112 protein-coding genes and 6 pseudogenes are annotated in these 111,918 nt (G+C 62.9%); 58 read left to right on the top strand and 60 right to left on the bottom strand.

The window, feature by feature from the left end; all coding sequences use genetic code 11:
* Window positions 1–79 precede the first annotated feature (79 nt).
* The 3 genes and pseudogenes from IVA74_RS27990 to IVA74_RS27980 all read left to right on the top strand — a co-directional run.
* Window positions 80–850 (top strand): helix-turn-helix domain-containing protein, encoded by a 771-nt coding sequence (locus IVA74_RS27990; protein ID WP_247349657.1) that lies wholly within the window; start codon window positions 80–82, stop codon window positions 848–850.
* A gap of 990 nt (window positions 851–1,840) precedes the next feature.
* Window positions 1,841–2,629 (top strand): GGDEF domain-containing protein, encoded by a 789-nt coding sequence (locus tag IVA74_RS27985; protein WP_247349656.1) that lies wholly within the window; start codon window positions 1,841–1,843, stop codon window positions 2,627–2,629.
* A 13-nt stretch (window positions 2,630–2,642) separates the two neighbouring features.
* Window positions 2,643–2,820 (top strand): annotated as a pseudogene (locus IVA74_RS27980) (Ku protein); the annotation flags it as partial.
* A gap of 60 nt (window positions 2,821–2,880) precedes the next feature.
* Here IVA74_RS27980 and IVA74_RS27975 read toward each other — a convergent pair.
* The 5 genes and pseudogenes from IVA74_RS27975 to IVA74_RS27955 all read right to left on the bottom strand — a co-directional run bounded on the left by IVA74_RS27975 (window position 2,881) and on the right by IVA74_RS27955 (window position 6,343).
* Window positions 2,881–3,147, bottom strand: a pseudogene (locus IVA74_RS27975) (hypothetical protein).
* 126 nt (window positions 3,148–3,273) lie between these two features.
* Window positions 3,274–4,003, bottom strand: a pseudogene (locus IVA74_RS27970) (SOS response-associated peptidase family protein).
* A 757-nt stretch (window positions 4,004–4,760) separates the two neighbouring features.
* Window positions 4,761–5,270, bottom strand: a complete 510-nt coding sequence (locus IVA74_RS27965; RefSeq protein ID WP_247349655.1) for a septal ring lytic transglycosylase RlpA family protein — start codon at window positions 5,268–5,270, stop codon at window positions 4,761–4,763.
* 599 nt (window positions 5,271–5,869) lie between these two features.
* The gene (locus IVA74_RS27960) at window positions 5,870–6,082 is read right to left on the bottom strand and encodes a hypothetical protein (protein WP_247349654.1); all 213 of its coding nucleotides are present in this window, start codon (window positions 6,080–6,082) and stop codon (window positions 5,870–5,872) included.
* Window positions 6,083–6,172: 90 nt separating this feature from the next.
* A complete protein-coding gene (locus IVA74_RS27955) occupies window positions 6,173–6,343 on the bottom strand; it encodes a hypothetical protein (protein WP_247349652.1) in 171 nt (56 codons plus the stop codon).
* Between the two features lie 212 nt (window positions 6,344–6,555).
* Here IVA74_RS27955 and IVA74_RS27950 point away from each other — a divergent pair, with 212 nt between their 5' ends.
* Entirely contained in the window at window positions 6,556–7,266 is a 711-nt protein-coding gene (locus tag IVA74_RS27950; protein WP_247349650.1) for a hypothetical protein, read from the top strand.
* Between the two features lie 345 nt (window positions 7,267–7,611).
* Here IVA74_RS27950 and IVA74_RS41275 read toward each other — a convergent pair whose 3' ends face one another.
* Entirely contained in the window at window positions 7,612–7,764 is a 153-nt protein-coding gene (locus IVA74_RS41275; protein ID WP_346730984.1) for a hypothetical protein, read from the bottom strand.
* A gap of 348 nt (window positions 7,765–8,112) precedes the next feature.
* On the opposite strand from IVA74_RS41275, the gene IVA74_RS27940 reads away from it, so the two are divergent.
* The 13 genes from IVA74_RS27940 (at window position 8,113) to IVA74_RS27880 (ending at window position 22,689) form a co-directional block, all read left to right on the top strand.
* Window positions 8,113–9,174 (top strand): sugar-binding transcriptional regulator, encoded by a 1,062-nt coding sequence (locus tag IVA74_RS27940; protein ID WP_247349649.1) that lies wholly within the window; start codon window positions 8,113–8,115, stop codon window positions 9,172–9,174.
* A gap of 3 nt (window positions 9,175–9,177) precedes the next feature.
* A complete protein-coding gene (locus IVA74_RS27935) occupies window positions 9,178–10,617 on the top strand; it encodes an extracellular solute-binding protein (protein ID WP_247349646.1) in 1,440 nt (479 codons plus the stop codon).
* Window positions 10,618–10,691: 74 nt separating this feature from the next.
* Window positions 10,692–11,615, top strand: a complete 924-nt coding sequence (locus tag IVA74_RS27930) for a sugar ABC transporter permease (RefSeq protein WP_247349645.1) — start codon at window positions 10,692–10,694, stop codon at window positions 11,613–11,615.
* A 12-nt stretch (window positions 11,616–11,627) separates the two neighbouring features.
* Window positions 11,628–12,485, top strand: coding sequence for a carbohydrate ABC transporter permease (locus tag IVA74_RS27925; RefSeq protein ID WP_247349643.1), 858 nt, complete (start codon window positions 11,628–11,630; stop codon window positions 12,483–12,485).
* 16 nt (window positions 12,486–12,501) lie between these two features.
* Window positions 12,502–13,638: an ABC transporter ATP-binding protein gene (locus IVA74_RS27920; protein ID WP_247349642.1), complete on the top strand. Its 1,137-nt coding sequence runs from the start codon at window positions 12,502–12,504 to the stop codon at window positions 13,636–13,638.
* Window positions 13,607–14,734, top strand: coding sequence for an ABC transporter ATP-binding protein (locus IVA74_RS27915; RefSeq protein ID WP_247349641.1), 1,128 nt, complete (start codon window positions 13,607–13,609; stop codon window positions 14,732–14,734). The genes IVA74_RS27920 and IVA74_RS27915 overlap by 32 nt, the downstream gene beginning before the upstream one ends.
* Entirely contained in the window at window positions 14,731–16,293 is a 1,563-nt protein-coding gene (locus tag IVA74_RS27910) for an FGGY-family carbohydrate kinase (protein WP_247349640.1), read from the top strand. Before IVA74_RS27915 ends, IVA74_RS27910 begins: the two co-directional genes overlap by 4 nt.
* Window positions 16,290–17,330 (top strand): 2-hydroxyacid dehydrogenase, encoded by a 1,041-nt coding sequence (locus IVA74_RS27905; protein ID WP_247349639.1) that lies wholly within the window; start codon window positions 16,290–16,292, stop codon window positions 17,328–17,330. Before IVA74_RS27910 ends, IVA74_RS27905 begins: the two co-directional genes overlap by 4 nt.
* 17 nt (window positions 17,331–17,347) lie before the next feature.
* Complete coding sequence (locus IVA74_RS27900) at window positions 17,348–18,037, top strand: class II aldolase/adducin family protein (RefSeq protein ID WP_247349638.1); 690 nt, start codon at window positions 17,348–17,350, stop codon at window positions 18,035–18,037.
* Window positions 18,037–19,542, top strand: coding sequence for a glycerol-3-phosphate dehydrogenase (locus IVA74_RS27895; RefSeq protein WP_247349670.1), 1,506 nt, complete (start codon window positions 18,037–18,039; stop codon window positions 19,540–19,542). Before IVA74_RS27900 ends, IVA74_RS27895 begins: the two co-directional genes overlap by 1 nt.
* A 20-nt stretch (window positions 19,543–19,562) precedes the next feature.
* Window positions 19,563–20,579, top strand: coding sequence for a class II aldolase/adducin family protein (locus IVA74_RS27890; RefSeq protein ID WP_247349669.1), 1,017 nt, complete (start codon window positions 19,563–19,565; stop codon window positions 20,577–20,579).
* Window positions 20,576–21,859, top strand: a complete 1,284-nt coding sequence (locus tag IVA74_RS27885) for an FGGY-family carbohydrate kinase (RefSeq protein ID WP_247349637.1) — start codon at window positions 20,576–20,578, stop codon at window positions 21,857–21,859. The genes IVA74_RS27890 and IVA74_RS27885 overlap by 4 nt, the downstream gene beginning before the upstream one ends.
* On the top strand, window positions 21,856–22,689 hold the full coding sequence (locus IVA74_RS27880; RefSeq protein ID WP_247349636.1) for a TIGR01459 family HAD-type hydrolase: 834 nt from the start codon (window positions 21,856–21,858) through the stop codon (window positions 22,687–22,689). Before IVA74_RS27885 ends, IVA74_RS27880 begins: the two co-directional genes overlap by 4 nt.
* Window positions 22,690–22,704: 15 nt before the next feature.
* On the opposite strand, the pseudogene IVA74_RS27875 reads toward IVA74_RS27880, so the two are convergent.
* Window positions 22,705–22,851, bottom strand: a pseudogene (locus IVA74_RS27875) (sugar isomerase); the annotation flags it as partial.
* A 40-nt stretch (window positions 22,852–22,891) separates the two neighbouring features.
* Window positions 22,892–23,071, bottom strand: coding sequence for a hypothetical protein (locus IVA74_RS41270; RefSeq protein ID WP_247349635.1), 180 nt, complete (start codon window positions 23,069–23,071; stop codon window positions 22,892–22,894).
* A gap of 79 nt (window positions 23,072–23,150) precedes the next feature.
* On the opposite strand from IVA74_RS41270, the gene IVA74_RS41265 reads away from it, so the two are divergent.
* On the top strand, window positions 23,151–23,786 hold the full coding sequence (locus IVA74_RS41265; RefSeq protein ID WP_346730983.1) for a hypothetical protein: 636 nt from the start codon (window positions 23,151–23,153) through the stop codon (window positions 23,784–23,786).
* Window positions 23,787–23,791: 5 nt separating this feature from the next.
* Window positions 23,792–24,406 carry an ABC transporter substrate binding protein gene (locus IVA74_RS27860; protein ID WP_247349634.1) on the top strand — a complete coding sequence of 205 codons (615 nt, stop codon included), beginning with the start codon at window positions 23,792–23,794 and terminating at the stop codon, window positions 24,404–24,406.
* 612 nt (window positions 24,407–25,018) lie between these two features.
* Here IVA74_RS27860 and IVA74_RS27855 read toward each other — a convergent pair.
* A complete protein-coding gene (locus IVA74_RS27855) occupies window positions 25,019–25,228 on the bottom strand; it encodes a hypothetical protein (protein WP_247349633.1) in 210 nt (69 codons plus the stop codon).
* 830 nt (window positions 25,229–26,058) lie between these two features.
* Here IVA74_RS27855 and IVA74_RS27850 point away from each other — a divergent pair.
* Entirely contained in the window at window positions 26,059–26,235 is a 177-nt protein-coding gene (locus IVA74_RS27850) for a hypothetical protein (RefSeq protein WP_247349631.1), read from the top strand.
* Window positions 26,236–26,274: 39 nt separating this feature from the next.
* Window positions 26,275–26,580 carry a GcrA family cell cycle regulator gene (locus IVA74_RS27845; protein ID WP_247349629.1) on the top strand — a complete coding sequence of 102 codons (306 nt, stop codon included), beginning with the start codon at window positions 26,275–26,277 and terminating at the stop codon, window positions 26,578–26,580.
* A gap of 285 nt (window positions 26,581–26,865) precedes the next feature.
* Here IVA74_RS27845 and IVA74_RS27840 read toward each other — a convergent pair whose 3' ends face one another.
* The gene (locus IVA74_RS27840; protein WP_247349627.1) at window positions 26,866–27,975 is read right to left on the bottom strand and encodes a histidine kinase dimerization/phosphoacceptor domain -containing protein; all 1,110 of its coding nucleotides are present in this window, start codon (window positions 27,973–27,975) and stop codon (window positions 26,866–26,868) included.
* Between the two features lie 164 nt (window positions 27,976–28,139).
* Here IVA74_RS27840 and IVA74_RS27835 point away from each other — a divergent pair, with 164 nt between their 5' ends.
* Window positions 28,140–28,451 carry a hypothetical protein gene (locus tag IVA74_RS27835; RefSeq protein ID WP_247349626.1) on the top strand — a complete coding sequence of 104 codons (312 nt, stop codon included), beginning with the start codon at window positions 28,140–28,142 and terminating at the stop codon, window positions 28,449–28,451.
* A gap of 795 nt (window positions 28,452–29,246) precedes the next feature.
* A complete protein-coding gene (locus tag IVA74_RS27830) occupies window positions 29,247–29,696 on the top strand; it encodes a hypothetical protein (protein WP_247349625.1) in 450 nt (149 codons plus the stop codon).
* A gap of 750 nt (window positions 29,697–30,446) precedes the next feature.
* On the opposite strand, the gene IVA74_RS27825 is transcribed toward IVA74_RS27830, so the two are convergent.
* From IVA74_RS27825 to IVA74_RS27790, 8 genes are all read right to left on the bottom strand, one after another.
* Window positions 30,447–30,614, bottom strand: coding sequence for a hypothetical protein (locus tag IVA74_RS27825; RefSeq protein WP_247349624.1), 168 nt, complete (start codon window positions 30,612–30,614; stop codon window positions 30,447–30,449).
* 359 nt (window positions 30,615–30,973) lie between these two features.
* Window positions 30,974–32,377 carry a site-specific integrase gene (locus IVA74_RS27820; RefSeq protein WP_247349623.1) on the bottom strand — a complete coding sequence of 468 codons (1,404 nt, stop codon included), beginning with the start codon at window positions 32,375–32,377 and terminating at the stop codon, window positions 30,974–30,976.
* A 731-nt stretch (window positions 32,378–33,108) separates the two neighbouring features.
* Window positions 33,109–34,341: a Zn-dependent hydrolase gene (locus IVA74_RS27815; RefSeq protein WP_247349622.1), complete on the bottom strand. Its 1,233-nt coding sequence runs from the start codon at window positions 34,339–34,341 to the stop codon at window positions 33,109–33,111.
* The gene (locus IVA74_RS27810) at window positions 34,334–35,119 is read right to left on the bottom strand and encodes an ABC transporter ATP-binding protein (protein ID WP_247349621.1); all 786 of its coding nucleotides are present in this window, start codon (window positions 35,117–35,119) and stop codon (window positions 34,334–34,336) included. The genes IVA74_RS27815 and IVA74_RS27810 overlap by 8 nt, the downstream gene beginning before the upstream one ends.
* Window positions 35,116–35,889 (bottom strand): ABC transporter permease, encoded by a 774-nt coding sequence (locus tag IVA74_RS27805; protein ID WP_247349666.1) that lies wholly within the window; start codon window positions 35,887–35,889, stop codon window positions 35,116–35,118. Before IVA74_RS27805 ends, IVA74_RS27810 begins: the two co-directional genes overlap by 4 nt.
* Before the next feature lie 72 nt (window positions 35,890–35,961).
* Window positions 35,962–36,906: an ABC transporter substrate-binding protein gene (locus IVA74_RS27800; protein ID WP_247349620.1), complete on the bottom strand. Its 945-nt coding sequence runs from the start codon at window positions 36,904–36,906 to the stop codon at window positions 35,962–35,964.
* A 106-nt stretch (window positions 36,907–37,012) separates the two neighbouring features.
* Window positions 37,013–37,741: a histidine utilization repressor gene (hutC, locus tag IVA74_RS27795; protein WP_247349619.1), complete on the bottom strand. Its 729-nt coding sequence runs from the start codon at window positions 37,739–37,741 to the stop codon at window positions 37,013–37,015.
* Window positions 37,738–39,096 carry a formimidoylglutamate deiminase gene (locus tag IVA74_RS27790; RefSeq protein ID WP_247349617.1) on the bottom strand — a complete coding sequence of 453 codons (1,359 nt, stop codon included), beginning with the start codon at window positions 39,094–39,096 and terminating at the stop codon, window positions 37,738–37,740. The genes hutC and IVA74_RS27790 overlap by 4 nt, the downstream gene beginning before the upstream one ends.
* 84 nt (window positions 39,097–39,180) lie before the next feature.
* Here IVA74_RS27790 and hutI point away from each other — a divergent pair, with 84 nt between their 5' ends.
* Genes hutI through hutU form a run of 3 tightly spaced genes read left to right on the top strand, consistent with a single transcriptional unit; the run spans window position 39,181 to window position 43,635 of the window.
* Window positions 39,181–40,395 carry an imidazolonepropionase gene (hutI, locus tag IVA74_RS27785; RefSeq protein ID WP_247349615.1) on the top strand — a complete coding sequence of 405 codons (1,215 nt, stop codon included), beginning with the start codon at window positions 39,181–39,183 and terminating at the stop codon, window positions 40,393–40,395.
* Complete coding sequence (gene hutH, locus IVA74_RS27780) at window positions 40,392–41,951, top strand: histidine ammonia-lyase (RefSeq protein WP_247349614.1); 1,560 nt, start codon at window positions 40,392–40,394, stop codon at window positions 41,949–41,951. Before hutI ends, hutH begins: the two co-directional genes overlap by 4 nt.
* Before the next feature lie 13 nt (window positions 41,952–41,964).
* Window positions 41,965–43,635, top strand: a complete 1,671-nt coding sequence (hutU, locus tag IVA74_RS27775) for a urocanate hydratase (RefSeq protein WP_247349612.1) — start codon at window positions 41,965–41,967, stop codon at window positions 43,633–43,635.
* Between the two features lie 7 nt (window positions 43,636–43,642).
* On the opposite strand, the pseudogene IVA74_RS27770 reads toward hutU, so the two are convergent.
* Both IVA74_RS27770 and blaBJP read right to left on the bottom strand, forming a co-directional pair.
* Window positions 43,643–43,807 (bottom strand): annotated as a pseudogene (locus IVA74_RS27770) (EAL domain-containing protein); the annotation flags it as partial.
* A gap of 106 nt (window positions 43,808–43,913) precedes the next feature.
* Complete coding sequence (blaBJP, locus tag IVA74_RS27765; protein WP_247349611.1) at window positions 43,914–44,798, bottom strand: BJP family subclass B3 metallo-beta-lactamase; 885 nt, start codon at window positions 44,796–44,798, stop codon at window positions 43,914–43,916.
* A 279-nt stretch (window positions 44,799–45,077) separates the two neighbouring features.
* Here blaBJP and IVA74_RS27760 point away from each other — a divergent pair, with 279 nt between their 5' ends.
* Window positions 45,078–46,394, top strand: coding sequence for an alpha/beta hydrolase-fold protein (locus IVA74_RS27760; RefSeq protein WP_247349608.1), 1,317 nt, complete (start codon window positions 45,078–45,080; stop codon window positions 46,392–46,394).
* A 12-nt stretch (window positions 46,395–46,406) separates the two neighbouring features.
* On the opposite strand, the gene IVA74_RS27755 is transcribed toward IVA74_RS27760, so the two are convergent.
* The 3 genes from IVA74_RS27755 to IVA74_RS27745 form a co-directional block, all read right to left on the bottom strand.
* Window positions 46,407–46,691 (bottom strand): TonB-dependent receptor plug domain-containing protein, encoded by a 285-nt coding sequence (locus IVA74_RS27755; RefSeq protein WP_247349607.1) that lies wholly within the window; start codon window positions 46,689–46,691, stop codon window positions 46,407–46,409.
* A gap of 64 nt (window positions 46,692–46,755) precedes the next feature.
* On the bottom strand, window positions 46,756–47,739 hold the full coding sequence (locus IVA74_RS27750; protein ID WP_247349606.1) for a hypothetical protein: 984 nt from the start codon (window positions 47,737–47,739) through the stop codon (window positions 46,756–46,758).
* Between the two features lie 286 nt (window positions 47,740–48,025).
* A complete protein-coding gene (locus IVA74_RS27745) occupies window positions 48,026–48,298 on the bottom strand; it encodes a hypothetical protein (RefSeq protein ID WP_247349605.1) in 273 nt (90 codons plus the stop codon).
* 172 nt (window positions 48,299–48,470) lie between these two features.
* Between IVA74_RS27745 and IVA74_RS27740 the strand changes: the two genes are divergently transcribed.
* Window positions 48,471–49,280 (top strand): extracellular solute-binding protein, encoded by an 810-nt coding sequence (locus IVA74_RS27740; RefSeq protein WP_247349604.1) that lies wholly within the window; start codon window positions 48,471–48,473, stop codon window positions 49,278–49,280.
* On the opposite strand, the gene IVA74_RS27735 is transcribed toward IVA74_RS27740, so the two are convergent.
* Window positions 49,254–49,952, bottom strand: a complete 699-nt coding sequence (locus tag IVA74_RS27735) for an ABC transporter permease (protein ID WP_247349664.1) — start codon at window positions 49,950–49,952, stop codon at window positions 49,254–49,256. The genes IVA74_RS27740 and IVA74_RS27735 overlap by 27 nt on opposite strands.
* A gap of 223 nt (window positions 49,953–50,175) precedes the next feature.
* Complete coding sequence (hisC, locus tag IVA74_RS27730) at window positions 50,176–51,228, bottom strand: histidinol-phosphate transaminase (RefSeq protein WP_247349603.1); 1,053 nt, start codon at window positions 51,226–51,228, stop codon at window positions 50,176–50,178.
* Window positions 51,229–51,451: 223 nt separating this feature from the next.
* Here hisC and IVA74_RS27725 point away from each other — a divergent pair, with 223 nt between their 5' ends.
* The 5 genes from IVA74_RS27725 to IVA74_RS27705 all read left to right on the top strand — a co-directional run bounded on the left by IVA74_RS27725 (window position 51,452) and on the right by IVA74_RS27705 (window position 57,413).
* Window positions 51,452–52,930 (top strand): FAD-binding oxidoreductase, encoded by a 1,479-nt coding sequence (locus IVA74_RS27725; protein ID WP_247349602.1) that lies wholly within the window; start codon window positions 51,452–51,454, stop codon window positions 52,928–52,930.
* 261 nt (window positions 52,931–53,191) lie between these two features.
* Window positions 53,192–54,043, top strand: coding sequence for a 3-hydroxybutyryl-CoA dehydrogenase (locus tag IVA74_RS27720; RefSeq protein ID WP_247349600.1), 852 nt, complete (start codon window positions 53,192–53,194; stop codon window positions 54,041–54,043).
* Between the two features lie 137 nt (window positions 54,044–54,180).
* Entirely contained in the window at window positions 54,181–54,645 is a 465-nt protein-coding gene (locus tag IVA74_RS27715) for a group III truncated hemoglobin (RefSeq protein ID WP_247349598.1), read from the top strand.
* Window positions 54,646–54,901: 256 nt separating this feature from the next.
* Window positions 54,902–55,555, top strand: coding sequence for a Rieske 2Fe-2S domain-containing protein (locus IVA74_RS27710; RefSeq protein ID WP_247349597.1), 654 nt, complete (start codon window positions 54,902–54,904; stop codon window positions 55,553–55,555).
* 130 nt (window positions 55,556–55,685) lie between these two features.
* Window positions 55,686–57,413: a methanol/ethanol family PQQ-dependent dehydrogenase gene (locus tag IVA74_RS27705; RefSeq protein ID WP_247349595.1), complete on the top strand. Its 1,728-nt coding sequence runs from the start codon at window positions 55,686–55,688 to the stop codon at window positions 57,411–57,413.
* Window positions 57,414–57,590: 177 nt separating this feature from the next.
* Here IVA74_RS27705 and IVA74_RS27700 read toward each other — a convergent pair whose 3' ends face one another.
* From IVA74_RS27700 to xoxF5, 7 genes are all read right to left on the bottom strand, one after another.
* Entirely contained in the window at window positions 57,591–57,848 is a 258-nt protein-coding gene (locus IVA74_RS27700) for a hypothetical protein (RefSeq protein ID WP_247349594.1), read from the bottom strand.
* A 138-nt stretch (window positions 57,849–57,986) separates the two neighbouring features.
* A complete protein-coding gene (locus IVA74_RS27695) occupies window positions 57,987–60,299 on the bottom strand; it encodes a molybdopterin cofactor-binding domain-containing protein (protein WP_247349593.1) in 2,313 nt (770 codons plus the stop codon).
* Between the two features lies 1 nt (window position 60,300).
* The gene (locus IVA74_RS27690) at window positions 60,301–60,753 is read right to left on the bottom strand and encodes a (2Fe-2S)-binding protein (RefSeq protein WP_247349592.1); all 453 of its coding nucleotides are present in this window, start codon (window positions 60,751–60,753) and stop codon (window positions 60,301–60,303) included.
* A 669-nt stretch (window positions 60,754–61,422) separates the two neighbouring features.
* Window positions 61,423–61,986 (bottom strand): S-(hydroxymethyl)glutathione synthase, encoded by a 564-nt coding sequence (gene gfa / locus IVA74_RS27685; protein WP_247349591.1) that lies wholly within the window; start codon window positions 61,984–61,986, stop codon window positions 61,423–61,425.
* A 34-nt stretch (window positions 61,987–62,020) separates the two neighbouring features.
* A complete protein-coding gene (locus IVA74_RS27680) occupies window positions 62,021–63,130 on the bottom strand; it encodes an S-(hydroxymethyl)glutathione dehydrogenase/class III alcohol dehydrogenase (protein WP_106946409.1) in 1,110 nt (369 codons plus the stop codon).
* A 61-nt stretch (window positions 63,131–63,191) separates the two neighbouring features.
* Window positions 63,192–63,683 carry a c-type cytochrome, methanol metabolism-related gene (locus IVA74_RS27675; protein WP_247349663.1) on the bottom strand — a complete coding sequence of 164 codons (492 nt, stop codon included), beginning with the start codon at window positions 63,681–63,683 and terminating at the stop codon, window positions 63,192–63,194.
* A 109-nt stretch (window positions 63,684–63,792) separates the two neighbouring features.
* Window positions 63,793–65,598, bottom strand: a complete 1,806-nt coding sequence (xoxF5, locus tag IVA74_RS27670) for a lanthanide-dependent methanol dehydrogenase XoxF5 (RefSeq protein WP_247349590.1) — start codon at window positions 65,596–65,598, stop codon at window positions 63,793–63,795.
* Between the two features lie 512 nt (window positions 65,599–66,110).
* On the opposite strand from xoxF5, the gene IVA74_RS27665 reads away from it, so the two are divergent.
* Window positions 66,111–67,079, top strand: a complete 969-nt coding sequence (locus tag IVA74_RS27665) for a helix-turn-helix domain-containing protein (RefSeq protein WP_247349589.1) — start codon at window positions 66,111–66,113, stop codon at window positions 67,077–67,079.
* Between the two features lie 60 nt (window positions 67,080–67,139).
* On the opposite strand, the gene IVA74_RS27660 is transcribed toward IVA74_RS27665, so the two are convergent.
* The 6 genes from IVA74_RS27660 to IVA74_RS27635 all read right to left on the bottom strand — a co-directional run bounded on the left by IVA74_RS27660 (window position 67,140) and on the right by IVA74_RS27635 (window position 72,869).
* On the bottom strand, window positions 67,140–67,580 hold the full coding sequence (locus tag IVA74_RS27660; protein ID WP_247349588.1) for a hypothetical protein: 441 nt from the start codon (window positions 67,578–67,580) through the stop codon (window positions 67,140–67,142).
* Window positions 67,581–67,709: 129 nt separating this feature from the next.
* Window positions 67,710–68,699: a tripartite tricarboxylate transporter substrate binding protein gene (locus IVA74_RS27655; RefSeq protein ID WP_247349586.1), complete on the bottom strand. Its 990-nt coding sequence runs from the start codon at window positions 68,697–68,699 to the stop codon at window positions 67,710–67,712.
* 110 nt (window positions 68,700–68,809) lie between these two features.
* Window positions 68,810–69,832: an FUSC family protein gene (locus IVA74_RS27650; RefSeq protein WP_247349584.1), complete on the bottom strand. Its 1,023-nt coding sequence runs from the start codon at window positions 69,830–69,832 to the stop codon at window positions 68,810–68,812.
* 79 nt (window positions 69,833–69,911) lie between these two features.
* Complete coding sequence (locus IVA74_RS27645; RefSeq protein ID WP_247349583.1) at window positions 69,912–70,841, bottom strand: transporter substrate-binding domain-containing protein; 930 nt, start codon at window positions 70,839–70,841, stop codon at window positions 69,912–69,914.
* On the bottom strand, window positions 70,838–71,194 hold the full coding sequence (locus tag IVA74_RS27640; RefSeq protein ID WP_247349582.1) for a cytochrome c: 357 nt from the start codon (window positions 71,192–71,194) through the stop codon (window positions 70,838–70,840). Before IVA74_RS27640 ends, IVA74_RS27645 begins: the two co-directional genes overlap by 4 nt.
* A gap of 10 nt (window positions 71,195–71,204) precedes the next feature.
* Window positions 71,205–72,869, bottom strand: coding sequence for a methanol/ethanol family PQQ-dependent dehydrogenase (locus IVA74_RS27635; protein WP_247349581.1), 1,665 nt, complete (start codon window positions 72,867–72,869; stop codon window positions 71,205–71,207).
* Between the two features lie 343 nt (window positions 72,870–73,212).
* Between IVA74_RS27635 and IVA74_RS27630 the strand changes: the two genes are divergently transcribed.
* The 4 genes from IVA74_RS27630 to IVA74_RS27615 all read left to right on the top strand — a co-directional run bounded on the left by IVA74_RS27630 (window position 73,213) and on the right by IVA74_RS27615 (window position 75,102).
* Entirely contained in the window at window positions 73,213–73,605 is a 393-nt protein-coding gene (locus IVA74_RS27630) for an EF-hand domain-containing protein (protein ID WP_247349580.1), read from the top strand.
* Between the two features lie 171 nt (window positions 73,606–73,776).
* The gene (pqqA, locus tag IVA74_RS27625) at window positions 73,777–73,857 is read left to right on the top strand and encodes a pyrroloquinoline quinone precursor peptide PqqA (RefSeq protein ID WP_018460299.1); all 81 of its coding nucleotides are present in this window, start codon (window positions 73,777–73,779) and stop codon (window positions 73,855–73,857) included.
* Window positions 73,858–73,881: 24 nt separating this feature from the next.
* A complete protein-coding gene (locus tag IVA74_RS27620) occupies window positions 73,882–74,787 on the top strand; it encodes a hypothetical protein (protein ID WP_247349579.1) in 906 nt (301 codons plus the stop codon).
* Between the two features lie 105 nt (window positions 74,788–74,892).
* Window positions 74,893–75,102 carry a hypothetical protein gene (locus IVA74_RS27615; RefSeq protein WP_247349578.1) on the top strand — a complete coding sequence of 70 codons (210 nt, stop codon included), beginning with the start codon at window positions 74,893–74,895 and terminating at the stop codon, window positions 75,100–75,102.
* A gap of 173 nt (window positions 75,103–75,275) precedes the next feature.
* Here the strand turns inward: IVA74_RS27615 and IVA74_RS27610 are convergent, their stop codons facing one another.
* Genes IVA74_RS27610 through IVA74_RS27595 form a run of 4 tightly spaced genes read right to left on the bottom strand, consistent with a single transcriptional unit; the run spans window position 75,276 to window position 78,114 of the window.
* Window positions 75,276–75,629, bottom strand: a complete 354-nt coding sequence (locus IVA74_RS27610) for a hypothetical protein (RefSeq protein WP_247349577.1) — start codon at window positions 75,627–75,629, stop codon at window positions 75,276–75,278.
* Window positions 75,630–75,676: 47 nt separating this feature from the next.
* Window positions 75,677–76,387 carry an ABC transporter ATP-binding protein gene (locus IVA74_RS27605; protein ID WP_247349576.1) on the bottom strand — a complete coding sequence of 237 codons (711 nt, stop codon included), beginning with the start codon at window positions 76,385–76,387 and terminating at the stop codon, window positions 75,677–75,679.
* On the bottom strand, window positions 76,377–77,114 hold the full coding sequence (locus IVA74_RS27600) for an ABC transporter permease subunit (protein ID WP_018460294.1): 738 nt from the start codon (window positions 77,112–77,114) through the stop codon (window positions 76,377–76,379). Before IVA74_RS27600 ends, IVA74_RS27605 begins: the two co-directional genes overlap by 11 nt.
* A gap of 1 nt (window position 77,115) precedes the next feature.
* Entirely contained in the window at window positions 77,116–78,114 is a 999-nt protein-coding gene (locus IVA74_RS27595) for an ABC transporter substrate-binding protein (RefSeq protein ID WP_247349662.1), read from the bottom strand.
* A gap of 87 nt (window positions 78,115–78,201) precedes the next feature.
* On the opposite strand from IVA74_RS27595, the gene IVA74_RS27590 reads away from it, so the two are divergent.
* Window positions 78,202–78,561: a hypothetical protein gene (locus IVA74_RS27590; protein WP_247349575.1), complete on the top strand. Its 360-nt coding sequence runs from the start codon at window positions 78,202–78,204 to the stop codon at window positions 78,559–78,561.
* 36 nt (window positions 78,562–78,597) lie between these two features.
* On the opposite strand, the gene IVA74_RS27585 is transcribed toward IVA74_RS27590, so the two are convergent.
* Entirely contained in the window at window positions 78,598–79,416 is an 819-nt protein-coding gene (locus IVA74_RS27585; RefSeq protein WP_247349574.1) for a quinoprotein dehydrogenase-associated SoxYZ-like carrier, read from the bottom strand.
* Between the two features lie 59 nt (window positions 79,417–79,475).
* Window positions 79,476–80,402, bottom strand: a complete 927-nt coding sequence (locus IVA74_RS27580; protein ID WP_247349573.1) for a quinoprotein relay system zinc metallohydrolase 2 — start codon at window positions 80,400–80,402, stop codon at window positions 79,476–79,478.
* Window positions 80,403–80,529: 127 nt separating this feature from the next.
* Here IVA74_RS27580 and IVA74_RS27575 point away from each other — a divergent pair, with 127 nt between their 5' ends.
* Both IVA74_RS27575 and IVA74_RS27570 read left to right on the top strand, forming a co-directional pair.
* Window positions 80,530–81,408, top strand: a complete 879-nt coding sequence (locus IVA74_RS27575; RefSeq protein WP_247349570.1) for a substrate-binding domain-containing protein — start codon at window positions 80,530–80,532, stop codon at window positions 81,406–81,408.
* On the top strand, window positions 81,405–81,962 hold the full coding sequence (locus IVA74_RS27570; protein ID WP_247349568.1) for a PQQ-dependent catabolism-associated CXXCW motif protein: 558 nt from the start codon (window positions 81,405–81,407) through the stop codon (window positions 81,960–81,962). Before IVA74_RS27575 ends, IVA74_RS27570 begins: the two co-directional genes overlap by 4 nt.
* A 164-nt stretch (window positions 81,963–82,126) precedes the next feature.
* Here IVA74_RS27570 and IVA74_RS27565 read toward each other — a convergent pair whose 3' ends face one another.
* From IVA74_RS27565 to IVA74_RS27540, 6 genes are all read right to left on the bottom strand, one after another.
* Window positions 82,127–82,426, bottom strand: coding sequence for a copper-binding protein (locus IVA74_RS27565; protein WP_247349566.1), 300 nt, complete (start codon window positions 82,424–82,426; stop codon window positions 82,127–82,129).
* Between the two features lie 133 nt (window positions 82,427–82,559).
* Window positions 82,560–83,174 (bottom strand): hypothetical protein, encoded by a 615-nt coding sequence (locus IVA74_RS27560; RefSeq protein WP_247349565.1) that lies wholly within the window; start codon window positions 83,172–83,174, stop codon window positions 82,560–82,562.
* A complete protein-coding gene (locus IVA74_RS27555) occupies window positions 83,171–84,019 on the bottom strand; it encodes an ABC transporter permease (RefSeq protein ID WP_247349564.1) in 849 nt (282 codons plus the stop codon). The genes IVA74_RS27560 and IVA74_RS27555 overlap by 4 nt, the downstream gene beginning before the upstream one ends.
* The gene (locus IVA74_RS27550) at window positions 84,016–84,822 is read right to left on the bottom strand and encodes an ABC transporter ATP-binding protein (protein WP_247349563.1); all 807 of its coding nucleotides are present in this window, start codon (window positions 84,820–84,822) and stop codon (window positions 84,016–84,018) included. The genes IVA74_RS27555 and IVA74_RS27550 overlap by 4 nt, the downstream gene beginning before the upstream one ends.
* On the bottom strand, window positions 84,819–85,787 hold the full coding sequence (locus IVA74_RS27545) for a YVTN family beta-propeller repeat protein (RefSeq protein WP_247349661.1): 969 nt from the start codon (window positions 85,785–85,787) through the stop codon (window positions 84,819–84,821). The genes IVA74_RS27550 and IVA74_RS27545 overlap by 4 nt, the downstream gene beginning before the upstream one ends.
* A 193-nt stretch (window positions 85,788–85,980) precedes the next feature.
* On the bottom strand, window positions 85,981–87,162 hold the full coding sequence (locus IVA74_RS27540) for an ABC transporter substrate-binding protein (RefSeq protein WP_247349562.1): 1,182 nt from the start codon (window positions 87,160–87,162) through the stop codon (window positions 85,981–85,983).
* A 127-nt stretch (window positions 87,163–87,289) separates the two neighbouring features.
* Here IVA74_RS27540 and IVA74_RS27535 point away from each other — a divergent pair, with 127 nt between their 5' ends.
* Entirely contained in the window at window positions 87,290–87,790 is a 501-nt protein-coding gene (locus tag IVA74_RS27535) for a DUF3280 domain-containing protein (RefSeq protein ID WP_247349561.1), read from the top strand.
* 105 nt (window positions 87,791–87,895) lie between these two features.
* On the opposite strand, the gene fghA is transcribed toward IVA74_RS27535, so the two are convergent.
* Window positions 87,896–88,741, bottom strand: coding sequence for an S-formylglutathione hydrolase (gene fghA / locus IVA74_RS27530; RefSeq protein WP_247349560.1), 846 nt, complete (start codon window positions 88,739–88,741; stop codon window positions 87,896–87,898).
* A 69-nt stretch (window positions 88,742–88,810) separates the two neighbouring features.
* Window positions 88,811–89,431 carry a response regulator transcription factor gene (locus IVA74_RS27525; protein WP_007612921.1) on the bottom strand — a complete coding sequence of 207 codons (621 nt, stop codon included), beginning with the start codon at window positions 89,429–89,431 and terminating at the stop codon, window positions 88,811–88,813.
* Window positions 89,432–89,575: 144 nt separating this feature from the next.
* On the opposite strand from IVA74_RS27525, the gene IVA74_RS27520 reads away from it, so the two are divergent.
* The 6 genes from IVA74_RS27520 to IVA74_RS27495 all read left to right on the top strand — a co-directional run bounded on the left by IVA74_RS27520 (window position 89,576) and on the right by IVA74_RS27495 (window position 95,026).
* Window positions 89,576–90,934 (top strand): histidine kinase, encoded by a 1,359-nt coding sequence (locus IVA74_RS27520; protein WP_247349559.1) that lies wholly within the window; start codon window positions 89,576–89,578, stop codon window positions 90,932–90,934.
* A gap of 163 nt (window positions 90,935–91,097) precedes the next feature.
* Entirely contained in the window at window positions 91,098–93,560 is a 2,463-nt protein-coding gene (locus IVA74_RS27515) for a TonB-dependent receptor (protein ID WP_247349557.1), read from the top strand.
* A gap of 155 nt (window positions 93,561–93,715) precedes the next feature.
* Window positions 93,716–94,015, top strand: a complete 300-nt coding sequence (locus tag IVA74_RS27510; RefSeq protein ID WP_247349556.1) for a hypothetical protein — start codon at window positions 93,716–93,718, stop codon at window positions 94,013–94,015.
* A complete protein-coding gene (locus IVA74_RS27505; RefSeq protein ID WP_247349555.1) occupies window positions 94,012–94,242 on the top strand; it encodes a hypothetical protein in 231 nt (76 codons plus the stop codon). The genes IVA74_RS27510 and IVA74_RS27505 overlap by 4 nt, the downstream gene beginning before the upstream one ends.
* A 147-nt stretch (window positions 94,243–94,389) precedes the next feature.
* Complete coding sequence (locus IVA74_RS27500; RefSeq protein ID WP_247349554.1) at window positions 94,390–94,557, top strand: hypothetical protein; 168 nt, start codon at window positions 94,390–94,392, stop codon at window positions 94,555–94,557.
* Window positions 94,558–94,618: 61 nt separating this feature from the next.
* A complete protein-coding gene (locus IVA74_RS27495; protein WP_247349553.1) occupies window positions 94,619–95,026 on the top strand; it encodes a hypothetical protein in 408 nt (135 codons plus the stop codon).
* A gap of 37 nt (window positions 95,027–95,063) precedes the next feature.
* Here the strand turns inward: IVA74_RS27495 and IVA74_RS27490 are convergent, their stop codons facing one another.
* Window positions 95,064–96,032: an AraC family transcriptional regulator gene (locus tag IVA74_RS27490; RefSeq protein ID WP_247349552.1), complete on the bottom strand. Its 969-nt coding sequence runs from the start codon at window positions 96,030–96,032 to the stop codon at window positions 95,064–95,066.
* Between IVA74_RS27490 and IVA74_RS27485 the strand changes: the two genes are divergently transcribed.
* The 6 genes and pseudogenes from IVA74_RS27485 (at window position 96,003) to IVA74_RS27460 (ending at window position 103,236) form a co-directional block, all read left to right on the top strand.
* Complete coding sequence (locus IVA74_RS27485) at window positions 96,003–96,287, top strand: hypothetical protein (protein WP_247349551.1); 285 nt, start codon at window positions 96,003–96,005, stop codon at window positions 96,285–96,287. The genes IVA74_RS27490 and IVA74_RS27485 overlap by 30 nt on opposite strands.
* A gap of 168 nt (window positions 96,288–96,455) precedes the next feature.
* Window positions 96,456–98,543: an adenylate/guanylate cyclase domain-containing protein gene (locus IVA74_RS27480; protein WP_247349550.1), complete on the top strand. Its 2,088-nt coding sequence runs from the start codon at window positions 96,456–96,458 to the stop codon at window positions 98,541–98,543.
* Window positions 98,544–99,342: 799 nt separating this feature from the next.
* The gene (locus tag IVA74_RS27475; RefSeq protein ID WP_247349549.1) at window positions 99,343–99,666 is read left to right on the top strand and encodes a transglutaminase N-terminal domain-containing protein; all 324 of its coding nucleotides are present in this window, start codon (window positions 99,343–99,345) and stop codon (window positions 99,664–99,666) included.
* A 144-nt stretch (window positions 99,667–99,810) separates the two neighbouring features.
* Window positions 99,811–101,274, top strand: a complete 1,464-nt coding sequence (locus tag IVA74_RS27470; protein ID WP_247349547.1) for a GH1 family beta-glucosidase — start codon at window positions 99,811–99,813, stop codon at window positions 101,272–101,274.
* A 147-nt stretch (window positions 101,275–101,421) separates the two neighbouring features.
* A pseudogene (locus tag IVA74_RS27465) lies at window positions 101,422–102,652 on the top strand (acetyl-CoA C-acetyltransferase).
* Between the two features lie 281 nt (window positions 102,653–102,933).
* Window positions 102,934–103,236: an HU family DNA-binding protein gene (locus IVA74_RS27460; protein ID WP_247349545.1), complete on the top strand. Its 303-nt coding sequence runs from the start codon at window positions 102,934–102,936 to the stop codon at window positions 103,234–103,236.
* Between the two features lie 70 nt (window positions 103,237–103,306).
* Here the strand turns inward: IVA74_RS27460 and IVA74_RS27455 are convergent, their stop codons facing one another.
* From IVA74_RS27455 to IVA74_RS27435, 5 genes are all read right to left on the bottom strand, one after another.
* Window positions 103,307–103,462: a hypothetical protein gene (locus IVA74_RS27455; RefSeq protein WP_247349544.1), complete on the bottom strand. Its 156-nt coding sequence runs from the start codon at window positions 103,460–103,462 to the stop codon at window positions 103,307–103,309.
* 5 nt (window positions 103,463–103,467) lie between these two features.
* Window positions 103,468–105,861 carry an endopeptidase La gene (gene lon / locus IVA74_RS27450; RefSeq protein WP_247349543.1) on the bottom strand — a complete coding sequence of 798 codons (2,394 nt, stop codon included), beginning with the start codon at window positions 105,859–105,861 and terminating at the stop codon, window positions 103,468–103,470.
* A gap of 8 nt (window positions 105,862–105,869) precedes the next feature.
* On the bottom strand, window positions 105,870–106,253 hold the full coding sequence (locus tag IVA74_RS27445) for an Hsp20/alpha crystallin family protein (RefSeq protein ID WP_247349542.1): 384 nt from the start codon (window positions 106,251–106,253) through the stop codon (window positions 105,870–105,872).
* 154 nt (window positions 106,254–106,407) lie between these two features.
* A complete protein-coding gene (locus tag IVA74_RS27440; protein WP_247349541.1) occupies window positions 106,408–106,974 on the bottom strand; it encodes a DUF892 family protein in 567 nt (188 codons plus the stop codon).
* Between the two features lie 114 nt (window positions 106,975–107,088).
* Complete coding sequence (locus IVA74_RS27435; protein WP_247349540.1) at window positions 107,089–107,295, bottom strand: hypothetical protein; 207 nt, start codon at window positions 107,293–107,295, stop codon at window positions 107,089–107,091.
* Between the two features lie 89 nt (window positions 107,296–107,384).
* On the opposite strand from IVA74_RS27435, the gene IVA74_RS27430 reads away from it, so the two are divergent.
* From IVA74_RS27430 to IVA74_RS27420, 3 genes are all read left to right on the top strand, one after another.
* Window positions 107,385–108,011, top strand: a complete 627-nt coding sequence (locus IVA74_RS27430) for a MarC family protein (protein WP_247349539.1) — start codon at window positions 107,385–107,387, stop codon at window positions 108,009–108,011.
* A 165-nt stretch (window positions 108,012–108,176) separates the two neighbouring features.
* Complete coding sequence (locus IVA74_RS27425; RefSeq protein WP_247349538.1) at window positions 108,177–108,824, top strand: L-fuculose-phosphate aldolase; 648 nt, start codon at window positions 108,177–108,179, stop codon at window positions 108,822–108,824.
* 12 nt (window positions 108,825–108,836) lie between these two features.
* On the top strand, window positions 108,837–110,624 hold the full coding sequence (locus IVA74_RS27420) for a chloride channel protein (protein ID WP_247349537.1): 1,788 nt from the start codon (window positions 108,837–108,839) through the stop codon (window positions 110,622–110,624).
* A 50-nt stretch (window positions 110,625–110,674) separates the two neighbouring features.
* Here IVA74_RS27420 and IVA74_RS27415 read toward each other — a convergent pair whose 3' ends face one another.
* A complete protein-coding gene (locus tag IVA74_RS27415) occupies window positions 110,675–110,932 on the bottom strand; it encodes a DUF2798 domain-containing protein (RefSeq protein ID WP_247349536.1) in 258 nt (85 codons plus the stop codon).
* A gap of 288 nt (window positions 110,933–111,220) precedes the next feature.
* On the opposite strand from IVA74_RS27415, the gene IVA74_RS27410 reads away from it, so the two are divergent.
* On the top strand, window positions 111,221–111,607 hold the full coding sequence (locus tag IVA74_RS27410; protein WP_247349534.1) for a hypothetical protein: 387 nt from the start codon (window positions 111,221–111,223) through the stop codon (window positions 111,605–111,607).
* A gap of 108 nt (window positions 111,608–111,715) precedes the next feature.
* Here the strand turns inward: IVA74_RS27410 and IVA74_RS27405 are convergent.
* The coding region (locus IVA74_RS27405) for a hypothetical protein (protein WP_247349533.1) at window positions 111,716–111,918 on the bottom strand (203 nt) is incomplete at its 5' end.

Below are 111,918 nucleotides of genomic sequence, written 5' to 3'. Positions count from 1 at the left end.
GCACACCGATCCAGCCGCTAGTCCAAAAACTGCACTACTGCGCGTGCACCTTCTGTGCTACTTTGCGACATGCACCTCTATGGCCATTGACATGCACCTGTATGGCCAATATTGCCCCGTAGCCCGCGCAGCTGAGATTCTTGCGGATCGCTGGACCGTGCTCATCATCCGTGAACTTCTCGCGGACGTGAAACATTTCAACGAACTCGAGCGCGGTCTTCCTCACATGTCTCGCACGCTGCTTGCCGAGCGGCTGCGGCGGCTGGAGCAAGCGGGCGTATTGGAACGGCGGGGCGCATCGCGCGGTAAGCCGACTGAATATCGTCTGACGCCGGCTGGACGCGAGCTCCAGCAGATCATTGATCTATTTGGCAAGTGGGGAGCGCGCTGGGCCTTCGGTCCTCCGCGACCTAGCGAGCTTGATCCGATCACTCTCCTGTGGTGGATGCGCCGGCGGGTCGCTGTGGATCGTTTTTCATGCCGTCGCGTCATCCAGTTCGAATTTCGCGGCGCGCCGCAGCGCGCCTACTGGCTAGTTATCGATCCCTGCGATATCTCGGTCTGCCTAAAGCATCCCAGGTTCGACGTGGATGTGATCGTAACCGCCACCATTATGACCTTTTACCAGATATGGCTCGGCCGCTTGTCCTTGTCAGACGCCGTAGGCAAAAACCTCGTCTATCTTGACGGTGCGCCGGCCGATGTCCGCGCATTCCCAAGTTGGTTCACCTGGAGTCCGATGGCCGAGACCGTGCACGCGGCACTAACGGACCGTCCCATAGCTCGTATCAGGAGATCTCGACCACCAAGGCTGGAGACGAAGGCCCTCGCGCCCAGGAAAGCCTCGTGAGCCGCCTCAGGCCTGTCGTCAAGCAAGCCACCCTCAGGCCTTCTTGCGGAGCGCCGTCACGGCCCGCAAGGGGTGACGGCGCTCCATGACCGCTATGGGTCATAGGACTATAAATCGCTCACGCGGTAGAACGCCGCGGCTGGCGACACGGCGAAGCATAGGCGACAGCTCATCGTGACGAGCGGGGCAATTAGCCCGTAGCTGGCGATGATCCGATGATCGAGGACGTGCTGATCTGGAAGTTCGTGGCGGCGCACCAACCATTGCACAAGAGCCAACTCGAACCCTCGATCGCGATTGTGTGCAACGTCGCGCTAGTTGGACCCAGTCCAGGAATCTCGACGTAAGCAGAGTTACAAATGCGGTGATGCTCTTGACGAGCAGCTCGAAACAGTTTCGGCTCTGATAGCTCCGGGGGCTTTCCAGCCGCCAGAGATCAGTTTGTCTTCGTGGCCTTCAATATCGAGGAGCTCACGTTTAGATTGTGTGGTGTGGTATTTTTGCTGTAGCCAAGCCATTGAAAGTACAGGTGCCGCCAAACATTAAATTCCCATAGGCGATCGTCCCGATCGTCGGAAGGTTGTTTGACGCGACTAGCTCGATCACGCAGCATCATCCTACGTCCCCCAGCGCGGTTTCCTCCTTTGGAGGCTTTCGGACGCCGGCCCCCGTGTGCGCGGCAACACCGTCATGGGAGCCGGCATCCGAAACCCTTCACAAAATGAAGGACTCAACCTGAGCAAATCTTGTCCGCCATGTCTCGATAAGTGGACTTTGTGGAGTGATGCCGCCACAGGCTCAAGCGAGGTGAACTCGGCTCTGAAGCACCACTGAGACGGAGACTTCCAGCGCGCTGCGCTTTCATGGCTGACTATCGCAATTTGAGCTTCGTCTTTAGATCGGCGTTAACGGCGTCTGCGGAGCGGAGCGCGCCTTAACCTCCGGTGAAGGTGAGGGGACGGATGCTGGCCGCTTTACGGCGGCAGAACCATGGCCAAGGACATCATTACGCACCAGGACGCGCTGCGCCACACCGCGGGCCGCTCCGCCGTGAGCGTCGGCCTGACGGTCGTCTTGACGTTGTCCCTGTGCCTCCTGCAGTTCGGACCCGACCCGGATGCCTTGGTGCGCGTCGGCTTCGTGACCAAATCGTCCATCCTGATCAGCATGGCGATTTCCGGGCTGCTGACGGCGGCCCTGAGCTACCGGTCCGCGCTGACCATGCGCGAGCTGGCGCTGACGCGCGCCGAACTGCAGCGCATCTCTGGCACCGATCAGCTGACCGGACTGCTCAACCGACGGGGCTTCGACCAGGCTGCCGAATCGGCCTTGACCAAGGCACGCAATGCGAACCTGCCAACCACCGTGCTGATGTGCGACATCGACCGTTTCAAGGCGATCAACGACCAGTTCGGGCATGAGTTCGGAGACAAAGTGCTCATCGCGGTCGCCCAGGTGTTGCGCTCCTTCGCCGAGCGAAGGCGGATGCTGGTGGCAAGGCATGGCGGCGAGGAATTTGCCGTTGTGATGACCGGGCTATCCAAGGAGCGCGCTGCCCAACACGCCGAAGATCTGCGGCAGGCCTGCGCCGCCGAAGCAGTCGTCGCCGAAGGTGCCTCGACGAACGTGACGATCAGCATCGGGCTTGCCCAATCCCAGGGTGAAATGGATCTGGGCAAGGTCATGCGCATGGCCGATCAGGCGCTCTATGCTGCCAAACACCGAGGCCGCAATCGCGTGGTCCGGGCGGACGTCCTGGCGGACTCGGTAGCGGCGTAGTGGTACCCCGTCGATGATGGATGCACTGCGGCGGAGCGTTGGTCAGCTGGCCTCGCCGGCGAAGGCGGGCAAGCCCGCCAAGAAACCGCGGAAGGCGGCGGCCTGGCCAAAACGAAATGCTGATGCCAATCGCCGGCAAGAAGGCGGCGGCGAAGAAGCCAGCAGCCAAGCCGCAACGGAAATCGGCCTAAGTCGCGCGCACGGATTGTCGAATGTCCCCGTCCCAAATTAGCGCGCCCAGCGAGGCGCCACTAGGCTTCGGGGCACTCCGGGCAGGTGTCGCCGATCGAGTCCAGCACGTCCCGGACACTTCCGCGACGACCGCGTCAGGAGAAACGCCACCGGGGGGATTCTGACGAGCGAAATCGACGGCGCGCTCGCGTGCGTGCGGATCGGCGCGGTCCTGCATCCAGGCGTGCTCCTCGCACTCCCGGATCGCGCCGGGCTTCCTGCAGAACCGAGATCGCCCAGCCGCGCAGCGTCCGGATCGCAGGCCGCCGTTCTTTGAACATCAGCATCGAGGTTGCTCCTGCCTGGGACGAATCCTTGCCGGCCGTCTCCGTTCCGGGCTGCTAACACAGACCAGGATTCGGACTCTCAGGGGCTGTGGTTTGTCCCCGTGTTCCGTCGGCCTGTGGAGAAATCTAGGCAGCCAAGGCAGGGTCTTCCTTCTCTCCGGTCGCCACGATCTTCAGCGCGCCGTCCGGCAGCGGCCGCTGCAGGGCCTTGGCCTCATCCCATGGCGCCCGCAGCGACGCCTCGTGTTCCTCCGCTGTCGTCAGGATCACCGGCATCGCCTTGCTTTGAACGCGCTTCACCTCGGCATTGGGCTCGCACGTCAGGAAGCCGAGGATGTCAGCGGTCACTTCGCCTTCCTTCGCCTTTCGTACGCTGGTCCAGTTCGTCCAGATGCCGGCGAAGGCGACAAGGGGAGGGCATTCGTCGAGGGCAAACCACACCGGCACCTTCTTGCCGTCGATCGTGTCGTACTCGGAAGACGATGTGAGCGGCACAAGGCAGCGATTGTCCGGTCCGAGCCACCGCTTCCAGTGGCCGCTGTTGGTGTTGCGGATATTTGGTGGTGCCGCCGTCCGGCTCGATCCGGAGCAATTCCTTGAAGTCGACGGTCTTGCCTTTCGCTTGCAGCTTCTCGGCGCGCTTCTTGGTGGCGTCCATCAGCGCCTTCGATGAGGACGGCATTCCCCAGCGCGCGGTTTCGAGCTCGCGGCCATCAGCACCGGTCCGGACGATCGGCGCCTTGTAGTCGGGAAACACGCCCGGCATCGGCGCAAGGTTGCCGACGTACCGGTTGACCACGCGGAAGAGCGCGCTGATGGCGGCTTCGTTAGTAGTGATCGAATACAGATTGCACATAGGTCCCAACTAACCTGATTCCTTGGCCGGGCTAACGCTCTTCGTTAGGGTGCACCCACTTGTAAGGCGTAATCGCCTGCCTCTCGGTGAGCTTGATCATCTGAACGGGCGGTGCAGAACGCCCGCTGCTGGCGCATGTCGTGTCGCCAGCCTCGGATACAAGCAGGGCGGCCCCTCGGGCTATGGCCGAACGAGAACTGATCGATGAAAGCGGGTCCGCGCTCTGCCTGACCTCGGAGGAGGTTGTCGCTAAGCTTCCCGCCGCGGGCTACTCGCAAATCCAGGAACTACCGGAAAGATCAAGACAAGGCCGTCAAGGAAGGCACCGCGCGCTCGGTGATCATCGACAGTACCGGCCACATCGCAGAGGTGGCGAGATAGCGTGCCGGTTGGCGTCGCAATCTCCATGTCGACGACGCGAAACGAGCCGTGATTTTCGTAAACGTAGCGAAGGTGCCAGACCGGGCCGAGTTCTGGCGAAATGGCAAAAGTCATGCAACGCGCTTGTGATGTTGTGAACGGCATCGCGTTGCCCGACCGGTGCGGAGAACATCGCGTCTATCAGCGCGGCCAGGCTCATGCCGCCGACCACCATGCCTCGTGCAGCTTCGTCGCCGTGAGTTAGCTGGAGGGCGGTCACGATGACCGCAATAGCGTCAGGGTTTCTTAGAGGCACGGCAGGTTCAGACCCAAAGGCGGACCGCTGATGTAAGGACGCGGGGCGGATTGCTTATTTTCGCAACTCGATGGACGACTGCTACAACACCTCAGCACGAACCTGAGCCACGCCACGATCCGTAATCCCCAAGGTGCGCGCGGCGGCGAGCGAGAGGTCGAGGACGCGGCCACGAACCCATGGTCCGCGGTCGGTGATCCGAACCACCACCGAATTATTCGTCTCAAGATCAAGGACTCGGACTCTCGTGCCGAACGGCAGACGGCGGTGCGCCGCGGTTAGTAGATTCCGATCAAACGATGAACCGCTCGCTGTCTTGCCTTTGGAGTACGAATAGTAGGAGGCTTTTCCGGAAAAGACTCGGTTGAAAGACTGAGTGCCGGAACGAGCATTCAAGGGCTCTTGTCCGTTCCGAGGTTGCGCTTGCGGCTCATCCTTCTTTGCCTGGTCGAGACCTTCAGGAGCGGGCTCCGCGTGAGCCTTTGGAGTGATGGACCATCTGTCATCGAATGTTTGCCCGACAGCAGGGGGCGCAATCCCGGTCCATGCGGAGACCGTTGCGATCACGATCATTCCAGAAAGCAGACGCATAATCGACCTCACTAAACATGACAAAACACAAGAACAATGCAAACTCATGAGGCGCGTTCCGGCATGTGCGGGAATCCTCTGCCGAGAGGTGATACCATACCGATAGTTGGGGTGTTGCACGGCGCAGCGTGGCGCAGTGCAGCAAGCAGACAGCCCGCTGCAATGCATCACGTTAATCGGCCAGCATTTCTGGGGCTCTCTGGCGAAGTGAGCGTCAACACCGCGTGTGCGTGCAGGCGATTCAACGCGTGAATGTCTTCGCCCGATTGTAGAGACTAGGAGAACATTGAACGGACCGCCCCAATTTAGTGGGGCGCGAGGCCGCGAGCTCGCGTAAGACGATCGTACGTTATCCGGCCTCGCTCACAGCGGATCGCAAACGGACGCAACAACGGCTCGTCACGTTGGCTGGTCGTCGCCGCTCGCGGGATGTTGAAATCCCGCGCGGCAAGCTCCAGCTCGAGTTCAGTGATCCGCTCAAAGATGCGTGCAGCAATCGCCTCCAACTCGTTGGATGGCCATTGGATCAATAGTCCAAAACCATGATCAAACCGCAACCGGCGAGCGCAAGTGGCCGGGCAGTTCTCGCGGTGCTCCGGCTAGGCGTCTCGGCATGGGATGCCGAAGCTGTCGCAGGTACTCGCGAACGTCTCTTTTGCCGCGGTATCTTCGAAGCAAAAGCGCGTGCCGACGTCTGCACGATCAATCCACCAGTCGACCTTGCTTCCTTTTGCAATGCGAGACGCTTCACCACGTAGGAGATCCAACTTTCTCCCGGTGGCTTGAACGATCAAGCAATATTCCTTCGCCATGAATGCTTTCCTCTCGAGAATAGAAGTTGTTGCCGACAAAAATGCAAACGTTCTGCAGTGTTACTGGAACGGGGTAGCCCAAGCTGGCCTTCACCAAAAGCGGCGTAGATCGCAGTGCGCTTCGGTTGAGCACGAGCTGACCAGAATCTCCAGCTTCAATTGCTCCTCGCTCAGGCGACGTTCGACAAACTGCCGTTCGAGACCCGTCAGATTGGTCTGCAATAAAAGGCGATACCGTTGAATATTGTTGCAGTCGATCATCATCGTCTTCCTGTGAGGGATACACCGATCCATTCATCGTTTGCTTGACGGGGCAGGCGACCACGAGGCAACATTGCAAGACATCGCAGGAGCGGAGTATCTTCGCCCGCGCGCTCGTCCATGCTAGTGAACTCGTCTTTCCCGATCTGTGAACTATTTCACACCGCTCAGCGGTCGTCGCCTGCAATAGTTTGCTCGTTGTTAGACCAGCCATGCAGATGACCCGCGCGAACTGTTTCCCGCAGGGCTACAAATACACGGTGGTCATTATCTCGAACACCAAGCGGGTGCTGCCTGAAGACCCTCCGCTCGAATTCAAGCTGAAGTTTCTCATCATCTCGACGCCTGCGAGCAACCCGAACGATGCATGGCTGACCGCAGAGGTGATTGCCGCGATTGATCCGATGTGCGACCACGGCCAGGAAATGGTTCGCGAGGCTGCAAAGCTTGACAAGGGAAAACTCGGTCGGCCCGGGATGCTCGACGCACTCGCCAAATTCTTCCAGCGCTTGCGGTCCTCAATCATTGCGTCTTCCCGTCGATCAGCCGATCCCCGCATAGGAGAAATCGAAATGACCACGTCATCGCGAGAGGCCAGCCATAGGGCCAACATCACCTCGGAGAGCACGAGGCAAAACGCGCTCGCGGCGGCTAAGGCAGCCTTCGACGGGACTCCGGCCGCATACCCGACCTACACAGCGGCAGTGAAAGCCGCGGACGTCGCCCACTGCCGGCGGCCATTGCCAGCGCCGCGGCGAACGGTCTCGATGGCTCACCGCGGACCCTACATGATCTCACGGGCTCATGGGTTTGAGAGCTCCGTGGTTGTGATGACGCCCTGCATCCGCGACGGCTGCTCACCTCGGCGTGGTGCATTGATCGTGCGTGGACCCGCAGCCCCTCAGCAGCCGGATCAAGGCTGATGCGGCTCGATCGACGGCGCGACAGGCGAGCACTTTTGTTGTCCACAGTGAGTTGCAACACACAGTATTGGCGCGACTCGTTGTAAGTTTAACCTGCGCCTTCATGGCGCCTTTCCTCCCTGACCTTGAGCCCGTCGCAAATGATGGGCTTCCTTCGAGGGGCATTGCAGGGACGCTAGATCTGCTGCGACGCAATCCGGCCGGGCCTGGACAGTTGCAATCAAGTCCGTGCGGCATAGATCCCGCACGGACTTGATTCATTGGGAACTGGGCTACCCAATCACCAACTCCGCGGCCATCACAGCTCTCGATCCATTGCTGGGTGCCTGCGGTTCTTCACCTTGATCAGTACTTTTGCGTGCCGCCGCGGTAGGGCCGATCGCGATGCTTCGAGACGAGACCTTCAAGGCCCATGCGGCAGGCCGCCCGGAAAAGCTCCGGTCCGATCTCGCCACCCTCGAATGGCGCGACCGTGATCCCGTCCGGCCGGCGTGCCAACAGCCGCGCCAGGTTGGACGTGCGCAGGTGTAGCGGGAGCTGCGTTCTGATCAGGTCGTTTCTGGTGCGAAACTGTTGCTGTAGATTATTTGCAGCGCACTCGCCTGAATCCAAGAATCTTATTGGCTCACACGCCTTTTAAAAGAAATTCGATGGTCCGGACTGAGTGGCGTCTAACCCGCAGCTTGCGCTCTCGCTGCAGCTATCCGGCGCTCTCGAGATCTTGGGTCCGTCGACCGATTCAGGTGAGGTTGTCCGTTGCCCTGCAACGAATCGTGCGCAATGTCGCATTGCGAAATTGCGGCTGCGCGATTGACAGGCGAATGAGCATGTGAAATTTTGTCTGTAATGAAAAAAATTACAGGTGGAGATGTGAACGCTAGCGGCCGGCCCATTTCGCCGTTTGACGACGATGGCAGCCTTGCATCGCGTGCCGCCTGGCTGCATTACGCCGGCGGGTTGACGCAGGGCGAGATAGCCGCGCGCTTGAATATTCCGGCCATCAAGGCTCATCGGTTAATCGCGCGCGCCGGGCGCGAGGGTCTGATCCGCATTTTCGTCGACGGAGCGGTTGCCGACTGCGTGAAGTTCGAGGAAGCGCTTAAGGAGCGCTTTCAGCTCGACATGGTTCAGGTCGCGCCTGATCTTGGCGAGCCCGGGCTTCCGCTCAAGGCGCTGGCGTTTTCCGGAGCGAGCTATCTCCATGCAGTCCTGCAGCGGACCGATGGCCAGATCGTTGGGATAGGTCATGGGCGCACGCTGGCCGCTGTTGTTAGGCACTTGCCGACCATGCCGGCCTCCGAAGTCAAATTCGTCTCGCTGCTCGGCGGCCTGACGCGGAAATTCTCGGCGAGCCCGTTCGATGTCATTCATCTCATTGCCGAGCGAACCGACAGCGAAGCCTATCTGATGCCGGTGCCGCTCTATGCCAACAGTGCGGCGGATCGCGCCGTGCTGCTCGCGCAGCTCGGCGTCTCCGCGGTGTTCGATCTCGCGCGTCAGGCAGACCTGATGCTGGTCGGCATCGGTGAGGCACGTCCGAGTGGATCCCTGGTGCAGACCGGGATGATCCGACCCGACGAAGTCGCCGAGCTTGAGCGCGCCGGCGTCGCCGGCGAAATGCTTGGGCATTTTTTCGACGCCGAGGGCAAGGTCGTTGAAACCGAGTTGTCCGGCCGATCGATCTCGGTGTCGCCGCGAGATCTGCGCGGCCGCTACATCGTGGCGATCGCGGGCGGGCCGAGCAAGGTTGCGGGCATCCGCGCAGCATTGGCCAGCGGACTTTTGAAAGGGCTGATCACTGATGAACTCACCGCGCGCCGTCTCGTCGACGAGCGGGGCGCGGTTGTTCCCGACAAAAAGAACGGCCAAGGCCGTCGCGTCAAACCACAGAAAAAGCAAGGGGAGTGAAGCATGACAGACAGAATCAAGGCTCTGTTCGACGCCTATGCGGCTGGCCGTGTCAGCCGTCGAGATCTGATGCGCGGCGCCGCCCATCTCGGCGTCACCGCGGCAACTGCCAATGTGCTGCTCGGGTCCTCGCTGGTCGAGGCGATGGCCGCCGACTATGACTGGCAGGCACAAAAGGGCACGGCCATCAAGCTGTTGCTCAACAAACATCCCTATGCCGATGCGATGATCGCCGATATCGAGAACTTCAAGAAGTTGACCGGCATCGATGTCAGCTACGATGTCTTCCCCGAAGACGTCTATTTCGACAAGGTGACCGCGGCGCTGTCGTCGAAGTCCGATCAGTATGATGCCTTCATGACCGGCGCGTACATGACGTGGACTTATGGACCGGCCGGATGGGTCGTCGATCTCAATGAGTACATCAAGGATCCGAAGAAGACGAACCCGAGTTTCGCCTGGGACGACGTGCTGCCCGGCTTGCGCGCGTCGACCGCCTGGAATGGCGTGCCCGGCGGCGAGCTCGGCTCAGCGGATGCCAAGCAATGGTGCATCCCCTGGGGCTATGAGCTGAACAATCTGGCCTATAACCGGACGATGTTCGACAAGGCCAAGGTCAGCGTTCCGAAAAACCTTGGCGAGCTGAAGGAGACGGCGGCAAAACTGACCAAGGATCTCGGCGGGCCCTATGGCATCGGCGTCCGCGGATCACGCTCCTGGGCGACGATCCATCCCGGCTTCCTTTCGGGATACGCCAATTTCGGCGAGAAGGATTTAACGGTCAACGGCGGCAAGCTCAAGGCTGCGATGAATTCCACCGGTTCGAAGGCGTTCCACCAGCAGTGGGTGGACATGATCCGGGAATCCGGTCCGAAGAACTGGTCCACCTACACCTGGTATCAGGTCGGTGCCGATCTCGGCGCCGGTGCCTCCGCGATGATCTTCGACGCCGATATTCTCGGCTATTTCGAGAACGGCGGTGACAACAAGGAGAAAGGCAATTTGGGTTACGCCCCGTTCGCGGCCAACCCTGCGGCAAAGGCGCCGACGCCAAACGTCTGGATCTGGTCGCTGGCGATGTCCAGCTTCTCAAAGAAGAAGGACGCTGCCTGGAAGTTCATGCAATGGGCGACGTCACTCGAGCACGATCTGTTCGGCGCACGCAAAATGGACTTCGTCAATCCGGTCCGGGCCTCGGTCTGGAAGGACAGCGAATTCCGCGACCGCATTGCCAAATCCTATCCCGGCTATCTCGAGCAGCATGACGTCTCGGCACCGGGCGCGAAAATCTACTTCACCGCGCAGCCACTGTTCTTCGACGTCACCACTCAATGGGCGGAGACGCTGCAGAAGATGGTCGCCAAGGAGGTGCAGGTCAGCGAGGGCCTCGATCAGCTGGCTGCGAGCATCGACAAGCAGTTGCGGGAAGCTGGCCTCGGCTGAGTCCTTGCTGCAGTCTTCCTGTTCAATGCTGCTCCGCCCGACCCCCTCGGGGGGCGGGCATCGGAGGCTTCTTCATGACGTCACAGCCCATTGACGAGCCCATTCGCGTCGTCGATCGCCGTCCGGTCGAGTGGCTTCCTTATCTGCTCAGCCTGCCGGCGCTGCTGGTCTGCATCGGTATCCTGATTCCGTTCGTCACTGCGCTCTATTATTCGGCGTTGCGATTTCGCCTGAATTTGCCGGCGCTGAAGGGCTTCATCTGGTTCGGCAACTACATCAACCTGCTGTACGACGCCGAGTTCTGGAATACGGTCAGCATCTCCTTGCGCTACACCGCCCTTACGGTGGGAGTGGAGCTGGTGTTCGGATTGATCATCGCGCTGCTCTTGCAGCGGCAGACCCGGCTCAACAACTTGATCTCGGTCCTGCTGCTACTGCCGCTGATGACCGCGCCGGCGATCGCCTCGCTGATGTGGAAGTTGATGACGAACCCGAATTTCGGGATCCTGTCTTATTTGGTCAGCCTCGCCGGCGTGTCCGACTTCGGATGGGCATCCAGCCCGTCAACCGCCTTGTTCACGGTCGTTCTGGTCGATGTGTGGGTCTACACCCCGTTCATGATGGTGCTGCTTCTGGCCGGGCTGCGCTCGTTGCCGCAGCAGCCGTTCGAGGCGGCCGCCCTGGATGGCGTTCCCCGGCTGTTCGTGTTTTTCAGGATCACGCTGCCGATGCTTTCGCCCTACATCATCACCGCAAGCCTGTTCCGCCTGCTCGACGCCATCCAGCAGTTCGACATCGTCTACGCAATGACCCAAGGTGGGCCCGGCAACACCCTGCTGGTGTTTCAGGTCCGCGCCTATCTCGAATTCTACCAGTACACCAATGTTGGCAAATCGGCAGCGCTGCTGGTGGTGCTGTGGATGATCACCTACGTCCTCTCGCACTTTTTCATCAAGAACTGGCTGCGCCTGCGCGAACGCAGCCACGCCTCGGCATGAGGAGCAGATCAAATGGAGCGTAGCTCGATCATCGAACGCGTCCTCCGCGCCGTGCTGCTCACGCTAATCGTGATCTTCTTCCTGTTTCCGATCGTCTGGATTCTATTGATGTCGTTCCAGACCAATGAGCAGATCCTGCGCATTCCGCCCAGTCTCTCGTTCGTCCCGACCTTGGAAAATTACAAGGCTCTGATCAGCGGCCATCTGCTGACCAGCGCCGGCTCGCTCGATATCGCCTTCATGCGCAATCTCGGCAACAGCGTGCTGCTGTCGACCTGTGCCGTGGTGCTGGCGCTGATCCTCGGCGTGCCGGCCGCCTATGCCTTCGCCCGGTTCAAGTTCTGGCTCAGCGAGGACATCGCATTCACGTTGCTGTCGTTTCGCTTCGCGCCGCCGCTATTGGTGCTGCTGCCGCTGTCGCTTTACTTTCAGGACCTCGGATTGGTCGATACCTATGTCGGGCTGATCTGGGTCTATCAGCTGATCGCACTGCCGCTGATCCTCTGGATCGTGCGCGGCTATTTCGAGGATATCTCGCCCGACATCGAGAATGCCTACCGCATTGCCGGCCACTCCTGGCTGCGGACCTTCTTCAAGATTGCCGTGCCGCTGGCTGGGCCGGGCATTGCGGCGGCGGGGCTGCTATCCTTCATCTTCTGCTGGAACAACTTCGTGTTCGCTCTGGTGCTGGCCTCCGCCGACAAGCAGCCGGTGACGGTCGGGGCGCTGGCATTCGTGACCGCCTCCGGTATCCAGTACGGCCAGGTGGCGGCGGCCATTGTGCTCTCGGTCACCCCAACATTGCTGCTCGCGCTCTATGCGCAGCGCTGGCTGGTCGAGGGCCTGTCGCTCGGAGCCGTCAAGGGCTGACATGGCGTAGAATGATATGACGCAGATCGAGATCAGAAACCTGCACAAGACCTTCAAGGCCGACGCGGTCCTGAATGGGCTGTCCCTGAGCGTCGACAGGGGCGAGATCGTCACCCTGTTCGGGCCCTCGGGGACCGGGAAGACCGTGCTGTTGCGCCTGCTCGCGGGGATCTATCCACCGGACGCCGGAACGATTCTCCTGCGTGGCCGTGACGCGTCAGGGAGCCCGCCGGACAAGCGCGGCATCGGGATGGCCTTCCAGAATTTTGCGCTGTTTCCGCACATGACGGCGCGCAATAATATAGCAAGCGCCTTGACAGCGCGGAAGACGAACGCAGGTGAGATCGCGCGCAAGGTCGAGGCGGTCGCGCAACTTCTCAAGATCGGCCACGTGCTCGGCCATTCGCCGCGCGAGTTGTCCAATGGCCAGAAGCAGCGCACCGCACTGGCGCGGGCGCTGGTTGCAGATCCCGATATTCTGCTGCTCGACGATCCCTTGCGCAATGTCGATGCCAAGCTGCGATACGAGATGCGGCTGGAGCTTCCGGCGCTGCTGAAGCGCGTCGGCTCGACCGTGCTCTATGTAACACAGGACTTCAAGGAGGCGATGGCGCTGGGGGACCGTGTGGCCGTGCTGCTGGATGGTCGGATCGCACAATGCGATACGCCGGCACGGATCTATGCCGAGCCGGTCAATGTCGGGGTGGCGCGGCTGTTCGGCGATCCGACACTCAACCTGATCGAAGTCGCGCCTCAGCTGGTGGACGGTGCGCCCGAAATCCGGCTCGGCGGTATGAGGATCAGGTTGCCCGCAAGCTATGCGGTTGCGGCCGGCGGCCTTTATCTGCTCGGACTGCGGCCGGAGGCACTGCGCCTCGTCGAGGCGCCGGGGCCCCGCACGGTTGCAGTAGAGCTGGTGGCGGTGACGCCATTGAACGAGAAATCGGTGCTGCTGCTCACGATGCAAGGCGGCGAGGAACTCCTGGCGTCGGAGGCCGGAGATCGTGACGAGCCGCGGCGGACTGGACCCGCTCACGTCGCGTTCGATCTTGACGCATTGCTGTTGTTTGAGCGTGAGAGCGGACGGCGCTTTATTCCGTCCGGGAACGGGGAGGTGGCTCATGAGCGCATCGCTATCACTTCGCACCGTTGACAAAGTCTATCATCCGCGCGGCCGGTTGGCTGTCCATGCGGTCAAGGCCCTCAGCATGGATGTCGAGCGCGGCGAGATCGTCGCCTTGCTCGGCTCGTCCGGGTGCGGCAAGACCTCGACGCTGCGCATGGTCGCGGGATTCGAAGCGGTCAGCGCGGGCGAGATCTCGCTGGCGAACCGGCGGATCGAGCGTCTGGCGCCGGCCGCGCGTAACGTCGCGATGGCGTTCGAAGGCTATTCGCTCTATCCGCCGCTGACGGTGCGGGAGAACATCGCGTTCGCGCTGAAGCGTGGCCGGTTGTCCGCGAGCGAAGTTTCGCGGCGCGTCAAGGAGGTGGCCGCGCTGGTGGAAATCGAGCCGATCCTCGACCGCTATCCCAATGCGATCTCCGGCGGCCAGCAGCAACGTGCATCGTTGGCGCGAGCATTGGTGCGCGATGCCGCGCTCTATGTGCTCGACGAGCCGATGGGACAGCTCGAGCCGCAGTTGCGCGCCCTGCTGCGCGGCCGGCTCAAGCGCCTGCTCAAGGATCGGGCGATGACCTCGATCTTCGTCACCCACGACCAGACCGAAGCCAATGCGCTGGCTGACCGCATCGCCGTCATGGAAGGCGGCGTGCTGCAGCAGTTCGCGCCCCAGCATGTTCTGAAGGAAAAGCCCGCCAATCTCTACGTCGCCACCTTCATCGGCGAGCCGCCGATGAACGTATTCGATGCATCTGTGATCCGCAGTGAAGGTTGTACCACGTTCGAGCTCCACAACGGGCCGAGCTTCGGCTTCGGCGACAATGAGCTGGGTCCAGAGGTGCGGCAGGCGATCGGCAATCGGCGCAAAGTCGTGATCGGGGTTCGTCCACACCGTGTCGTGCTGGGCAGCGGCAGCGCCGAGACGGCACGCGTGGTTTCCAACCAGTGGCTCGGCGACCAGAGTCACGTCGCAATGGCGGTTGCAGGCAAGCTGCTGGTTGCGGTCTCGCATGCACGAGTGCGGGCGGGGATCGGAGACAGCGTACCTTATGGCGTGCGGGCGCAGGATCTTCATATCTTTGATCCCGACACCACCGTCGCGCTGGCGCACGGAGCGCGAGCCGCATGACGCGCGATCTGATCATCGGTCTCGATGCCGGCACCTCGGTTATCAAATCGGTGGCGTTCACGCTTGACGGAACGCAAGTCGCAATGGCGTCGCGCCCGAATTCCTACAGCCGTTTCGGGCGGGGATGCGTCGAGCAGGACATGCTGCGGACCTGGGATGACGCCAGGCAGACGCTTTGCGACCTCGCCGCCGTCGTCCCCGATCTGGCGGAGCGCGTCGCGGCTCTGGCTGTCACCGGTCAGGGCGATGGTTGCTGGTTGATCGATGCCGCCGGCGAGCCGATCGGCGACGGGCTGATCTGGCTGGATTCGCGGGCGGCCGAGATGGCGGCGATCTTCGTCGCAGGACCGGACCACGCCGCCCACTATGCGACAACCGGCACCGGCCTGAACGCCTGCCAGCAATCGATCCAGTTGGCCTGGCTACAGCAGCATCAGCCGGAGCGACTGGAGCGGGCCACGACCGCCCTGCACTGCAAGGACTGGCTCTATTTCAAGCTGACCGGCATTCGCGCCGTCGATCCTGCGGAAGGCATCTTCACCTATGGCGACTTCCGCAGCCGAAGCTATGCACCTGATGTGAGCGAGCGGCTTGGCATTGCGCGACATGCCGGCCTGATGCCCGAGATCGTGGACGGCGCGCTGACGCATCATCGGCTCACAGACGCAGCGGCGACAGCGACCGGTCTGCCGACCGGCTTGCCCGTGGTGCTCGGCTATGTCGACGTCGTCTGTTCGGCGATCGGAGGAGGGCTCTACGATGTTGGCGGCGAGGTCGGCTGCTCCATTCTCGGCTCGACAGGAATGCATATGCGGATGAGCGTCGGCGCCGACGCGGTGGCGCTTAACCCGGCCTGTTCGGGCTACACCATGGCGTTGCCCGGACCCGACCTCTACGCGCAGATCCAGTCCAACATGGCAGGGACGGTCAATATCGACTGGGCGGTCGAGATGGCCCGGCAGGCCTGCGCCATGGCCGGAATCGATGCAAGCCGTCAGGCGCTGCTGGCCGGCGTCGATGCGCATGTCGCCGCCGCGACGCCAGGGAGCGCGCTGTATCATCCCTATATCCTGCAGGCCGGTGAACGCGGTCCCTTCATGAATGCCGAGGCGCGCGCGCAGTTCGTCGGATTGTCGACCAATACCACTTTCGCCGGCCTGGTCCGCGCGATCTATGAGGGGCTGGGCCTTGCCGCTCGCGATTGCTACAGCGTGATGGGACAAATTCCTGGCGAGATTCGCGTCACCGGCGGCGCAGCGCGATCAGCGAGCCTATTGCAGATTTTCGCCGATATTCTCGGTGCATCAGTGCGGCGAGTAATGCGCGAGGAAACAGGAGCTGCGGGCGCAGCCATGATTGGAGCGATCGGTCTCGGCCATTACGCGAGCCTCGCGGCTTGCGCGGAACAGTGGGTCACACCGACGCTCGGGCCTTCGATCAACCCCGATCCCGGATGCCGCGTGCTCTACGACAAGCTGTTCCCGATCTATCGTTCTGTTCGTGAAGCCATGCCCCCGGTTTGGGCCGCCCTGGCTGACGCAAGGGAGGCGACCCAATGACGCAGTCAGTGGCCATCATCGGGGATCGCTTCATGCTGCCGCGCCTGTTCGAGGAGGCGCTACGGGATGTCTGCGGTGATGCACTCGCCATCCGCTCACTCGAGCAGCCATGGCCCGATGAGCCGATGGAGCACGGCTATGCCAAAGCGGGCATGGATGGGCTGAAGGAATATATGGGGCACCCCGACGATATCGTTGCATTCATCGGCGATGCGCCGATTTTGGTAACTCATCTCGCGCCGTTATCGGCCGCGATGATGGATCGCCTGCCGGGTCTCAGGCTCGTCGCGGTCTCCCGCGGTGGGCCCGTCAACATCGATCTTGCAGCGGCCCGTACCCGCGGCATCCAGGTCGTCAACACGCCCGGACGCAATGCCAGCGCGGTCGCGGAATTCACCATGGGCGCTATCCTTTCGCAAACCCGCTTGATCACGCGCGGTCACGATGCTCTGCGGCGGGGCGAATGGCGCGGCGATCTGTACCGCGCCGATCTCACTGGAGACGAGTTGTCGGAGATGACGGTGGGCGTCATCGGCTATGGCCATGTCGGCACGCGCGTGGTGCGGCTGCTCAAGGCATTCGGTTGCCGGATTCTGGTTTGCGATCCCTATGTTCAGCTCGCGGTCGAAGATCTGAACGACGGTGTCGAGCAGGTCGGGCTCGACCGCCTGCTGGCGCAATCCGACGTGGTCAGCCTGCATCCTCGGGTAACCGATGAAACGCGGGGGATGATCGGCGCGGCGCAGTTCGCCGCGATGAGGCCGGGCAGTTTCTTGATCAACACCGCGCGCGGTCCTCTGGTGGACTATGCAGCCTTGTACGACGCGCTCGCCTCCGATCATTTGCGGGGCGCTGCGATCGAAACCTTCGCGGTTGAGCCCGTTCCGCCGGATTGGCCGGTGCTGCAGCTGCCAAACGTCACGCTGACCCCGCATATCGCGGGCGCCTCCGTCAAGACGGTCAGGATTGCGGCACGGGCGGCCGCCCTGGAGGTGCAGCGATTTCTGAACGGAGAATCTCTCCACCACCTCTGCTGAGCTACCAGGAGCTGACCATGGATGACACCGAACTGCAGTTGCGGAAAGCGATCGTCGATCAATGTCGCTGGATGAATGCCACGGGCCTGAACCAGGGCACGTCGGGCAACATTTCGGCCCGGCACGGCGACACCATGCTGATCTCACCATCGGCGACGCCGTATGACATCATGACGCCGGAGATGGTCGCCGCGATGCCGATCAATGGCGAGTATGGATCGTGGGAAGGTCCGTTGAAGCCGTCGACCGAATGGCGGTTTCACCTCGACATCATGAAAGCGCGGCCCGAGATCGGCGGTATCGTGCACACCCACGCGACATATTCCACAGTGCTGGCGATCGCACGCAAGGAAATTCCGGCCTGCCACTACATGATGGCGGCGTTCGGCGGCATGAACGTGCGCGTCGCTGACTATGCACGCTTCGGCACCAAGGAATTGTCGGACTATGCGCTGAAGGCCTTGGAGGGCCGGACCGCCTGCCTGCTGGCAAACCACGGCATGGTCGCGGTCGGGACCTCGCTCGACAAGGCGATGTGGCTGGCGGTCGAGCTCGAGACCATCGCCCGGCAATACTATCTCACTTTGGCCATCGGCGGACCTGTGCTGCTTAGCGAGGCCGAGATCAAGGAGACGGCGACCGCATTTGGCAGCTATGGTGTGCAGGATCCGCCGTCCAGGTCGGGGAAGAAGATCGCGTCAGCGTGATGTCAACCCACCAGGTCGATCTTCTCGTCGTCGGCGGCGGTATCAACGGCGTCGGAATCGCCCGCGATGCGGCCGGCCGGGGCCTCAGCGTGCTGCTATGCGAGAAGGACGACCTGGCGCAGGGAACGAGCTCGAGGTCCGGCAAGCTCGTCCATGGCGGCCTACGCTATCTTGAGTATTACGAATTCCGCCTGGTTCGCGAAGCGCTGATCGAGCGCGAAGTCCTATTGCGGGCAGCACCGCACATCATCTGGCCGCTGCGTTTCGTGCTGCCGCATTCGCGCGAACAGCGCCCGGCATGGATGATCCGGCTCGGGCTCATGTTGTACGATCATCTCGGTGGCCGAAAGCTGCTGCCGAAGTCACGCCGCCTCGATCTGTCCAGCGAGCTCGCGGGCAGGGCGCTCAAGCCGGAATTCAGGACCGGCTTTGAATATTCGGATTGCTGGGTCGATGATGCGCGGCTCGTCGTGCTCAACGCGCTCGACGCGGCGGCCCGTCGCGCGCAGATCCTGACGCGGACAGCGCTGGTTTCGGCGCGCCGCGAAGGCGGAATCTGGCGTGCCGAGCTGCGGGACCAAGCGGGTGTCGTCAAGAGCGTTTCGGCCCGCGCCATGGTCAATGCAGCGGGTCCCTGGGTCGAGGATGTGCTGCGGCGCAATGCGGGGCTGAATGCGGGTCACCGCGTTCGCCTGGTCAAGGGCAGCCATATCGTGGTGCCCAGGTTCTGGGACGGCCCGCACGCCTACCTGTTCCAGAATGACGATCGCCGGGTGATCTTCGTCAATCCCTATCAGGACGATCTCTGCCTGATCGGCACCACGGATATTCCCTATTGCGGCGAGGCCGATCGCGTCGGGGCCGGTGAGGACGAGATTTCCTACCTGCTTCGCGCCGTCAATCGCTATTGCGTGCGGCAGCTCACGCGTGCCGACGTCGTGCATTCGTTTTCCGGCGTCAGACCGCTGTTCGACGACAATGCCGAGAATCCGTCGGCGGTCACGCGCGATTATGTCTTCGAGCTCAACGACGCCGATGGGGCCGCGCCGATCCTGTCCGTGTTCGGCGGCAAGATCACGACCTTCCGCAAATTATCGGAGCATGCGCTCGAGAAATTGAAGCCCTACTTTCCCGGCATGGCCGGCCCGTGGACGGCTGGCGCCGCACTGCCCGGCGGTGATATCGTGTCGGCCGATTTCGATGCGTTCGCCGCAGGACTGTGCCGCGACTATCCGGACCTCCCGCGCGAGGTGCTGAATCATTATGCGCGGCTCTATGGAACCCGCGTTCATCGACTGCTCGATGGCGTGCGGACGCGCAATGACCTCGGGCGTCATTTCGGTGGCGCGTTCTATCAACGCGAGGCCGAATTCCTGAAAATTGAGGAATGGGCCTTGACGCCTGAGGATATTTTGGAGCGGCGGACCAAGCACGGACTCCATCTAACACCTGGTCAAAAGCAGGCCTTTTCCGACTGGATGTTCACGAGGGCGAAATCAGCGTGACGGATACAGCCGATTCCGAGATGCGTGACCTGCTCGCGCTTGCGGCGCGGCTCGGGCGAGATCCGCTCCTCATTCAGGGGCCCGGCGGCAACATCTCGCTCAAGCGGGATGGCGTGATGTGGGTCAAGGCGAGCGGCACCTGGATGGCCGAAGCGATGGAGCGTCGAATCCTGATTCCGATCGACGTCGCCGCGGTGCTTGACGGACTGGCGGCCGGCGACCCCGCCTGCGAGACCTGCGAACAATTTATGCGCCGCGATCTCTCGGACCTCACGCTGCGCCCCTCGATTGAAACCACCCTGCATGCGGTGATGCCGCAGCGGGTTGTGGTGCATGTACATTGCGTCGAGACGATTGCCAGCGCGTGCCTGTCCGACGCGGCTGAGCGGCTTGCGGCGCCGCTATCGCGCCTGAACTGGAGCTTCGTGCCCTATGTTCGTCCCGGCGCATCGCTTGGACGCGCCATGGCCAAGCATCTTGACGCCCGGACCAACGTCGTTGTGCTCGGCAAGCACGGATTGGTGGTGGCCGCCGACAGCGTCGCCGAGGCGGAACGACTGCGCGCCGATGTGTCGCAGCGGCTCGCCCGAACCGCACGAATAGTGCCGGCACCGGATCGTGAGAGGCTACAAGCTGTCGCAAGCGATGGCTATTCGATTCCGGACGATGGTAGCTGGCATGCGATCGCGACCGACCCGGTCAATCTCTCCGCTGCCCGGAGCGGATCGCTGTATCCAGACCACGTCGTCTTTCTCGGTCCCGGCATCGTGACGACCGAAGCACGGGAGCGTGCAGTTGACGCGACGCGGCGATGCGGCCGTATTGGTGTTCCGTTGGTCGTGGTGCCCGGCGCCGGCATCCTTGTACATGAGGCGGCAACGCCAGCCGCTCGCGCGCTGATACGGTGTCTCGCCGATGTCACAAGCCGGCTGGAGACCGGCAATCCGATCGCGCCCTTGAGCGTGGATGAGGAAGCGCAACTGCTGAATTGGGACCCGGAGAAATATCGGCGGTCGCTCGATGCGAGGATACCATGAGCGATCTTGTTCTCGGCATCGATGTTGGCACCTCGGGAGTGCGGATTGCTGCGATCGATCACGCCGCGAGCGTTGTGGCGCTTGCGACCGCAGCGATGCCGGCTGCGCATCGCAGCGGGCAGCGGATCATCCAGGACGCGGCAGTCTGGGCACGCGGGCTGGACGAAGCGATGGCTCGCCTCGCATCGATGATTGAAGTTTCGCGGGTGAGCGCGCTGGCCGTCGACGGCACCTCGGGGACGCTGGTTGCGATCGACGATCGTGGTGTGCCGGTCGCGCCTGGCAGCCTTTACAATGATCGCGCTGACGATGCCGACATCAGTGCTGTCGAACGCGTCGCGCCGGCGCAGGCCGCTGTCCATGGCGTGACGTCGCCGCTGGCGCGCGCGATGCGTTTGCTACGGACGCCCGGCACAACGAGAGTTCTGCACCAGGCCGATTGGATCGCCGCGCAGTTCACCGGGCGCTTCAATGTCAGCGACGAAAGCAACGCGCTAAAGACAGGTTATGATCCGGTTGGCAGAAGATGGCCGGATTGGATCGCAGCCACCGACGTCGCGTTGTCTCAGCTTCCCGCAGTCGTCGCGGCGGGCAGCATCGTTGGCCAGGCGTCAGCGGAGGCGTCGCGGCGATTTGGGCTATCGATGCAGACCGTCGTTGTCGCTGGGATGACCGACGGATGCGCGGCCTTCATGGCAGTGGGCGCAGCGCGACCGGGGGACGCTGTCACATCGCTCGGCTCGACGCTGGTCTTGAAGCTTGCGAGTGAAGTCCCGTTATTCGCGCCGGAATATGGCATCTACAGCCATCGTATTGGCGATCTCTGGCTGGCGGGTGGTGCTTCCAATGCCGGAGGTGCGGCTCTTGCACAGTTCTTTTCAGTGGAGCGCCTGCGCGAGCTCAGTTCGCGGATCGATCCAGACCTTAGCACTGGCCTCGATTATTATCCACTGCCCGCGCCCGGCGAGCGCTTTCCCCTCAATGACCGGACGCTCGCGCCGCGGCTGACCCCGCGTCCGGACGACGATGCGGTGTTTCTGCAAGGACTGTTCGAAGGCATCGCGCGCGTCGAAGCGCTGGGTTATCGGCGCCTGTCCGAACTCGGCGGCTCTGGCCTGACAAAAGTGACCACCGTCGGTGGTGGGGCAGCGAATGAGACCTGGCGCCGCATCCGGGCTGCGACCCTTGGCGTTCCCGTGGTCGCTTCCGAGAACGACGAAGCTGCCGTCGGCGTCGCCCGGCTCGCACTCAGCGGGGTTGGAGCAGGATCGTCAAGATGAAGCGCATCGATGGCCTGCGCGAGATCGCCGATCAATTCGATCTGTACCTCGTCGATCAGTACGGGGTACTGCATGACGGCGTCTCGGCCTATCCCGGCGCCATCGAGGGGCTGGCCCGAATTGCCTCCGGCGGGCGTAACGTCATCGTGTTGACGAACTCGGGCAAGGACGCCTCCGACAACCTGGCCCGGCTCGTGAAGCTGGGGTTTTCGGAACACCATTTCCGCGTCTTGAGCTCGGGAGAGGTCGGCTTGCAGCTCGTACGCCGCGGTGGCCTCGGCCCGCGGTTTACGATCGGAGCCACGGCCTGCGTGATTGGGCGCAGCGGCGATCGATATGCGTTTTCGTCAGGCGAGTTCGATCTGGTGTCCCGACCGGATGATGCCGCGTTCCTGGTCTTTGCCGGCTCCGACGCGCCGAGAACCTCGCTGGAATCCTATCGCGCACAGTTGCAGACGGCGGCACAAGCCGGCGTGCCGGCGATCTGCGTCAATCCCGACATCACGATGATCAGGGATGGTGAGCTCGTGGCTGCGCCGGGCGCGATCGCGCGGATCTATGAAAATATGGGGGGCAAGGTCGAGTATGTCGGCAAACCGCATGGTGCGATGTTCCGCCATGCGTTGGACGGTGTGGCGACCGGGGTAGGGCGCACCGTCGTGATAGGTGACAGTCCGGAGCACGATGTCTGCGGCGGCAAGGCGATGGGATTGTCGACGCTGCTGGTGCGCACGGGCATTCACCGGTCTCTGGGAGAGCCGGAGCTTCTCCATCTGTGCGCGGCATGCGGCGGCATACCGGACTTCCTAGCGTCGGCCTTCAACTGGTAATTGATCTCCAGAATCTCAAACGGTCCCGGCCGAGGTCCCAGCCACCGGCGGCCACGCTTGCGTCTTGCGCTTGCGATAGAACAAGGCGCGATAGATCTCGATCGGTGCGATGGCGCCGCCGGTCCGCAGCCTTGCCATGGCCAGGATCGGCGACACATCGGTGGTGCGCGCCGGGGCCGTTTTGGTTGGGTACCGCCTGTGGCTACCGCTGATGACCCAGACCGAGACCGAGCGCGAGCGCCTTCTGTCTCAGCGAACCTTCGGACCTCTTCATCAGTTTTGAAAGTTTGGCGACAGGGGTGCGAGCCTTGGAATGAACTTTGATCAGTTTAACGTCTTCATTCGTATATTCTTTGCGTTTGGTCTTCGTAGTTTTAGCCACCGATGCTCTCCGAGCCGATTCATGAGGGTGCGTAATAGCACGCCGAGCTGCATCATCAAGAGCAGTACGAGATTTGTCGATGCGTGACGGTGATATCGTGATGATGCTGTCCGTCGTGTTGCGGATCAAACGCACGCTGGAAGGTGTTGAGATCGACAAGATCATCTCGGATGTGGAGACTGAAAAGACGTTGGCGGCCGAGCACAGGCGGCGGGCTGACTGGCGCAAGGCTGAGCTGGCGGCCAAGTCATTCTCGGCGGATGTACTCGAACCAGCGATGCCAAGACCCTCGGAGCTACGTCTCCGGGGGGCTATTTTGTGTCTACACGACGGTCTCCTTTGCTCGTTCGATCTCGGCTGGCGCTTGTACTTCCACATTGCAATGATGGTGAACGCTTGTTCAATAAAGTTTCGCGGCTGTTCCCGGAACGGCGACATTCCCTGCGCGTTTGCCAACCGTAACCAGCGAAGGAGAAGCACAATGAGGAAGGTTTGTTATGTCCTCGCCGCAGTGACGGCACTCAGTGCGGCAGCGCCGACGCTCGCGAGTGCGCAGGAGTTCGGTTTCCGGATCGGTGGCGACCACGGATACCATCGCGACAGGGATTACGGATATGACCGTGGTTATGATCGCGGATGGCACCACGGCTGGTACAACCATGATCGAGACCGCACGGTAGTCATTAGGCGTCATCATCATTGGGACTACGATTAAGGAAAATGGCCCCGACATTCGGGGCCATTTTTTTCGCTTCTCTTACCACACCACCTACAGCGGCACTGCTTCAACAAACACGCACGATCCCGGTTGTATTTACCAGCGTAAACGATCCAATCGGTAGCGGCTTCGTCGCGAGTTTTGCGCGCCCCGGCGGCAACGCCACCGGGTTTATCATTCTCGAACCAACCATTAGCGGCAAATGGTTGGAGATGCTGAAGGAGATTGCACCACATCTCCATAGCATCGCTTTCCTATTCAATCCGGCACAAGCACCCACCGCCCAGTATTACCTCAATTCGTTCAGAGCCGCCGCTCTGTCGATGGACTTGGAACCAAGCTCCGTGCCTGTTAAGGACGTCTCAGATATTGAAACGGCGATGGTGACGACTCAGACACCCCCGATGAACGGTGGCGTTCTCGTAGTGCCGGATGGTTTTTACTCGCGCACCGCGTGGAGATCGTCTCGTTGGCGGCTCGGTACCGCGTGCCTGCTGTTTATCCATACCGTCAATTCGCTGAGGTCGGTGGTTTACTGTCTTATGGGTCCGATGCGGCCGACAGTTGGCGGCGAGCGGCCGGCTATGTGGATCGCCTCCTCAGGGGTGAGGCTCTGAGCGAGCTGCCCGTCCAAGCCCCGGCCAAGTTCGAGCTTGTTATTAAGTCAAGACAGCGAGGGCGCTCGGCCTCACCGTGCCACCTTCGTTGCTCGCCCGCGCTGACGAGGTGATAGAATGACGCTCCCGTGTACCAGTGTGGAATGCCCCGGCGTGGGCAGCCCTCCTGCATCGAACCAACTTTTTGAAAGGGACAGACATTAAGCGTGAACTTCGAGCTAAAACTTTCCGTAGTTTCCCTTTGCATCAATGGAGTACGCTGTTGTTCTAGAGCTGGGGGCGCGGGGATGACGCACTACCGAGCATATCTTTTGGATCAGAAACGCCACGTTATAAGCGTGGCTAAATTGCAGTGTGCCGACGAGCAGGAAGCACGCGACCGTGCTCAGCAGCTAGTTGATGCCAACGACATCGAGCTATGGCAGCTTGATCGGCGCATTGCGGTGTTTGAGGCACCCACAAGCAGAACCTCGCAGGCGGCGGCAGAGGAAAGCGTTCAGCGGGCGCAACCTCCTAGAATGAAACCTAAGTAAAGGCTGCGATCAAAGTAGGCGCACAACTCGGTTGAGCGCGAGGATGGCGGCTCGGCTGGTAGTGATGCGGCGTCCGACCCTACGCGACCTCGATTATTCGCGGCTTGGTGGCCCGCACGCTGCGGAGGTAATAACCTCGCGCGTGAACCGCTGATTTGATCTCATCGCTGACCTTGAGAACTCTTTTTCTGCCCTTGCGCCACTTATGTGCAGAGTAAAGCACGGGTATGGCAGAGCCTGTACTTAGAACAAGAAAGTCGCGCCTGTCATTGCGATAGACATCAAACATCTTCGCCCCCGCTGAACCGTATCGAATTAAATATGAGATTTTCTTGGGTCCTCGACCGATCAGCTTAGTGATTTGGATGCGTGCTGAGGTTGTAAATTTGCAACGCCCACCCCTTCTGTGCTCCGGCCCCTGAATGGGAGCGAATTGAGGCAAGCTCATCAGCCTGTGAATTGCGGGCAAAAGCGGATGTATACGGACGATCCACTTAGATTTCTGTTTGTATGTTGCTCGCATGTCACGCCAAGGCACCAACTCTGCTCTTGATCAATACGACTTGGCAGTCGCTGAGATCGTTGCCGTTTGCGATGGCGATCTGCATGGCGCGCTTCGAGCGCTGATGCTCCTGAATGAGCAGTTAGAGTAACAACTGGAGCTGATGGGCGGGCTCCGTCCTCCTGACCAGCGGCTGCACTAAACATGGATTAGTTCAGCGAGGCGTTGGGCATAGGCAGGTCACCGACGTAGCGATGACTCCAGGGAGGAGCGCGAGGATGCGGCTTGGGTGGTAGTGATGCAATAGAGGTTCCCCATGAGAGCACGAGCCGCCGGCGTACTCGACCTGCAGGCCACCAAGAGCGAATTGATCGAGGTCGAGTAGCTTGACCTCGATCTTGGAGATCCCGAAATCACTACGGGCGAAGTTTTGGCGAGTATAGAATGATGCGTCCTCAGGCATAAAGTATTTCGTAAACGCCGCCAGTTGCGTGGGGTGCCGCCCCTGTTGCTGCAGTCGATCTGCTCGCCGTCGCGTTTGGAGCGATCGCGCCCGGACATCCCGGATGTCGTCAGGAATATTCGGTTGCGGATGCTTTTCGAGGAGTAACAACAACATGAAGCAACACACCGTCGAAACATTCTTCACCACAGCGATCGCCTGGACGCCGTTCGTGGCTATCCGCGCCGTGCCGCCCCGAGATCCTGATGACGACGAGGAGGACGAAGAGGACGACGAAGAGGAGGATGACGACGAGGAACCGGCAGTCGTACGCGAGCCGGACGAAGACTAGACTAGCCGGTGTCCGGCAGTCAGCGCTATAATAGCTCCCATGGATTGGGATGCGAAAGACGTAGCGCTGCTCAAAAGGCTCTGGGCCGCAGGACAGAGCGCGGCAGAGATTGCGCGCCGTCTCGGGTCTAGCCGCAACGCGGTCTGCGGCATGCTAACCCGTTTGGGCCTGAAGCGTGGGCCACAAGCCGCCAACAGCAAGACCCACGATCAGGACGTCCCCCAAGCTAAGGCCGTTCTCGTCGGCCGCCTCCGCACGTCCAGTAGCAAAGAAGGTGTCGCGGAGCCACAGCAGAGAGGCAGCAGCCTGGGGAATTCAGCAAGCAGCAGCTTTACACCATTCTAGCTGCGGCGGTCAGGAACACTGGCTAAGAGTCTTACCACGAAGGTCGTTACGCTCCGCGTCCGTGCCTAGTCCAACTCGACGGATTCTGCAGTCGTGAACATTCCCCAAGCCTCGGCCTACTTCGGGTCAAAATGCGAAGAACTCAGCCTGAGCAAATCCGGTCCGCCATGCCTCATTAAGCGGACCTCAACGAGGTGCGCCCGCACTCGGCTGAGGGGCCATGAGCCGACAAAGGAATGGGGGCCGACTTACGTTGTCCATTGGCTCGCGCGAAAACGGCGACGTTCAATTGACTGCGGCATCTAACGGCACGACCAGCGTGAAATGGGTACCTCTAGTCGACGCTTGCCTCGTCAATTCGCCCCCTAACTGACCTGCCAATCCTAGAGCAATGCGGGTCCCGAGGCGCTTACTGAGAGCTGGATTAAAGTCGCTGGGCAGTCCAACTCCGTCATCGCTGACCGAAATCGAGACTGCTTTGTCGTCGCTCAGAATGAGTTGCAGGCGGATCATCCCTTTGGATGCATCGGGATAGGCGTGTCTGCCAGCATTCAAGATCAACTCGTTGACAATCAATGCGACAAGGATTGCGCGGTCTGCGGCGAACTGGATTTCTTTGGGGGTCTCAAGTTGGATCTCGCAGGGCGCAACTGCGGGCTTCAAATCTTCGACGACTTCCCGCAAGTAGGCGACCAAATCTATGTTCTCATAGTCGGCATTGTACGCGAGACGACTGTACGCTCGGCCGATCGCCGAGACTCGAGTGGATGCTTCCATGAGCCGTTCGCTCAGTGCGGGATCACCGGCGGCGCTCGCTTGTAGATGAAGCATGCTCGATACTACTTGAAGGCTGTTCTTGACCCGGTGGTTAACCTCCTTGAGCAAGAGTAGATGACGGTCCAGTGCAGCTTGCAGCTTGCGCTGATACTGTTGCTGTTCGATCGCCATACCGAGAATATTCGCAGCGCCTTGCAGGAAAGCGATATCATGCTCGCCGAACTCTCCTTCAGATCGGCTGTCGACTTCGAGCACTCCAAATGGCAAACCGTCGCCCAGCAAAATGACATTCATGGCACAGCGGATTCCGTGTTCGACGAGCAATTCCGGAGTTCGAAATCGTTCTTCATTTTCGAGGTGATTGGAAATCACGGGCTTGCCAGTGCGGAGGGCGTAGCCAGCCGGCGAATCCAAATCGGCTCCGACTGTCGCGCTGCCAACCACACCTTTGCTCCATCCGACGCCCGCGCGAACAAGCAAACGCTTTTCTGCCGGAATGTACTCCAAGATTTTGCAGTATTCGACATTCAGGCCTTCAGCCGTCATCCGCGCGCCGTGATTGAGAAGGTCGGCGAAGCTCGTGCGTTGCAGGGCCAGGACCCCGAGTTCGGCGAGCAACTCCTGCTGCCGAATGCGTAGTCGGAGCGCACGTCCGGTCAAATCCTCAGGTTCGTTGCCTGGCTTTCCCTCAACTACGGGTTCGGCTGGGTCAGGTGTCGGGCTCATTCTTCGTGATAGCACAATCGCGATCAAAACTCTCGGGAACTTGGCCCATCAATTCCATGGACGCAATTTTTTCCATTGCCTTCTTCGGTTTGCTCGGCGGGCTTGCCGCCTTCGTCATCCTGGAATTCCTGCCTGCTCACGGGTTCGTTTGGGTCATGCGCGTTGTCGGCGGGCTTAACCTGATGCTGTCGCGATCTACTTCGGCTTGCCGTGCTCCCGATGCACACATGAACACTATCGCCACCCTCGATCAGCGAGGGAAGGTCCGCGATCAGCTCGGCCAGATGTTCGGCGTCGGGCACACGGCGATCAGCAGGGCGTTCGCCGTCGCCATGGTCGGAGTGACGCTGCACGTTTTCTTTGGGTGATTATGCTGCGATGCCTGATTGCTGCCCCCCGGTAACGCCCGGATGTTTCAGCGAAGTGACACGTGCCGGAATTTGGTAGTCTCCTACAGAGAGTCGCACAATTAACAGGCGGGCGCCTGTTCGTAAGTCACCCTGTGCCTACGTTGTGCGTTGCGTCGAGAAGGCGCCAGGGTGTCGAATGACCCTCATGTGCTCACGTTGATTCGAGAGTGGCGCTAAGGAACGGTCCGGCAACGCCTTCAGTTCATATCAATAGGAGTTGCATGCATTTGGCGCAGGGCTGCACACATTAATGATGGAGGCGGATTATGGGACGACGTTAGCCGCGTCAGGGACATGCGGTCGGCCCCTGATAGCGTAAAGGCCTGCATCACCTTGCACGTGATGCAGGCCCTAGACCGCGCAAACCGGTCCCGGTTGGAGACTCAGAATGATCGCGGGGCGCACTTAAAGACTCGCATGTTCGCTCGATCTTTTCAACCGGACCTCCAAAACAACCTGTGTGGAGGTTTACGGATGCGTAAACGCCTAAAGCACTGGGTGCGTTCCTACGTTCGCGTTCGCCATCGGCGACCGGAGCATGTGCGCGCTCACTTTCGGCCCAAGGACTAGGTCCTGAGTTGATGGCGGTCATGGGCTTTCGTTAGCGGCTCTGAACCGTTCTCCCTGATCGTGATTGCCGTTTCGGAGCGCGGGACTGAGGCTCCCGCGCTCCCTCAATCGCGCAGACGGCGCCTTTTCTCGCGCATTATTTTGTTCCACAGAGTTGATGTTTCCGGCGGAGGCTTTCCCCATATGACGTGGTTCATCTCACATCCTCACAAGTACGCTCACGCAATAGATGAGATTCCGAAACAGCGCGATCGTGGTGCCGCCATTATCGCAACTGCAATGTTGGAAGAGCATCTTCTTGAGGCAGTTCAATCACGACTTGCACGACATCAATCAACAGGGAAGAAAGTCTTCAATGGATATGGGCCGCTTGCCACCTTCTCGGCGCGAATAGATTTCGGTCTTCTGCTTGGGCTGTACGCCGAGTCAGATCACCGCGACCTGCATCTGATCCGTCGTATCAGGAACAACTTCGCGCATAGTATGCATCCGATATCTTTCAAATCAAAGCGTCGATTGCAAAAAGCTAAACGAGGGGCGCAGAGATTTGCGATCACTGCACAAGACGCTGGATGCGATTACGAAACCAAAGAAGGTCAAATTCACCATGGCTCGATCCAGCACCAATCCTAGAACACAATTCATTCGAGCCGTACAACGGCTGTGCATGGACTTTGCCATGCAGGGGATTGTCGCTGAAATGTCGCCTGAGTGGCAGAAGCAAAAGGACCGCGCGCCCCAACCGAAAGTGCCGGTGCGGAGTATCGGTTGACCTCGATCCCGACAACCGGACATCATCAGGCCATTGATCCGCATTCATCTCAATGCGGTGGCCGCAGTTACGTTAACAACAGTCCGCGCTTGGCGGACGGACCAAATGCCGCGATATTTTGAGCGTCGGCCATAGCCGCTGCTTTGGGGCAGGGCAATTCTAAATGGCTGGCACGGGGTCGCTGGCGATACTGTGCGAAAGCTGGCGGCCCCACGACGGGGATAGCACGCCCGGTCCAATCCACGTGCCACCGGCTGGTGGGCGCGAAAGGGTTTTGGTTAACTCTTCCCTGATATGGTGCTGATCGTCGCGGACTCGTATCGCGTACCGCGACCATTGGTGTCGTATGCAAACAATAGAAATCACTGACCCCCGAGAGGCCCGACGCTGCCGCTTTGCCCAATATCGGGGCGAAAAGGCGATAGTGATGTCGAATGGACTGCCTGTCACGGGGATGGTCCGTTCGATCATCGAAGATAAGTCGAGCAGCCCAACGCGGTGGACTGTCACCGTGGCACTCACGCGGTAATTCAAAAGCCCAAGGCATCAAGCTGTCACGCGGCGACCAGTCTCGTCACGTCATGCGAAAGGGGCGCCCGCTGCACGAAGCGCTACACCGCGTCGGGCCACGACTCTGCTTTCATTTGTTTGGCTTGTTCTTCGGCTAGAAGCTGGATCAGCATGGCGTGACGGCCCTCGTCACGATGCGGGTCATCTGTGCTCATGGCGATCAGTTTCTGGTAGCAGCGGATGTTTTCGCGGGTGATGTAGTTGTGCATCGCGCCCTCCAGAAAACCGGGCTTCAGCGTGGCACGCTGGGATCATCCACTAAGCGACGCATTGCGAACGCAACGCAAGGTCCATGTGGGGCTTGCGAATGCGGGACAGTGCCGCAGTCCAAGTGGAGCGCGACCGGGCGGTGATGTTCTCGCGGATCGGGGTGCAGGGGCCGCTACCGGCTAGAACGCAAAAAAAATCTTCGCTGACCGGCCGCGCAGCCGGACACAACGGAGGACACGCCGATGCCACCCCGTGGATTTAACTCGTGTTTTTGTCGTGCGCGATCCGTTGCGCAGTGAAATGCCGCGGCAGCCAGCGCGATATCCGCTGGGCTGACCGCTCCGGGTCGGGATATCCGTCAGGCCACAAGCTGCTGGGCCTGTTCGACGGCTTGCGTCGGAACATTCTCGATGATGCGCCGCAGTTCGGCGGCAACACCATCCAACACCGCGCGCTTTTCCTTCATGCGCTTGCTGTGATTGTAGACCTTGCCGGTAACCGTCGGCACGATCTGCTCGGATTTCTTGCTCGCGGCGTGATCCAGGCACTTCGCGATCCACGCATCGTCGAAGCCGAGATCGCCGGCCAATGTTGCCGCCGTCCGCCGCAGATCGTGAGGCGTGAACGGCTTGAGGCCCAACAGCTCACAGAGTCCAGGCGTCTTGCTCTTATCCTCGTTTTTCTCGTGTTTGGTGCCGCGCAGCGCGTCGGCCATCGCTTTGCGGTGGATCGGCTGACCCTTGTACATCGGGCTTTCGAACACAAGCTGCTGGTCTGCGGACGCCAGCGCCTCCTTGATGATTTTAACCGCCAGATCGGACAAGGGCTGCTGGATCACCCGCCGCTTCTTCACCCGCTTGAGGGGTACCTCGAAGCGCGGGTTGTCGCCATTGAGGTCGGCTAGCTCACACCGGTGCGCACCGAGCAGTTCACGGGAGCGGAGCATGGTGACCAGCTCGAACTTGAGCGCCAGCCGGGTCCGGCGGTCCCAGGGCAGGTCATCGCGATCTAGACCGTGCCAGAAGATCCTGATCTCGTCCTCGGACAGGACGCGGGTGCGCGGATGCTCGGGATCGAGCCTGGGCAGGTTGATGCAGGGGCTGGCCGTCACATACTCGCGGCCTGCCTCGGCCGCCCAGTTGAACAGGCCCGAAGCCGCCTTTCGCATGTGACGTGCGTTGCTGACCGACGGCTTGCCGAACTTGCCTGCGACGATGTCGTTCGAGAGTGTTGCGATGTCGTGCTTGGTGACGTCTCTCGCGAGTGTTTTGCCAAGACGCGCACCGAGGAAGCGGCGCAGGTGGCTCGCCGTATTTTCCCAAGCCTCCAGCCGTGGCCGCATCTCGCCATCCGATTTCTTGACCAGCGTCTTCATCCACTCGATCCGCTCCTCGATGATCTCGGCGACGGTCTTGCCGCGCCTCCCTTTTGCGGCCATCTGGTCGCGGAAGGTCTCGGCGAGAGCCTCGGTACCCAGTCCCTTGAAGCCGTAGACCCTGCTGCGGGCGTCCTCGACGGAAAAGGTCTCGGGATTGTAGACGCCGAGCCAGCCGGTGCGCTGCTTTCCGGTCTGCCGATCGGTGAACTTGAACGAGAAGGTCGCCACGCCCGCCGTGGTGATGCTGACGTAGAGACCAGGGCACTTCCGGTCGTACAGCTTGGTCCGCTTGGCGACTCGTTTCTCGCACAGGCGGTCGGTCAGAATGACGCTGCTGTTGCGTCCCCGCTTGCCGGTGGGGGAGGGGACAGTGGTAGTATCCATGTGGTTTCGGCTCCTAAGGTTGGGACCAAAGGGCTCGGCTTGGGGGCTTTCAGTTTGTCGTGCGGACGCTGAAAGCCGTAGGGCCGGGCCCTTATTTTGGTGAAGCCCGCTGAAACAGCCCGGATCAGGGTAGCGCAAATCCGCTTATTTTGTAGGGTTTTTGTAGTTTCGGCGTGTTTCACCGAGTGCCAAAATATAGACGTGTGGTCCTGGCCGTCGTTGCTACGGTCAAGCCTTTGCGGATGCGGCACTTGCGTCAACCGGCGCGGCGTCGCGACTTTCGCGAAGGCGAGGGAGGCCAAAACGAACTCGGCTCCCGGGAGAGCACGGCATAAGCCGTAAAGCCACTGCGCAGGGAAGGCCGAGTGATTGGCTACACCTGTATGCTGCTGTGCGGTTCTTTTGCGCTACATTTTCGCGCCGCGGACCGCAGGTGCCAGCCGGCACCCGGCCTTCCCTGCGCCCTCTTGGACAAGAGGGTGCATCGACGAAGCAAAGCTCGGGCGCAATGCGCCGCGAGGCTGCGAAGGTGTGACTGGAAGGCAAAGATGAATGCGAAGAAGAACCGCTCCTGTGCCCCGGACGCAGCGCAGCGTCCCTTCGACGGTGCGCCGCAGAGCCGGGGCCCATGTCTCCGAGCAATCCGTGTCGCCCTGGATCCCGGCTCTGCGCAGCAGCGCAAGAGCGCTGCGGCGCGTCCGGGACACGAGAGTGGGCGGCGGCACGTCGTTCTAACCGCCGAGTATCCTCCGGCACGCGTCGACGAACACCTGGGCGCCGGTGACGATGTCGGCGTCGGCGGTGTTCTCGGTCCAGTGATGGCTGATGCCGCCGATCGACGGGACGAACAACATGCCTGCGGGCATGACGGTCGCAAGCATCTGCGCGTCGTGGCCGGCGCCGCTGGGCATGCGGACGGACCGTCCGTCCGCCAGCGCCTTGCTCGCCGCTTCGATCGCGTCCTGAATGCCGGGGTTCATCATGGCGGGCGCACCGGTGCGCAGCTTTTTCACGGTGACGGTGCAGGGGCCGTTCGCGCTGGCCTCATCCGCCATGCTCCGCAGCAGCTGCTCCAGCCGCGCGATGACGGTAGGATCATCGTCGCGGATCTGGAACAGCATCTCGGCTCCGCCCGGAATGATGCTGGGCGCGCCGGGATCGAGTGTGATGCGGCCGGTGGTCCAGACCGTGCGTGGACCGCACGCGGCAGGAAAACGCCCGTCGATGGCCACGCAGAATTTTGCGAGCGCGAGGCCCGCATCCTTCCGCGCTGCCATGCGGGTGGTGCCGGCGTGATTCTGCTCGCCGACAAAATTGATCTGGTATTGCCAGATGCCGACGATGGAGGTCACGACGCCGACCGCAAGGCGTCCGCTTTCGAGCGTGTCGCCCTGTTCGATATGCGCTTCCAGATATCCGACGTGCCGACCCGGCTCTGCGGTAGCGCGCGATCGTCCAGCGAACCCCATGTCGGCGAGCGCGTCCCGCATGGTGCGGCCACTGGTGCGGTTGCGAGCCGCGTCAATATCGGCCTCGGTCACTTGCCCGACATAGGAGCGCGAACCGAGGAAGTGCCCGAAGTGTCCTTCCTCGTCACACCAGGCGGCAACTTCGACCACGCCGCTGACCGAGGGATCGGCATTGAGCACGCGGGCCGCTTCGAGCGCGTAAACGACACCGAGCGGGCCATCGAGCCAGCCGGCGTAGTTCTGGCTTTCCAGGTGCGATCCCGCCAGCAGCTTGGGTCCGCGCTTTGCGCTGCTGCCGAAGACATTGCCGATGCCGTCAATGGCGGCGGTGAGGCCCGCGTCGGGCAGCTTCTGCACCAGCCAGTCCAGCGAAAGCCTGTGCGGCTCGGAGAAGGTCGGCTTGTGCACCCCGGTCTTGTAGGCTCCGATGGCGCGGAGCGCATTGAGGTCGGCGAGAACCCGTTCGTCGTTTGCGCGCGAAAACGTGTCAGGCATGTTCGGCAACCTTCAGCGCCTCGGTACGGATCTCCTCGACCAGCCGTTCCTTCAGCTGGACGAATTCGGGCGTGGTCTTGATCTTGTAGGAGCGCGGATGCGGCAGGTCCACATTGATCTCGGCCTTGATGCGGCCGGGGCGTGCGCTCATGACGATGACGCGGCTGCCGAGGAAGATCGCTTCCTCGATGTCGTGGGTCACGAACAGCACAGTCTTCTGGTCGCGCTCCCAGATCCCGAGCAGCATTTCCTGCATCAAGGCGCGGGTCTGGTTGTCGAGCGCGCCGAAGGGCTCGTCGAGCAGCAGGATCTTCGGATCGTTGGCGAGCGCACGGGCGATTGCGGTGCGCTGCTGCATGCCGCCGGAGAGCTGTTTCGGCCAATGGTTCTCGAAACCGGACAGCCCGACCTGGCGGATGAAGGTATCGGCGATCTTGTGGCGCTCCGCCTCGGACACGCCACGCTCGCGCAGGCCGAAGGCGATGTTCTCGCGTACGGTCAGCCAGGGAAACAGCGTGTAGGACTGGAACACCATGCCGCGGTCGGCACCCGGGCCGGTCACCTCGCGTCCGTCGAGCATCACACGTCCGCCGGTCGGGCGATCGAGGCCGGCGACGATGCGAAGCAGCGTGGACTTGCCGCAGCCGGAGGGGCCGAGGATGGTGACGAAGTCGTTGTTGCCGATCACAAGATCGGTCGGCTCCAGCGCCCTGGTCGGTGCGTTGCCGTGGCGCGCGGGAAAGGTTCGCGAGACCTGTTCGATCTTGAGGGTCGTCATGCGAGCCTCCAGGGAAACAGCCACGCGTTGAACGCCTTGAACAGGAAGTCCGAGACGAGGCCGATCAGTCCGATCACGATGATGCCGAAGATGATCTGGCCGGTGTTGAGCAGCGCCTGGCTGTCGGTGATCATGTGGCCGATGCCGGAGGAGGAGCCGATCAGTTCGGCGACGATGACATAGGTCCAGGCCCAGCCCAGCACCAGCCGCAGGATCTCGGCGATCTCCGGTGCGGAGGAGGGCAACAGCACGCGGCGGATGATGCCGCGGTCGCTGGCCCCTAACGTATAGGCCGCCTCGACCAGATCGCGCCGCGTCGTGCCGACGGTCACCGCGATCATCAGGATGATCTGGAACACCGAGCCGATGAAGATGACGAGCAGCTTTTGCAGTTCGCCGATGCCGGCCCACAGGATCAGAAGCGGGATGAACGCGGACGCCGGCAGATAGCGTGCAAAGGAAACGAAAGGCTCGAGGAAAGCCTCGACCGGCTTGTACGCGCCCATCACCACGCCGAACGGCACCGCGATGATTGCGGCCAGCGCGAAGCCGCCGACGACGCGCCAGATCGTCATGCCGATATCGAACAGGAAGCCCTGTTTGGCGATCAGATCGACGCCTTCCTGCACCATGGTGAGCGGGTTGGCGAGGAACACTTTCGACACGTGGCCGCCGAAGGTCGCCCAGGACCAGAGGGCAACGAACACCACGAAGAACGCAAGGCCGTAAGCCACGCGCTGCTTTGACGTCACGGGATCGAGGGGACGCATCAATGGTCTATCCGAGCGGTGAACAAGTTTACCGGCCCCGCCGAGAGACAGGGCCGGCGGCTCCTGGGAGGTTTACTTGATGTAGCTCGCGTCGAAGAGGTCCTCCACCTTCGGCGCGGCCTTGATGATGCCGATCTCAAGCAAGAGGTCGGCGGCCTCCTTGTTGAAGGTCAGGAAATCGCCGGCGAAGAATTTCTGGTTCGCGGCCTTGTCCTGCCAGCGCAGATACTTTGCCGAGTTGCCGAACGCCTCGCCGCTCTGCTTCACGTCGGCGCCCATGATCTCGTAGGCCTTGGCCTGATCCTTGGCGATCATGTCGAGGGCCTCGAAATAGCTGTCGGCGAGCGCCTTGGCCGCCTTCGGGTTCTCGGTGAGGAATTTCGGCGTGCAGCCGAACGTGTCCATGACGATCGGGTAGTCGAGCGTGGTCGCGATGATCTTGCCCTTGTCGGGCGCGGCACGAACTGTCGACAGATACGGCTCGTAGGTCATCGCGGCGTCGTTCTGGCCGGAGACGAAGGCTTGAGCGGCAGCGGCCGGCTCGAGGTTCACGACGGTGACGTCCTTCACCGACAAGCCGTTCTTCTTGAGCATCCAGGCCAGCGCGAAATAGGGCGAGGTGCCGGGCGCGGAAGCAGCAACCGTCTTGCCCTTCAGGTCCTTGATCGCGGCGAGATCGTTGCGCACGGCCATGCCGTCGGCACCAAAGCTCTTGTCGAGCTGGAAGATCTGCTTGGTCGCGACGCCGTTGGCGTTCCAGGAGATCCAGGTCTCGACGGTGGTCGCCGCGCACTGGACGTCACCGGAGGCGATCGCGAGATGGCGGTCCTTCTGCGGAATCTTCTTGATGGTGACGTCGAGGCCGTTCTTCTTGAAGATGCCGGCTTCCTTCGCCAGCGTCAGCGGTGCGAAGCCGGTCCATCCGGAGATGCCGACGCCGACCTTGATGTCGTCGGCGAGCACGGGAGTGGAGGCCGTAAGCGCAATGATTGTCGCGAAAAGTTTCGAACTACGCATGATTGTCGTCCTCTTGCCGATCGATGGATTGACGTCCTGTTGATCACTGTCGGCCCCTGTGGACCGTTGCCCGAAGCGTTGCACGATTTGTGCCGACATCGCTCTCTCAGCCTCCCTTGAATCGGGCGACAAGGCGGTGAGAGTCACCGGGATAGAGCAGCCTCACAGCGGTGATCGTGCGCGCGCTGCGCCAGGTATAGCGGTCGATCACGAGGCAGGGCGCGCCGAGGGCGATGTCGAGCGCTTCCGCCGTGCGATCGTCCGCAACGATGGCGCTGATCGTATGCTCGGCCTCTGTCCATGGAACATGGTGAAGCAGCCACGAGCCGGGCGGCTCGCGCGAGAAATCCGCGGTCGCCGCATCCGGCACCGACGCAAGATCGATCAACCTGTCCTCGACCGCAAAGGGCACGTTGTCGGCGCTGTGCCGGCAGGTGATCGCAACCACCTTGCCGGCCTTCTTGACACCAAGACGCTCGCGGTCGGCAGCAGTCGCGGCGCGGAGCTTGCGGCCGATCAGCTCATAGCCGTAGCCGCGGCCGAGCGCGGTGATTTCGGCGCGAATGTCGGCGATCTTGAGCACGGCAGATTGGTGTTGCGGCCGGCGGACGAAGGAGCCGGCACGTCGCCGCCGCTCGATCAGGTCGGCTTGCGCGAGCTCCGACAGCGCCTTGTTTACGGTCATGCGCGAGCAGCCGTAACGCGCGACCAGTTCGTGCTCGAACGGAATGCGATGCCCCGGCGGCCACTCGCCGGTCAGGATACGCTTCTCGATATCGGCGCGGATCCGTTTGTAGAGCGACGGCTGCTCCGCTGTATCAGTAGCGAGGCTCATGCCACGAGCCTCCGCACAGACGCGTTGAAGTGGTCGCGTGCGACCTGCCGCAGTCTGTGCCGGCCGCCCTCGACGACCTTGTCGCCACCGGCCCAGACGCAGTCGATTGCACCGCTGCCCGCGGCAAAGATCCAGCCGTCGATGGCGACGTCGCGCGCGCGCCCCGCCAGCGAGGGATGCGTGGTGTCGAGCGTGACGATGTCGGCGCGTGCACCTGGCGTGAGGCCGACTGACGTCTGCGCCAGTGCCCGCGCACCACCGGCGAGCGCATGATCGAACAGGGCGCGTCCCGTCGAGCGGCCTGCGCCAGCGGAGAGCACGTTCCGCTCGCGGTGCTTGAGCCGCTGACCGTATTCGAGCTGGCGCAGCTCGTCGGCGGCGCCGACGAGCACATTGGAATCGGTGCCTACACCGAAGGCGCCGCCGGCATCGAGAAATTCGCGCGCCGGAAAGATGCCGTCGCCGAGGCTCGCCTCGGTGATAGGGCAGAGGCCGGCGACCGAGCCGGTCCTGGCGAATGCGGTGACTTCTTCATCCGTCATGTGGGTCGCGTGGATGAGGCACCAGCGTCGGTCGACGGGCGCGTGCTCCAGCAGCCATTGCACCGGACGCCGTCCGGACCAGGCCAGGCAATCTTCGACCTCCTTCACCTGCTCGGCGGCATGAATGTGCACCGGGCCGCCGTCCGCGAGCGGGATGATGGCGCCGAGTTCGTCCGGCGTCACCGCGCGCAAACTGTGCGGAGCGATGCCGATATTCGCGCCGGGCAATGTTGCGATCGCCTTGCGCGAGGCGCTCGTCAAATCAGCGAACTGATCGACCGTACAGATGAAGCGGCGCTGACCGGCATGCGGCGCGGCGCCGCCGAAGCCACCATGCGCGTAAAAACCCGGTAGCAGCGTCAGCGCAATGCCCGAGGCTTCGGCGGCCTGCGCAATGCGCGCGGCCATTTCGCCGGGGTCGGCGTAACGCGAGCCGTCGCGATCGTGATGCAGATAATGGAATTCGCCGACGCGGGTAAAACCCTGCTCCAGCATCTCGACATAAAGCAGCGTCGCGACGGCGGCGACGTCATCCGGCGTCATCGCCAGCGCGAAGCGGTACATCGTCTCGCGCCAGGTCCAGAAGGTGTCGGTACTGTCGCCGCGCATTTCTGCAAGTCCCGCCATGCCGCGCTGGAACGCGTGGCTGTGCAGGCTCGCAAGTCCAGGAAGTGCAATGCCGTGGCGTTCGTCGCCGGCGGTCGGCGCGACGTCCGGCGTCACCTCGCCGATCGCGCCGGCGGTGATCACCACCTGCACGTCATTTGCCCAGCCCGAGGGCAGGAGCGCGGAGGCGAAATGCAGGCGTGTCATGTTTCCATGCCGGCTGGACAGAACCGCCCCACGATTATATGTCTAGACATATAAGTCAAGCATCCCACGCGAAGGGACAGTTGCATGGCAGAGCGCTTCGACCGGATCTGGCATAACGCCCGGCTCGCCACGATGCGGGCCGATCGTCCCAATCTCGGTGAGATCGAGCACGGCGTGATCGCCGCGCGCGACGGCCGTATCGTCTACGCAGGTGCGCGGACCGATTTTCCGGCGGATGCCGAGGCCGCCGACCGGATCGATTGCGAAGGGCGCTGGATCACGCCCGGCCTCGTCGATTGCCACACCCATCTGGTCTATGGCGGCAACCGCGCCCATGAATTCGAGCTGCGCCTGAAGGGCGCGAGCTATGAGGAGATTGCGCGCGCCGGCGGCGGCATCGTCTCGACGGTGGCCGCGACACGCAAGGCGAGCGAGGCCGAGCTCGCAGCACACGCGCTGCCGCGGCTCGATGCGCTGATCGGCGAGGGCGCCACCACCGTCGAGATCAAGTCCGGCTACGGCTTGGACATCGAGACCGAGATGCGGCAGCTTGCCGCCGCGCGCAGCCTCGGCCGCCAGCGGCCGGTTACGATCCGCACGTCGTTTCTCGGCGCGCATGCGCTGCCGCCAGAGGCCGATGGCGACAAGGATCGCTACATCGATCTCGTCTGCAAGGAGATGTTGCCGGCGATAGCAAAGGCAGGCCTCGCCGATGCCGTCGATGCCTTCATGGAAGGTATCGCATTTTCCGGTGAGCAGACGGAGCGGGTGTTCGAGACGGCGAGGCGGCTGGGACTGCCGGTCAAGCTGCATGCCGACCAGCTCTCGAACCTCGGCGGCGCTACGCTTGCCGCGAAATTCTCGGCGTTGTCGGCCGATCACCTCGAGCACACCGATGAAGCCGGTGCAGCGGCGCTGGCGAAGGCTGGAACGGTGGCCGTGCTGCTGCCCGGCGCCTTCTACTTCATCCGCGAGACGCAAAAACCGCCGGTCGAGGCATTCCGCATGCACGGCGTTCCCATGGCGCTGGCGACCGACTGCAATCCGGGCAGCTCGCCGCTGACTTCGCTCCTGCTCGCCATGAACATGGGTGCGACGCTGTTCCGGATGAACGTGGCCGAATGCCTGGCCGGTGTCACCCGTGAAGGCGCGCGCGCGCTCGGCGTGCTGAACGAAACCGGCACGCTCGAAGCCGGCAAATGGTGCGACCTCGCGATCTGGGACATCGAACGTCCGGCCGAGCTCGTCTATCGCATCGGCTTCAATCCGCTACACCGGCGAGTTTGGAGGGGCCAGTGACGGAGTCGCACGCAGCGATCGTCGTCAAGCCGGGAACGGTCAGTCTCGACGATCTCGCGCGCGTGCTTGCAGGCGCGTCAGTCGTGCTCGATGCCGCGTTCTGGCCGCGCGTAGAGGCCGCGGCGGAGATCGTCGCGAAGGCCGCTCAGGCCGCGACGCCCGTCTACGGCATCAATACCGGCTTCGGAAAGCTGGCGTCGAAGCGGATTCCGCCCGACCAGACCGCGCTGCTCCAGCGCAACCTCATCGTCTCGCATTGCTGCGGCGTCGGCCCCGCGACTCCGGAGCCGATCGTCCGACTGATGATGGCGCTGAAGATCATCTCGCTCGGGCGTGGTGCGTCGGGCGTGCGCCGCGAGGTGATCGAGCAGTTGCAGGCCATGCTGGCGCAGCGTGTTTATCCACTGGTGCCGCAGCAAGGTTCGGTCGGCGCCTCCGGCGATCTCGCGCCGCTCGCGCATATGACGGCTGTGATGATAGGTGAAGGGCAGGCGGTCATCGAAGGCAAGACCGTGTCCGGCAGTGAGGCGCTCGCCGCGGCCGGCATCACGCCGCTGACGCTCGGTCCCAAGGAGGGGCTCGCGCTGATCAACGGCACGCAATTCTCGACCGCATACGCCATTTCCGGTGTGCTCCGTGCATTTGGCTTGGCCCGCGCTGCGCTCGTGACCGGCGCGCTGTCCGTCGATGCGGCGATGGCCTCCACGGCACCGTTCCGTCCCGAAATTCAGGCGCTGCGCGGCCATTCCGGACAGATCGCGGCTGCGGCAACCTTGATGGCGCTGCTCGACGGCAGCGACATCCGCCTGTCGCATCTCGAAGGCGACGAGCGCGTGCAGGATCCCTATTGCCTGCGCTGCCAGCCACAGGTCGCGGGCGCGGCGCTCGACCTGATCATGCAGGCCGCGCGCACGTTGATCGTCGAGGCCAATGCCGTCACCGACAATCCGCTCGTACTGGTCGAGACCGGCGAGATCGTCTCCGGCGGCAATTTCCACGCCGAGCCGGTCGCCTTTGCGGCGGACACCATCGCGCTGGCGCTGTCGGAGATCGGCGCGATCAGCGAGCGGCGCATCGCGACGCTGGTCGATCCCGCGCTCAATTTCGGCCTGCCGCCGTTCCTGACTCCAGATCCCGGTATCAATTCCGGCTTCATGATCGCCGAGGTGACGGCGGCCGCGCTTTATGCCGAGAACAAGCAGCGCGCGGCCGCCTGCTCGATCGATTCGACGCCGACCAGTGCCAACCAGGAAGACCACGTCTCGATGGCCGCGCATGCTGCACGACGCCTGTCGGACATGGCCGACAATCTTGCCGCGATTCTCGGCATCGAGCTCTTGGTCGCGGCCCAAGGTATCGCGCTGCGCGCGCCGCATGCGACGAGCGCGCCGCTCGTTGCCGCGATCGCCGCACTGCGCGAGCAGGTGCCGGCGCTCGGTGCCGATCGCTACATGGCCGGCGATCTCGCCAAGGCTGCAGCGCTGGTCGAAGCCGACGCGCTGCCCGCGGCGGCGCTCGCCGCGCTTTCAACTGACCCGTTTCCGACACTTGCTTGACGAGGTGTTCCGCATGAACCGCCGACTGGACAATGACCGCACTATCCGCGCGCCCCGCGGCAGCGAAATCAGCGCGAAGAGCTGGTTGACGGAAGCGCCCTTGCGCATGCTCATGAACAATCTCGATCCCGACGTTGCAGAACGTCCGAGCGAGCTCGTCGTCTATGGCGGCATCGGCCGCGCCGCGCGTGACTGGGAGAGCTTTGACCGGATCACGGCGGCCTTGCGCAAGCTCGAAGCCGATGAGACGCTGCTGGTCCAGTCCGGCAAGCCGGTCGGCGTGTTCCGCACCCATGCCGACGCGCCGCGTGTCCTGATCGCGAACTCCAACATCGTGCCGCACTGGGCGACGCTCGACCATTTCAATGAGCTCGATCGCAAGGGCCTGATGATGTACGGCCAGATGACGGCCGGCTCGTGGATCTATATCGGCAGCCAGGGCATCGTGCAGGGCACTTACGAAACTTTCGTTGAGGTCGGACGCCGCCATTATGGCGGCAGCCTCGCCGGCAAATGGATTCTCACAGCCGGTCTCGGTGGCATGGGCGGCGCGCAACCGCTGGCTGCAACCATGGCCGGGGCTTCGATGCTGGCGGTCGAATGCCAGCCGAGCCGCATCGAGATGCGGCTGCGCACCGGTTATCTCGATCGCCAGGCCGCGACGCTCGACGAGGCGCTTGCGATCATGGCGGAGGCGGCGACGACGAAGAAGGCGGTCTCGGTCGGCCTGCTCGGCAATGCCGCGGAGATTTTTCCCGAGCTGGTCCGCCGCGGCGTCAGGCCCGACATCGTCACCGACCAGACCAGCGCGCACGATCCGATCAACGGCTATTTGCCGAAGGGCTGGACGCTCGCCGAATGGGAGACCAAGCGCGCCGCCGATCCCAAGACCGTGGAGCGCGCCTCGAAAACCTCGATGGTCGAGCACGTCCAGGCCATGCTGGATTTCCATGCGCAAGGCATTCCGACGCTCGACTACGGCAACAACATCCGCCAGATGGCGCAGGACATGGGCCTGAAGAATGCCTTCGATTTTCCGGGCTTCGTTCCCGCCTATATCCGTCCCTTGTTCTGCCGCGGCGTCGGGCCGTTCCGCTGGGCCGCGCTGTCGGGCGATCCTGAAGATATCTTCAAGACCGACGCCAAGGTGAAGGAGCTGATGCCTGACGACAAGCATCTGCACAATTGGCTCGACATGGCCAAGGAGCGCATCAAGTTCCAGGGCCTGCCGGCGCGGATCTGCTGGGTCGGCCTCGGCGATCGCGATCGCCTGGGCCTCGCCTTCAACGAGATGGTGGCGCGCGGCGAATTGAAGGCCCCCATCGTGATCGGCCGCGATCATCTCGACAGCGGCTCGGTGGCGAGCCCCAACCGTGAAACCGAGGCGATGAAGGACGGATCGGACGCCGTGTCCGACTGGCCCTTGCTCAACGCGCTGCTCAATTGCGCCAGCGGCGCGACCTGGGTCTCGCTGCACCATGGCGGCGGCGTCGGCATCGGCTATTCCCAGCATGCCGGCATGGTGATCGTCGCCGACGGCACGCCGGAAGCGGCGAAGCGGATCGCGCGCGTGCTCTGGAACGATCCTGCCAGCGGCGTCATGCGCCATGCCGACGCGGGCTACGACACTGCGATCGAATGCGCCCGCGACAAGGGTCTCGATCTGCCGAGCTTGGCGAAGTAGCTGGGACTCAGGCCACGACCTTGGCTCCGGCGCCGCCAAGGCGCCGGCGTTCCTTTGTGAGATAATCGTCGATTACGTCGGCAGGCATGGGCTTTGCGAAGTAGTAGCCCTGGATGAAGTCGCATCCCAGCCGGCGCAGGCTGTCGAGCTGAGCGCGAGTCTCGACGCCCTCGGCGGCGCCAGCGCAATGCATTGTTGCACCGACAACGGTGCGGGCTGACATGCCGGCTTCACCTGTCCCCCAGAGAAGGAGAGGTGAAGATAGCGCAAGACAGTCGCTATTTCTTCTCGAGCGCCGCCGTCTGCTTTGCAAGCTGCTTGTCGAAATCTTCCGACAGGCTGGTTGCGTAGGTTGCGAGTTCGCCCGCCTTGACGAACGGGTTCGGTGCGCCGTCCTTCATCTCCGCGCGCTTGGCCTGCATGCCATAGACCTCGGGATGCGGCCCGAGCAGCACGTCGATCTTCATCGCCTTCACCTTGGCGAAGGTCGCGCGGTAGTCGTCGACAATGCCGGCATGGGTCGGCTGGCCGACCAGCCTGTTGAGAGCCACCGTGCCGCTGCAGAAAAACAGCACCTCGCGATCCTGACTGCCGTCCTTGACGGTCATCTCCCAGCTCGTACAGCCGGGCGAGTGGCCAGGGGTTGAATGCGCAGTCAGCGTGGTGTCGCCGAGCGTGACCTTGTCGCCTTCCTTCACGGCGCGGTCGACCTTGACCGCGGGGAAGGCGAGGTCCTCGTTCTTCTCGTCGCCGGGATAGTAGCCGCCTTCGAGCAGCGGCTTGTCGCGTTCGCCGGCGATGAGCTGGGCGCCGGTCTCCTTCTTGATCTCGGCGAAGCCGCCGGTGTGGTCGAAATGCGCGTGTGTGTTGAGAATGATCTTGATGTCAGAGACCTTGAGACCGAGCTTCGCAATATTGTCCTTGATCATGCCGGTCGACTGCGGCAGCGCCGTATCCATCAGGATCAGGCCCTGCGAGGTCTTGATGACGTAGACGGCGATACCATCGGTGCCGACATAGTAGATATTGCCGATGAGCTGGAATGGCTCGAACGGCGTGGTCCATTTCTTGGTGACCGCGGCAATGAAATCCTTGACGGTCTGCGCCTGCGCGCCGGTTGCGAGGAACGCCAGCGCGCAGAGCACGGCCGTGAGCTGCTTCATCGTTTGTCTCCCAGAGTGTTCTTGCAGAGTGGTCTTGTCGTTTTGATGGGGCGCGGCCGTCGCGCGGCGCGGCCGGCCGGCAAGCTACGTCGTGCGAGATGCGGCAGCAACGGCCACGTGTCCGGAAAATTTCGTGGCATGCGCGGAATAATGGTGCCTGGCCGGTTTGCGCATGGCGGCATTTGCTGCAACGCGGCCAAGTGGCATTTGACCGCGCGCAGGCGGCTCGCCATACTTTGCGTCAAGACGAGCCAAGACTCGTCGGCACCGGGAGCTGAAATGACCAATTCGTTGTCCGTCCTTGCGGGGACGCTGATTTCCCTCGTCTCCTTCACTTCGATTGCCGTCTCGCAGCCGGCCTGCGTCACCCAGAACATGGCTGTGCCGCCTAGGGCCAACAGCACCGACAAGGCGGCCCCGTTCTTCATTGATACGACAGGTCTCGACTTCAAGACGACGCCTCCGACGCGTGATCCCTCCAATGCCCGCTACCCGCGCGCGACCGAGCTGCCTGACGGAACGCTGCCGCCACCGGGGGCTGAGGGCAATTTCATCATCGGTCCCACCCACAATCCAGCGCCGGAGACGATCGCAAAGGAGGGCGTGCCGCGCGGCACCACAAAATCCTTCACGCTGTCGTCGAAGGAGAGCACGATCTACAATCCCGGCCTGATCCGCGACGACGCCGCCGGCTGCACCAATTCCTCGATCATGACGACCGTCACGGCGCCTGGTGATAAGTCGCACATGATCGTCACCACCAGCCACCCAGGTATCTGGTCGCGTACCATCGACGTCTATGTGCCGGCGCAATATGTGCACGGCACCGAGGCGCCGTTCATCGTGGTCGGCGACGGCGGCTCCAACGCCTACAAGGATCTCGGCACCACGCTCGACAATCTGATCGCGCAGCGCCGCGTGCCGCCGATGATCGCGATCCAGGTCGGCAATGGCGGGCAGGACGCACAGGGCAGCCAGCGCGGCCGCGAATATGACGCGGTGTCAGGTGCCTACGCGCAGTTCGTCGAGCGTGAAGTGCTGCCGCTGGTCGAAAAGAAGGCCGACGTCAGGCTGACCAAAAATCCCGATGGGCGTGCGACCATGGGGCTGAGTTCGAGCGGCGTGGCAGCCTTCACCATGGCGTGGTTCTATCCCGAGCTCTATCACCGCGTGCTGGCCTTCTCGCCGACCATGGTCAACCAGCAATGGCCGTATGATCCGTCGCTGCGCGGCGGCGCCTGGGAATATCACAGCGCATGGACGGGGCCGGCCACACCCAACCTCATCTCGAAGGCCGGCGTACTCACGCCGGCTGAGCCGCCTGGCGCACCGCTGATCGTCGCCGCACCGACCAAGCCGATCCGCTTCTGGTTCTTCGGCGGTGATCAGGACCTGTTCTATCCGAACCCCACCATTCCCGACGGCATGCACGACTGGACCCTGTCCAACGCGCTGACGGCCAAGGTGCTGGCGGAGAAGGGCTATCATTATCAGTTCCTGTTCGTGCGCAACGCCAAGCACGTCGACCGTCCGACGATCGCGCAGACGCTTCCGTCGGCGCTGGAGTGGGTCTGGAAGGGCTATCCGATCCCCTGAGCGCGAAGAAGCCTAACGCCCGACCGTCACGCCGGCGGTCGAGCGCATGGCGTCCTTGAGGCTCGTCGCGTTCTTGTCGTCGAGGACCTGACGCGTCAGCACGGTGGTCTGGCCGGGCGTGTTGAGGATCGTCTCTCCGCGCGAGGAAGAGAGCCGGTCGGCCTTGTAAGGTGCGGCCGGATCGGTGGCGGGCGCTGTAGAGGACGCATGCTGCGGCCGTTTACCGGACGCGGCAAAGGCTCCCTGCGAGATGCAGAGGGCCGCGATCACGACCAGTCGTAATGATTTTGCGGGCATGCGATCTCCCATATTCGGGGGCGTCAGCCTAGCGTATGGGCGCGTCGTCGCAGAGAGGTAAGGGTCAGGCGAGAGCCGCCCGGCGTTCCCGCATCGGTTCGCGGACCCGGTCGGGTTTCCCGGGCTCGGCGAGCCGCGTAAAACTGCGCTGGCTTGCATGCGCGGGTGCTTCGACAATCACGCCCTCGCAGGCGATCTGTCCGCCGAGCATCCTGAATTCCAGCTTGTCGTAGCGCGGCATCGTCTCGCCGGGCGCGGGCGGCAATAGCCCGACGCTCCCCTGGATGTTCAGCGTGGCATCGCCGGCGCCGTGAAGCCGCGGATTCCACATCCTGATCCCGGTCTCCGCCCAGCGCTGCCGGATCAGCGCGGCGCGGTCGGCGGGTTCTGCGATTTTTGCACGAGCCTTCGGCGCGCTGGCGATCTCCAGAGCGGGAGCCTCGAGGGCCATCTCCGGCGCGACGTCCGCGACGACGCTCGGTGTGGAGACGGCAAACTTGTCCGCGGCGATCGCTGCAGCCGGAGCCGGATCGCTTGCGGGGACCGGTGCGATCTCCATCGCGGCGTCGACAGACGAGACCGGAGCCTCCTCCGCGATGACGAAGTCGACGTCCGTCGAGATTTCCGTGAGCGGATCGTTGCTGATGAGGTCAGCCGCATCAACCGGCTCGCTCTCGATCTCGACCGGCGAGAGAGAAGCCTCTTGCCCGACGATCGGCTCGACCTGCGTCGGCGTCTCCCGCGATGAATCGTCGCTGCCGCCGACATCGGTTGCCGCTGCCGACGGGCTATCCGCGATGACAGAGATAGCAGTGTCGTCTTCGATGGCCGGAGCCGCGACCGCGGCGTCGCAGCGCGACGGTTCCGCGCTGATGCTGGTCTCAAGAGGCGGAGCGGCTTCTGCAATTTCGGCAACAAGGGCGGGCGAAGCGTCTGCGCTATCAGGCGCGACGTCGATGCTGCCGCCGTGAGGCAACGGCCGAAGCTTCGTGAACGCCCATTTCACCGCGGGGATGCGGCGCAGCAACGATATCAGTCTCGAAAGCACTGGGAGTTGTCCAAGAGGTACTCGGCGTGAGGCAATCGCTGATTCGCCAGCAATGTAAAAAAATGCCCCGGCCATCACACTGATGTCAATGTAAGTGGGACCAATTGCAGAACATCCACACCCATCGCGCGCAGGCGGTGATTTCGCCCGCGTGACTGTAACCTCAGTGCAGCCCCGCCCGCACCGTGACCTTCGCGCATACCATCGGCGACGACAAGCTTTGGCTGCACGAAAACTTTTGGAGAGGGGACGATCGCCCCTCTCCAGATTTCCGATCGATGCCGGCCTATTTTCCGGAGCCCGCGCCGCCGCCGGCCTGGCTGCCCATGTTATTGGTGTTGCTGCCGCCGGCCGAAGGGGTCTGCTTGCCCTTGCTGTCGCTGGCCTCGTTCTGCATGTTCGACGACGCGCCGGTCGTCATGCCCTTGGTCGCGGGGCCCCGCGACGAGGGGCCGACGTCGCCCTTGCCGGATGCGCTTGGGGCGGGTTGTGTTTGCGCAAAGGCGCCGCCGGTCGCCAGCGCCATGATGCACGCAGATGCCAAAATGAACTTCTTCATCTGGTTTCCTCCTGGGTTCACCTCCGGACAACCTGCGCGCGGGGCGGACGTTCCCAATTGGCAGCGCCGCGAGAATCGCACCAACGCGCGTTGACGAAATGTCGATGTTCCCCTGCACGGCCCTTATCGAGGTAGAGTTTGGAACATCCGGCTTCTGGTGTAAGGACGAAGCATGAAGAGGGTAATGACCTTCGGAGCGGTTCTGCTCTGGTCCACGATCGCATTCGCGCAGGACGGCACCATCACTGTGGCCTCGACGACGTCAACGGAACAGTCGGGGCTGTTCGGCTATTTGCTGCCGCTGTTCTCGAAGGCCGGCGGCATCGATGTGAAAGTGGTTGCCGTCGGCACGGGCCAGGCGCTCGACATCGGGCGGCGCGGCGATGCAGACGTCGTGTTCGTCCATGACAGGCCTGCTGAAGACAAGTTCATGTCCGAAGGGCACGGCGTGAAGCGCTTCGATGTCATGTACAACGACTTCGTCATTGTCGGGCCGAAGAGCGATCCCGCGAAGATCGCCGGCGGCAAGGACGTGGCCGAGGCGCTGCGCAAGATCGCGGCCGCGAAGGCGCCGTTCATCTCGCGCGGCGACAAGTCCGGCACGCACGCGGCCGAGCTGCGGCTATGGAAGGAAGCGGGCGTCGACCTCGGTGCCGGCAAGGACGGCTGGTATCGCGAGATCGGCCAGGGCATGGGGCCGGCCCTGAACATGGCGTCGTCCTCGAATGCCTATCTCCTGTCTGACCGCGGCACCTGGTTGTCATTCAAGAACCGCGGCGAGCTTGCTGTCCTGACCGAAGGCGACAAGCGGCTGTTCAACCAGTACGGCGTCATGCTGGTGAATCCGGCAAAGCATTCGAACGTGAAGGCGCAGGACGGGCAAGCCTTCATCGACTGGCTGATCTCTCCTGGGGGGCAGGAGGCCATCGCCGGCTACAAGGTCGGCGGCGAACAGCTATTTTTCCCCAACGCGTCCCACTAGCAGGAAGGCGACGGTTGATACTGCGACGCTGAGCGCGAGCAGGATCAGCCCGAGCCCGAGCGCCAGCGACAGGTCGCCCTTGCTGGTCTCCAGCGCGATCGCTGTCGTCATCGTGCGTGTGAAGCCGCGGATGTTGCCGCCGACGATGATGATGGCGCCGACCTCGGCGATCGCGCGCCCGAAGGCTGCGAGAAAGGCCGTCAGCAGCGAGGTCCGGCCCAGCGCGAACAGCAAGCCGATGCTGCGCAGCACCGACAGCCCGTCGATTCGCGCCAGGTCGCCATACTCCGCCCACAGCAGGCTCGCCGGCCGGTGCACCAGTGCGACGACGATCGGTGTTGCGAGCAGCGCCTGCGCGATCACCATCGCCGCCGGCGTGAACAACAGGCCGGCCGCCCCGAGCGGGCCGGAGCGCGACAGCAGAAGATAGAGCGCGAGCCCGACCACGACCGGCGGAAGACCAAGCAGCGCATTGGTCAGGACGATGATGACCTGCCGCCCGCGGAACCGGGTGATCGCAAGCAGGGCCCCGAACGGCGCCCCGATCAGAAGCGCGACGATGCTGGCGGTCAGGCTGACGCGCACCGACAGTCCGACGATGCCCAGAAGCTCTGCGTCGGCCTCGCCGATCAGCGTGAATGCGGCGCCGATGGATCGCGCGAAGTCGTTCATCCGTGCCTGAGCGTCGGCGCCCGCCACGATGTCTCGGGTGCGTCGATTTCGGGACTGCGGAGGTGATTCACGTATATTTCCCTGAGGGTATCGTCGTGCAAAGCAGCGGCGGAGCGGTCTGGTAACCCGAATTTGACCGGAAATCAAAAGCCGCGGGCGGCATGGCACGAGGCCGCGTTTGGCATCATCGATTGACGCTGGCCGATGCCGCGACCGTCGGGGCTCAGATCAAGCCGCGCAGCACTTCAACAAGCCGGGCACACTCGGCCTCCGTTCCTACGGTGATGCGCAGGAAATCCTCGATGCGCGGCTTTCCGAAATGCCGGACCAGAACGCCACGCTGGCGAAGCGCTGCCGCAAGATCTGTTCCGCTCCGGCTTCGATGGCGCGCGAAAACGAAGTTTGCGAGCGACGGCAACACCTCGAAGCCGAGTTGTCCAAGCTCGCGGGCCAGCGTTTCGCGGCTCGCGATGATACGGGCGCGGGTCTTGCGGAACCAGCCGTCGTCCTCGATCGCGGCGACGGCGCCGGCGATAGCGAGGCAATCGACGGGATAGGAGTTGAAGCTGTCCTTCACCCGTTCCAGCGCTTCGATCAGCGGTCGTTGACCGATGGCAAAACCAACCCGCAGGCCAGCGAGCGAGCGCGACTTCGAGAAGGTCTGGATGACCAGCAGATTGTCGTGGCGTGCAACCAGCGGCACGGCGCTCTCGGCGCCGAAATCGACATAGGCCTCGTCCACCACCACCAGCCGGTCCGGTTGTTCGGCAAGCAGCGATGCGATTGCGTCGCGCTGAAGGGCGATGCCGGTCGGGGCGTTCGGATTGCAGAGAAGGATGGCGCTCGATGGTCGCCTGTAGTCGGAGATATCGATTCTCATCGCGGCATCGAGCGGCACCTCGTCGTGCGTTATTCCATAGAGGCCGCAATAAACGGGATAGAAGCTGTAAGTGACGTCGGGAAACAGAAGCGGCATATTGTGCTTCAGAAGAGCCTGGAAAGTGTGGGCCAGAACCTCGTCGGAGCCGTTGCCGACGAACACTTGCTCGGGCCTCACATCGCAATGCGCCGCGATCGCCTCGCGCAGGCGCGTCGCACCCGGATCGGGATAAAGGCGCAGCCGCTCCGCAGCCGATGCGACGGCCGCCAGCACGCGTGGCGAGGGCGGGTAGGGATTCTCGTTGGTATTGAGCTTGACGATGCCGTCCTGCTTCGGCTGCTCGCCGGGGACGTAGGGCGAAAGCGTGTGGACGACCGGACTCCAGAAACGGCTCATGATCTCCAATCCGAATTTGATCGCGGCACAGTAGGGTATGCGGGACCTCCGCGGAAGTGCGCTTGCATTCGGCGTTCCAGGCAATCCGCACCAGCCTCACGGCCGGAGGCGTTCCCGCCCGCGCGACCCCTGTGCTAGGGTCATCGCGAAACCGCCCAGAACAGAAAACAAGAACGAAGGCCGGTGCGCCCAAGGCGCAGAACAGCCGCAAAGAGAGGAACACATGCCGGGTGCAGCCCTTCCCACCGCTCCCTCGATTCCGACCGCGCCCGTGACGTCAGCTATTCTCGACCGCTTGCGGGCAATCGTGGGCGGCAAAGGCCTGATCCTGGACGAGCAAGACAAGCAGCCCTTCGTGACCGACTGGCGCGGCGAACTGGCGGGACAGGCCGCGGCGGTCGTGCGTCCGGCCAGCACTGCGGAAGTCTCCGCTGTCGTCAAGCTCTGCTACGACAACGGCATTGCCATCGTGCCGCAGGGTGGCAACACCGGCCTGATGGGCGGTGCCACGCCATGGCCTATGCACCGCGGCATCGTGCTGTCGCTCGGTCGCATGAACCGGGTGCTGAATGTCGACCCCGTCGGCTACGCCATGACCGTGGAGGCGGGCTGCATCCTCCAGACGCTTCAGGACACGGCCGCGCGCCACGACCGCCTCTTTCCGCTCAGCCTGGGTGCTCAGGGCTCGTGCATGATCGGGGGCAATCTGTCCACCAATGCCGGCGGCGTGCAGGTGCTGCGTTATGGCAATGCGCGAAATCTGGTGTTGGGTCTCGAGGTCGTGCTGGCTGACGGCGATGTCTGGGACGGCCTGCGCGCACTCAAGAAGGACAACACCGGCTATGACCTCAAGCACCTGTTCATGGGCGCCGAAGGGACACTCGGTATCATCACCAAGGCGGTGCTGAAGCTTTGGCCGGCGCCGAAAGACGTGTGCACGGCATGGCTTGCGATCCGCGATGCCAAGGCAGCCATCGACCTCCTGTCGGAGGCGCATGCCGCTTCCGATGACAATGTCGGCTCCTGCGAACTCATCAGCCGAGCGTGCACCGACATGGTGCTGCGCCACGTTCCCGGGACCCAGGATCCTCTCAAGGCGGAGACCGAGTGGTATCTCCTTCTCGAATGGTCGTCGGCCCGGCCCCGGCAAGACGGCGGCACGGGCATGTCGGACAAGATGGAGCAGTTTTTGGCCGACCAGCTCGAGGCGGGCCGGGTGCTGGATGCGGTGATCGCGCAAACCGAAACGCAGTCGCGCAACATGTGGCGCATTCGCGAGAGCGTGGCCGAGGCATCTCGTACCGAAGGGCCGGGCTTGAGCTACGACGTGTCGGTCGCCATCTCCAGGATTCCAGAGTTCATCGACAGCGGTCTCGAGGCCGTACGCGCAATCCTGCCGACGATCCGCCCCTACCCGCTCGGCCACATCGGTGACGGCAATTTGCACTTCTCCTTCATGGGTCCGAAGGGCATGGACCGCGCTACGCTCAAGCAGTATTCCGCGGCGATCTCACGGGCCGTCAACGACCTCGTCACCTCCATGGGCGGCTCGATCTCGGCGGAACATGGCATCGGCATCGAGAAGCTCGACGAGCTCCAGTACTATCGTTCCCGGACCGAGCTCGACATCATGCGCATGATCAAGCGGGCGCTCGATCCCAAGAACATCATGAATCCGGGCAAGGTGCTTCGTCTCGATTGAGGCGCTCCCCGCCTCGGGCACGGTCCTCCCGGACCCTCGGCGCTCTTGGGGGAGGAAGCCGCAGATAGCTCGGGCCTAACAGGCCAGGAGGCGCCGAATCATGCTGTTTCGCGGCCGAATGGCGGCTTTATTCCCGCGTTGGATGCTTTAAGGAAGGGCAGGATCAGGTCGCACCCGCCCGGTGGCGGTGCTAGACCCTGATTCAGGAACAATGGGGCGGTGCCGGTATGGCACGTCCGTAAGGATGAAGGATTTGAGGCAATGATCCAAACCGTCGGAATTATCGGGGCAGGGACCATGGGGAACGGCATCGCGCAGATTTGTGCCGCGGCCGGGCTTTCGGTCGTGATGGTCGATATTTCCGATGCGGCGGTGAACCGCGGGATTTCGACCGTCGGCGGCAGCCTCGAGCGGCTGGTCAAGAAGGAGAAGATGTCGGCGGGCGATCGCGACGCGACGCTCAAGCGCATCACCGGCACCACCGACCGCGCGAAGCTCATCGATTGCGACCTCGTCATCGAGGCCGCGACCGAGAACGAGGAGCTCAAGGTCAAGATCCTGAAGGACCTCTGCGCGACGCTGTCGCCGCGCACGCTGCTCGCGACCAACACCTCCTCGATCTCGATCACGAAGCTCGCCGCGGCGACCGACCGCCCCGACCGTTTCATTGGCATGCACTTCTTCAATCCGGTACCGGTAATGGCGCTGCTGGAGCTCATCCGCGGCTTGCAGACCTCCGACGACACCCACGCCAAAGCGCTCGATTTCGCCAAGCGCATCGGCAAGGTGGCGATCACCGCCAAGAACAGCCCCGGCTTCGCCGTCAACCGCATCCTGTGCCCGATGATCAACGAAGCGATCTTCGCGCTCCAGGAAGGGATTGCGACGGCGGAAGAGATCGATGCCGGGATGAAGCTCGGCTGCAACCACCCGATCGGGCCGCTGGCGCTCGCCGATCTCGTCGGGCTCGACACCATGTTGTCGGTGATGGAGGTCTTTTACAAAGGCTACAACGACCCCAAATACCGTCCGGCCCCCTTGCTCAAGGAAATGGTCGATGCCGGCCATCTCGGCCGCAAGACCGGACAGGGCTTTTACACCTACAGCGCCTGACAATGGCGCAGGCGGCGGGCAATTGGTACTCGCCGCCAGACCCCGCAATTTGCGCTGCGACAAAGACGCCGCGCGCAATTGAGCTCACAATGTCGAACGGGCGGCCTGCGGGAACAACGGAACGGATAACAAAGGACATGTCGGATCGATTGAAGGCCGAGCGCGAGGCTGCGGCCGAGCGGCGGAACCTGCTGACCCAGGACGCGATCAAGCGCACGGGGATCACCGAAGAGATGATCGGCGAACTCGTCACCCGCTTCTACGGACGCGTGCGCGAGGATGCACTGCTGGGCCCCGTGTTCGCGAGGGTGCGGAATTGGGACGAGCATCTCGCCAATCTCAGGGACTTCTGGTCATCGGTCGTTCTGATGAGTGGCCGCTACCACGGCTCCCCGATGCGGGCGCATATGCCGCTGAGCCTGGCCGGCGATCATTTCGACCGCTGGCTGGATTTGTTCGAACCGACCGCGCACGAAGTCTGTCCGCCCGCGGCGGCCGCGCTGTTCATCGACAAGGCGCGCCGCATCGCCGACAGCTTTGAGATGGCGTCGGCCACCTTGGCGGGTCGGATTGCCGCGCCGCGTCACGTGCTCAGGTCCTAAGGACGATCGGTCTGCCTGCAGACATACAGCGACTTTGTTTCGCCTTTGCGTAACGGGTAGGGCGGCGCACCAATTCCGATATCATCGGGCTGGTCTGCAAAATCATCATGCGAAGCGCGTGATGTGACGTTGAAATTGCGAAAACCGTTCGATTGCGTTCATTCTTGCTCAATCAAAGCGAGCAAAGCCATATTGATGCATTGCGGCGCCAATCCTTCGCCTTGTTTTCGGCAGAGTTCCAGCGCCTCCTAATTGCATGTCCAGCGCATCGTTCATCACCCATTCCTCATCCTCCGAGAATGTCGCGGAGCCTGACGTCGACGCCGGCATCGAGCAGACGCGGCGAACGCTTTTGCTCGGTGCGCTCGCCACCACTGCTTGCCTTGGCTGTGCCTCGCAGGTGCAAGCAGGAGAGGATCCGCCCGGCTCGGATGAGCGGCCGCAGAAGGGTGATGTGCTCGTCTTCTCGGAAGGCGATCGGGAAGGGAAGCTCATTACCGCGGCCGATCTGTCGGTCGGCGGACCGCCGGTGCAAGCCTGGCCGAAAGACCCAAAGACGTCGGTCGTGCGCAGCGCTTCGCGCCTCAACGAGATCCTGATCATCCGGCTCGATCCCGCCGAGCTCGACGAGCAGACGAAAGCACGCGCCGTCGACGGCATCATCGCCTATTCGGCAATCTGCTCGCATGCCGGCTGTCCCGTCACTGCCTGGGTGAAGAGCGATGTCGGCGACAAGGAGGTGTTCAAGTGCATGTGCCACAACTCCGAATACGATCCTCGCGCGGGCGCGCAAGTCGTGTTCGGGCCAGCGCCGCGACGGCTCGCGGCGCTGCCGCTGGCGCTCGCTGACGGTTCGCTCAGCGTAGCCGGGAACTTCATGGGAAAGGTAGGTGGCGTGCAGCCAGGATGATGGACGGTGCGGGTCGTACCCGCGTCACGAGAGGCCGCATCCGCCGATGGGCGGACGACGGGACGAACGACAAGAATTCAAAACAACAATTCAAAATAAGAATTCAAACGGATGAAAAAGGGGAACGTCCATGACCAGGAAGCAATGGTTACTGTCCGGCTTCGTCGCCTTCACGTGTCTTGCCTCGACCGCCGCCGTATCAGGCCCGGTCGAGAACTACGCGCCGGTCACCGCGCAGCGATTGGAAAACCCGGAGCCCGCCAACTGGATGCTCTACCGGCGGACTTATGACGGGCAGGGCTACAGCCCGCTCGACCAGATCAACACCTCGAATGTGAAGAACCTCACCCCGGTCTGGACCTTCGCGACCGGCGTCGTCGAAGGCCACGAGGCGCCGCCGATCGTCAACAACGGCGTGATGTTCGTGGCGACCCCGATGGGGCAGGTGATCGCGCTGAACGCCAAGACCGGCGACGAATATTGGCGCTACAAGCGGCAGCTCCCCGACGATCTGTTCCAGTTGCATCCGACCAGCCGCGGCGTCGGCCTCTGGGAGGACAAGCTCTATCTCGCCACCACCGACGACCATGTCGTCGCGCTCGATGCCAAGACCGGCAAGGTGGTGTGGGACACCAAGGTGCAGGACTACAAGAAGGGCCAGTACATGACCCTGATGCCGCTGATCGTCGACGGCAAGGTCATCGTCGGCGGCTCCGGCGGCGAGTTCGGCGTGCGCGGCTATGTCGCCGCCTATGATGCCAAGGACGGCAAGGAGCTGTGGCGGACCTATACCATTCCCGGCGAAGGCGAGCCCGGCCACGACACCTGGCAGGGCGAGGACTGGAAGAACGGCGGCGGCTCGGCCTGGATGACCGGCAATTACGACAAGGACACCAAGACGATCTATTGGGGCGTCGGCAACGCCGCGCCGTGGCCCGGCGAGATGCATCCCGGCGACAATCTCTATACCTCGTCGGTGCTCGCGCTCGATCCGAACACCGGCAAGATCAAAACCTATCACCAGTATCACCAGAACGATTCCTGGGATTGGGACGAGGTCGAAGCGCCGATGTTGATCGACCTGCAACGCGACGGCCGCACCATCAAGAGCCTGGTCCATCCGGGACGCGATGCGATCTTCTGGATACTCGAGCGCACGCCGACCAAGATCAACTACATCGCCGGCTGGCCGTTCGTCTCCACCGACGTCTGGAAGGGCATCGATGCCGAGAGCGGCAGGCCGATCCTCGATCCCGCGCACAAGCCGATGGTCGGCAAGCGCGTGGAGTTCTGTCCGTCGCTGTGGGGCGGCAAGGATTGGCCGTCGGCGGCCTACAGCCAGAAGACCGGCCTCGTCTACGTGCCCGCCAACGAGAATTTCTGTGGCGGGTTCACCGGCGAGAAGGTTCCGCTCAAGCCCGGCGAACTCTGGCTCGGCACCAAGCCGGAGGACATCGGCCTGAAGACGAAGCCTGGCGCCGATCATTTCGGCGAGCTCCAGGCTTGGGATCCCGTTACGGGCAAGAAGATGTGGCAACACAACTTCCCCAAGTCGCAGCTGTTCGGATCGGTGACGGCGACCGCAGGCGACCTCGTTTTCGTGGGCGGCACCAACGACCGCAACTTCCGCGCCTTCAACGCCAAGAGTGGCGAGCTGCTGTGGGAGCAGAAGACCAACTCCGGCATCATGGGCATGCCGGTGTCCTATGAGATCGACGGCACGCAATACATCGCGATCCAGTCGGGATGGGGCGTGGATGCGCAGCGCATCCAGGATGCACTTGTGACCAACAATATCGGTATCGAAGCCAACGTACCGCAGGGCGGCGTCATCTGGGTGTTCGCGCTGAAGAAGTAAGCTCCGCTGGCGGATCGAAAGAAGCGGAGTGTCAGGGGGCAAATGCGGCGGACGGCAACGTCCGCCGCATTTTGCGTGACGGGATGGGATTGCTGCCCGCGCCACGAAGTCGTCATGGCCGGGACAAGCCTGGACAAGCCCGGCCATGACGATGCGGTCGCACGCGACGCCAGATCGCTACTTCCCCTCGCGCTCTACCTTGCCCTTTTCCTTCCGGTTCATTTCCTGAACCTTGGGATCCGGATTGTGCTGCCCGGTGGTCTGGGTGGTCGAGGGCGGCGGGGCATTGGCGTTGGGCAGGGAGTTCTGGTCCGGCGTGCTGGGGCGCGTGGCCGTGGTTGGCGGCGCCGTGTTGTTCTGGGCGAACACGCCTGTGGTCGTCAAAAGAAAGGCGCTCGACAGCGAAACTGCGAGCGCCTTTGAAATTTGGGTCATCGATCTGCTCCTGTCAGATCGATGGAAACGGCGCGAAGCCGCTTTGTGTTCCCGAGCGCGATAGACTTCTATCGCGCCCTTTCCTGATTGAGCATGGTCTGTTCGGAAAACCGGTGTCCACTTTTCCGGACCAAGCTCTCACGCCTCCAATTGCTTGCCGAGCGGAAGGTTGCGGATGCGCTTTCCGGTCGCGGCGAAGATGGCATTCATCAGCGCCGGCGCGAACGGCGGGACGCCGGGCTCGCCGACTCCGCTCGGTGGCGTGTCGGGTCCGGGCGGCACGATGTAGACGTTGGTCACCAGCGGGGATTCATCCATCCTGAGGACCTGGAAGTCGTCAAAGTTCTTTTGCTCCACCTTGCCGTCCTTGAAGCTGATCTCGCCGTATTTGGCGAGGCTCAGCCCCATGATCGCCGCGCCCTCGATCTGCGAGGCGATGCGCTCGGGGTTGACATAGGTGCCGCAATCGATCGCGGTGTCGACCCGCGGCACCGTCAGCTTGCCCTTGTCGTCGACGGCGACCTCGACGATGGTCGCGATATAGCTGACGAAGCTGCGGTGCACGGCGATGCCGAGGCCATGGCCCTTGGCGACCGCGCGGCCCCATTCTCCCTTCTCGGCGACCAGCTCGACCACCTTGCGCAGGCGCGCGGTGTCGATCGGATAGCTGTCGAAGGGCTCGCCGTAGTTCCACATGTCCTTCACGGCCGGCTTGACGATGCGCGGGCTGCCGATCAGCGCCAGCAGCGTCTCCTTCTGGTCGCGGCCGGTCGCATGCGCGATCTCGCCGACCATCGACTGTACCGCGAAGGCGCGCGGGATGTTCGAGACCGAGCGGAACCAGCCGATGCGGGTGAACGCCGCGGCTTCCGGGTTCTCGCAAGAGATGTTGGCGATCTCGAACGGCATGTCGACGAGGCCCATGCCGAGCTCGAAGGGCGCCTCGTGATTTGCACCGGCGGCGAAGGTCGAGGCGATGCTGGGAGCCACGCTGCGGTGGCGCCAGGCGATCACCTTGCCGCTCTTGTCGAGGCCCGCTTCGATCCGTTCCACGGAGACCGTGTGCAGGAAGTCGTGGCGGACGTCGTCCTCGCGCGTCCATTGCACCTTCACGGGCGCGCCGAGCTCCTTCGACAGCAGCGCGGCCTCGAGCGCAAAGTCGCATTTCGACTTGCGGCCGAAACCGCCGCCGAGCAGGGTGACGTTGACCGTGACATTGCCCTCGGGGATGCCGAGCGTCTTGGCGACGTCCTCGCGTGTGCCGCCCGGGCTCTGCACCGGTGCCCAGATCTCCGCCTTGTCGCCCTTGACGTCGGCGACCGCCACCGGCGGTTCCATGCTGACATGGGCGAGATGCGGCAGATAATATTCGCCGACGATGATCTTGTCGGCACCCTTCAGGGCAGCATCGGCGTCGCCTTCCTGGCGCACGACGAGGCCCGGTTTGCGTGAGGCTTCCTCGAGCTCCTTGCGGTAGGCGACGGAGTCGTATTTGCCGTTGGCACCGTCGTCCCAGGTGAGCTTAAGTGCGTCGCGGCCCTTGATCGCCGCGCCGGTGTTGCGCGCGATCACGGCAACGCCGCCGAGCGGCTGGAATTTCGACGGCCACGGCCAACCGCGCACCTGCATCACCTTCTCGACGCCGGGGACCTTCAGCGCCGCGTCCGGATCGAACGAGACCAGCTTGCCGCCTGTTACCGGCGGGCGCGCGATCACGGCATACTTCATGCCAGGCAGCCGCACGTCGGCGCCGTAACGCGCCTTGCCGGTGGTGATGTCGTGGAGATCGACGATGCCGACCTGGCCCTTGCCGAGATAGCGGAAGTCCTTGGGGTCCTTCAGCTTGAGGCCTTCGATACTCGGCACCGATTCCTTGGCGGCATCGGCTGCGAGCTCGCCGAAGCCGAGCTTGCGGCTCGTCGCGCTGTGGACGACCTCGTGATTGACGGCCTTGACCTCGGTCGCCGGCACGCCCCAGCGCTTGGCCGCGGCCTGTTCCAGCATGGTGCGGGCGGAGGCGCCGATCTGACGCATCGGCATCAGATAATGCCGCGTGCTGCGCGAGCCGTCGGTGTCCTGGTTGCCGAACTTGACCTCGTCGCCGTGAGCCTGCTGCACTTTGACTCGCGACCAGTCAGCTTCCATTTCTTCCGCTACGATCAGCGGCAGACTGGTGCGCACGCCGGTACCCATCTCGGCGCGGTGGGCGAGGATGGTGACGGTGCCGTCGGGCGCGACCGCGACGAACACGCGCGGGTCCACCACGACGCCATGCGGCATCTTGCCGGCGCCGGTCTCATAGGCGAACGCCTGGCGCGACATCACGGGGGCAGCGAGCACGAAGCCGCCGGTGATGCCGAGCCCTTTCAGGATGCTGCGGCGCGAGACTTTCTCGACCTTGATGTTCTTTTCGAAGCCGCGAAGCTTCCCCGGATTGTCGATGAAATTCATGTCACACTCCCGTCGATGCGAGATAGACCGCGTTCTCAATGCGCTGGTAGCAGCCGCAGCGGCAGATGTTGCCGGCCATCGCTTCGCGGATCTGGTCGTGCGACGGCTTTGGGTTGTCCATCAGTAGCGCCGCCGCCTGCATGATCTGGCCCGCCTGGCAGAAGCCGCATTGGGGTACGTTGACCTGGCGCCAGGCCTTCTGCACCGCGTGATCGCCGTTCGGATCCAGTCCCTCGATCGTCGTGACCTCGCGGCCGGCGACGTCGTTGATCGATGTGATGCAGGAGCGCACGGCTTCCTTGTCGACGATGACGGTGCAGGCGCCGCAAAGGGCCTGGCCACAGCCGAACTTGGTGCCGGTCAGCCCGGCCTCGTCGCGCAGGAACCAGAGTAGCGGGAGATCCGGGTCGCCGTCCCAGCTCTGTTCCTGGCCGTTGATCTTCACCTTGATCATGATCGTCCCTCGCTCTTCATAAGCTTGCCGATTTCAAATTGTCCCGACGTCGGTCGGTGCAATGCCTGCTGCGTCGTGTCGTCGCGTTCCGGCCGTCATCCAGCGCGGGCAGATCCCGGCAGGAAGCAGGAATGCGAGTGTCATGTCCGGATGTGCTCGATACCTCCGTCTTGTTCTTGATTATTAGTTTCGCGCGGCATCGTGACGACGCAATCGTAGCAGAGATCGCCTCGGTCCGGCGTTCACAGCCAAGTGTTCTCTAGTCAGCCGTTCTCTAGTCAGCCGTTCTCTAGTCAGCTGTTCTCTAGTCAGCTGTTATCGACGGGAAAAGATTGCAACGAAGGTTTGTCAAAAGCAGGGCGCTGCATCACACAGCGCGCCTCCCGAAACGGGCACAATGAAAAAAGCTTCGTCCGCCAGAAGAACTGTGCGGACGAAGCAGGATGCCTCAGTCGAGGGAGGGAGAAACGCAAGCGCTGCGGACTTCAAGCAGGAAGCCGGCGGCCCTGCGCAGTCATTCAGAGACCAGGACTGAGGGACCTGATGGCCCTCGTATACGCAGAGTGGAGAAGCGGGGGCATCGCCGCGATTGGTCCTGGGGCCGGACCCGTCCGCTCGCTGGCGAGAACCAGCGAGCGGACGGGCGCGGCAAACGTCAGGCGGCTTGGCTCAGGCGGCTTTGGCCTTCGCCACGTGGGTCGCGATCGCGTCCATCAGCGCCGGCGACAGGCAGTCATAGGGCTCGAGGCCGATTTCCTTCAGCCGCGAACGAATACCGGGCATTTCCTCCGGCTTCACGCCCGCTTCGATCACCGAGGAGACGAAGGCGGCGAATTGCGGTGCCTGCGAACCCTGTTCCTGGAACAGTTCGGGGTGAATGAAGTCGAGGCCGTAGAACGGGTGGCCCTTGTTCTCGATGCGGCCGTACATGTGGGTGCCGCAGGCCTTGCAGGCATGGCGCTGGATCACCGCAGAGGGGTCGACGATCTGGAGCTTGTCGCCGTTCTCAATCACGCTGACGTTCTGGCGCGGCACCACGGCGACGACGGAGAAATTCGCGCCCTGCGGCTTCCAGCACTTGGTGCAGCCACAGGCGTGGTTGTGCGCGACGTCGCCCTTGACGGCGACCTTGACCTGATGGTCCTTGCATTTGCATACGAGCGTGCCGCCGGCAAAGCTGCCGCTGCCCTGTTTGAGGCCGTTATCGATCGAGGGATGGAGTGCAACAGTCATGGGTCGATCCTCCTTGGGGGTGACGCTTTTCGAACTAGAACACGACGACTGAACGGATGGATTTGCCCTCATGCATCAGCTCGAAGCCTTTGTTGATGTCTTCGAGCTTGAGCGTGTGGGTGATCATCGGGTCGATCTGGATCTTTCCGTTCATGTACCAGTCGACGATCTTCGGCACGTCGGTGCGGCCGCGCGCGCCGCCGAAGGCGGTGCCCCGCCAGTTGCGCCCGGTGACGAGCTGGAACGGGCGGGTGGCGATCTCCTTGCCGGATTCGGCAACGCCGATGATGATCGAGGTGCCCCAGCCGCGATGGCAGGCTTCCAGCGCCTGGCGCATCACCGTGGTGTTGCCGGTGCAGTCGAAGGTGTAGTCGGCGCCGCCGTCCGTCAGGGTCACGAGATGCGGGACAATGTCGCCGGTGATCTTCTTGGGATTGACGAAATCGGTCATGCCGAACCGCCGGCCCCATTCCTCCTTGGAGTCGTTGATGTCGACGCCGATGATCTTGTCGGCGCCGGCCATCTTGGCGCCCTGGATCACGTTGAGGCCGATGCCGCCGAGGCCGAACACCACGACGTTGGAGCCCGGCTCGACCTTGGCGGTATTGACGACGGCGCCGACGCCGGTGGTGACGCCGCAGCCGATGTAGCAGCTCTTGTCGAACGGCGCGTCCTCGCGGATCTTGGCGACCGCGATCTCCGGCAGCACGGTGAAGTTCGAGAAGGTCGAGCAGCCCATGTAGTGGTAGATCGGCTTGCCCTTGTAGGAGAAGCGGCTGGTGCCGTCCGGCATCACGCCCTTGCCCTGAGTCGCGCGGATTGCGGTGCAGAGATTGGTCTTCTGGCTGAGGCAGCTTTTGCACTGCCGGCATTCCGGCGTGTAGAGCGGGATGACGTGGTCGCCCGGCTTCACCGAGGTCACGCCAGGACCGATCTCGCGAATGATGCCGGCGCCCTCATGGCCGAGGATCGACGGGAAGATTCCTTCGCTGTCGAAGCCGTCGAGCGTGTAGGCGTCGGTGTGGCAGATGCCCGTCGCCTTGATCTCGACCAGGACTTCGCCGACCTTCGGTCCTTCCAGATCGACCTCCACTATCTCGAGCGGCTTCTTGGCTTCGAAAGCGACGGCGGCGCGTGTCTTCATCGTAAACTCCTCAAATTCTAGCAGGGCGCCAGGAACCAGGTCCTGGTCGGGCTCCGCACGTTCACTTCTTGTTGCCCATGCACGAATCTTCGTTCTTGGTATAGGCGTCGTTCTTGTCCTCGTGCTTGCCAGGTCGGGTGCGGCCCCAGGCCTCGTTGGAGCGGGCGCGCAGATAGACGTAGAGATCGTCCATGTAGCAGGCGACGTTCGGGTTATCGCCGAAGGCCGGCATCACGTTCTCCTGGGCAGTCGAGATGTTCTTGCGGCCGGAGGCGACGACGCCGAGAAAATCCGCGTAGCTCATCGTCTTCAGCGAATCCTTCAGCGCCGGGGCGTAGGTCGAGCCCATTCCATCCGGGCCGTGACACACATGGCAGTCCGAGTGATAGCGGCGGTACCCGGAATAGGTGTACCAGTCCACAGAGCCCTCCGTGATCTTGTAGGTTGGGTTGCCTTCCTTGTCGGACCATTCGCCGGTTTCGTTCTGCTTGACGGCGGTCGGATCACCTGAGCCGTCCGCGACGGCAATTCCCCCGGACGCAATCAAAAACATCGCAGCGATGGCAGAGCAGATTTTACGCAAGAGATTTTCCTCGGAAGGCATTCTGTGAGACGAGCCGGCGCGTGGAGTAGATCCACGCGCCGGAGCGATGCTGAGAGGCCTAGTTGGGCAGCGAGAACACGGTCAGCGTACCGCCGAGTGCCGTGTAGCTGCTGAGCGCCGCGTAGCCACCGACTGCGCCGAGACCTGCGGTCGGATCGGTCAGACCCGCCGCCAGACCGATACCGGCCCAGCCACCCACGCCGGAGAGGACTGCGATATACTGCTTGCCGCCGTTCTCGTAGGTGGTGACGTTGCCGATGATACCGGAGGGAGTCTTGAACTTGTAGAGCTCCTTGCCGGTCTTGGCATCGACTGCCTTCAGGTAGCCTTCGAGCGTTCCGTAGAACACCACGTTGCCCGCGGTTGCGAGTGCACCCGACCAGACCGAGAACTGCTCCTTGTTCGACCAGACGATCTTGCCGGTCTTGCCGTCCCAGGCGATGAAGTTACCCATATGGGTTTCACCCTGCGGCGGATACATCGAGAGCGTCGCACCCACATAGGGCTGGCCCGCGGTGTAGCTCACCTTGAACGGTTCGTAGTCCATGCAGACGTGGTTGGTCGGAACGTAGAACAGCTGCGTGTCCGGCGAGTAGGCTGCCGGCTGCTCGTCCTTGGTGCCGAGCGCGGCCGGGCAGATGCCCTTCACGTTGTGGTCCTCGCCCGCCTTGTCGGTCGAAGCTGTGTCGAGCACCTTCGGACGGCCATAGGTCGGCGAGTTCTTGTCCATGTCGACGCCGGAGGTCCAGTTGACCTTCGGATCGTACTTTTCGGCGACCAGAAGCTCACCGTTGACACGATCGAGCGTGTAGCCGAGGCCGTTACGATCGAAGTGCGTCAGCAGCTTGCGCGGCGCTCCGTTGATCGTCTGGTCCGAGAGGATCATCTCGTTGACGCCGTCATAGTCCCACTCGTCGTGGGGCGTCATCTGATAGACCCACTTGGCAACGCCCGTATCCGGGTTGCGCGCCCAGATCGTCATCGACCATTTGTTGTCGCCGGGACGCTGCTTCGGATTCCAGGTCGAGGGATTGCCGGAGCCGTAATAGACGAGGTTCAGCGCGGGATCGTAGGAGATCCAGCCCCAGGTCGCGCCGCCACCGATCTTCCACTGATCGCCTTGCCAGGTCTTGAGGCTGGAGTCCTTGCCGATCGGCTTGCCGAGTGCTGTGGTCTTCTCGGGGTCGACCAGAAGCTGATCATCCGGTCCTTCCGAGTATCCACGCCATGCCAGCTTGCCGGTCTTGATGTCGTAGGCGGACATGTGGGCCTGAACGCCGAACTCGCCGCCAGAGATACCGATCAGCACCTTGTCCTTGACGACCATTGGAGCCGAAGTGCCGGTCTCGCCCTTGCTGGCGTCGCCATTCTTCGCGGTCCATGCCACCTGACCGCTCTTGGCGTCGAGTGCGACGAGCGTGGTGTCGGCCTGATGCAGGAAGATCTTGCCGTCGCCAAAGGCCAAGCCGCGGTTGACCGTATCGCAGCACATCACCGGGATGACATTCGGGTCCTGCTTCGGCTCGTACTTCCAGACGATCTTGTTCTCGTTGGAAAGGTCAATAGCGTAGACCTTGTTCGGGAACGGCGTGTGGACGTACATCATGTTGCCGATGATCAGCGGGCCGCCTTCGTGGCCGCGCAGCACGCCGGTCGAGAAGGTCCAGGCGACCTGGAGCTTGCCTACGTTTTGTGCGTTGATCTGGTTCAGTTTGGAATAGCGGGTATTGGCGTAGTCGCCCGTCGGCATCACCCAGTCTTTCGGGTTTTGCGACATCTTGAGCACTTCATCGTTGGCCGACGCGCTGCCGACGGCGAGAGCCGCCGCGGAGCCAAGATAGGCCGCCAGTAGTACCTTGCGCATAGTCATTCCTCCATTGGTCTCGTTTATTGTTTCCGAAGCATTGCTTAATCACCGGGCTTTTGGTCCGGCGTCTGCTCGTGCAGGGCGGTCACGATTGGGACCAGAAACGATGCGGTGGTGTTACCTCCTCCTGATGAGAGTCACGGGTCCACGTGCAGAGCGGCCCGTTCTTGTTGTTCCTGCCGCAATTCGTAACGACTTCGTAATCGGGAAACTTGCCCAAGAGAGAAGCTGGTTTGCTTCACAGCGCACGGACACGAAGATTTTGATTTTGCAGTAGCGAATTCAGCAGCTTCCGCATTGCTTTGGGGCCGTCTTCAACGCTCAGGTTCCCCTTGACGGCGCTGCGACTAAGGCGGAGGATTAACTTTCAAGGGTGACAATGGAACGATGGCGCTCGTTCTAGAAGATCGCTCAAATCGAGGTAAACGTCACGCAATCATGGCTGAGGGCTCCGGCAGCGCTGGTTGCGATTCGTATCGAATCTCCGGATCAAACCAGTGGCTGGATTAATGTCCGACACAATACACACGCTCTCGACGACGGGAATGACGCCGAAGCGGCAGATCCAGAGCTGGATCGATGGGCTGACGAGCCTGTGTGGGCATTTCGACGTCGATCCGCTGGAGGCGTCCTCGCTCGAAGGCCGCATCGACTACACCTCCGTCTCGCGCTTGAAGCTCTGCCAGATCGAGGTCAGCCAGCATCGCATCGCGCACACGCTGGCGCGCGCCAAGGCCAATGAGCACCCGTACATCAAGATCCACTTCCAGACTTACGGTGTGTCCTATTTCGAGCAGGATGGCCGCCACATCGAGCTGAACCCGGGCGACATCATCGCCTATGACGTCTCCTGCCCGCATTCGATCATCAGCCCCGCTTTCACGCGCCACGACGTGGTGATCGTGCCGAAGGCGCTGCTGCGCGACCGCGGATTCCCGTCGCAGCGAATGCCCGCCTGCAAATTGACGTCACGCACGGGGACGGGGCGGATCGCCCATGATTTCGTCCATGCGACCTTCGACGAGGCGGCCAAGCTGTCGGCGAACAGTGCGGTCGGCGTCGCCGATTCGCTGATCGACCTTTTGCTGCTGCCGCTGCGCGAGGCGGACACGATGCTCGATCGCGTCGGGCCCGAAGCGACGTATGTGCGCGCGCAGTTCTTCATTCGCGAGCATTTGCGCGATCCGGATCTGTGCATCGACCAGATCTCCGCCGAGCTCGGCTGCTCCAAGCGCTATCTGCACATGTTGTTCTCCGAGCGCGGCACCACGGTGAGCGACTACATCTGGCAGGCGCGTCTTCAGAATTGCCGCCAGGAGCTCGAGACCCATGCCGGCAAGACCATCACCGACGTCGCGTTCTCCTGGGGCTTCTCCAGCTCATCGCATTTCAGCCGCGTGTTCCGGAAATATTTCGGCGTAGTGCCGTCCTCGATCCACAAGGCGCAACAGGGCGCCGTTGCCGCGGACGAGCATTAGGCGAACGCCAAGCTCGGCGGTCGCCGACAGCAAATGACCGTCACACGTCCGCGATGTCTCTCACGCCGATAGGGCGACGTAGGGGATACCGGCCACGAGAGCGGCGAGCAGCACCGCGTTGCCCAGCATCCCGCTCCAATGTAACCGGCGTAATCGGCGTGGGGCTTCGGTATCACCGGCGTCTCGCGCGCTGAGCTGGTCGTCGATCCGTCGCATGAAGCCGCGGCGTCCGTAGATCGCCAGGGCTGTAACCAAGCCAACGCCCATCGCAGCGAGCAATCGACCGTCGAGCAGGAAAGCGACCGTTCCGATGATTCCGGCAACGCGCATCACCAGAAAATGGGCATTGAACATTCCGCGCAAAAGCTGGGCGACGGGCTGGATATCCAGCTTCACCAGCAGGAAGGCGGGCGAAGCCAGCGTGAAATAGCCCATCGGAAAGAGCAGAATGATCATGACGGCTATGGCGACGCCATCCGGTGTGACGCCATCCGGTGTCATGGGATCGGCCTTTCTCGTCAGCGCCGGGGAGATCTTCCGCCAGCGTGGCACAATCATAGCGCGAAACCGCGTTTCCGACACTAGGCTTTGGTCGGAGGCCGGTGCCGCGAAGGCACCTTGCCTCGACGTTCAGGCCGGCTCGAGGCCGAGCGACTTCGCGCTCTCGATCCAGATCGGCAGCTCGCGCTGATACAGCGCGTTGGTTTCCTTGAAGCCGATCGCGGGTTCGAGCACGAACGTGTTGAGAACGTCCTTCACCTTGGGATCGCTGTTGGCGGCAACGCAAAGCTCCGCCAGGCGGTCGACGATCGGCTGCGGCGTCGCTTTCGGCACGGCCCAGCCGGAGAAGCCGCTGACGGTGAAGAATTTCGACGTCGCGCCCTGCTCGGGGAGGGTCTTTATGGCCGGGATCGCGTCGACCTTCTTCGAGTGCACCGCGAACACAGTGCCACGGTCGCTCTGCAAAACCGATTGCGCAGCCGTGTAGCTGCCCATGGCAGCATCGAGCGTACCTTCCAGCATGCCCGTCCACATCGGGGCTTCGCCGCGATAATGGATCGGCTCAATCGCAAGGCCGTACTGTTTGTTGAGCTCGTGGATCGTCATATGCGGGGCCGAGCCCGCGCTATAGGTGCCGAAATTGACCTTGCCGCTCTTGCGGGCAAAGGCGACGAAATCCTTCAGCGTCTTGACGCCGGTTTTCGCGTTCGCGATCAGCAACAGGCCGGCGCCCGGAATGACGCTGACGAGCGTCAAATCCTTGTCCATGTCGTAGCCCGGAGCCTTCATCACCACCTGGTTCATGATGTAGGTGGTCGAGATCGAGCACAGGATGGTGTGGCCGTCGGGCTCCGCGCGGGCAACCTCCGCCGTCCCGATCGCGCCCGAGGCGCCGGGCTTGTTCTCGACGACGACGGTCTTTCCGACCTGCTTGGAAATGAATTCGCCATAGGCGCGTGCGAGCAGATCGGTCTGTCCGCCAGCGGGATAGCTGCAAATCACGCGGATCTGCCGCGATGGCCACGGACTTTGCGCCGAGGCGCTGCGCGAGACGAAAGGCATCGCGAGTGCGGTGCCGCCGGCGGCGATGAAGTGGCGGCGATCGAGTTTCATGGACATGATTCCCTCCAGATTTTTGCCGAAGGTACTGCATCAGGTCGCCTCTGCGATCGGCACCAGGCGAGACAGATTGGCGCATTTGACAGGCCGTGCCCGTACCTATTCGGGCGTCATCCGGACGATCGCACCTTTCGCATGACACGCAGCCAGACGATTTCGGTTAGCGCCACGGCAATCAAGCCAAAGGCGCCGCCGATCAGCACGTTGACGATGCGCTCCTCCGCGATGCCGCTGGCGCCGCCGGCGAAAGAAGCGGCCAGCGCGATGAAGAAGCAGCGCAGGCCGAAGCCGACGATGTAGCGGGAGAACGAGATCAGCGTGAGGGTGGCCGCGAGAACCGCGAGTGCATAGCCAACCCGGCTCTGCGGCAGCACCATGCCGGCGATGAAGCCGAGCGGCACGCCGACCAAGGCGCCGATCGCCCGCTGCTTCAGCTTGCCGGTAGACGCGGTGAGATCGCCGACCACGACACTTGCGGCCGACCACATCACCCATTGGCCGTGCGCGAGATCGAGGATCTCGACCAGCGCCGCCGCAGCCAACACCGCAAGGGCGGTTGCTGCTGCGGGCAGAAACCACTCGGCCGCGGGCGCTCCGAACGAGGTCGCCGTGGTGTCGCCGCGCCGCTGGTCGTAAATCCGGATGGCGCAGACCAGCGCCAGCGCGATCGGAGAGGACACGATGATCATACCGGCATGGCGGAGGGCGTCCGAGGCGCTCACGCCCTCCCGCACTTCGCAGGCGAGATACACGGCGGGAATGAACACCCAATTTCCGAGCGTGCGGAAATGTTCGCCATGGCGCGTCGCCGCGGCCGCAAGGAATCCGGCAAGCGCCGTCAGCACCACGAATAGCGGCTTGATCGGGGCGGCGAGGAACAGCGCGGCAAAGGTGACGAGGATCGCGAGATAATGCCACGCGACGACTTTTGGCGGCAGCTGCAGCCTGAGTGCGGGAATCAGCAACGAGACCGCGACCAACCCGAGATTCAGCAGCGCGGTCTCGCGCGCGATGAAAAAAGCGGCGACCATCGGGCCGACGACGATCAGCGCCCGCACCAGCTCGCCGGTCTTGATTTCGCGCGAGAGGTGATCGCGCAGGCCTGCGGCGGAGGGAATGGTCGGGGAGCTCACAGGGCACCGATCGTCAAATGAAGCGCCAAGTATAGCACGGAAATGATGTCGGCACTTTAGCGTGCCATGTCAGGCCATCTCACCGCTGAATGATCTTCATCCAGACTTCGCCGAGGATTGCAGGCTCTCGCGGCGGCAGATAGGTCAGCCCTGCCTGCCTGCCGAATTCGGCGATCTTGCCCTCGGCAGCAAGCCCGCTCAGCGCCGTGTTGACGGCGTCGATCAGTGCGGGATCGCCGGCGAGCCCGACATAGCCGCGGTTGGCGCCGATCGGATAGTAATAGCCGGACGCCGTGATTGCCGTGTCGGGATGCGCGGCGCGATGGGCGTCGAAACGGCCGAGGTCGATCAGCGTCGCGTCGTAGTCGCCACGAGCGAGCGCGCCGAGGAGATCGTCGCGACCGGGGACGAGATGGGTGATGTTGTCGATCAGGCGCCCCTTGTCGAAGGTCATCAGGACGGCATCGCCCAGCGAGCCACTCTCGATGACGAGGCGAAGGCCGGCAAGGTCGCCGATATCGCCGATCTTGCGGCCCTGCGCCTTCGGCCCGAGCACAACCGTCATCGGCGAGTAAACATAGGGCTGGCTCGGTGCGAGCACGCCGAGCGCGACGCGGCGGCGCCGGTCGTCACGGGTGGCGCCGGCAAAATCCGGCAAGCGTGCCGTCTTCATGCCGGGCTTGACGAGGGAATCCGTCGTCAGCGCGTAGCCGCCGACCAGCGAGCAGCGCCCGTCGGACAGCAGCGCATTGGCCTCGAGCTGCGGGCTCGAATCCTCATCCAGCTTGCTCTCGAACCACTGGATCGTCAGAGGCCGTCCGAGCCGGTCGGCGAGCGCCTGCCCCAGCCTTACGTCGAAGCCGGAGTCCGGCTTGCCCTTGTGATGCACCGAGAGCGGCGGCCGGTCCTCGTCGAGACAGATCCTGAGCGGATCGTCGGCCGCGCGCGCAGCCGTGGCCGCCGCCGCGAGAATCGCGGCAACGCTCCACGCGACGTGCCAAGTCTTCATGGCTTCCTCCGGCTCGAGATGAAAGCCCAGAGATCCCCGATCTCGTCGTCGTTGAGGATGTCAGCCCAGGGCGGCATCTTGTTGTTCTTGCCGTTCTTCACCGTGGTGACGAAGCGCGTCTTGTCGTTCGGGAAGGCGCGCAGGTCCGGCGTGATGGTGCCGGGGTTCATCATGTTGGGGCCGTGGCAGTGCGAGCATTTTTCGGCATAGGTCGACTTGCCGTGGTCGATCTGTGCCTGCACGGGATTGCCGGTTGCGTCATCCGCGGCACGAACGGTCGCCGCAAGCGCGACCGTGAGCACCGCGACGGCGGCGAGGATCGCCGCCGTCTTGTGAGATCCGTCTTTCAGCATCGCGCCGTGGTTACTGCTTGACCGCAAAGACCCACAGCGAGCCGCCGGGCGGCACCTTGGCAAGCCGCTCGTCGCCGGAGAACAGCGAGTAGACACCGCCATAGCCGCTGGTGACGGCGACATACTGCACGCCATCCTGCTGCCATGTCACCGGTTGTCCCTCGATGCCGGAGCCGGTCTGGAACTGCCAGAGCTTCTTGCCGGTGTCGGCGTCGAAGGCCTCGAACTCGCCGGTCAGCGCGCCCGAGAACACGACGCCGCCCGCGGTCGACAGCACGCCCGAGAAGCGCGGGATGTCGCTCGGCGCCTCCCACTTCGCCTTGCCGGTCATCGGATCGATCGCCTTCAGATGACCGCGCGGGCCGTCACCCCACTCCCAGAGATCGGTGAGGTCCATGCCGAGATACCATTCACCCTGCTTGAAGGTGACGGGTTCGGTCTTGTACCGGCCACCGAAGGCGAGCGTGTTGGCGTAGGCCAATCCGGTCTGCGGATTGAACGACATCGGTTCCCAGTTCTTGCCGCCGAGGATCGACGGATAGACTGTCACCTTCTTGCCTTCCCGAGCACCTGTCGTGACGTCGGTCTCCATCGGCTTGCCGGTCTTCATGTCGATTCCGGTCGCCCAGTTGACCTTCACGTAAGGATTGGCCGCGAGCAGCTTTCCGTTGGTGCGGTCGAGCACGTAGAAGAAGCCGTTGCGGTTGGCGTCCATCAACACCTTGGTCGGCTTGCCCTCGATGTTGATGTCGGCGAGGACCATCTCGGCCACGCTGTCATAGTCGAACGGATTGTTCGGCGAGAACTGGTAGTGCCACTTGATCTTGCCGGTCTTGGGGTCCATCGCCAGCACGGAGCAGGTGTAGAGGTTATCGCCGGGGCGCACCGCCGAATTGAACGGTCCGGGATTGCCGATGCCCCAATAGACCGTGTTCAGCTCGGGATCGTAGGAGCCCGTGATCCAGGTCGAGCCACCGCCGAGCTTCCAGGTATCGCCCTTCCAGGTGTCGCCGCCGGGCTCGTCGGGGGAGGGGATCGAATGGGTACGCCACAGGTGCTTGCCCGTCGCCGGATCCCAGCCGTCGATGAAGCCGCGGGTGCCGAACTCGGCGCCGGAGATGCCGGTGATCACGACGCCGTCGGCGACCAGCGGCGCCACCGTCATCGAATAGCCTTCCTTGATGTCGGCCGCCTTCTGCCGCCACAATTCCTTGCCGTCCTTGGCGTCGAGCGCGATCACGTTGGCGTCGAGCGTGGTGCGGAATATCTTGCCGTCGTAGAGCGCGGCGCCGCGATTGATGATGCCGCAGCAGACGATGCGCGGCGTCTCGGCCGGATACTCGATCTTGCTCTTCCAGATCTGCTTGCCGGTCTTGGCGTCGACCGCCATGGTCGCGTTGTGGGAGGTCACGTAGATCACGCCCTGATACACCAGCGGCTGCGATTCCTCGCTGCGATCGTCGTTGAAGGAGTAGTTCCAGACCGGGACAAGGTTCTTGACGCTGTCCTTGTTGATCTGCTTCAGCGTCGAAAAGCGCTGGAGATTGTAGCCCATCCCGTAGTTGAGAACGTTCGATGTATCGGTCACGCCCTTGACCAGCTGCTCGCTGGTTTGTGCATTTGCACAAGTCGATGCAAGCATGACGAGGCTCGCGGCCATCGCAAAGCGTTTCATCCGTTCCTCCCAATATGCGCGCCTGTTGACGCTGCGACAGCAACACTCCGCCCGAATGCAAAACGCGTCAATACGAAAGTCGAAGGCGCGCTGCCGATATGTTGGATGCCAGACGCCGGTTACCTGACGGAAACCTTACAAACGACTCTCAACTTGTGCGCAGGCGCTGAAGAAATTCCGCGGCGCGAAGCGGAGCCCATGCGGGGCGCCGCGCCCGGGCCGTCGGGTTCTGCGGGTTGTGCAGTGCGCAGGTTGCAATTCGGGGCTTGAACGGAAGCCCGCGTGTGGACTTATGTCATTACGATCCGGCTCCCAATCGGAGCTCTCGGTCAGGGAGATTTTGATGATATCGCGTCGCTCTGTTGCGCTTGCGCTCACGATTGCACTGCTGTCCGGTCCGGCCTGGTCGGCATCCGGCGGCGCCGTAAAAATGTTCGATACCGACAATGACGGTACGCTCGATCTTGCCGAGGTGAAGAAGGCGGCGGCCGCATTGTTCGCCAAGCTCGATCCCGATCACGACGGCACGCTCGACGCCCGCGAATTGCGCGGACGGTTAACGGCGAAAGAACTCGCCGCCGCCGATCCCGATCGTGACGGGACCCTCACGCTCGACGAATATCTCTCGGTGGTGGAGCAGCGTTTCAACGCGGCAAATCCCGACAAGGATGGAACGCTGGATGCGAAGGAGCTGAACTCGCGCGCCGGCCGCGCGTTGCTGCGATTGTTGCGCTGAGAGAAGCCGCGCTTGCCTGGGAGCGAAGGCGTTTTGCCCGAGAGGGAAATTCGCGAGCGCGATGCGACAGTTCGCGGTGTTCGTCGTCTGATTCCGGACTTGCGCTGTCGCTGACGCAGCCCTAGGTTTTGCCCCGCGCGATGTCGCGCTCATCCCTTGGGAGACCCCCGAATGGCTTGGAAAGCTCCGAAGATTGTGGAAGTGCCGGTCGGCATGGAAATCAACATGTACGCCTGCGCTTTGCGCAAGTAAGACTGACGACCTGTCGCGGCTTCGATGGCAAACGCCGTCGAAGCCGTGGTAGTGTCAGGGATGCGCGCGAGAGCCCATACATTCTGGACCATAGCCGCCTGCACAGTCGCGCTCGTACCGGCGTGCGTCAGCGCCGAAGAGGGCTTCGATACCGAGCACATCTTCGGCTTTTTGATCGGCACCGATGTCGGCAATCCCGGTGAGCGCGAATTCCAGACCGAAACGACGGGGCGATTCGGCAAAGGCGGAGGGACCTATCGCGCCCTCTCGCAGGAAGTCGAGATCGAGATCGTGCCGCTGCCGAACTTCCGCATTGAGGTCGGCGGCATCGCTAGCTTGCACGACATCACCGGCGTCCCCGATATCGATGATCGCCGCCAGTTCAATTTTCAGGGCGCCTCGCTCGACCTGCGCTATCGCCTGCTCGACCGCGAGCACGCGCCGTTCGGCATGACCGTCGGCGCTGAGCTCCATGGCGACCGCATCGACGAAACCAGCGGCGCGAAAGGGCGGATGTACGGCACCGATTTCACACTCGCCTTCGATCGCGAACTGATCCCGAACTTCGCCATCGGCGCGCTCAATCTGATCTATCAACCGGAATGGGCGCGCTTCGAGGTGGCGGGACTGTCCGAAAAGAGCTCGACCATCGGCGCGGCCTTCGCCGGCATGGTGCGTGTGCGGCCCAATGTGCTGCTCGGCGGCGAGATGCGCTACTTCCGGCAGTACGAAGGCATCGGCCTCGGCGAGCTTGCCGGCCAAGCCCTGTTCGTCGGTCCGACCGCTTATTTCCAGCTTTCCGAACGCTCGCGCCTGACCGTGAGCTGGAGCATGCAGGCCTGGGGCCGTCCGGCCGGATCAGGTGCCAATCTCGACCTCGTCAATTTCGAGCGCCACCAGGCGAGGCTGGTGTTTGGGGTTAACTTCTAGGAAGGCGAGTTCCCCGCGGCCTCTCTCACGGCCGGATTGAAACTTCCCGCTCCTCGGAACGTAACCTTTTGTGCTAATCTTGATCGCCTCTGCGAGGATCCCGGCATGAACCCGATCGACCTGGTAGTGACTGTATGTGCGTTGCTCTCGCCTGCGACCTGCGAGGAGCAGCATCTGGTATTCAACTACGCCGGCTCGCCGACGCAGTGCGCGATGGCCGCGCCGCCCTATATCGCGCAATGGATCGGCGACCATCCGAAGTGGCAGGCGGTGCGATGGCGCTGCGAATATCCGCACCCGCACGACAAGGCGTGAAGCGTTGCGCTGCCTTACTGGTCGAGATTGGCTTAGGTCCTCATCCTGAGAGCTTGCGAAGCAAGCGTCTCGAAGGATGGCCACAAGGGACAGGCGGACAGGCGGCCCTGCATGGTTCGAGACGCGCTTCGCGCTCCTCACGATGAGGGGAAAACGCCAGTAACGCAGCCACGTTACTTGTTGCAGTCCTTCAGATCCTTGTCGGCGATCGAGAACACCGCATCCGGCTTGATCTCGATGTCGCGGACGATGCACTGCCGTGCACTGGGATAGCTGACCTTGGCGTCGTAGCGGCCGGGCTCGATACCGGTGATGCGCAGCCGCTCGTCGTGGTCGACCTCCTTGTCCTTGTCGTTCAAGCACTGGTTCGGTCCCCACTCGGTCTTGCCGGCCGGCGAGAGCTGGAAGCCGGAGATCGTCTCCGTCGTCAGATTCCAGAGTCGGATGCCCTTGCCCTTGGCCTGCGCGAGCGCCGCGCCCGGCATCGCAACCAACAGGATGCCGATCGCAATCAACTGACGCCGCATGGTGAACCTCCCGCGAAGATTTCGTTGGTCCAGTTGACCATGAGTTCTCATTTCGATTCAAGCTGCAGCGCCGCGAGCTCGGCCCTGATCCTGCCGAGCTCGGCCTCGCTGCGCTGCGCACGTGGGATGGCAATCGGCACCTCCCGCACGATGCGCGCCGGCCGCGGCGACAGCAAGAACAGGCGATCGCCGAGGCGGATCGCGTCATCCAGGCTGTGGGTGACGAGCAACGTCATCACCGGACGGCGCGCCACCAGCGTAGCGATCTCGTCGCGCAACCGGCCGGCGAGTGCGTCGTCGAGCGAGGCGAGCGGCTCGTCGAGCACGAGCAGATCGGGCTCGACGGCAAAGGCGCGGGCGAGCGCGACGCGCCGGGCGAGGCCGAGCGACAGCTCGCCGGGAAAGTGGCTGCGATGCGCGTCCAGCTCCAGGATTCTAAACAGCTCGGCGAGCTTCGCATCGGTGACATCGGGGGCCGCAAGCCGCACATTCTGCTCGACAGAGCGCCACGGCAACAGCCGCGGCTCCTGAAACACCATCCCGATCCGCGCTTCGGGCGGACGCGAGACGTGCCCCCCGAAATCGCGGTCGAGCCCGAGGATGATGCGCAGCATCGTGCTCTTCCCGCAGCCGGACGGACCGATCAGCACGCCGACCTCGCCGGATTGAAGCGCGAAGCTGACCGGCGCGAGCACCCTCTGCGTTCCGCCCGCGGCACTCCTGAACGTCTTGCCTGTGATCTCGACCTCAAGCCGCACGGGGTCGCCACCGTGTTGCGCGGGCTTCGAACGGTTGCACCAGCGCCGTCTCGATTACGAGCACGACGGCGGCGAATGTCAGGGAATAGGCCAGCAGCCGCGGCGTGTCGAACAATTGGAAGGCGACGCCGATTTCAAAGCCGACGCCGTTTGGCCGCCCCAACAGTTCGGCGACCAGCACGATCTTCCAGACCAGCGACAATCCGGAGCGGGCTGAGGCTGCGATATAGGGCGCCAGTTGCGGCAGCACGACGTGGCGGAACGCGCGCCAGCGCGGCATCGCGAACACGCTCGCCATCTCGTCGAGCGAGCGGTCGAGCGCGCGCGCACCCTCGCGCAGGGTGACGATGGCGGTCGGCAACTTGTTGATGGCGATCGCCGCGATCGCTGCGGCTTCAGTGAGCCCGGCCCAGATATAGGCCAGCACGATCACGACCAGCGCGGGCAGGTTCAGGAGCAGGATCAGCCAGGGATCGCCGAGCCGGTCGGCAAGCTTCACCCGTCCCATCAGATAGCCGATGGCGCTGCCGAGTGACATCGCCAGCACAAAGGCGAGGCTGACGCGAGCGAGCGTGGCGCCGAGATGCAGGAACAGCGCGCCGCTCGAAGCTTCCGCGACGACGACGTCGAGCACGGCGGGCGGGGAGGGCAGCTTCGCGGCGCCGACGAACAGCGCGGCGATCCACCAGATCGCGAGCAACAGGGCAAACGACAGAAGACGCAGCACCTCAGTCTCCGGGAACTGCGTGATAGAACGTGCCCGGCTCGAGTTCAGCGGCCGGGCCGACTAGGTCGCGGCCGCCCGTCTCGGCGAGCACGCGGTAGAGCACGCGCGCGTCCTTTTCTTCGTCATCGATGCTCCGGCGCGGAATGCCGTCGCGATATCGCTGGCGATAGGTCTTCAGCAGGATAGCATCGCTCGTGCCGGTGAGCGGCGCGATCTTGTCCCAGGCGGCATCCGAGGTCACCAGCAACTGCTTGGCCTTGCGCGTCATCGCAATGAAGCGCGCCACGGCCTCGCGATGGCTCGCCGCCCAGTTGTCGTCGAAGACGTAGCCGACGGCGGAGACCGCGCCCTTGGCGCCCAGCTTCGGCAAAATGTCCTCGATGCCGGTGAGGCGCCTAAAACCCTTGGCCTCCAGTTGGGCGGAGAAATTCCAGAAGTTGAGGCTCGCATCCATCTCGCCGTCGAGCGTCTTGGCGGCGATCAGGGGCGGGGCACCATAGACGATGGTCGCCTCCGACTTCAGGTCGATGCCGTCCTGTTTCAACCGGGCCTGGAGCAAGAGCCAGCTCTTGTCGATCGGGCCGCCGCCGACGGCGAGCTTGCGGCCCTTCAAATCGGCGAGCGACTTGATCGGCGAGGAAGCCGGCACCATCACCGCGCCCAGCGCGCTGGAATAGGGATAGAAGGTGAGCTTGGCGCCGAGCGCGCGCTCGCGCGACACCCACAGCCAGTCGGACAGGATGATGTCGGCATTGCCGGCGCGCAGCGCGATCTTGCCGGCCTCGGGGCTCGCAAGCTCGGTGACGTCGAGCGACAGGTCGGCCTCCTTGTCGAGGCCACCGGCGCGGATCGCGGCCAGCTCCCAGGAGAATGTTCCGGTCTTCTGCACCGCAAGGCGGATGGTATCCGCGGCGCGGCCGGGTCCGGCGAGTGTCAGCGCCAGCGTCACCGCGAGCGCCAATGGTCGACCAAGTGCTCTTATCAAACCAAGTGCTCTCATCACCTTGTGAGCCGTTTCCTCTGACAGAGTGCTTTTCAGGACAATACGCATAGCATAGCTTTCGTCGCAACCAGCGGGAGGACGCGCATGAATCTGGCCGGACAGCTACGACCGATTGTCGCCGCATTGGCGGTGTGGGCTGCGACCGCGCTCGCAGTGCGCGCCGAGCAGGCGAATGATTATCCGACGGCGGCGCGTGCGGAGTACGTCTATGGCTGCATGAAGGCCAATGGCGAGAGCCGGCAGGCGATCGAACAATGTTCCTGCTCGATCGACGTGGTGGCCTCGATCGTATCCTATGAGCGCTACGTGACCGCGGAAACCGCGCTCAGCATGTCCCAGGTCCGCGGCAATCTCGGCGTCCAGTTCCGCACCTCGGAGCAGGCGAACTCGGCTGTGAACGATTTGAGGCGCGCGCAGGCCGAAGCCGAGGTGAGGTGTTTTTAACCCCTTGGCGGCGTGCATCCATGACGGGTGAGGGGCTCACGTCCCCGGCTTCTCCACATCCCACTCGTTGCGGAACACGTGTCCATCCGTATCCTTGGCCTCGGCGCGAAAACGCTTGGCGCCGTTGGACACATACGTGAACCGCAGATTGGGATCTTCCGAGATCGAGATGCCGCCTTCCATCGAGAGCACGGGGCTGTCGTCCTGCGTCAACTTGAGCTGGTTGACGAAGAAGGCGGGAATATAGAGCTGCGTGACTTGGTCCATCTGCAGGCCGGAATTGTTGGGATGGCCGATCATGATCTGCGCCTCGCGCATGCGGCTCGCGGGGGTCTCTTGCCGCGCGAATTGCCGGTAGCGCATCTGGCCGAGCCGGTTCTGGGCTTCCTCGGCATTCTTCCCCGCCGGGGCAGAGCAGCCGCCCGAGGCCTTCACATAGACTTTTGAGACATAGAGTTGGCCGTCGCTGAGCTCGGCAACCGCATGAACGTCGGTGTAGTTGTTGATGCGTACCCGCGTCGAGATTTCGGTGACGTTGGCATCGGGGCCGAGCTCGAACTTCGCCGCCATCGGCGCCGGATTGCGGTCGATCACCAGCGTGATCGAACGGATGCGGCGGGCATCGCCCGGCGAAAGCTTGCTGCGCAGGGTCACCGGCACGATCGCCGCATCCTCGGCGCGATACGGCATGTCGATGCCAATGACATCGCCGCCGTCGTGCATCGGACGGTTGCTGAAGATGTCCTGCACGAGGCCCAGCCAGGGATCGTAAGCTTCTTCTGCCTGCACCGGCACGGCGAATGCCATGCCGAGGAGCAGGGCGATCAGGGGCAGGCGGCGTGTGCATCCCATCATGGTCATGGTCCCGCGCGGACGAAGCAGAAGCAGTTGTCGGGCCTAGCGTAGCGCGTCCGCTACTCCCATTCAATTTCCGAAAATGCTGCGGTTGCGTTGCGAGCGTTGTAGTCGTCGAATAGGAGCCATCGAGACCGTTCCGAGGCAGCCGCCTTGTCTGCGGCGGTTCGGATCGGTTCGCCCTTCTTGTTCGACGCCCGGACGTCCGCCAGCAGCGCCGTGAGATAACGCCGTTCATCGGTCAGCGCTGCAGGCCATTCGCTCACGGGTCCGTGACCCGGAACGACGCGCAGTGCTGGAATGCTCTCGAGTTCCCCGAGGATGCCGAGCCAGCCGCGAATGCTGCCGTCCATCACCGGAATATGGCGGAGGAAGACGAGATCGCCCGCGAAAAGTGTCTTGCTCGTCTCATCGAACACGGTGAGATCAGTGTCGCTGTGTCCGGCCGGCCAGGCCCGCAAGGTCAGGTGGCGCGAGCCGAGATCGAGCGTCAGGGTGTCCGTGACAGGTATTGTGGGCGGCACGATCTTCACGGGAGAGATCAATTCGTCGCCCATGATGCGTCTGAAATTGTCGAGATAATACGGCCCGCGCGTCGCCAACGCCTGCGGCAGCCGGCTATGGCCGACGAAGCGCGTGTCCCCGGCGACGAAGGCTGAATTGCCGAAGACATGATCGGGATGGCCGTGGGTGTTGATGACGTAGCGGATCGGCTTGCTGGTGCGGGCCCGCACCGCCGCCAGCAGCGCCTCGCCCTCGCGAAGGCTACCACCGGTGTCGATGACGGCGACCGCATCCGCGCCGACGATGAAGCCGACATTGGCGATGTCGCCCTCGTTCTCTCGGGTCATCAGGGCGATGGTCCCGGAGTGTACGAAGATTCCCGGCGCGACTTCGCTTACAGGCAATTCGGCCACTCCTGCGCATGCTAGTGTCGCCGTCACCAGCAGGGACCAGGCTGCAATCACGAAAGCGATGCGAGACACTTTTCCGCCTCAGTTCAAAGGGTTGCGCAGTTGCACTGCAACAAAGAAAAGCCAGCACAAAGTCTGGCAGAAATGGTGCGTCATGCGTTGCATGGTTAGCATTCAAACAATCCTAGGAGGAAGCGCGATGACGGAGGCCGGACGACATCGTCGCTGGTTGGTTTCACTGAGTATCCTGGTTGCGTCTTGCGCGTTCGGCGACGTCGCCGTCGCGCAGACCAACGACGCCGGCGACCTCTCCTTCGAGCTGGTCGATCCCAAGGTGCTGCGCGTCTGTGCCGACCCGCGCAATCTGCCGTTCTCGAATGAAAAGGGTGAGGGGTTCGAAAACAAGCTTGCCGAGTTGTTTGCAGACAAGCTCCAGAAGAAGCTCGACTATGTCTTTTTTCCGCAGGCTACCGGCTTCGTGCGCATGACGCTCGGCTCGCATCGATGCGACGTCATCATGGGCTTCCCCCAAGGCGATGACCTCGTGCAGGGCACCAATCCCTACTACCGCACGAGCTATGCGCTGGTCGCGAAAGCCGGCAGCGGGCTTGAGGAGGTCGACACGCTCGAGGATACCAGGCTGAAGGGCAAGCATGTCGGCATCGTCGCCGGAACGCCGCCTGCGACCAACATGGCCATCGCGGGACTGATGGGCGATGCAAAGCCCTATCCGCTGATGATCGACACGCGCTACGATAATTCGGCGCAGGCAATGATCAATGATCTCGCGGCAGGCAAGATTGACGCCGGCGTGCTGTGGGGACCCATGGCGGGATTTTACGCGAAGCAGGCGGGCTCGCTTCATGTCACGCCGCTGGTAAAGGAAACCACCGGACCAAAACTGGCCTATCGCATCGGTATGGGCGTGCGTGCCGCCGACCAGAACTGGAAGCGGCAACTCAACAAGCTGATCCAGGAGAACCAGGGCGAGATCAACAAGATCCTGCTCGATTTCGGCGTGCCGCTGCTGGACGAGAGCGACCGGCCGCTCGGCGCGGAGACGGCCAAGACGCCATGAGGCGGCAGATTGCCGCTGCGCTGGTCGCCGCCACTCTGGTGGCGCCGGTAGTCGCGCAGCAGCAGGAGCCGTTCGAGCCCGAGGGTTATCGCGCCGACAATTACCGCGCGCCTGTGCCGGCGACGCTCGGCGGCGCGCGCGTGCTGTCGACTTCGGAAGCCGAGGCGATCTGGCACGCGAAGAGCGGCGTGTTCATCGACGTGCTGCCGCGCGCGCCGAAGCCGAAGAACCTTCCCGCGGGTACCGTTTGGCGCGAGGCGCCGCGCAAAAACATTCCGGGCAGCATCTGGCTGCCCGATACTGGCTATGGTGCGCTGCCGCCGGCTATGGACGATTATTTTCAGCGCGGGCTCGCGCGTGCGTCGCTTGGCGACAAGGCCGCGCTGCTGGTGATCTATTGCCTGGCCGACTGCTGGATGTCCTGGAACGCCGCCAAGCGCGCGCTCGCGTATGGCTACTCCAACGTCGCCTGGTATCCCGAAGGCACCGACGGCTGGGAGCGCGCCAAACTCCCAACCGACGAGGCACAGCCGGAGCTGCGGCCGGAGCAATAAAGAATTGAGCGAGCTCTGTCATCGGTGGCCTCGTGGTTCGAGACGACCGCTTCGCTGTCTCCTCACCACGAGGGTCTATATCCCGCAGCGAAATCAGATCCTGTGAGGCGCCCGCCGAAGGCGGGCGCCTCACAGGATGGCGGCAATGGGACAGAGAGTTTCCCCTACTGCTTCTGCAGCTTGGTCAGCGTGCCCGTGCCGTTATTGACGGTTGCAGAGTAGCTCACCCTGTCGCCGGCGTGCACGGCATCCAGCATCGCGGCGTCCTTGGCCTTGTACTCCTGGAGCGCGCCGGCGCCGCCTGCGCTGCCGCCGACCGTGCCTTTCTGCATCTGCTGGATCGAAATCGTGCTGTTGAGCCGATCTATCCGCGTGACCATTCCGGTCATGTCGTCAGCGAATGCGCTGCTTGCAAGCATGCTGATGGCCGCAGCGCCTGCGAGGATGAATTTCGTGGTTCCCATCAAGGCCTCCCGACGTCTTGGACTCCCTTCGACAAGCTATCCTGGATCGATTTAGTTCCGGCAGATAGCGCGGCAAAGGTTAACGATAGCGTAGAGATCGCCGGAACTTGCAAAGCTGTCAGTGGGGATGACGCTATTCCATTTCCTGCTGAATGACGCGTCCCAGCGCAAACAGGCGCTGATCGATCGTGGTGGGAACCTCGCAGACGAACCGCACCACTTTGTGGCGGTCCTCGAAAATGCGAGTCTTCCAGATCAGCTCGTTGCTGAGCGCATCGACCTTGGCCTCGTCGCGCGGCGTTGCGCCCTGGAGCGCCTGGAGCTGGATCGACTCCTCGCGAATCTTGTCGGCGGCCTCGCGCTGCTTGCGGCTGACGCGTTCCAGCCCGCCGATGACCTGCGAGCGCTGGGCGTTGAGCGTGTCGAACAGGCCGGCGAACAGAAGTTTTGCATTCGCGGTCTTGTCGGCCGCGGAGCCCGCCAAGAACTCCTTCACCGACTTCTCGGCCTCGTCCAGCGGCGTCTTGCGGGCCGCCAGTTTCGAGACCAGCGCGCTGACCCTGGCGTCGTCCTTCCACGTGTTCTGCACGTCATCGAGCGAAGGACCAGCCCACACGGCGGCGAGCGAAATTTCCGGCACTTTGGCTTGCGTACAGGGCCAATCCGGATAGCGCGGATCGGCCGCGCGTGCCGCCGTGCTCGCGACTGCGAGCATCAGAGCGGCCATGGCCAGAACCCGAACCTTCATCCTTCGCCTCCCGCAGGGCCCCGTCGCGCCAGCCCGCGCGAGGGATCATAGGCATAGATCGCTCCGATCATGAAGACGATTGTGCAGGTCGCGACCACCGCCAGCGAGACCCAGTTGATCTGTCCGTACAGCGCAAACCGGATCAACTCGACCGCATGGGTGAACGGATTGGCCTCGCAGAGATAATAGAGATAGGGACTGCCCTCCTGCACGCGCCAGAGCGGGTAGAGCGCGGAGGATGCGAAGAACATCGGGAAGATCACGAAGTTCATGACGCCGGCAAAGCTTTCAAGCTGCTTGATGCCGGACGAGATCAGCATGCCGAGCGAGCCCAGCATCAGTCCGGACAGGATCAGCGCCGGTAGTACGGTGAGATAGCCGATCGGGGGAGGTGTGATGTCCCAGAACCAGGCGATCAGCAGGAACGCATAGACCTGGAGCAGCGACACCGCGGTGCCCGCGAGCAGCTTGCAGAACAAGAGGAAGCCGCGCGGCAAGGGGCTTACCAGCAGCGTGCGCATGTTGCCCATCTCGCGGTCATAGACCATCGAGAGCGAGGACTGCATGCCGTTGAAGAGCTGGATCATCGCCATCAGCCCGGGCGCGATAAAGACCTCATAGAGGATGTAGGTCTCGTACGGAGGGATGATGGAGATGCCGAGCACCTGGCGGAATCCGGCGGCGAAGATGAACAGCCAGACCAGCGGCCGTACCAGCGCCGAGACGAAACGCTCGCGCTGATGCAGGAAGCGCAGGCCCTCGCGCCAGACGATGCCGGTGAGGCAAGTCATATACTCGGCGGCTGAGAAGCCGCGCGGCGTGTCGCGTGTCGTGATGCTGCTCATGCGCCGCCGCCCGGCAGGGTCTGCGCGCCGGTCAGGCGCATGAAGGCGGTGTTGACGTCCTGCGCGCCGGCTTCCGCAACGACACGACTCATTGGTCCCTGCGCCAGCACCTTGCCCTGGTGCAGCACCACGAGATCGTCGCCGGCCATGATCTCGTCGAACAGATGCGTGGCCCAGAGCACGCCGATGCCTTGCTCGGTCACGAGCTGACGCACATGGCCAATGATGTCTGCGCGCGCCTTGACGTCGAGGCCGACGGTCGGCTCGTCCAGCAATAGCAGGCGCGGACGGTGCAGCAGCGCGCGTGCGATCTCCAGCCGCCGCATCTGCCCGCCCGAGAGATCGCGCACCTTGCTGCCGGCGCGCTCGGTCAGCCCGATGCGGCCGAGCAACTCGGCGCTGCGCACTGCGGCCTCGCGGCGGCTGATGCCGTGCAGCGCGGCGTGATAGAGCAGGTTCTGCGTCAGCGACAGATCGAGATCGAGCGTGCGCGGCTGGAACACGACGCCGAGCAACCGCAGCGCCTCGCCGGGACTTTTGCTGACGTCATGGCCGAAAATGCCGACGCGGCCGGTCTGGATGCCGAACAGCCGCGTGATCAGCGAGAACAGCGTGCTCTTGCCAGCGCCGTTGAGGCCAAGCAGCGCCGTGAAGCTCGCCGGCTGCACGTTGAACGACACGTCCATCAGCGCCCGGCGCGGGCCATAGGCGTGGCTGACGCCGTCGATCGACAGCGCCGGCACCGCAGCGGGATTGGGCTTCGGCACCTCGCGTTGTTCGGCGATGGGAGCAGGGCTGGTCATCGCGCGATCGTGATGCCCCAGGGCAGTTCGCCCACCTGAATGGTCTTGATCACCTTTTGCGCGGCGACGTCGATGACGGAGACGTCGTTCGACACGCCGTTGGTGGTGAGCAGATATTTCTCGTCCGGCGTGAACGCCATATGCCAGACCCGCTGTCCGACCAGCAGATATTTCGTCACCTTGCGCGTGGCGGTATCGACCACGGCGACGCGGTTGGCGGGACCGAGCGCGATGAAGGCGGTCTTGTCGTCCTTGGTCATGCCGATGCCGACGGGCTGGATGGCCTCCTTCCTCAACCCCGGGATCTCGAAATTGACCTTGCCGGTCACCTCGTGCCTTCTGGGGTCGATGATCGACACGGTGCCGCCGATCTCCGAGGACACCCACAATTCGGAAGCGTCGTGCTTGAATTCGGCAAAGCGCGGCCGCGCGTCCACCAATACATTCGCGACGATCTGGCGCGATGAGGTGTCGATGAAGTGCGCCATGTTGGTCGTCTCGGACGTGTTGATCAGCGTCTTGCCGTCCGGGCTGATGGTCATGCCCTCGGGCTCGACGCCAACCTGGATGTCGCCAAGGCGGGCGCGCTTCTCGAGGTCGATCACGGTCACCGTGTTGTCGTTCTCGTTGGCGACATAGAGGATCTTGCCGGCGGCATCCTGGGCGAACAATTCGGGGTCGGGTCCGGAGGGCAGGCTGTCCACCACGGCTTGCGTCTTCGCGTCGATCATCTGGATGGTGTCGTCGTCGCCGACCGCGACCATCACGAACTTGCCGTCGCGCGTGAAGTCGATGCCGCGCGGGCGCTGGCCGACCTTGATGGTCTTGGTGACCGTCCAGCTGTCGGTGTCGATCACCGACACCGTGTTGCTCTTCTCGTTCGAGACATAGGCGATGAACGCATGCGCCGGCGCTGCCGCCAGCGCCAGCCCGGACAGCAATCCCACACGCCACAAGCGCAGTATTCCGCTGCGGGTTGGTTTCACCTCCCCGGCTTGCGGGGGAGGTCGCATCGCATCGATAGATGCGATGCGGGTGAGGGTTCTCTCCTCTAGGAGGTTATCGCTCGCGGAGACACCCTCTCCCCAACCCTCCCCCGCGAGCGGGGGAGGGAGCGCAGCGTCGTTGTAGTCGCAGCTCGAACTCATCTCACAATGCTCACTTCAATTTGCATTTGCTCTCCGGGCGGTCGTAGCCGAGCGTGTCGAGCTCAGAGACCTGGTGCAGAAAACCTTCCTGCGGCGACACCGACACCACCATGCGGCCGTCGACCAGCAGGATCGGCTGGCGCAGCTGCAGGTTCCAGTCGCGCAGGGTCAGCTTTGTGCCCTTGAAGGCAGCAACCGAAAAGTCCGGGCCCTTGATGAAGTCGGTGACCTTCTTGACGTCGCCGGAATTGGTGCGCGAGGTGGCCTCGCCGATCATGCGCACCGCGGTCCAGACCTGCATGTCGAGCGCAGTCATCCTCCGCGCGTTCAGCTTGACGAAGCGGTTCTGCATCTGGATCGCGCCCCACTGGTCCTGCGATGCGTCCCAGCTCCGCGGCACGAGGCCGGCCGAGCCCGCGACCGGGCGGGGATCCCAGGTGCGATAGGGCAGGTACGCGCCGAACACCTCGCTCTCGTCGGCGGCGACCAGCACGTCGTAAGCCGGTGCCTGTTGCGTGAACACCGGCATCTGGCGCTGGATCAGCGTCACGCCTGAGTCCGTGCGGCGCGCGCCGCCTTTGTCTTCGAAACTGCGCTCCTGCACGATCTTGGCACCGAACCGCGTGGCCGTGCGCCTCAGCGCGTCGGCGAACAGCTTGTCCTCGTCATGCGAGCCGACCACGAGCAGCCAGCGCTTCCACTGCTTCCACACCAGATACTGGCCGAGCGCATCGGCCAGCATCGCGCGTGTCGGTGCGGTGTGGATGACGTTGGCACGGCAATCGGCCTCGCGCAGACGCTCGTCGATCGCCCCGGCATTGAACAGCAGCGTGCCGCGGTCGCGCAAGGCGTCTGAGACTTTCAGCAGCGCATCCGCCGGCAGGTCGGCGATAATGAAGCCGTTGCGTGCAGCGAGATCGGTCGCGGCCTGCACGGCATCCTCGCCCTCCTTGATCCGGCGCTCCTCCAGCACAAATCGCTGGTTGAGGAATTTGCCGGTGGTGTTGTTGTCCTCGATGGCGAGGCGCGCGCCCGCGACGCCGTCATTCTCCGCGGGCTGCTCGACCAGCGACAGCGTCGATCTGGTGCCGGCGACGCCGAGATAGCCGACGCCGATCATGACAGGGTCGGCGGCGAGCGCGCTCGTCGCAGCAAGACCCAGGCCGATCAGGCCGACCAACCATCGGATCATGTTTCCTCCAGATGTTCTCCCCGGCTTGACCGCCGGTGGAGAATTGTCTCTGCTAAAGCATGACCGATTTGTCAGGGCATGCAACCCCGCATTTCGCCCCGCGTGCACGAGGACCGAAATCACGATCATGCGAGCACTGATATGTTTCGCTGCCTTGCTGTTGACGACGTCGGTCGCGTTTGCCGATCCGCCAAAACTCGCGGTGTTCGACTTCGAGTTGATCGACACCAGCCTGCCCGGCGAGTTCTACGGCTCCAAGCCGGAGGAGGCGCGGCTCCTGCTCATCGGCGAGCAGTTGCGCAAGGAACTGACGGAGTCAGGCAGGTTCCAGATGCTCGATATCGCGCCGATCAGGGACGCCGCCCGTCATGCCAATCTGCAGGCCTGCGGCGGCTGCGACCTCAAGCTTGCCGGGCAGCTCGGTGCTGACCTGGAGATCACCGGCATGGTGCAGAAGGTCTCGAACCTGATCATCAATCTGAACATCTACCTGCGCGACGTGAAGACCGGCACCATGATCACGGCCGCCAGCGCCGACATGCGTGGCAACACGGATGAATCCTGGACGCGCACGATGAGCTATTTGATCCGCAACCGCTTGCTGGCACCGAATTACGGCAAGCCGTAAGGAGGGAACTTCTCTCCGCGAGTCCAATTCTCATTGAACGCGCGGACACAACCACTCGTCCGGCGCTTCGCTTCTCTCACAAGAAGGGGAGAAGGAAAGAAGCCATCATCCCTTCAATCTTTCCGCATGCCAGTGCAGATGATCGCCCATGAAGGTCGAGATGAAATAATAGCTGTGGTCGTAGCCCGCCTGCCGCCGCAGCGTCAGCGGGATGTTGGCCTTGGCACAGGCCGCCTGCAGCAATTCGGGACGAAGCTGCTCCTTCAAAAAGTTATCGGCCTCGCCGACGTCGACCAGAAAGCCCGAAAACTTCGCGCCGTCCTCGATCAGCGCCACCGTGTCGTGGCTGCGCCAGGCGTCCTTGTTGGGACCGAGATAGCCGGTCAGCGCCTTGATGCCCCAGGGCACAAGCGACGGCGCCACGATCGGGGCGAAGGCGCTGGCCGCGCGAAAACGGTGCGGGTTGCGCAGCGCGACCGTCAGCGCGCCGTGGCCACCCATCGAATGGCCCATCACCGATTGGCGCTTGGCATCGACCGGAAAATTCTCCGCCACGAGTTTTGGCAGTTCGTCGGTGACGTAGCTCCACATGCGATAGTTGCGTGAAAACGGCGCTTCCGTCGCGTCGACATAGAAGCCGGCGCCCAGGCCGAAATCATAGGCATTGTTGGCATCGCCCGGCACGTCGGGCCCGCGCGGGCTGGTGTCGGGCGCGACGAAGATCAGGCCGAGCTCGGCGCAGGCTTTGCGGAATTCGCCCTTCTCGGTGACGTTGGCATGTGTGCAGGTGAGGCCGGAGAGATACCAAACCACGGGCAGCTTGGCGCCAGCCGCATGCGGGGGAACATAGACCGAGAACGTCATATCGGTTCCGGTCGCCTGGCTCGCATGGCGGTACACGCCTTGCACGCCGCCATAGGAAGTATTGGTCGAGACAGTCTGAATCGTCATGCCGTTAGCTCCGTGGCGTCAAACCACATCAGGATTGCAATGCTTGTGTGACCGAATTCGTGGCGGCCGTCAGGCCACGCCGCTGTCGATCGCCAGCCGCACCAGCTCGACCGAGGTCTTCACCCCAAGCTTCTGGCGCATGATGGACGAGGTGTTGGCAACAGTCTTGTAGGACGACTGCACCAGCCAGGCGATCTCGGACAGGCTCTTTCCGGCGCTGAGCAGCCGCAAAATCTCCATCTCGCGCGCGTTGAGCTTCGACAGCGGGCTTTGCGCCAGCGCGGGTCCCGCAAAGGCGATGCTGCGCGCGATCGCGCTCGGCAGATAGGTGCCGCCGCTGCCGACGGTGCGGATCGCCTCGACGAGATCGTCGGGGTCGCCGGTCTTGGAGACGTAGCCCTTGGCGCCGCACTCGATCGCGCGCGCGGCAAAGGCAGGGTCGTCGTTCATGCTGAACATGATGATTCGGGCCTCGGGCGCGCGCTCGAGGATGCGGCGCGCGAGCTCGAAGCCGGACACGGTCGGCAGGTTGATGTCGATGATGGAGAGGTCGGGGCGCTCGACGATGAAGACGCACTCGCCGTCTTCGGCGTCGGCGGCCTCCAAAATCTCGATCTCGCCCTCGTCGGCTAGCACGGCACGGCAGCCGGAGGCGACGATGGGATGATCGTCGACGATCAAAATGCGCATAGGCGTTCCTCGCGACAGCGTCTTGGCCTGTTTCGCGCCCGGCCGGGATTGCTGTACGCTTTCGATTAGATATCGGGCGCTTCGCCTCTGTCAACGTCATCGGACAGGCGCAGGCCAACCTTCGCGGGGGCACGGGCGACACCAATGTGGCAAAATCTATCCTTGCGCGGGCGCATCAATCTGCTGCTGGCGCTGCTGCTGGCACTGGGGCTCGCCGTCAATATCGGCCGGCAGGTCGCGGAAGCCGGGCCGCGCGTGCAGGCCGAGGACCAGAGCGTGATCCGGCTCGCGCGCGAATTCATCGGGATGATCGTTGCCGATCTCAACGAGGCGCCCGATCCGGACACCAGGCTGAATCAGATCGCGCGCGACCTCAGCCGCCTGCGCCATGTCAGCATCGCGCTTCGGGACGAAAGCGGCAAGCCGCTGACGCAGCCCCGGGCCGACGCCGATGACGACACGCGCGGGCCGCCGGCCTGGTTCGTCGGCCTGGTTCATCCCGAGCAGACCGCGGTGAGCGTGCCCGTCTCGATCCACGGTAAGCCGGGCTCGCTGCTGATCACCTCGCATCCCGACGACGAGATCGCCGAGATCTGGGACGCCATCGTGACCCAGCTCGAGGTCGGCTCGGGGATCGCGCTCGCGCTGTTCCTGGTGATGATGAATGTGGTCGGCCGCGCCCTGGCGCCGCTCCAGTCCCTGGCGGATGTGATGGCCGAGCTCGAAGACGGGCGCTATCAGGCGCGCGTCACGCCGGGCGGCGCACCGGAGCTCGCCGCGATCTGCACCAAGCTCAACCATCTTGCGGCAACGCTCAGCGAGGCCGTCGAGGACAAGCGGCGCCTCGCCGAGCGAGCGGTGTCGCTCCAGGACGTCGAGCGCAAGGAGATCGCGCGCGAGCTCCATGACGAGTTCGGGCCATATCTGTTCTCGCTGCGCGCACATGCGAGCGCGCTGGCAAAGCAGGCGGACGGGCGCGCGCCGAGTGCGGAGGCCGTGCGAAAACACGGCAGCGCGATGATGGAGCAGATCAACGCGCTTCAGCAGTTCAATCGCCGCGTGCTGGAGCGGCTCCGGCCCGTCGGACTTGCCGAGCTCGGCCTGCGCCAGGCGCTGGAATCGCTGTCGCGGCTGTGGCGGGAGTCGCATCCCGATGTCGCCATCGAGACCGTGATCTCGCCGGCGCTTGGCGTCACGGGGGAGACCGCCGACCTCACGATCTACCGCATCGTGCAGGAGGCGCTCACCAACGTGTTCCGCCACGCCGGCGCGACCTCGGTCAATGTCCTCATCGAGCCGGCGGAGCAGGCGGCGGCCGATGGCCGTGGCTGCGCCCGGGTGCGGGTCAGCGACAATGGCCGCGGCATGGAGCCGGGCCATAAGCTCGGCTTCGGCCTGGTCGGGATGCGCGAGCGGATACTGGCGCTGGGCGGCACGCTCAACGTCGTCTCCGGCGATGGCGGTCTGACCGTGGAGGCGCTGGTTCCGACGGCGGCGGCGTGATCGCGCCAGATACAATCGGGAAAAATTCCCGATTTTGTCGGGAAAACGGGTGCGAATGTCGCCCGACCTTTTGTGGCTGGCGCGCCAACGGCCGCCGATTACACTCGTCTCAACCAAACGGCGAAAATCAAAACAGCCGGTGGTCACGGATGGGACGGCAGGGATGGGCAAGCTGAGTAGCATGCGTCGTTTGTGGATGGCCTCGGTGTCGACGGGGCTGATGTCGGGGCTGGTTTTCGCGATCCCTGCGGGTGCTGCGCAGGACGAGGAGACCAACGTCCAGAACCTGCCCGCGGTCGAGATCACGGCGCCACCGCCGCCGACTGTGAGGCGCAGTGCGCCACCACGCCCGGTCGCGCGCATCGGAGCGCCGTCATCCGCCAGCCCCAGGACCCGCATTTACGTCTACCCGACGTCGCCCGGAGCCGGCGGCAGCATCGAAGTCGACAAGATTCCAGCCAGCATCAACGCGGTCGATGCAAACCAGATCAGGCGCACCCGCTCGCCGAATATCGCCGACGCCCTGCAGCAGTATGTGCCTGGTGTCAGCATCAACGAAGTGACCGGTAATCCATTCCAGCCCGATGTGCAGTTTCGCGGCTTCGTCGCTTCACCTCTGGCCGGCACGCCGCAGGGCCTCGCCGTTTACCAGAACGGCGTGCGCATTAACGAGGCGTTTTCCGACACGGTCAATTGGGATCTGATTCCGACGGTTGCGATCCGATCGGCGCTGGTCGTGACCAACAACCCCGCGTTCGGCCTCAATGCGCTCGGCGGCGCCATCGATCTGCAGATGAAGAACGGCTTCAACTATCAAGGTGCCGAGATCGACGTCATGGGCGGCTCGTTCGGCCGCATCCAGGGCTCTGCACAATGGGGCAAGCAGGTCGACAACAACTGGGCAGTCTACGGAGCACTCGAAGGCATCCATGACACCGGCTTCCGCAATTTCTCGTCATCGGACGTCCGGCGCTTCTATGGCGATGTCGGCTATCGCTTTGAAGGCAACGAATTTCACCTCAACATGGGCGTCGCCAACAATTCCCTGGCGGGACCCAGCACCGTTCCGGCCGAATTGCTCCAGCAATATTGGGGCGCGACCTATACAACGCCGCAGACCATTTCCAACAAGGTCGGCTATCTCAACCTGACCGCCAAGGTGGAGGCGACGCCGACCTGGACCTTTGAGGGCACGGCGCATTTGCGGGGCTTCAAACAGAACACTGTGGACGGAAACCCCACCGACGCCCAGTCTTGTGCTGATCCAACCCTCCTGTGCTTTGGCGATGATACGGTCCCGGCTTTTGGCCTGAATGGCGTTCAGCTCGCCAATCCCTTTACGCCGGGCGCCGTACTCAGCGAGGTCGATCGCACCAGCACGAGATCGACCACCTTTGGCGTATCCGGGCAGGCGACCAACAGCGATCAGCTGTTCGGTCATGAGAACCGCCTCGTGATCGGCGCAAGTTATGATGTCAGCAGCACGCGCTTCAACGGTAGCGCCGACTTGGGAACGACAGGCACGAACTATGTCGTCACCGGCAGCGGGATATTCCTCGGTCCGTCCGGCGCCCCGACGTCGGTCGGCCCCGTGTCGCTTCGCACCGTCAACCAATACCAGGGACTCTATGCGCTCGACACGTTCAATGTGGACGATCGGTTTGCGGTCACGGCAGGCGGGCGGTTCAATGCGGCCCATATCTCGCTGATGGACCAGCTTGGCACCGCGCTCAATGGCGATCACAATTATGATCGGTTCAATCCGATCATCGGCGGCACCTACAAGATCACGTCCGAAGTGACCGCCTATGCAGGCTATTCCGAAGCCAACCGGGTGCCGACGCCACTCGAACTCGGCTGCGCCGATCCGGCAAGGCCGTGCATCATCGGGCAGTTCCTGATCGCTGATCCCCCACTTCAGCAAGTCGTATCCAAGACGTTCGAAGCGGGTTTCCGCGGCACAAAGGAATTGAACATCGGATCGCTCGGTTGGAAAATCGGTGCCTACCGCGCGACCAACTACGACGACATCCTCGCGACGCCAGTTCCGGGGTTGACGGGCTTTGGCTTCTTCCAGAACGTCGGCCGGACACGCAGGCAGGGTATCGAAGCCGAGGTGAGCCTGAAGTCGAACGTGCTTCAGTTCCAGGCGAGCTATGCGTTCCTCGATGCACGCTTTCTCGATGCGCTGCAGCTTGGCTCGGAGAGCCCGTTTGCCGACGGCGACGGCAACATCCAGGTCCTGCCGGGTAACCAGATTCCGCGCCTGCCGCGCCATCTCCTTAAGGCCAGCGTCGAATATTCCGTGACCGATGTCTGGAAGGTCGGGGGTGACGCGCTCTTCGTCTCGAGCCAGTATTTCGTCGGCGACGAGTCCAACCAGTTTCCGAAGCTGCCATCTTACGCCGTGTTCAATCTCAACACCTCCTACCAAGTTACCAAGAACCTCCAGATCTATGGTCGCGTAGCCAACATTTTCGACAATCGCTACTCGACGCTCGGCACCTTCTTCGACAGGGAAGCGCTGCCCAACTTCACCAATGGCGGCGCCGAGTTCACTGACCCGCGCTCGCTCAGCCCGGCACGGCCGCGTGCGTTCTATGCGGGGATGCGGGTGACGTTCTGATCCTGGCAGGACGCCCAGGGGCTTATGGGTGACGAGGAGGCCGGGGTTTTTGCCGCCCCGAGCGCGTGTCACCCCGGTTCTGTTCTACCTCAGGCCGATTGACTCCATGTTCATGTTTTGTTCTTATGCTGGTCGTCCAGCCAAGGGAGCGAGCCATGGACAACCGCATCAATGAAATCCGCAGAATAATCAGGGCATTACGTGTCAGCATGCGTGAGGCTGAAGCTATCATGCACGAGCAAATCAACAGGGACGAAGATTGCGCCTTCGTCGCCGGGGAAGTCATGAAGATGCGCACGGTGATGAGCGAGCTGGTCCAGGAGCGGGCCGCTCTCGGTGACACCGACCCGATCGTCGTCGCCAGCCTTTTCATTCCCCGCCGACGGCCGATGGCGCTGCGCCTTCGTCTTGAGAGGCGTCGTCTCGTTCCGCCGCGCGAGGCGGCACGGGCATGAAAGGACAGAGGCCGAGCTACTTCTCCGACATGCAGGAGCCGCCGGAGTTCCTGAAGGCTCTCGATCAGGCGCGCCGCCTGTCTTGCTTCGAAGGCTGGTGCCGCATGCACATCGAGGCCATCCAGGTCGCGATCGATCAGTATGCGGAAGCCGCTCTCGGTAACCGGGAGTTCTTCCTCAACAAGCCGCACAGCATCGGTGGAAGTCGCAGCGGCGACGTGCCGTGACGTCTGAGACGGCGGCCAACTCCACTTTTCCAAGCCAAAGTCGGCACGGCCTCGCCCTTAACCGCTCGGAAACCATGGTAAATGATCGGAAAACTTTAACGAAACTGTTCGGCTGTCTCTGAGTCGATTTGTCGGAGGGCCCGTCCGATGACAGAGCACCAGTTGAGAGAGCTGGAATTCCAGATCGCGCGTTACAGGCGTTTGGAGCGCGAAGTGACCGATCCGCTTGCCGCCTGCCTGCTTCACAGCATCATCGAAGACCTGGAAGCCGAGCTGCGCAGGGACACCGCGGATTGGCACGGGCTGCGCGATTAACGCTTTGTTAGCGCTAATCATGCGGATTATTCAGGAGGGACTGCCAACGGAGACTGCTCCCATGCTGAAGGACGGCACCTATTCGGCGTGGTACAAGACGCCGCTCGACCAGGGGACGGGGATCGTTCATGTCGCAGACGGACAAATCTGGGGCTGCGACAGCCTGATGACATATCACGGCTCCTGCAAGGTCGATGGAGATCGCTTCACCGCCACGGTGTCGACGAAGCGCCATACCGACGGACGTGCAACGGTCTTCGGCGTCGACGATGAGCTCACGCTGGACATCGAAGGAAACTGCCCCGGCAAGGTCGGGACCTACACGGCGACGGCAGCACAGGTGCCGGGAATGATCCTCCAGGGCACGCTCATTCTTACGGAACAGCAGCCGCCCGCACGTGAACGAACCGGGCAAGCACCGGCGTTCAATCCCGACAAGCTCCCGAAGTTGCCGAAGCGTTCGCGCTGATCGCATTGAGCCCCAGCCCGCTAAGGCTGCGGGCTTTCTATTCGGGGGCTGCCGTTTTGATGTGGGTTCGAAGCGCACGCCTCGTCTCGGAGGGATATTCGCCGAACATTCGATGATAGTGGCCGGAGAATCGGCCGAGACTCTGGAAGCCATAGTGCAGGGCAATGTCCGAGATCGTCCTGCTATCCCTTGGCAGGCGGAGAGCCGCGTGGACCGAACAAAGCCGCCGGTGCTTGAGAAAGGCGATCGGGCCGATACCGAGTGCCTCCTGAAAGGCGCGATGCAGCGTGCGCCGCGGCAGATGCATGTAGCTGCAAATTTTGGAGATATGGACCGGCCCCGGGCCGGCCTCGTCGAGATACTCCTCGACCTGCCGTACGATCTTCAACGCAGACGGCCGCGGACCGTCACGTTCCGACGACCGGCCTTGGACGATGTTGGCACTCATCGCTTCGATAACCGCGCGCTTCCAGAAATCGGCGGATTCGGCCGTCAGTGACGCGTTGCCGAGCCTTGCCACCAGGGACTGCAGGCGAGGGACAACACTCTGAACCGTGTGGGCATTTCCCTTGTAATGGCTTCTTCGCCACGCAGCGGGATCGCTCAGCTCACCTTCGCAGGCAAACGACGAACTGATGTCTTCGGATCGTATCGAGGCAATGATGACTTTGCTGCCGCCATAATAACGGTTCTCATGCTCAGTACCGGGCGGCGTGACCAAAACGTCTCCCGGGCAGGATTCGTAAGAGAAGCGCGTCACACGATCGGTGCTGTCCGCGAGCATGCCGATGACGACGCCATCCGCGCCGGAAACACCCTTCGTTCTGAGACCAAGATTGAAGCTGGCGGTGTCAATGCGCAGACCGTCGATCAATGCGTGCGAGAGGCGGCCGGAGAGCATTCCTTTTTGAATCTGGACCACCTCGCGAGGCGCGCCAGCAACGACTTCTCTGAATTCCTCGAACCCTTTGATCTCATGCGTCTGCAGCAAGGCAAATCCTGCCATTGTCAGATCCCGCTCGATTCAAACCGCGCCGTCGGCGACTATATTGCATTATCCGGCGTCGCTATTGAGGCACGCTTTGCAACTCGGGCATGTTTCGAACGGCGCGGCGATGCGTCGCGCCGCAGTTTGATTTGGATCAACATCGCCAAAAATTTTCCGCGTTTTCCAGCAATCGCTGCTTTTCGAACATTTGGCACAAACTGGACGTCACAGGAGGGCGATTTTACCTTATCGTTGAAATACAACGAGAAATAGAAGCGGGCAGAAAATGGAAGCGGCGCGATCTCAAGGCTTACGAGGATATCGAGCCCGAGAATCGCCCGCAAGGGTGGAGCATCTGGGCGACCTTCTCGATCGCTCCGGAGGCACCCTCCGCTTCGGCGAAGCCTCTGGCCCGCAATATTGAGAGCGAAGGTAGCTCCGATGGCAGGCGAAAAACCGCCTAACGCCCGTCGCTTCCGGGTCGGCTTCCGGACCTCGATTATTGCCGTATTCGTCGGAGTCGTGCTCGCAGTCGGACTATCTCTTGTCTGGCTCAGCTTCGAACGGGTGACGAGGATCACTTACAACGCCGCGACTGGCTTCATCGAGAAGGTCGCCCAGCTCGGCGCCGATCACGTCGACGAGCAGTTCACCAACGTGCGTGACAATCTGAGGATACTCGCCGGGCTTCCGTCGATCCGTTCGGCGGACATCGTCGACAACCCGCGCCTTTATGCCGTGCTGGCCTCCATGCTGCGCAACAATCCGCAGCTATTCAATCTCTATGTCGGCTATGATGACGGATCGTTCCTCGAAATGGACGTCATCGATCGCGCCTCGCCGGCCTTCAGGGCGAGCTTGAAAGTCGCGGACGAGGCCGCCTTCCGCCTGGTGGTGATACAGCGCAGCGGTCGGATCAATTTTTCGACGATCTATTTGTCCGAGACGCTGGATGCGGTGAGCACAAGGACTGAGCCAACCGACTACGACCCCAGACAGCGCCCGTGGTATGTCGAGGCGTTCAAGGTGGACAAGACGCTTCTGACCGGCCCCTACGTGTTCTTTGCGACCGGCGAGCCCGGTTACACCCTGCGGGTACCTCTCGGGGCAGGGCGTTCCGGAGCCGTCGCCGGCGACATTCTTCTCAACACGTTCGAGGACATGCTGGCGCAACAGAAGCTGGGCAAGTCCGGTCTTGCGTTCCTGTTCGATGATTCCAATCGGGTCGTCGGACATCCGGAGATGAGGCGCCTGATGGGCGCGGGCCAGGAGCTTCCGACTTTGGCAGCGCTGGACGTGCCCGGCCTGATGCCCGCAATCGAGGCCTGGCGGCGAGGAGGTCCCTCACAGCAGATCTTCGTCGACAAGGCCGGGCGAACCTACCTGGCCGGTTTCCATCGCGTGCAGTCGACGGGAGACGCCGACGTCAGGCTGGCGGAGGTCGCGCCTCTCGACGAGTTCTACGGCGAGATTCTCTCCGAGCGACGCTCTCTGTTTGCGCTGGCGCTCGCTTTCGTCGGTGCGACTTTGCCGTTTGCGTTCTGGCTCGGCTCTCTGATCGCGCGCCCCTTGCGCAAGCTCGCCGACCAGACCGACGAGATCCAGCGATTCAAGATCGCCGATCGCCCGCGCGTTCGCTCCAGCATCGTTGAGATCGACGAGCTCGGCCGCTCGGTTTTCACCATGCGCAGCGTCGTCCGGAGCTTTTCGAGCTACGTCCCGAAGCAGATCGTGCGACAATTGGTCGAGACCGAGGCCTCGCTCGAATTAGGCGGATCGCGGCGCGAAATTACGGTTCTGTTCACTGACGTCGCCGACTTCACAGCCAAAACCGAGATGGCCGACCCGTCTCAAGTGATGATTTACACGTCGCGCTATTTCGCCGCCCTTTCGGAGGAGATCATGCGTCACCGCGGCACCATCGACAAGTTCATCGGTGACGGCCTGATGGGATTCTGGAACGCGCCGGCAGAGGATCCGGATCATACGGCAGGCGCCTGCCGCGCCGTGTTGGCCTGCATCCAGGCCAATCAGGAGCTGAACAGGGCGTTCGCAGCAGAGGGGTGGCCACCCTACCATACCCGCTTTGGCCTTCACGTCGGTGACGCCGTGGTAGGAAATATCGGCTCCAACGATCGAATGAACTATACCGCGCTCGGCGCGACCGTGAATCTTGGCTCGCGGCTGGAAGGTCTCAACAAGAACTATGGCACGCAAATCCTGGTGAGCTCCGCCGTCCGCGCGCGTGTCGCCGATCGCTTCCTGTTCCGCAGCGTCGACCGTATTAGCCCGAAAGGCTTCGCGGACGCCGTCGACATCAGCGAACTTCGCGCGGAACTTCCGGACGCTCTTCCGGAGGAGGTCGCGATGTGCCGGCGCTGGGAAGACGTTTTTCGATCAATAGAGCAGAAAGCTATCGAAAGCGCCTCGTTTCAACTCTCCGCTTTCTTGATCGACTTTCCGGAAGACACGATCGCCCTCTACCATGCTCGGCGACTGCAAGAGCAGGTCACTCAGCAGCCTGTCTGACGCGTTCCCGATACTCAGGGGCAGTCCCGCGATTTTGTCCGACGCACTCCGTCATCGGCAGATCACTGCGAATATGAAAGCTGATCTTCCGTAACGACTCGCTCAATCTTCTCCGACTTGCACTTGATGCGGTATCGGAGACGTCCATCGGCCTCGATGGGCATATGCTGGACGATGGTGTAAATCATCGGCTCATCAGTTGCGGCACGTCCTTGTGGACCTTGGGGCTGATGGCGAACGTCTTCATTTAGCTTGTAGGCATACGACATATATCTACCTCGAAATTCACAGTTGCTCTCACGTGGGGGCAGTCGTTGTGTCTTGTCAGGACAGGCGCTTAGTCAAGCGGAAGGGGTTACCACAGTCTCCAGCGTTTATCCGCGCCGTGAGCCGGTCGTTCTCCTCTTTGACTCGTGCAGGCAGTTGATCAGGCTCTCTAGGTTGGTTTGCTCCGACGCTGCGGCCTCAAGCTGCGAACTGGCTCACCCACTAGCTGGTCCACAGCAGCCCTCCCCAAAAAGGCGGGAGTGCAAGCACTCTCAGTCGCCGCCAATTGCCTGGAGCGGAGCGGCGATGGCTCCATCATACATCACATTTGGCAACTTTGGTCGTAAATTCTGAGGGGGTTATGGCATTCTGCAAGCATACGGCGCCCGCGTCTCGCAGGGAACTGACCCCTTCCTTTCCGGATTGGGCTGGGAACTCTGAGCTAACCCGCAGGCCAGGTCCAGGCATCTGGGTTCGTACATGGACGGCGCGGGAGCGGTTTGATGGTTCTGGGCGTAAGGCACACAAGACCGTGTACCGGTTTGGAGGCCAAGTCAGCCTGAACCACCATCGTTTTTTGCTGCGCCCTCGCGAAAGTCGCGATCTCAGGCTTCTGGTCATTCACCTCACGCCGCTTGGCGAATTAACATGGGCACAGGATGTTTTCGGCAATTCTGTCGCCACGGCCAACTTCACGGGCAGTACAGAAAGCCTGGTCGTCGAAAGTTTGTCCGAGGTCGAATTGACCTCGACCGCCTGGCCCGTTTTCCCTGTTTCGGCGTCAGCCATCTCCTACCCGTTCCGGTACACGGACGAGGAGTGGATGGACTTGGGGGCGCTCGTCAGGCCTCAGTAGGTCGGCCGACGATCGCGGTGGTCTTTCAGACCGCGTTGTCGCATCCGGCAATTCTGCATCCTCAGCCCTCGGCTCGCCCGCTTCTCGAACGACCCGCGATTCGCCATGGTGCCGCGGCAAGAGCATCACCCCGGAGCAACATCAATGTCGGACAAGGTCTCGCGTCGCCAGTTCGCGAAAATCGCGGGATTGTCCGCGGCCGGGCTGGCAAATCCTCTGGAGGCCGCCGAGATCAAGCGGGCACCGGCGCCGCGAGGCATGGACGGCTTTCCCGCGGGCTTCCTCTGGGGCACGGCGACCTCGTCCTATCAGGTCGAGGGTGCGGTCAACGAGGACGGGCGGGGTCCCTCGATCTGGGACAAGTTCGTCCGTATCCCCGGCAAGATCGAGGACGGCTCTACCGGCGACCGCGCCAACGAGCATTATCACCGGTACAAGGAGGACATCGCGCTCATCAAGGAGCTTGGCTGCAAGGCCTATCGCTTCTCGGTGGCCTGGCCGCGGGTGTTTCCGGACGGCGACGGCCAGCCGAATCCGAAGGGGCTCGACTTCTACAATCGCCTGGTCGATGAGCTCCTCAAAAACGGCATCGAGCCGTGGCTGACGCTCTATCATTGGGACCTGCCGCAATCGCTTCAGGATCGTTTCGGCGGCTGGCGCTCGACGGAGACCTGCAAGATCTTCGGTGACTACGCAGCCTATGTCGCCGAGCATCTCACCGATCGCGTCAAGAACGTGTTCACGCTGAACGAGAGCGGCCGCTTCGTCTATTTCGGATACGGCATCGGCATCGATGCGCCGGGCCTGACGCTGCCGCAAGCCGAGGTCAACCAGATCAGGCACAACAGTGCGCTCGCGCATGGGCTCGCGGTGCAGGCGGTACGCGCCTATGGCCGCCGCGGCACCCGGGTCGGGCCGGCCGAGAACATCGATGCCTGCGCGCCTGCGATCGACACGCCCGAGAACGTCCGCGCCGCCGAGATCGCGCTGCGCGAGATGAACGCCGGCTATCTCAACGTCATCATGACGGGCCAGTACACCGACGCCTTCCTGAAGTTCGCCGGGCGCGACGCGCCGAAATACACCGATGCCGAGCTGAAGATCATCTCTTCGCCGGTCGATTTCCTCGGCCTCAACATCTACGCGCCGCAGAACTATGTGGTGGCCTCCGACCAGGGCGCGGGCTTCATGCCACTGCCGATCCCGAAATCGTTCCCGCACATGAATTCGGACTGGCTGCGCGTCGGCCCGGAGACGCTCTACTGGGTGCCGAAGCTCGCTGCAAAAATCTGGAAGACCGATGCGATCTATATCAGCGAGAACGGCACCTCCGGCGAAGACGTCGTGACGCCCGACGGCAAGATCTACGACACCGACCGCATCATGTTTTTGCGCAACTATCTCGCCCAGCTTCAGCGCGCCACCGCAGAAGGCGTACCGGTGCGCGGCTACTTCCTCTGGAGCCTGATGGACAACTTTGAATGGGTGTTCGGGCTCAACAAGCGCTTTGGGCTCTACCACGTCAATTTCGACACGCAGGTCCGTACGCCGAAACTCAGCGCCAGTTTCTATCGCAACGTTATCGCGAAGAACGCGGCGGGGGCGTGATTGCTCTCCCTCGCCCCGTCTTGCGGGGGCGCGACGAACTTGGCTGGCGCTGACGGGGGTGGGGCGAGGGGTTCCGGTAGCGCGCATTGACTCCATTCGCCCCCTGATTCAAAACGCCTCTAACCATTCAAAAAGAGGACAACGCCAATGACCGACGCACTCATCATCGATGCCTGCCGGACCCCGCGCGGCGTCGGCAAGGCCGGCAAGGGGGCGCTCTCGGGCATCCATCCGCAGCAGCTGGGTGCAACTGTGCTGCGCGCGCTCGCCGAGCGCACCGGGATCGACACAGCCGACGTCGACGACATCATCTGGGGCTGCAGCGCGCAGGTCGCGACGCAAGGCGGCGATCTCGGCCGCATGTCGGGGCGGGATGCCGGCTACGACGTGCGCGCGAGCGCCGTGACGCTCGACCGCTTCTGCGGCTCCGGCATCACCAGCGTCAACATGGCCGCAAGCTCGATCATGGCGGGTGCGGAAGACCTCGTCATTGCCGGCGGTTGCGAGATGATGTCGATGGAAGGACGTCGCGGCGGCGGTCCGATGATGATGGATAGCGGTAATCTGCGCCTGCGTGCGCGGCATCCGCAGTCGCATCAGGGCGTCTGCGCCGACGCGATCGCGACCATGGAAGGCATCACGCGGAGGGACGTCAACGCACTCGGGCTCGAAAGCCAGAAGCGCGCAGCACATGCGATGGCGAACGGCCACTTCAGGAAGAGCCTCGTTCCGGTGCATCGTGAGGACGGCAGCCTCGCGCTCGATCATGAAGAATATCCGCGGCCGCAGACCACGATGGAAGGGTTGAGCGCGCTCAAGCCGGCATTCCCCGCCATTGCTGACTATGCGATCGACGACAAGGGCACGACGTATCGCGGTCTCATCCTGCAGAAGTACCCCGACCTCGACATCGACTTCATGCACCATGCCGGCAACTCGTCCGGTGTCGTCGATGGCGCGGCCGCAATCCTTCTCGCGTCGCCTGCTTACGCGAAGGCGCATGGGCTCAAGCCGCGCGCCCGTGTGGTTGCGATGGCCAACATGGGGGACTCGCCGACCCTGATGCTGAACGCGCCGGTGCCGGCGACGCGCAAGGTGCTGGAAGGCGGGACTGACCATGGACGACATCGACCTGTTCGAGATCAACGAGGCCTTTGCCGTGGTTGCGGAAAAATACATCCGCGACCTCAAGCTCGACCGTGCCAAAGTGAACGTCAATGGCGGCTCGATCGCACTCGGCCATCCCATCGGCGCCACGGGCTCGATCCTGATCGGCACCGTGCTGGACGAGCTCGAACGGCGCGGCCTCAAGCGCGGTCTCGTCACCATGTGCGCGGCCGGCGGCATGGCCCCGGCCGTCATCATCGAGCGCGTCTAGCCTTATTTTCTAGGGTGAATCGCGACCGGCCTTCCACAAAGAGGCCGGTCGTCGCTTGTCGAAAGCATCGAATCAGCTTTAGCAAGGCTGCGTGCGGGCCTTTGAAACAAGGTAGAATCCGCTGCCCGAGGCTCCTTCCGCACTGGAAGTGGCTAAAATGCAGGGTTTTTTGCCACAGAGGGCCAAAAAAGCCCGTAAAACCGCGACAAAACTGTGCAGAAGGCTATAGGCCTTCGCCGGTTGGTCTAATATGCAGCCGCCAACGAATCAGAGGAGACACGATGCCAACCCAAATGTCCAAATCGCAGCTGATCGAAAAGATTGCGACCACCACCGAGCTTTCCAAGCGCGACGTCAAGAGCGTCATGGAGACGCTGACGGAAGTCGGCCACAAGGAGCTCAAGAAGAACGGCCTGTTCCTGGTGCCGGGCTTCGCCAAATTCGTGGTCATCAAGAAGCCCGCCACCAAGGCGCGCAAGGGCACCAACCCGTTCACGGGTGAAGAGATGATGTTCAAGGCCAAGCCGGCCCGGAAGATCGTCCGTGCCCGCCCGGTCAAGGCGGCCAAGGACGCCGTGGGCTAATAGCGCAAAGGCCCCCTCGAGCGAGGGGGCCTTTTGTTTGGGGCTGCCGCGAGGACTTGAGACGGAGGGCTCAACCCTTGCGGCGCTTCACCCGGACCGGGACCGGCTGAAGCCGCGGTCCTGGCGCCGCCAGCGCATCGCGAACCCCGTCGATGGCGCGATCGAGCAACTGGCGTAGCCGCTGCGTCTTCCGCGATCGCTTTGCTCTTCCCAGCAGTTTCTTCATCGCATTCACTCCGCCGCTTCGATCTTGGCGTCGGCCGGCTCGAGCGCCGCGGCGATGGCCTCGTCGACGCGCTCCAGCCAGATGAATTCGAGGTTGTCCCGCGCGCTCTGCGGGATTTCGTCGTAGTCCCGCTTATTGCGCGCCGGCAGCATCACCCGCTTCAGGCCCGCAGCCGCGGCCGCCACCACCTTCTCCTTGATGCCGCCGACCGGCAGCACCAGGCCGCGCAGCGAGATCTCGCCGGTCATGGCGGTGTCGCTGCGCACCGTGCGGTTGGTGAGCAGGGACGTCAGCGCCGTGAACATCGCAACGCCCGCGCTCGGCCCGTCCTTCGGGGTCGCGCCTGCGGGCACGTGAACGTGGATGTCGCTCTTCTCGAACAGCTGCGGATCGATGCCGAGCTGCGAGGCTTTGCTCTTCACCAGCGTCATCGCAGCCTGCACGCTCTCGCGCATGACCTCGCCGAGCTGACCGGTCAGGATCATCCCGCCACGGCCCGATACGCGCGAAGCCTCGATGAACAGGATGTCGCCGCCGACTGGCGTCCAGGCAAGACCGGTGGCCACACCTGGAATGCTGGTGCGCTGCGCGATCTCGCCCTCGAAGCGCGGCTGGCCGAGCACGGTGCCGATGTCCTTCGGCGTCACGACGACCCTTACAGCCGTGCCCTCGGCGACCTGCACCGCGGCGTGCCGAAACAGTTTGCCGATCTCGCGCTCGAGATTACGCACGCCGGCTTCGCGGGTGTAGCCCTTGACCACCAGCTTCAGCGCCTCCGGCTCGATCTCGGCCTGCTCGGCGGTCAGGCCATTCGCCTCGAGCTGCCGCCGCACCAGATAGCGCCGCGCGATTTCCAGCTTCTCTTCCTGGGTGTAGCCGGCGAGGCTGATCAGCTCCATGCGGTCCAGCAGCGGACTCGGGATCTGGTCCAGCATGTTGGCGGTCGCGATGAAGACCACGCGCGACAGGTCGAAGGGCACGCCCAGGTAATTGTCCCGGAACGTCCCGTTCTGCTCGGGGTCGAGCACCTCCAGCATCGCAGCCGAAGGATCGCCCTGCACGCCGCGGCCCATCTTGTCGATCTCGTCCAGCATCATGACGCAGTTCCGCGTGCCGGCCTTCTTGATGCCCTGGATGATGTTGCCGGGCAGCGCGCCGATATAGGTGCGCCGGTGGCCGCGGATCTCGGCCTCGTCATGCACGCCGCCGAGGCTGACGCGCACGAAGGGGCGATCCATCGCGCGTGCGATGGATTGGCCGAGCGAGGTCTTGCCGACGCCGGGCGGCCCGACGAAGCACAGGATCGGCGCCTTGCCTTGCGGCGCGAGCTTGCGCACCGCCAGGTATTCGATGATCCGGGTCTTGATCTTCTCCAGGCCAAAGTGATCAGCGTCGAGGATGCGGCGCGCTTCCTTGATGTCGATCGGCTTCTCCGCGGGCAGCGCCCAGGGCAGCTCGATCAGCCAGTCCAAATAGGTACGGACCATGCCGGCTTCGCCGGCGGCCTCCGGCATGCGCTCGTAGCGCCGCAGCTCCTTCTTCGCATGAGCATCCGCCTCGGGCGGCATGTTGGCCTTGGCGATGGCAGCGGTCAGCTCGGCGACCTCGGCCGCCTTGCCGTCGCCTTCGCCGAGCTGGCGCTGGATGGTCGCCATCTGCTCGCGCAGGATCGCCTCGCGCTGCCGTTCGTCGAAGCTGGCGCGGGTCTGCTGGCCGATTTCATTGCTGATGCGTAGCACCTCCAGCCGTTCGGCCAGATGCTTCGACACCTTCTCGACACGCAAAGCGAGGTCGATGGTCTCCAAAACCTCCTGCTTGTCCTGCGCCTTGATGTCCATGAACGAGGTCGCCAGGTCGGCCAGCGCGCCGGGCGCGGTGGTGCTCTGGAACATCGCGACCAGCTCCGGCGGCGCCTGCGGCAGCAGTTCGATGGCCTCGATGGCCAGGCGCTGCAGGTTCAGCGCGCGCGCCTCGATCTCGGGCGAGTTCGCAGTCGGCTCCGGAATCTGCTGGATCCGCGCGGCCGGGAACGGCGTCCCCGGCAGGAAGTCGAGGATGCGCGCGCGCTGCACGCCCTGGCAGACGATGTGATGGGTGCCGTCGGGCGCGGTGATGTAGCGCACGATGTTGGCGATGGTCGCGACCCGGTAGAGGTCGTCCGGCCCGGGCTCGTCGGTCTCGGGGCTGCGCTGCAGGACGATGCCGATCGGCCGCTGCTCGCGCAGCGCCTGCTGTGCGGCGGCGATCGACTTCGGCCGTGCGATCGCGATCGGCCCGATGGCGCCAGGAAACAGCACCATGTCGCGCACGGCGATGATGATCAGCGCGTCTTCGGGAATCTTCACGTCGGAAGTGTCTTGCGGATTGGTCTGTGCGGTATTCATTTGCTCGGTGGCCATGATCGACCTCAAGATTTGGCGAGGCGCAATGCGACGCAGCCGTCCATCACGAAGCGGCTGATGGCGTAGCGGCCAATGGGAAGCACGATGCGCCGCTCGAAGCGGCCCTGCGGCAGCTCGAGCCGGTGGATGCGGGCGTTGCGAAGCTCCGGCGGAAGGGTGCGCTGGCCGGAGATGACGAGCACGCCGTCATGGATGACAGTCTCGACATTGTCGGGATTGACGCCGGGAAGCGCGACCAGGATCAGCAGCTCATGCTCGGTTTCGAGCACGTCGATCGGCGGCTCCCAGCAGGCCTCCTGGCGGCCGAACTGCTGACGCAGCCGTTCGGCGCGGGTCAGCTGGTCCAGGGCTTCGGACAGCATCCAGTCGAGGGGATTTTTGGGTTGCATGATGCAGGCTCGGCGGTGGGGAATGCTGCATATGGGGCTGGTTCCCGGGAATTCCAGCCCGGCGGCGCGGACGTGCCATGCGGATCGTGCGATCCGAACAGACAAGCGCCGCGGCCTTCCGGGCCGCGGCGTTGCGTTGTCAGGCGTGAGCGGCTCAGGCCGCTTTGCGGTATTCCTCTTCCGCTTCGAGGTTGATCACGGAAGTGGCGAGCTCGGTCAGGGCGTGGTCGGTCGCCTCTTCCTCGTCCAGCGTCGCCTGCAGCAATCTTGCTGCGTCCTGCATGCCGAGCTCCTCGGCCCAGGTGCGCAAGGTGCCGTAGCGGGAGATTTCATAGTGCTCGACCGCCTGCGCCGCTGCGAGCAGGCCGGCGTCGAGCGCAGGAGCGTTCTTGAACTCCTTCATGATCTCGGCGCCTTCGTCGGTAATGCCGTTGATCGCTTCGCAAGGCTTGCCGCGGGGCGGCTTGCCCAGCATCTTGAAGATCTGGTCCAGACGTTTGACCTGGCCCTGCGTCTCGCGCAGATGCTTGTTGAAAGCCGCCGCGAGCTGCTTCGAATTGGCAGCCTTGGCCATCTTGGGCAAGGTCTTGATGATCTTGTTCTCGGCGAAATAGATGTCCTTCAGCGTCTCCAGGAACAAGTCGCTCAACATCTTCGGCGCCTGACGCGGGCGCCGCGCCGCGGTCTTCTTGGTTGTACGTTTCTTTGCTCGTTTGGCCATAGATCCTCCTCTTGAGGTGACACGGGAAAGGCATCGCCTTCCTCAATCCTCAGGCGATCAAAACCTTTGCGAGAACGAAAGTTCCAAACTGCAACCTGCGCTCACGGCGATCGTTCAGGTCGGGCGCTTATGAGGATCTTCCTGCTGCTGCCGCGCCTCAGTGTTGCGGTCGAGCTGTGCGCGCTCGCTGCGCCGCAGGCGTCCCGATTTCGACACGCCATAGACGAGAACTGCACCGAGCAGGAAGGCTCCGATGAACCAGAGCCAGAGCAAATTGGCCGAGAGGTGGCCCAGCAACATTCCAATTCCACTGTCACTCATTGTGCATCTCCGGTGATTTTCAAAGCGGTTCTGCCGGGCTAAGTCAGTCCGCCAGCCATCGTTCCTGCGTCCAGGGAGCCCACCGAGACATGATCGACTTCACCCTGTCGGCCTTCGTGACGCTGTTGCTCGTGGTCGATCCCGTGGGCCTTGCGCCGGCTTTCCTCGCCGCGACCGGCGGCATGCCCGACAAGACCAAACGCACCATCGCGCTGCGCGCGCCGCTGATTGCGGCGTCGATCCTGGTGGTGATCGCGCTGATCGGAAACTGGCTCCTGCGCCAGCTCGGGATCGGCATCCCCGCCTTCCAGATCGCCGGCGGGCTGCTGCTGTTCGGCGTGTCCTACCAGATGATCTTCGGCGACCGTCCGCATCGCGAGGCCCGCGAGGCCGACAAGGCGACGTCAGAGCATGCCTTCGACGTCGCGGTATTCCCACTGGCGATCCCGATGATGGCCGGTCCCGGCGCGATCGCGACCACGCTGCTGCTTTCGGGCGATGCCGGCTACGGGGCGAGGCTCGCGATCATCATCGCGGTCGTGCTCTGCGTCTGCCTCATCTGCATGCTCTGCTTTGCCTCCGCGAACATGATCGCGCGCACCCTTGGGCGCACCGGCAACGCCGTGCTTTCGCGGGTGCTCGGCATGCTGCTCGCGGCCTATTCGGTGCAGTTCGTGATCAACGGGATCGCCGCCGTCCGGCCGAGCTTGCCGTAGGGCTGTGACAATCTGTTAATGCGTTGATTTTCATGAGTATTTCACGATGCGGCGAGAGCGCCGGTGCGATCGCGGGCGATCCGGTCTGCTTTCTCTTGCGCTGCCACATTGCTTTGACGTACTCCCCGTCTAACAAGCGCCCATCGTCAGGAATTCGATATCTCGATGACAGCGGACGAGCTCGACAAGAGACAGGCCATCATCGGCGCCTGCCGCCGCATGAATGCGCTCGGCATCAACCAGGGCACCTCGGGCAATATCAGCGTCCGCCATGTGGACGGGCTTCTGATCACACCGACCAGCGTGCCCTATGACGCCATGACGCCGGACCAGATCGTCTTCATGGCGATGGACGGCTCACATGCGCCCAGTCAGAAGCCGTCCAGCGAGTGGCGCTTCCACCTCGACATCCTGAAGGCCCGGCAGGACGTCAACGCCGTCGTCCACGCTCATCCGACCTATTGCACCATCCTCGCGATCATGGGCATGGAGATCCCGCCCGTGCACTACATGATCGCAGCCGCCGGCGGAGACAGCATCCGCTGCGCGCCCTATGCCACCTTCGGAACGGTCGAGCTCTCGGAACATGCGGTGCGGGCGCTGGAGGATCGGCTCGCCTGCCTGCTCGACCATCACGGCATGATCGCGGTCGGCAAGTCGCTGGACAAGGCGATGTGGCTCGCGGTCGAGGTGGAGACACTGGCGCGCCAATATCACGGCTGCCTCCAGATCGGAGCGCCGCCGCTGCTTTCGAGCGCCGAGATCGAGCGGGTCCGCCAGCGCATGTCCGGTTACGGCATGTCGGAAGAGTAGGGCGGACAGAGAGTGTTCCTTCGGATCAGACATCTCACCGATCGCAAGGGGACGAACCGCGTCATGGTTCGGCTGCGGGCGCTGCTGCGCAGCAACGAATTCTATCTGATCCCGCTCGCCCTCGTGATCGGCACGCTTGCCGGCGCCGTCGTGACGCTGATGGCCGAGATTGCGCAGATTGCTCATATGGTGATCTACGGCATTCCCATCGACGTCCGCCTTTCCGCCAACGCGCGCGTCAGCCCCTGGGCCGCGCTGATCGCGCCTGCGCTGGGCGGGCTGGCGCTCGGTATCATGGAGTGGTGGCGGCGGCGGTGGAAGATCTCCAACGCGGTCGACCCGATCGAGGCGAACGCGCTGCGCGGCGGCAATCTGTCGATGCGCGACAGCCTGGTGGTGTCGAGCCAGACGCTGATCTCGAACGGCTGCGGCGCATCCGTCGGTCTCGAGGCCGGCTATACCCAGATCGGCTCGGGTATCGCCTCGCTGTTCGGCAAGTTCTTCAATCTGCGCCGCAACGATCTGCGCCTGATCGTCGGCTGCGGCGCTGCCGCTGCGATCGCGGCGGCGTTCGGTGCACCGATCACCGGGGCCTTCTACGCCTGCGAGCTGATTGTCGGCGTCTATTCGGTCGGCAGCGCCGCCCCGATCCTGGCGGCCTCGCTCGCCGGCGCCTTGACCGCGCAATGGCTCGGCGGCGCACCGTACTCGCTCGAAATACCGAAGGTCAGCGCTGTCGGCGTCGAGCAATATATCGCGTTGATCGGGCTTGCACTCGTCACCAGCGGCGTCGGCATCGCCGTGATGCGCTCGTCCTCGATGTTCGAGCGCCTGGTCAAATGGATGCCGATCTGGCTGCGCCCGGTGATCGGCGGCCTCATCGTCGGCGGCTTTGCGATCGTCACACCGCAGGTGCTGGCGGCCGGCCACGGCGCCATGGTGCTCGATCTCTTTCACGACATGACGATCGGCCTGATCGCGCTGATCATCGCCTTGAAGGTGACGGCCTGCCTGATCTCGCTCGCCTCGGGCTTCCGCGGTGGGCTGTTCTTTGCCTCGCTATTTGTCGGCAGCCTGATCGGAAAGTTCTTTTCCGCGGTGCTGTTGCTGATCAGCCCGAACTTCGTGATCGACCCCCTGGTCGCGATGCTGACCGGCATGGCGACGCTCGGCGTCGCCATCGTCGGCGGTCCCTTGACCATGTCGTTCCTCGTGCTCGAGATGACCCGCAACGTCGACGTCACCGCCGTGGTGCTCGCCGGCTGCATCGTCACCTCGATCTGCGTCCGCTTCATGTTCGGACACTCCTTCTCGACCTGGCGCCTGCATCTGCGTGGCGAGACCATCCGCAGCGCCAACGATGTCGGCTGGCTGCGCAACCTCACCGTCGAGCGGCTGATGCGCTCCGACGTCGGCAAGGTGCCGTCGACTACGACCATCGCGGCGGTCCGCGGCGAATTCCCGCTGGGATCGCGTCCCGGTATCGTCATCGTCAACAATGCGGACGAATATGTCGGGCTGGTCCTGCTGCCCGATTTGTTCTCCGGCGACCTCGACACCATCGCCGACGAGATCCAGGTGATCGAGCTCGCCCGCCTGACCGAGATCGTGCTGATCCCGGAAATGAACGTGAAATCGGCGATGGCGGTGTTCGACGAAGCGGAAGCCGAGATGCTCGCGGTGGTCGATTCCACCGACAGCCGCAAGGTGGTCGGCTTCCTCACCGAGACGTTCGTCCGACGCCGCTATGTCGAGGAGATCGACAAGGCGACGCGCGGCGTGCTCGGCGCGCTATCGTAAGGACACGCGAAAGCGGGACGGCGTGCGTCATGCGCCGCCGTCCGCGCCTTCTATCGGCCCGGTTGGGAGGGAGCCGCGACGACGCTAGCCACGATCCGGCGGACCAGTGGCAGCACCATCAGCAGCGTCGGAAAGGCGACGAGCCATGACAGCCCCCAGGCGCCCGGCCACGTCGCGAGGAACGCCGGCGTTGCGCCGAGGCTCCGAAGCGTGGAAATGACCGACACCACGGCTGTCATGAGGATGGACAGCACGAATGGCATCACGATCGGCGCATAGCGCGCCGGCAGTTTGCGAACCGCAATCATCTGATTTCTCTTTGGAATAGGACGGGTCAGTCACGGTGAACCTGAAAATGGCATCGATCCCGACGGCGTCGGTTGATGCGTTGGTTCACGTAAAACGCTTACGGCGACCGAAAAAAACGGCGCGGCTGTTCATTATCCGCTCATGTTGGATGGTTCAAGATTGATTTGGTCGTCGGTTTACAATCGTTCAAAGCGTGACAGATTGCCGCGATCAGGAAACCATTTCAGTGGTTTGCGCATCATGTCTCGTTTGATTATGTCGCTTTGAGCGAGCAGAGGAAGGTCAAGATGAATAAGGGACCGATGATTTCTGCAACCAGCCGCAACCTTGTGTTGGCAGCTTTCGCAAGTCTTGTTCTGATTACGGCCTCTATCACGCCTTCGGCTGCCACCTCGCCCGCGCCCAAGGCCGCTGCAGCGGGCCCGGCCGCTCCGGCTGCCACCGATTTCAGCGCTGCTCGCCGCCACCGCTATTATCGACGAGGTCCGAACGCTGCAGGCCTCGCCTTCATGGGCGTGGCGGCAGGACTGATCGGCGGCGCTATCGCGGAGAGCAGGCGCCAGGAGTACTACGAGGACCGCTATAATTACGGCCCCGGTCCTTATTACGGCGGCCAGGGATATTACGGCGGCGGTCCCTACTATGGTCCACGTGGCTATTATCAACCGTATTAGGCGCCTGTCTTCGCCGCAGTCTCTATCGCGCCAAGGGGCGGTGTTTTGCATCGCCCCTTGTTGCTTCTGCGCGAGGCGTCTCATTGCGCGACCTGTGTCGCGGGTGCGTCAATCCTCTCCGGGAAAAAGGTTCCGTTTACCGAAATTCGGTTTTGACGTATGTGTCGCCCATCCCGGCTCACCCTTGAGGGGCGACCATGTGTCGTGATGGTCGTAGAGCCGGGCTTGCGGTGGACGCGGCAGCGTCGGGCGCGAAAGTGCGGGCAGGGCGGATTGATCTCTGTGAGCCCAGAACTTCGTGCCGACGAGCG

This window comes from Bradyrhizobium sp. 132, from assembly GCF_023074185.1.
Taxonomy (GTDB): Bacteria; Pseudomonadota; Alphaproteobacteria; order Rhizobiales; family Xanthobacteraceae; genus Bradyrhizobium.
Note: the sequence above shows the minus strand (reverse complement) of the source record. Positions and strands in the feature narration are given on the sequence as shown.

Coding starts and splice junctions, on each gene's coding strand:
- hisC (WP_247349603.1), bottom strand. CDS start 51,228: ATGAGCCGTTTCTGGAGTCCGGTCGTCCACACGCTTTCGCCCTACGTC.
- IVA74_RS27540 (WP_247349562.1), bottom strand. CDS start 87,162: ATGATCCGATGGTTGGTCGGCCTGATCGGCCTGGGTCTTGCTGCGACG.
- IVA74_RS27595 (WP_247349662.1), bottom strand. CDS start 78,114: ATGAGAGCACTTGGTTTGATAAGAGCACTTGGTCGACCATTGGCGCTC.
- IVA74_RS27490 (WP_247349552.1), bottom strand. CDS start 96,032: ATGGCAGGATTTGCCTTGCTGCAGACGCATGAGATCAAAGGGTTCGAG.
- blaBJP (WP_247349611.1), bottom strand. CDS start 44,798: ATGAAGCAGCTCACGGCCGTGCTCTGCGCGCTGGCGTTCCTCGCAACC.
- IVA74_RS27575 (WP_247349570.1), top strand. CDS start 80,530: ATGACGGAGGCCGGACGACATCGTCGCTGGTTGGTTTCACTGAGTATC.
- IVA74_RS27485 (WP_247349551.1), top strand. CDS start 96,003: ATGCGTCTGCAGCAAGGCAAATCCTGCCATTGTCAGATCCCGCTCGAT.
- IVA74_RS27935 (WP_247349646.1), top strand. CDS start 9,178: ATGACAGACAGAATCAAGGCTCTGTTCGACGCCTATGCGGCTGGCCGT.
- IVA74_RS27705 (WP_247349595.1), top strand. CDS start 55,686: ATGACCAGGAAGCAATGGTTACTGTCCGGCTTCGTCGCCTTCACGTGT.
- IVA74_RS27810 (WP_247349621.1), bottom strand. CDS start 35,119: ATGACGACCCTCAAGATCGAACAGGTCTCGCGAACCTTTCCCGCGCGC.
- IVA74_RS27565 (WP_247349566.1), bottom strand. CDS start 82,426: ATGGGAACCACGAAATTCATCCTCGCAGGCGCTGCGGCCATCAGCATG.
- IVA74_RS27550 (WP_247349563.1), bottom strand. CDS start 84,822: ATGACCAGCCCTGCTCCCATCGCCGAACAACGCGAGGTGCCGAAGCCC.
- IVA74_RS27710 (WP_247349597.1), top strand. CDS start 54,902: ATGTCCAGCGCATCGTTCATCACCCATTCCTCATCCTCCGAGAATGTC.
- IVA74_RS27460 (WP_247349545.1), top strand. CDS start 102,934: ATGCCAACCCAAATGTCCAAATCGCAGCTGATCGAAAAGATTGCGACC.
- IVA74_RS27635 (WP_247349581.1), bottom strand. CDS start 72,869: ATGAAACGCTTTGCGATGGCCGCGAGCCTCGTCATGCTTGCATCGACT.
- IVA74_RS27445 (WP_247349542.1), bottom strand. CDS start 106,253: ATGCAACCCAAAAATCCCCTCGACTGGATGCTGTCCGAAGCCCTGGAC.
- IVA74_RS27520 (WP_247349559.1), top strand. CDS start 89,576: ATGTGGCAAAATCTATCCTTGCGCGGGCGCATCAATCTGCTGCTGGCG.
- IVA74_RS27590 (WP_247349575.1), top strand. CDS start 78,202: ATGAATCTGGCCGGACAGCTACGACCGATTGTCGCCGCATTGGCGGTG.
- IVA74_RS27725 (WP_247349602.1), top strand. CDS start 51,452: ATGCCGGGTGCAGCCCTTCCCACCGCTCCCTCGATTCCGACCGCGCCC.
- IVA74_RS27925 (WP_247349643.1), top strand. CDS start 11,628: ATGGAGCGTAGCTCGATCATCGAACGCGTCCTCCGCGCCGTGCTGCTC.
- IVA74_RS27695 (WP_247349593.1), bottom strand. CDS start 60,299: ATGAATTTCATCGACAATCCGGGGAAGCTTCGCGGCTTCGAAAAGAAC.
- IVA74_RS27435 (WP_247349540.1), bottom strand. CDS start 107,295: ATGAGTGACAGTGGAATTGGAATGTTGCTGGGCCACCTCTCGGCCAAT.
- IVA74_RS27900 (WP_247349638.1), top strand. CDS start 17,348: ATGGATGACACCGAACTGCAGTTGCGGAAAGCGATCGTCGATCAATGT.
- hutU (WP_247349612.1), top strand. CDS start 41,965: ATGAACCGCCGACTGGACAATGACCGCACTATCCGCGCGCCCCGCGGC.
- IVA74_RS27805 (WP_247349666.1), bottom strand. CDS start 35,889: ATGCGTCCCCTCGATCCCGTGACGTCAAAGCAGCGCGTGGCTTACGGC.
- IVA74_RS27985 (WP_247349656.1), top strand. CDS start 1,841: ATGGCCAAGGACATCATTACGCACCAGGACGCGCTGCGCCACACCGCG.
- xoxF5 (WP_247349590.1), bottom strand. CDS start 65,598: ATGCGCAAGGTACTACTGGCGGCCTATCTTGGCTCCGCGGCGGCTCTC.
- IVA74_RS27585 (WP_247349574.1), bottom strand. CDS start 79,416: ATGATGGGATGCACACGCCGCCTGCCCCTGATCGCCCTGCTCCTCGGC.
- IVA74_RS27715 (WP_247349598.1), top strand. CDS start 54,181: ATGTCGGATCGATTGAAGGCCGAGCGCGAGGCTGCGGCCGAGCGGCGG.
- pqqA (WP_018460299.1), top strand. CDS start 73,777: ATGGCTTGGAAAGCTCCGAAGATTGTGGAAGTGCCGGTCGGCATGGAA.
- gfa (WP_247349591.1), bottom strand. CDS start 61,986: ATGACTGTTGCACTCCATCCCTCGATCGATAACGGCCTCAAACAGGGC.
- IVA74_RS27410 (WP_247349534.1), top strand. CDS start 111,221: ATGAATAAGGGACCGATGATTTCTGCAACCAGCCGCAACCTTGTGTTG.
- IVA74_RS27610 (WP_247349577.1), bottom strand. CDS start 75,629: ATGCGGCGTCAGTTGATTGCGATCGGCATCCTGTTGGTTGCGATGCCG.
- IVA74_RS27700 (WP_247349594.1), bottom strand. CDS start 57,848: ATGACCCAAATTTCAAAGGCGCTCGCAGTTTCGCTGTCGAGCGCCTTT.
- IVA74_RS27615 (WP_247349578.1), top strand. CDS start 74,893: ATGAACCCGATCGACCTGGTAGTGACTGTATGTGCGTTGCTCTCGCCT.
- IVA74_RS27655 (WP_247349586.1), bottom strand. CDS start 68,699: ATGTCCATGAAACTCGATCGCCGCCACTTCATCGCCGCCGGCGGCACC.
- IVA74_RS27555 (WP_247349564.1), bottom strand. CDS start 84,019: ATGAGCAGCATCACGACACGCGACACGCCGCGCGGCTTCTCAGCCGCC.
- IVA74_RS27570 (WP_247349568.1), top strand. CDS start 81,405: ATGAGGCGGCAGATTGCCGCTGCGCTGGTCGCCGCCACTCTGGTGGCG.
- IVA74_RS27690 (WP_247349592.1), bottom strand. CDS start 60,753: ATGATCAAGGTGAAGATCAACGGCCAGGAACAGAGCTGGGACGGCGAC.
- IVA74_RS27895 (WP_247349670.1), top strand. CDS start 18,037: ATGTCAACCCACCAGGTCGATCTTCTCGTCGTCGGCGGCGGTATCAAC.
- IVA74_RS27505 (WP_247349555.1), top strand. CDS start 94,012: ATGAAAGGACAGAGGCCGAGCTACTTCTCCGACATGCAGGAGCCGCCG.
- IVA74_RS27645 (WP_247349583.1), bottom strand. CDS start 70,841: ATGAAGACTTGGCACGTCGCGTGGAGCGTTGCCGCGATTCTCGCGGCG.
- IVA74_RS27680 (WP_106946409.1), bottom strand. CDS start 63,130: ATGAAGACACGCGCCGCCGTCGCTTTCGAAGCCAAGAAGCCGCTCGAG.
- IVA74_RS27470 (WP_247349547.1), top strand. CDS start 99,811: ATGTCGGACAAGGTCTCGCGTCGCCAGTTCGCGAAAATCGCGGGATTG.
- IVA74_RS27820 (WP_247349623.1), bottom strand. CDS start 32,377: ATGGATACTACCACTGTCCCCTCCCCCACCGGCAAGCGGGGACGCAAC.
- IVA74_RS27660 (WP_247349588.1), bottom strand. CDS start 67,580: ATGACACCGGATGGCGTCACACCGGATGGCGTCGCCATAGCCGTCATG.
- IVA74_RS27430 (WP_247349539.1), top strand. CDS start 107,385: ATGATCGACTTCACCCTGTCGGCCTTCGTGACGCTGTTGCTCGTGGTC.
- IVA74_RS27455 (WP_247349544.1), bottom strand. CDS start 103,462: ATGAAGAAACTGCTGGGAAGAGCAAAGCGATCGCGGAAGACGCAGCGG.
- IVA74_RS27665 (WP_247349589.1), top strand. CDS start 66,111: ATGTCCGACACAATACACACGCTCTCGACGACGGGAATGACGCCGAAG.
- IVA74_RS27845 (WP_247349629.1), top strand. CDS start 26,275: ATGGATTGGGATGCGAAAGACGTAGCGCTGCTCAAAAGGCTCTGGGCC.
- IVA74_RS41265 (WP_346730983.1), top strand. CDS start 23,151: ATGCGTGACGGTGATATCGTGATGATGCTGTCCGTCGTGTTGCGGATC.
- IVA74_RS27760 (WP_247349608.1), top strand. CDS start 45,078: ATGACCAATTCGTTGTCCGTCCTTGCGGGGACGCTGATTTCCCTCGTC.
- IVA74_RS27675 (WP_247349663.1), bottom strand. CDS start 63,683: ATGTTTTTGATTGCGTCCGGGGGAATTGCCGTCGCGGACGGCTCAGGT.
- IVA74_RS27910 (WP_247349640.1), top strand. CDS start 14,731: ATGACGCGCGATCTGATCATCGGTCTCGATGCCGGCACCTCGGTTATC.
- IVA74_RS27480 (WP_247349550.1), top strand. CDS start 96,456: ATGGCAGGCGAAAAACCGCCTAACGCCCGTCGCTTCCGGGTCGGCTTC.
- hutI (WP_247349615.1), top strand. CDS start 39,181: ATGGCAGAGCGCTTCGACCGGATCTGGCATAACGCCCGGCTCGCCACG.
- IVA74_RS27950 (WP_247349650.1), top strand. CDS start 6,556: ATGCAGATGACCCGCGCGAACTGTTTCCCGCAGGGCTACAAATACACG.
- IVA74_RS27965 (WP_247349655.1), bottom strand. CDS start 5,270: ATGCGTCTGCTTTCTGGAATGATCGTGATCGCAACGGTCTCCGCATGG.
- IVA74_RS27890 (WP_247349669.1), top strand. CDS start 19,563: ATGCGTGACCTGCTCGCGCTTGCGGCGCGGCTCGGGCGAGATCCGCTC.
- IVA74_RS27500 (WP_247349554.1), top strand. CDS start 94,390: ATGACAGAGCACCAGTTGAGAGAGCTGGAATTCCAGATCGCGCGTTAC.
- IVA74_RS27990 (WP_247349657.1), top strand. CDS start 80: ATGGCCATTGACATGCACCTGTATGGCCAATATTGCCCCGTAGCCCGC.
- IVA74_RS27880 (WP_247349636.1), top strand. CDS start 21,856: ATGAAGCGCATCGATGGCCTGCGCGAGATCGCCGATCAATTCGATCTG.
- IVA74_RS27745 (WP_247349605.1), bottom strand. CDS start 48,298: ATGAAGAAGTTCATTTTGGCATCTGCGTGCATCATGGCGCTGGCGACC.
- IVA74_RS27850 (WP_247349631.1), top strand. CDS start 26,059: ATGAAGCAACACACCGTCGAAACATTCTTCACCACAGCGATCGCCTGG.
- IVA74_RS27930 (WP_247349645.1), top strand. CDS start 10,692: ATGACGTCACAGCCCATTGACGAGCCCATTCGCGTCGTCGATCGCCGT.
- IVA74_RS27425 (WP_247349538.1), top strand. CDS start 108,177: ATGACAGCGGACGAGCTCGACAAGAGACAGGCCATCATCGGCGCCTGC.
- IVA74_RS27510 (WP_247349556.1), top strand. CDS start 93,716: ATGGACAACCGCATCAATGAAATCCGCAGAATAATCAGGGCATTACGT.
- IVA74_RS27495 (WP_247349553.1), top strand. CDS start 94,619: ATGCTGAAGGACGGCACCTATTCGGCGTGGTACAAGACGCCGCTCGAC.
- IVA74_RS27740 (WP_247349604.1), top strand. CDS start 48,471: ATGAAGAGGGTAATGACCTTCGGAGCGGTTCTGCTCTGGTCCACGATC.
- IVA74_RS27640 (WP_247349582.1), bottom strand. CDS start 71,194: ATGCTGAAAGACGGATCTCACAAGACGGCGGCGATCCTCGCCGCCGTC.
- IVA74_RS27885 (WP_247349637.1), top strand. CDS start 20,576: ATGAGCGATCTTGTTCTCGGCATCGATGTTGGCACCTCGGGAGTGCGG.
- IVA74_RS27440 (WP_247349541.1), bottom strand. CDS start 106,974: ATGGCCAAACGAGCAAAGAAACGTACAACCAAGAAGACCGCGGCGCGG.
- IVA74_RS27830 (WP_247349625.1), top strand. CDS start 29,247: ATGACGTGGTTCATCTCACATCCTCACAAGTACGCTCACGCAATAGAT.
- IVA74_RS27960 (WP_247349654.1), bottom strand. CDS start 6,082: ATGGCGAAGGAATATTGCTTGATCGTTCAAGCCACCGGGAGAAAGTTG.
- IVA74_RS27860 (WP_247349634.1), top strand. CDS start 23,792: ATGGCCCCGACATTCGGGGCCATTTTTTTCGCTTCTCTTACCACACCA.
- IVA74_RS27735 (WP_247349664.1), bottom strand. CDS start 49,952: ATGAACGACTTCGCGCGATCCATCGGCGCCGCATTCACGCTGATCGGC.
- IVA74_RS27800 (WP_247349620.1), bottom strand. CDS start 36,906: ATGCGTAGTTCGAAACTTTTCGCGACAATCATTGCGCTTACGGCCTCC.
- IVA74_RS27415 (WP_247349536.1), bottom strand. CDS start 110,932: ATGATTGCGGTTCGCAAACTGCCGGCGCGCTATGCGCCGATCGTGATG.
- IVA74_RS27720 (WP_247349600.1), top strand. CDS start 53,192: ATGATCCAAACCGTCGGAATTATCGGGGCAGGGACCATGGGGAACGGC.
- hutC (WP_247349619.1), bottom strand. CDS start 37,741: ATGAGCCTCGCTACTGATACAGCGGAGCAGCCGTCGCTCTACAAACGG.
- IVA74_RS27920 (WP_247349642.1), top strand. CDS start 12,502: ATGACGCAGATCGAGATCAGAAACCTGCACAAGACCTTCAAGGCCGAC.
- IVA74_RS27535 (WP_247349561.1), top strand. CDS start 87,290: ATGCGAGCACTGATATGTTTCGCTGCCTTGCTGTTGACGACGTCGGTC.
- IVA74_RS27905 (WP_247349639.1), top strand. CDS start 16,290: ATGACGCAGTCAGTGGCCATCATCGGGGATCGCTTCATGCTGCCGCGC.
- IVA74_RS27515 (WP_247349557.1), top strand. CDS start 91,098: ATGGGCAAGCTGAGTAGCATGCGTCGTTTGTGGATGGCCTCGGTGTCG.
- IVA74_RS27790 (WP_247349617.1), bottom strand. CDS start 39,096: ATGACACGCCTGCATTTCGCCTCCGCGCTCCTGCCCTCGGGCTGGGCA.
- IVA74_RS27825 (WP_247349624.1), bottom strand. CDS start 30,614: ATGCACAACTACATCACCCGCGAAAACATCCGCTGCTACCAGAAACTG.
- IVA74_RS27835 (WP_247349626.1), top strand. CDS start 28,140: ATGGACGCAATTTTTTCCATTGCCTTCTTCGGTTTGCTCGGCGGGCTT.
- IVA74_RS27915 (WP_247349641.1), top strand. CDS start 13,607: ATGAGCGCATCGCTATCACTTCGCACCGTTGACAAAGTCTATCATCCG.
- IVA74_RS27940 (WP_247349649.1), top strand. CDS start 8,113: ATGAAAAAAATTACAGGTGGAGATGTGAACGCTAGCGGCCGGCCCATT.
- IVA74_RS27855 (WP_247349633.1), bottom strand. CDS start 25,228: ATGTTTGATGTCTATCGCAATGACAGGCGCGACTTTCTTGTTCTAAGT.
- IVA74_RS27560 (WP_247349565.1), bottom strand. CDS start 83,174: ATGAAGGTTCGGGTTCTGGCCATGGCCGCTCTGATGCTCGCAGTCGCG.
- IVA74_RS27955 (WP_247349652.1), bottom strand. CDS start 6,343: ATGATCGACTGCAACAATATTCAACGGTATCGCCTTTTATTGCAGACC.
- IVA74_RS27525 (WP_007612921.1), bottom strand. CDS start 89,431: ATGCGCATTTTGATCGTCGACGATCATCCCATCGTCGCCTCCGGCTGC.
- IVA74_RS27815 (WP_247349622.1), bottom strand. CDS start 34,341: ATGCCTGACACGTTTTCGCGCGCAAACGACGAACGGGTTCTCGCCGAC.
- IVA74_RS27755 (WP_247349607.1), bottom strand. CDS start 46,691: ATGCCCGCAAAATCATTACGACTGGTCGTGATCGCGGCCCTCTGCATC.
- IVA74_RS27620 (WP_247349579.1), top strand. CDS start 73,882: ATGGCAAACGCCGTCGAAGCCGTGGTAGTGTCAGGGATGCGCGCGAGA.
- IVA74_RS27630 (WP_247349580.1), top strand. CDS start 73,213: ATGATATCGCGTCGCTCTGTTGCGCTTGCGCTCACGATTGCACTGCTG.
- lon (WP_247349543.1), bottom strand. CDS start 105,861: ATGGCCACCGAGCAAATGAATACCGCACAGACCAATCCGCAAGACACT.
- fghA (WP_247349560.1), bottom strand. CDS start 88,741: ATGACGATTCAGACTGTCTCGACCAATACTTCCTATGGCGGCGTGCAA.